Source organism: Novipirellula aureliae, from assembly GCF_007860185.1.
GTDB lineage: Bacteria > Planctomycetota > Planctomycetia > Pirellulales > Pirellulaceae > Novipirellula_A > Novipirellula_A aureliae.
This window is the reverse complement of record NZ_SJPY01000008.1, coordinates 136,248-236,701: the sequence shown is the minus strand read 5'-3', so window position 1 is coordinate 236,701 and position 100,454 is coordinate 136,248. Positions and strand designations below refer to the sequence as shown.

At 52.7% G+C, this 100,454-nt stretch carries 74 protein-coding genes (1 of these 74 only partly in view); 34 read left to right on the top strand and 40 right to left on the bottom strand.

The annotated features are described in order from the left end of the window. Window positions 1–160 precede the first annotated feature (160 nt). Window positions 161–841 (bottom strand): transposase, encoded by a 681-nt coding sequence (locus tag Q31b_RS23205; RefSeq protein ID WP_231617786.1) that lies wholly within the window; start codon window positions 839–841, stop codon window positions 161–163. A gap of 241 nt (window positions 842–1,082) precedes the next feature. Next, window positions 1,083–1,385, bottom strand: a complete 303-nt coding sequence (locus tag Q31b_RS23200) for a hypothetical protein (protein ID WP_146602042.1) — start codon at window positions 1,383–1,385, stop codon at window positions 1,083–1,085. Window positions 1,386–2,852: 1,467 nt separating this feature from the next. Here Q31b_RS23200 and sufU point away from each other — a divergent pair. Beyond that, window positions 2,853–3,308, top strand: coding sequence for a Fe-S cluster assembly sulfur transfer protein SufU (sufU, locus tag Q31b_RS23195; RefSeq protein WP_146602041.1), 456 nt, complete (start codon window positions 2,853–2,855; stop codon window positions 3,306–3,308). Continuing rightward, entirely contained in the window at window positions 3,308–4,603 is a 1,296-nt protein-coding gene (locus Q31b_RS23190; RefSeq protein ID WP_146602040.1) for a SufS family cysteine desulfurase, read from the top strand. The genes sufU and Q31b_RS23190 overlap by 1 nt, the downstream gene beginning before the upstream one ends. A gap of 144 nt (window positions 4,604–4,747) precedes the next feature. Here the strand turns inward: Q31b_RS23190 and Q31b_RS23185 are convergent, their stop codons facing one another. Continuing rightward, window positions 4,748–6,031 carry a 6-phosphofructokinase gene (locus tag Q31b_RS23185; RefSeq protein WP_146602039.1) on the bottom strand — a complete coding sequence of 428 codons (1,284 nt, stop codon included), beginning with the start codon at window positions 6,029–6,031 and terminating at the stop codon, window positions 4,748–4,750. A 520-nt stretch (window positions 6,032–6,551) separates the two neighbouring features. Between Q31b_RS23185 and Q31b_RS23180 the strand changes: the two genes are divergently transcribed. The 3 genes from Q31b_RS23180 to Q31b_RS23170 are packed head-to-tail and all read left to right on the top strand — an operon-like array spanning window position 6,552 to window position 9,877. Then, a complete protein-coding gene (locus Q31b_RS23180) occupies window positions 6,552–8,582 on the top strand; it encodes an ATP-dependent DNA helicase (RefSeq protein ID WP_146602141.1) in 2,031 nt (676 codons plus the stop codon). Then, complete coding sequence (locus tag Q31b_RS23175) at window positions 8,579–9,373, top strand: RluA family pseudouridine synthase (RefSeq protein ID WP_146602038.1); 795 nt, start codon at window positions 8,579–8,581, stop codon at window positions 9,371–9,373. Before Q31b_RS23180 ends, Q31b_RS23175 begins: the two co-directional genes overlap by 4 nt. A 12-nt stretch (window positions 9,374–9,385) precedes the next feature. Next, entirely contained in the window at window positions 9,386–9,877 is a 492-nt protein-coding gene (locus Q31b_RS23170) for a putative molybdenum carrier protein (RefSeq protein ID WP_146602037.1), read from the top strand. Between the two features lie 782 nt (window positions 9,878–10,659). Here Q31b_RS23170 and Q31b_RS23165 read toward each other — a convergent pair. From Q31b_RS23165 to Q31b_RS23130, 8 genes are all read right to left on the bottom strand, one after another. Then, window positions 10,660–11,895, bottom strand: coding sequence for a hypothetical protein (locus Q31b_RS23165; protein WP_146602036.1), 1,236 nt, complete (start codon window positions 11,893–11,895; stop codon window positions 10,660–10,662). Between the two features lie 286 nt (window positions 11,896–12,181). Continuing rightward, entirely contained in the window at window positions 12,182–13,090 is a 909-nt protein-coding gene (locus tag Q31b_RS23160; protein ID WP_146602035.1) for a hypothetical protein, read from the bottom strand. A gap of 40 nt (window positions 13,091–13,130) precedes the next feature. After that, a complete protein-coding gene (locus tag Q31b_RS23155) occupies window positions 13,131–14,525 on the bottom strand; it encodes an APC family permease (protein ID WP_146602034.1) in 1,395 nt (464 codons plus the stop codon). Next, window positions 14,522–15,247: a methyltransferase domain-containing protein gene (locus tag Q31b_RS23150; protein WP_146602033.1), complete on the bottom strand. Its 726-nt coding sequence runs from the start codon at window positions 15,245–15,247 to the stop codon at window positions 14,522–14,524. The genes Q31b_RS23155 and Q31b_RS23150 overlap by 4 nt, the downstream gene beginning before the upstream one ends. A gap of 49 nt (window positions 15,248–15,296) precedes the next feature. Continuing rightward, window positions 15,297–16,424, bottom strand: coding sequence for an LOG family protein (locus tag Q31b_RS23145; RefSeq protein ID WP_146602032.1), 1,128 nt, complete (start codon window positions 16,422–16,424; stop codon window positions 15,297–15,299). Window positions 16,425–18,673: 2,249 nt separating this feature from the next. Continuing rightward, complete coding sequence (gene cydB / locus Q31b_RS23140) at window positions 18,674–19,702, bottom strand: cytochrome d ubiquinol oxidase subunit II (RefSeq protein ID WP_146602031.1); 1,029 nt, start codon at window positions 19,700–19,702, stop codon at window positions 18,674–18,676. Next, on the bottom strand, window positions 19,699–21,171 hold the full coding sequence (locus tag Q31b_RS23135; protein WP_146602030.1) for a cytochrome ubiquinol oxidase subunit I: 1,473 nt from the start codon (window positions 21,169–21,171) through the stop codon (window positions 19,699–19,701). The genes cydB and Q31b_RS23135 overlap by 4 nt, the downstream gene beginning before the upstream one ends. Window positions 21,172–21,746: 575 nt before the next feature. Then, a complete protein-coding gene (locus Q31b_RS23130; RefSeq protein WP_231617785.1) occupies window positions 21,747–22,379 on the bottom strand; it encodes a tellurite resistance TerB family protein in 633 nt (210 codons plus the stop codon). A 160-nt stretch (window positions 22,380–22,539) separates the two neighbouring features. On the opposite strand from Q31b_RS23130, the gene Q31b_RS23125 reads away from it, so the two are divergent. The 6 genes from Q31b_RS23125 (at window position 22,540) to Q31b_RS23100 (ending at window position 30,948) form a co-directional block, all read left to right on the top strand. Then, window positions 22,540–24,486: a flagellin N-terminal helical domain-containing protein gene (locus Q31b_RS23125; RefSeq protein WP_231617784.1), complete on the top strand. Its 1,947-nt coding sequence runs from the start codon at window positions 22,540–22,542 to the stop codon at window positions 24,484–24,486. An 82-nt stretch (window positions 24,487–24,568) separates the two neighbouring features. Beyond that, entirely contained in the window at window positions 24,569–25,030 is a 462-nt protein-coding gene (gene fliW / locus Q31b_RS23120) for a flagellar assembly protein FliW (RefSeq protein ID WP_146602028.1), read from the top strand. Between the two features lie 219 nt (window positions 25,031–25,249). Then, the gene (locus Q31b_RS23115) at window positions 25,250–26,680 is read left to right on the top strand and encodes a UTP--glucose-1-phosphate uridylyltransferase (protein ID WP_146602027.1); all 1,431 of its coding nucleotides are present in this window, start codon (window positions 25,250–25,252) and stop codon (window positions 26,678–26,680) included. Window positions 26,681–26,962: 282 nt separating this feature from the next. Continuing rightward, window positions 26,963–28,771 (top strand): HlyD family efflux transporter periplasmic adaptor subunit, encoded by a 1,809-nt coding sequence (locus tag Q31b_RS23110; RefSeq protein WP_390622347.1) that lies wholly within the window; start codon window positions 26,963–26,965, stop codon window positions 28,769–28,771. Window positions 28,772–28,860: 89 nt separating this feature from the next. Next, window positions 28,861–29,610: an ABC transporter ATP-binding protein gene (locus Q31b_RS23105; protein WP_231617803.1), complete on the top strand. Its 750-nt coding sequence runs from the start codon at window positions 28,861–28,863 to the stop codon at window positions 29,608–29,610. 6 nt (window positions 29,611–29,616) lie between these two features. Further along, window positions 29,617–30,948, top strand: a complete 1,332-nt coding sequence (locus Q31b_RS23100) for an ABC transporter permease (protein ID WP_146602024.1) — start codon at window positions 29,617–29,619, stop codon at window positions 30,946–30,948. 11 nt (window positions 30,949–30,959) lie between these two features. Here Q31b_RS23100 and Q31b_RS23095 read toward each other — a convergent pair whose 3' ends face one another. After that, on the bottom strand, window positions 30,960–33,512 hold the full coding sequence (locus Q31b_RS23095; protein ID WP_146602023.1) for a ComEC/Rec2 family competence protein: 2,553 nt from the start codon (window positions 33,510–33,512) through the stop codon (window positions 30,960–30,962). Window positions 33,513–33,667: 155 nt separating this feature from the next. Between Q31b_RS23095 and Q31b_RS23090 the strand changes: the two genes are divergently transcribed. Beyond that, complete coding sequence (locus tag Q31b_RS23090; protein WP_390622344.1) at window positions 33,668–35,815, top strand: prolyl oligopeptidase family serine peptidase; 2,148 nt, start codon at window positions 33,668–33,670, stop codon at window positions 35,813–35,815. 28 nt (window positions 35,816–35,843) lie between these two features. Here the strand turns inward: Q31b_RS23090 and Q31b_RS23085 are convergent, their stop codons facing one another. The 3 genes from Q31b_RS23085 to odhB all read right to left on the bottom strand — a co-directional run bounded on the left by Q31b_RS23085 (window position 35,844) and on the right by odhB (window position 38,680). Continuing rightward, window positions 35,844–36,587 (bottom strand): sulfite exporter TauE/SafE family protein, encoded by a 744-nt coding sequence (locus Q31b_RS23085; protein WP_146602021.1) that lies wholly within the window; start codon window positions 36,585–36,587, stop codon window positions 35,844–35,846. A 153-nt stretch (window positions 36,588–36,740) separates the two neighbouring features. Next, window positions 36,741–37,388, bottom strand: coding sequence for a pyridoxamine 5'-phosphate oxidase (gene pdxH / locus Q31b_RS23080; protein ID WP_146602020.1), 648 nt, complete (start codon window positions 37,386–37,388; stop codon window positions 36,741–36,743). Window positions 37,389–37,390: 2 nt separating this feature from the next. Further along, complete coding sequence (gene odhB / locus Q31b_RS23075; RefSeq protein WP_146602019.1) at window positions 37,391–38,680, bottom strand: 2-oxoglutarate dehydrogenase complex dihydrolipoyllysine-residue succinyltransferase; 1,290 nt, start codon at window positions 38,678–38,680, stop codon at window positions 37,391–37,393. A 233-nt stretch (window positions 38,681–38,913) separates the two neighbouring features. Here odhB and Q31b_RS23070 point away from each other — a divergent pair, with 233 nt between their 5' ends. Then, on the top strand, window positions 38,914–40,095 hold the full coding sequence (locus tag Q31b_RS23070) for a deoxyribonuclease I (RefSeq protein ID WP_146602018.1): 1,182 nt from the start codon (window positions 38,914–38,916) through the stop codon (window positions 40,093–40,095). 293 nt (window positions 40,096–40,388) lie between these two features. Here Q31b_RS23070 and Q31b_RS23065 read toward each other — a convergent pair whose 3' ends face one another. Then, on the bottom strand, window positions 40,389–41,741 hold the full coding sequence (locus tag Q31b_RS23065; RefSeq protein WP_231617783.1) for an outer membrane protein assembly factor BamB family protein: 1,353 nt from the start codon (window positions 41,739–41,741) through the stop codon (window positions 40,389–40,391). A gap of 112 nt (window positions 41,742–41,853) precedes the next feature. On the opposite strand from Q31b_RS23065, the gene Q31b_RS23060 reads away from it, so the two are divergent. Both Q31b_RS23060 and Q31b_RS23055 read left to right on the top strand, forming a co-directional pair. After that, window positions 41,854–42,399, top strand: a complete 546-nt coding sequence (locus tag Q31b_RS23060) for a SixA phosphatase family protein (RefSeq protein WP_146602017.1) — start codon at window positions 41,854–41,856, stop codon at window positions 42,397–42,399. Beyond that, on the top strand, window positions 42,399–43,580 hold the full coding sequence (locus tag Q31b_RS23055) for a metallophosphoesterase (RefSeq protein WP_146602016.1): 1,182 nt from the start codon (window positions 42,399–42,401) through the stop codon (window positions 43,578–43,580). The genes Q31b_RS23060 and Q31b_RS23055 overlap by 1 nt, the downstream gene beginning before the upstream one ends. Here Q31b_RS23055 and Q31b_RS23050 read toward each other — a convergent pair. From Q31b_RS23050 to Q31b_RS23040, 3 genes are all read right to left on the bottom strand, one after another. Beyond that, window positions 43,554–45,254, bottom strand: a complete 1,701-nt coding sequence (locus Q31b_RS23050; RefSeq protein WP_146602015.1) for a serine/threonine-protein kinase — start codon at window positions 45,252–45,254, stop codon at window positions 43,554–43,556. The genes Q31b_RS23055 and Q31b_RS23050 overlap by 27 nt on opposite strands. After that, the gene (locus Q31b_RS23045; protein WP_146602014.1) at window positions 45,251–45,922 is read right to left on the bottom strand and encodes a sigma-70 family RNA polymerase sigma factor; all 672 of its coding nucleotides are present in this window, start codon (window positions 45,920–45,922) and stop codon (window positions 45,251–45,253) included. Before Q31b_RS23045 ends, Q31b_RS23050 begins: the two co-directional genes overlap by 4 nt. Before the next feature lie 118 nt (window positions 45,923–46,040). Then, entirely contained in the window at window positions 46,041–47,390 is a 1,350-nt protein-coding gene (locus Q31b_RS23040; protein WP_146602013.1) for a dihydroorotase, read from the bottom strand. A gap of 159 nt (window positions 47,391–47,549) precedes the next feature. Between Q31b_RS23040 and Q31b_RS23035 the strand changes: the two genes are divergently transcribed. Both Q31b_RS23035 and uvrB read left to right on the top strand, forming a co-directional pair. Then, complete coding sequence (locus tag Q31b_RS23035) at window positions 47,550–48,275, top strand: ABC transporter permease (protein ID WP_146602012.1); 726 nt, start codon at window positions 47,550–47,552, stop codon at window positions 48,273–48,275. Between the two features lie 120 nt (window positions 48,276–48,395). After that, complete coding sequence (gene uvrB, locus Q31b_RS23030; protein ID WP_146602011.1) at window positions 48,396–50,507, top strand: excinuclease ABC subunit UvrB; 2,112 nt, start codon at window positions 48,396–48,398, stop codon at window positions 50,505–50,507. 498 nt (window positions 50,508–51,005) lie between these two features. Here the strand turns inward: uvrB and Q31b_RS23025 are convergent, their stop codons facing one another. After that, entirely contained in the window at window positions 51,006–53,690 is a 2,685-nt protein-coding gene (locus Q31b_RS23025; RefSeq protein ID WP_197172126.1) for an O-antigen ligase family protein, read from the bottom strand. Window positions 53,691–53,995: 305 nt separating this feature from the next. Here Q31b_RS23025 and Q31b_RS23020 point away from each other — a divergent pair, with 305 nt between their 5' ends. Further along, window positions 53,996–54,193: a putative motility protein gene (locus tag Q31b_RS23020; RefSeq protein ID WP_146602009.1), complete on the top strand. Its 198-nt coding sequence runs from the start codon at window positions 53,996–53,998 to the stop codon at window positions 54,191–54,193. Window positions 54,194–54,399: 206 nt separating this feature from the next. On the opposite strand, the gene Q31b_RS23015 is transcribed toward Q31b_RS23020, so the two are convergent. Continuing rightward, complete coding sequence (locus tag Q31b_RS23015) at window positions 54,400–56,133, bottom strand: NADPH-dependent assimilatory sulfite reductase hemoprotein subunit (protein ID WP_146602008.1); 1,734 nt, start codon at window positions 56,131–56,133, stop codon at window positions 54,400–54,402. Between the two features lie 139 nt (window positions 56,134–56,272). On the opposite strand from Q31b_RS23015, the gene folD reads away from it, so the two are divergent. The 3 genes from folD (at window position 56,273) to cls (ending at window position 60,009) form a co-directional block, all read left to right on the top strand. After that, the gene (gene folD, locus Q31b_RS23010; protein WP_146602138.1) at window positions 56,273–57,175 is read left to right on the top strand and encodes a bifunctional methylenetetrahydrofolate dehydrogenase/methenyltetrahydrofolate cyclohydrolase FolD; all 903 of its coding nucleotides are present in this window, start codon (window positions 56,273–56,275) and stop codon (window positions 57,173–57,175) included. Between the two features lie 96 nt (window positions 57,176–57,271). Further along, window positions 57,272–58,522 carry a chorismate synthase gene (locus Q31b_RS23005; protein WP_146602137.1) on the top strand — a complete coding sequence of 417 codons (1,251 nt, stop codon included), beginning with the start codon at window positions 57,272–57,274 and terminating at the stop codon, window positions 58,520–58,522. Then, window positions 58,519–60,009, top strand: a complete 1,491-nt coding sequence (gene cls / locus Q31b_RS23000; protein ID WP_231617782.1) for a cardiolipin synthase — start codon at window positions 58,519–58,521, stop codon at window positions 60,007–60,009. Before Q31b_RS23005 ends, cls begins: the two co-directional genes overlap by 4 nt. A gap of 88 nt (window positions 60,010–60,097) precedes the next feature. Here cls and Q31b_RS22995 read toward each other — a convergent pair whose 3' ends face one another. Beyond that, window positions 60,098–62,194 carry a carboxy terminal-processing peptidase gene (locus tag Q31b_RS22995; RefSeq protein WP_231617781.1) on the bottom strand — a complete coding sequence of 699 codons (2,097 nt, stop codon included), beginning with the start codon at window positions 62,192–62,194 and terminating at the stop codon, window positions 60,098–60,100. A 612-nt stretch (window positions 62,195–62,806) separates the two neighbouring features. On the opposite strand from Q31b_RS22995, the gene Q31b_RS22990 reads away from it, so the two are divergent. The 3 genes from Q31b_RS22990 (at window position 62,807) to Q31b_RS22980 (ending at window position 65,470) form a co-directional block, all read left to right on the top strand. Beyond that, window positions 62,807–63,436, top strand: a complete 630-nt coding sequence (locus Q31b_RS22990; RefSeq protein WP_146602007.1) for a nitroreductase family protein — start codon at window positions 62,807–62,809, stop codon at window positions 63,434–63,436. A gap of 90 nt (window positions 63,437–63,526) precedes the next feature. Then, complete coding sequence (locus tag Q31b_RS22985; protein ID WP_231617780.1) at window positions 63,527–64,831, top strand: PP2C family protein-serine/threonine phosphatase; 1,305 nt, start codon at window positions 63,527–63,529, stop codon at window positions 64,829–64,831. Window positions 64,832–65,074: 243 nt separating this feature from the next. Further along, a complete protein-coding gene (locus Q31b_RS22980; RefSeq protein WP_146602006.1) occupies window positions 65,075–65,470 on the top strand; it encodes a hypothetical protein in 396 nt (131 codons plus the stop codon). Between the two features lie 6 nt (window positions 65,471–65,476). Here the strand turns inward: Q31b_RS22980 and Q31b_RS22975 are convergent, their stop codons facing one another. The 7 genes from Q31b_RS22975 to Q31b_RS22945 form a co-directional block, all read right to left on the bottom strand. Continuing rightward, window positions 65,477–67,201: a cation:proton antiporter domain-containing protein gene (locus tag Q31b_RS22975; RefSeq protein WP_146602005.1), complete on the bottom strand. Its 1,725-nt coding sequence runs from the start codon at window positions 67,199–67,201 to the stop codon at window positions 65,477–65,479. A gap of 206 nt (window positions 67,202–67,407) precedes the next feature. Next, the gene (locus Q31b_RS22970; protein ID WP_146602004.1) at window positions 67,408–68,424 is read right to left on the bottom strand and encodes an ATP-grasp domain-containing protein; all 1,017 of its coding nucleotides are present in this window, start codon (window positions 68,422–68,424) and stop codon (window positions 67,408–67,410) included. A 24-nt stretch (window positions 68,425–68,448) separates the two neighbouring features. Beyond that, complete coding sequence (locus tag Q31b_RS22965; protein ID WP_146602003.1) at window positions 68,449–68,769, bottom strand: metal-sulfur cluster assembly factor; 321 nt, start codon at window positions 68,767–68,769, stop codon at window positions 68,449–68,451. A gap of 76 nt (window positions 68,770–68,845) precedes the next feature. Beyond that, window positions 68,846–70,150, bottom strand: coding sequence for a Fe-S cluster assembly protein SufD (gene sufD, locus Q31b_RS22960; protein ID WP_146602002.1), 1,305 nt, complete (start codon window positions 70,148–70,150; stop codon window positions 68,846–68,848). A gap of 229 nt (window positions 70,151–70,379) precedes the next feature. After that, window positions 70,380–71,786, bottom strand: coding sequence for a Fe-S cluster assembly protein SufB (gene sufB, locus Q31b_RS22955; protein WP_146602001.1), 1,407 nt, complete (start codon window positions 71,784–71,786; stop codon window positions 70,380–70,382). Window positions 71,787–71,854: 68 nt separating this feature from the next. Next, window positions 71,855–72,673, bottom strand: a complete 819-nt coding sequence (gene sufC / locus Q31b_RS22950; RefSeq protein WP_146602000.1) for a Fe-S cluster assembly ATPase SufC — start codon at window positions 72,671–72,673, stop codon at window positions 71,855–71,857. Window positions 72,674–72,743: 70 nt separating this feature from the next. Further along, on the bottom strand, window positions 72,744–73,454 hold the full coding sequence (locus Q31b_RS22945) for a helix-turn-helix transcriptional regulator (RefSeq protein ID WP_146601999.1): 711 nt from the start codon (window positions 73,452–73,454) through the stop codon (window positions 72,744–72,746). A 459-nt stretch (window positions 73,455–73,913) separates the two neighbouring features. Here Q31b_RS22945 and hemQ point away from each other — a divergent pair, with 459 nt between their 5' ends. After that, entirely contained in the window at window positions 73,914–74,804 is an 891-nt protein-coding gene (gene hemQ, locus Q31b_RS22940; protein WP_146601998.1) for a hydrogen peroxide-dependent heme synthase, read from the top strand. A 122-nt stretch (window positions 74,805–74,926) separates the two neighbouring features. On the opposite strand, the gene Q31b_RS22935 is transcribed toward hemQ, so the two are convergent. Both Q31b_RS22935 and Q31b_RS22930 read right to left on the bottom strand, forming a co-directional pair. After that, the gene (locus Q31b_RS22935; RefSeq protein WP_146601997.1) at window positions 74,927–75,868 is read right to left on the bottom strand and encodes a hypothetical protein; all 942 of its coding nucleotides are present in this window, start codon (window positions 75,866–75,868) and stop codon (window positions 74,927–74,929) included. A 217-nt stretch (window positions 75,869–76,085) separates the two neighbouring features. After that, a complete protein-coding gene (locus Q31b_RS22930; RefSeq protein WP_146601996.1) occupies window positions 76,086–77,342 on the bottom strand; it encodes a M16 family metallopeptidase in 1,257 nt (418 codons plus the stop codon). Between the two features lie 90 nt (window positions 77,343–77,432). Here Q31b_RS22930 and Q31b_RS28600 point away from each other — a divergent pair, with 90 nt between their 5' ends. Then, window positions 77,433–77,837, top strand: a complete 405-nt coding sequence (locus Q31b_RS28600) for a hypothetical protein (RefSeq protein ID WP_197172124.1) — start codon at window positions 77,433–77,435, stop codon at window positions 77,835–77,837. A gap of 289 nt (window positions 77,838–78,126) precedes the next feature. On the opposite strand, the gene Q31b_RS22925 is transcribed toward Q31b_RS28600, so the two are convergent. From Q31b_RS22925 to Q31b_RS22895, 7 genes are all read right to left on the bottom strand, one after another. Next, complete coding sequence (locus Q31b_RS22925) at window positions 78,127–79,392, bottom strand: M16 family metallopeptidase (RefSeq protein WP_146601995.1); 1,266 nt, start codon at window positions 79,390–79,392, stop codon at window positions 78,127–78,129. 97 nt (window positions 79,393–79,489) lie between these two features. Then, window positions 79,490–80,944, bottom strand: coding sequence for a tRNA (N6-isopentenyl adenosine(37)-C2)-methylthiotransferase MiaB (gene miaB / locus Q31b_RS22920; RefSeq protein WP_146601994.1), 1,455 nt, complete (start codon window positions 80,942–80,944; stop codon window positions 79,490–79,492). Between the two features lie 10 nt (window positions 80,945–80,954). Next, a complete protein-coding gene (locus tag Q31b_RS22915) occupies window positions 80,955–81,206 on the bottom strand; it encodes a hypothetical protein (protein WP_146601993.1) in 252 nt (83 codons plus the stop codon). 193 nt (window positions 81,207–81,399) lie between these two features. Continuing rightward, window positions 81,400–82,965 carry an O-linked N-acetylglucosamine transferase, SPINDLY family protein gene (locus tag Q31b_RS22910; protein ID WP_146601992.1) on the bottom strand — a complete coding sequence of 522 codons (1,566 nt, stop codon included), beginning with the start codon at window positions 82,963–82,965 and terminating at the stop codon, window positions 81,400–81,402. Window positions 82,966–83,396: 431 nt separating this feature from the next. After that, on the bottom strand, window positions 83,397–83,879 hold the full coding sequence (locus Q31b_RS22905) for an Hcp family type VI secretion system effector (RefSeq protein WP_146601991.1): 483 nt from the start codon (window positions 83,877–83,879) through the stop codon (window positions 83,397–83,399). 576 nt (window positions 83,880–84,455) lie between these two features. Then, on the bottom strand, window positions 84,456–85,754 hold the full coding sequence (locus Q31b_RS22900) for a 3-keto-disaccharide hydrolase (protein WP_146601990.1): 1,299 nt from the start codon (window positions 85,752–85,754) through the stop codon (window positions 84,456–84,458). Continuing rightward, complete coding sequence (locus Q31b_RS22895) at window positions 85,747–86,904, bottom strand: sulfotransferase family protein (RefSeq protein ID WP_231617779.1); 1,158 nt, start codon at window positions 86,902–86,904, stop codon at window positions 85,747–85,749. Before Q31b_RS22895 ends, Q31b_RS22900 begins: the two co-directional genes overlap by 8 nt. Window positions 86,905–87,323: 419 nt before the next feature. Here Q31b_RS22895 and Q31b_RS22890 point away from each other — a divergent pair, with 419 nt between their 5' ends. The 4 genes from Q31b_RS22890 to Q31b_RS22875 all read left to right on the top strand — a co-directional run bounded on the left by Q31b_RS22890 (window position 87,324) and on the right by Q31b_RS22875 (window position 92,894). After that, complete coding sequence (locus Q31b_RS22890) at window positions 87,324–87,587, top strand: MazG nucleotide pyrophosphohydrolase domain-containing protein (RefSeq protein WP_231617801.1); 264 nt, start codon at window positions 87,324–87,326, stop codon at window positions 87,585–87,587. A 231-nt stretch (window positions 87,588–87,818) separates the two neighbouring features. Continuing rightward, window positions 87,819–89,963: a hypothetical protein gene (locus Q31b_RS22885; protein WP_146601988.1), complete on the top strand. Its 2,145-nt coding sequence runs from the start codon at window positions 87,819–87,821 to the stop codon at window positions 89,961–89,963. A gap of 119 nt (window positions 89,964–90,082) precedes the next feature. Further along, on the top strand, window positions 90,083–91,021 hold the full coding sequence (locus Q31b_RS22880; RefSeq protein ID WP_146602132.1) for an ABC transporter ATP-binding protein: 939 nt from the start codon (window positions 90,083–90,085) through the stop codon (window positions 91,019–91,021). Between the two features lie 802 nt (window positions 91,022–91,823). Beyond that, the gene (locus Q31b_RS22875) at window positions 91,824–92,894 is read left to right on the top strand and encodes a glycoside hydrolase family protein (RefSeq protein ID WP_146601987.1); all 1,071 of its coding nucleotides are present in this window, start codon (window positions 91,824–91,826) and stop codon (window positions 92,892–92,894) included. A gap of 186 nt (window positions 92,895–93,080) precedes the next feature. Here Q31b_RS22875 and Q31b_RS22870 read toward each other — a convergent pair whose 3' ends face one another. After that, complete coding sequence (locus Q31b_RS22870) at window positions 93,081–94,007, bottom strand: family 43 glycosylhydrolase (protein ID WP_197172120.1); 927 nt, start codon at window positions 94,005–94,007, stop codon at window positions 93,081–93,083. 212 nt (window positions 94,008–94,219) lie between these two features. After that, complete coding sequence (locus Q31b_RS22865; protein ID WP_146601985.1) at window positions 94,220–95,326, bottom strand: hypothetical protein; 1,107 nt, start codon at window positions 95,324–95,326, stop codon at window positions 94,220–94,222. A 147-nt stretch (window positions 95,327–95,473) separates the two neighbouring features. On the opposite strand from Q31b_RS22865, the gene hisN reads away from it, so the two are divergent. From hisN to Q31b_RS22845, 4 genes are all read left to right on the top strand, one after another. Beyond that, window positions 95,474–96,289 carry a histidinol-phosphatase gene (gene hisN / locus Q31b_RS22860; protein ID WP_146601984.1) on the top strand — a complete coding sequence of 272 codons (816 nt, stop codon included), beginning with the start codon at window positions 95,474–95,476 and terminating at the stop codon, window positions 96,287–96,289. A 357-nt stretch (window positions 96,290–96,646) separates the two neighbouring features. Next, window positions 96,647–97,048, top strand: coding sequence for a hypothetical protein (locus tag Q31b_RS22855; protein ID WP_146601983.1), 402 nt, complete (start codon window positions 96,647–96,649; stop codon window positions 97,046–97,048). Between the two features lie 153 nt (window positions 97,049–97,201). After that, window positions 97,202–98,275, top strand: coding sequence for a WD40 repeat domain-containing protein (locus Q31b_RS22850; protein ID WP_146601982.1), 1,074 nt, complete (start codon window positions 97,202–97,204; stop codon window positions 98,273–98,275). A 162-nt stretch (window positions 98,276–98,437) separates the two neighbouring features. Next, window positions 98,438–100,454, top strand: the 5' portion of a protein-coding gene (locus Q31b_RS22845) for an SdrD B-like domain-containing protein (RefSeq protein ID WP_390622346.1). It continues 3,740 nt past the right edge of the window; the window shows 2,017 of its 5,757 coding nt (coding positions 1–2,017); its start codon is at window positions 98,438–98,440; its stop codon lies off the right edge, out of view.

Below are 100,454 nucleotides of genomic sequence, written 5' to 3'. Positions count from 1 at the left end.
TGGTCATTTCCCATCAGGAAACAGCGTCGGCAGGTCCGATTGTACAGATGGGCGATAACGACCTCATGCGGATCAAACACTTCGCTACGTGCCAACCGAACCATCACACACCTCCCGAGAGAAAAGCGTCAGCAGAATCACCAGAAATCGTATACCTCGGTTAGGGAAAAGGCAAATCCACCAGAATCATGCTCTGTCCCTTGGTGTGCGTCCGTTTTTGCACCGACGTATGATCGCTCTGCTCCAGCGTTTCCGCCATCGCGGCACGAATCAGGTTCAAATCCACGTAAGCGGCACAGGCCAGCAGGGATGCTTCGTCCGTCAATCGAGTTGCACGGTAGCGATCTTGGAAGAACCGGCCCGACTCCTGTTCCTCGCGATTCGCTCGCATCGCAACGCGTTGGCACAACAGCCGCATCCACCAACTGAAACTGCTCAGCCGCTCGCGGATTTCTTGGCATTTGATTGGACAACCAGCGATCGATTTGAGTTCTGGCTCGCTTGGCGGCAAAGGCGACCCGTCGGATTTGCGGCGGTGTGGACAGAGCATCAGCCAGCGCCGAGCCACCTCCCTATCGCTCCAGGTCGCCACCAGATCGGGCCGCGATCTTAGGATCAAGTGGATGTGGTTGTCTAGTATTGAAAAAGCTAGCAAATCTAAAGAGAAAAATTCTGCAAACTGTTGCAGATACTTTTCGATCCAGATTTTCCGGTGGTCGAAGTTTTTGCCGGACACTTGGTCATTTCCCATCAGGAAACAGCGTCGGCAGGTCCGATTGTAGAGATGGGCGACAACGACCTCTTGCGGATCAAACACTTCGCTACGTGCCAACCGAACCATCACACACCTCCCGAGAGAAAAGCATCAGCAGAATCACCAAGAATCGTATACCTCGGTTAGGGAAAAGGCAAATTCACCAGAATCATGCTCTGTCCCTTGGTGTGTCATCGAAGCGTGCGTGGACTCGGCATCCAGCCGAAAGCCATGGTGGGCATCCTGCCCACCAACGAAAAACGGCAGCCTTTCGGCTACCGTTCGGGTGTCGCTTCGATCCGGTGCAAGCAGTCGTTTCCTTCAGAAACTACCCCCGTCCCGTTTGATTCGTCTCAGCAAAGACCCAGCTATCGTCGTCGACTGCAAGAGAATTACTGGCAATATTGCCATCTGCGTCAAGCGAATCGAATTCAATCCACGGACGGCCAGCGCCATCAATCTCACAAACTGTCACCACCATATTCCTTAAAATTAAATCGCGATAAAGTGCAAACGTCTCATCCCAGTCGCCATTGTGATAGTGTGATTCGGCGAAAACAGAAGGAATTTTTACGATTCGGATTCTATCGCCTATTTTCAAGTCTTTCCAACTGGGTGCTTCTGAGTGCATCGCTCGTACATCTCTCAATATCGAGGGGTTTTCGCTTTGGGGCGTACTAGGGATAAGTGCATCTAAACCGAATTTGCTCATCTAACTAACCGATCGCGGTTACCAACCGCGAGTAAGAGTAAAATTGCAAACCGTAGTGAGTACAATTCCGCTCAGGCACCGGCGGAGCATCAAGAATCATGAGCCCGGCGTTCTTGCCCGCGGCAGCACTCCAGTCGCAAAAGGAGTTGTCTTATGCCTAACGACGTAGCGAAAGCACTTTGCGTCCCACATCAACGGACAGTCAAGTTATCGACACCTCCGCTGACTATGCTTCCCATCACATCCCCCATCCCTCGCAGCTTGGCCTCTCGGGTCTGCATTACAAACGTCGATCTTGATATTGGATGGGCAGTCTCTTGAGCAATTGTTCACCTTGTAGCTAATGGTAAAAACCGTTGAGCAAGCTTCTGGCCCGATGTACCGACATGAGTAAATACAAGTCTTATTACCCTTGCATTCAGGCGCACGGTCCGAATCAACGGGAATGCGTGGGAAGCACTCATCACCAATCCATTTTCCTACCAACACTCCTTCAACAAATACCGAAACCACGAGAAACGCTTTGCCACCAATGCGGACGCAGTTCTTAACGATTTTGGTTTTCGGAATCGGCGGTTTTGTCTTAGGCAATGGATCGGGATCGCCCAGCAATCCTAACGGATCAGTCGAAATAAGAGGCTTTGAATTAACGTACTCGTAAAGGTTCCAAGGACTACCCTTGAACCCAATCGGGTCTCTGGAGCGAGACTTGCCGGTGGGGTCGTACATGGAAGCATGGTCGTTGTCGTGAACTGCGGAGATATCGTTCGGGTGGCAACTGCATTCGGACCCCTTGCTTGTCGCGTTCGTCGTAAGTGGAAATGCATTGAAAAAAGTATCGCGGAGAAGCGTCGTACGTACGGCAGACGTTTGCACCGACGTCCTCAAAACTCTTTTGTTGCCCGATCGGATCATAGATGGTCCAACTCTTTCGTTGCACCGCGAAGGTGAATGGGACCGGAACAATACCAGAATTGCCAAGTCAAAAGATGCTTTCGTTCGTTTTGTTCTCGCATCGGTTCCCAAGCGAGGTGAACCAAAACATGATAGACGCACCCGTTGATCGTTGTCAAGTTTTGCAGAATTTGATCACCAACACGAATCCATCAAGACGTTTTTTTATTGGCGTTCATTCGCGTGATTGGTGGGCAAACCCGGGCCATCCACCAAGGCAAAGAAGTTTGTAGCAATAAACCACCCCCTTCACCTTTGTTCTGGGGCCATCGCGATGCCCGAAAGTCTTGACGACTGCCGCTGCGTTTTTGGGACTAACTTTGGCGGAAGGGGGACTCGCCGATTTTTGACAACTTGCGTAGACTTAAATGGTGAAAGCGTCCGAAAAGAGCGGGGCGCTCGTTTTTTTCTACTCGATTTCCTATTGTCAAAATGTCACCTAGCGAACACGACATCTACCAAGAACACGTTTTGGAGCACTACGAGGATCCGTACCATCGGGGATCACTCGCCGACGCCACTCATTCCGACGAAGGCAACAACCCGCTCTGCGGTGATGTTATCCAGATCGATTTGAAGTTGTCCGAGGATGGTCGAATTGAGCAAGCTTGGTTCGATGGCGAAGGCTGTAAAATCAGCCAAGCGTCCGCATCGATGTTAACCGAAGCAATCGAAGGAAAGTCACTTGACGAAGTCAAGGCTTTTTCCGCGGAAGAGATGCTGAAATTGTTCGGCCCGCGACTGACTCCCAATCGGCAAAAATGTTGTTTGTTGTCTTGGCGAGTGCTGCAAAGTGCGGTGCATTCACCCGTACGCGATATTGATGACGATGAAGATTCCAACGGCCCCCCTCGGTTCGGCGGCCCTAGTCTTAGCGAAGAGTCCTAATGCCAAACTTATCCAATCACGCGGCGGATCCATCTATTTTTGATGCTGAGCAATATCGTTGCGACTTTCCGATCCTAAAACGACGTGTCTCCAACGGCGTACCACTGGCGTTTCTCGACAATGCAGCGAGTAGTCAAAGGCCGTCCGTAGTGATCGACACGATGGCGGATTGTTTCGAGTCCTATTATGCCAACGTACACCGCGGCATCCATACGCTTAGCGAGGAATCAACGGACCGCTATGAACAAGCTCGCGTGGCGACCGCCCGGTTTGTAAACGCTGCCGAAGACAAGGAGATTGTCTTTACCGCCGGATGCACCGCCGCGATCAATACGGTTGCACGAAGCTGGGGCGAGACAAACCTTCGCAGCGGTGACACCATCCTGCTAACCATCGCCGAGCATCATGCGAACATCGTTCCTTGGCACCAACTGGCCGAGCGAATTGGCTTGAACGTTGTCTTTATCCCGATCGATGACAAGTTCGACATCGCGGACGAGGTCGTCCTGGAATACCTCGATCGCCATCGGCCAAAGTTGTTTTCATTTACCGCTGCCTCCAACACGCTGGGCACGGAATTCCCCGTCAAGCGGTGGACCGAGTTCGGTCACTCTGTTGGAGCAACCGTGTTGGTCGATGCGGCTCAGGCGGCACCTCACAGCGTGGTCGATGTCCAAGATTGGAACGTCGACTTCTTGGCATTCAGTGGGCACAAGGTATGCGGCCCCACTGGCATCGGTGTGTTGTACGGAAAGGTGGAACACCTCGATGCAATGCCAGCATTCTTAGGCGGTGGTGGCATGATTGATCAGGTAACAACGAGCGGATTCAGCTCGGCGGCATTGCCTGAAAAATTCGAAGCGGGGACGCCACCGATCGTGGAAGCGATCGGACTCGGAGCGGCAATTCAGTACATTTCTCAGATTGGTCTCGATAAGATCCACGATTACGAACGTCGCATCGGTGCTTATGCCGATGCGGGACTTCGTGAACTTGAGGGCGTTCGAATCATTGGACCGACTCCCGATCGCAAATCGGGGATTGTTAGTTTTCTAATCGATCACGCCCATGCGCACGACACGGCCCAGAGTCTCGACAGCTTTGGGATTGCCGTCCGTGCAGGACATCACTGCACAATGCCGCTACACGACGCGATCGGCGCGACGGCAACAACGCGTGCGAGTTTCTATTTCTACAACACGTTTGCCGAAGCCGATCGCTTGATCGAAGCCGTCAGGTCGACTCGGAAAAAATTTGCGCCGAGCGGACGAAAACGCCGTCCCAGGACAGGCTGATCGCCGCGAAGCGATGGCAGCCACCTAGCCCGGATTTGCGTCCTGGGCTCTCCGGTGTCATGCCTTTGGTACGAAAACGTGCAACTTCAAAAGTTTCGAATGGGGTTATGACCAAATCGTGCGTCACAACGAAGTATGAGGGTCTTAGATATCGATACAGGTTTCGAGGAAGCGTGCCAACTTGTGGAAGTCGCTGTCGGTTTCGATGAAGCGTACTTTGGTCACAAGCGTTTGAGGGTCAACGAGTTGTTCGAAGGGTACGAAGTGCAAATCGAGTTGGCCGGAGACCGAGACCATCACACCGTTTAGTTTCTCTTCGACCAACGCTCGGTAGGATCCGACCCCTAGTTGGGCACCGAGCATGACATCGTAGGCATGAGGCGGTGCACATCGCGCTTCGTAGCCGAGTTGCAAGCCGTTCACTTTTCGGCTTCGTCCGGTTCGTTCGTTGTAGCGGCGACTAATCATCTTTGAAAACAAAGCGGATAGATTGATCGACGAGATATTGATATGACCGTGGTCATCGCGATCCACGCCTTCGAGGTATTTCGCAGGCAAGAATTCGGCCATACCTTCGGCGACAACGATCGTGCCGTATTCACGGCCTTCGCGTTCGCGAGCGATGATCATGTCGACCATTCGGTCGATAACCCGATCGATCGCCATCACTTTCCGCTTTTCTCCTGTTTCATGATTGACCACTTCTTCGGTCGCCAAAGCACCGGTGACGTCTTCGACACTTAGCACCATGCTGGCTTCGCCCGCGATGGCGGCACCGTAAGCCAACCATCCAGCGCTTCGCCCCATCGCCTCGCAAAGGAAATAGGCTCTCCCGGCAGCGGCATCGAAGTTCAGGTTGCGAATTTCTTCGGCCAAGGTTTCGACAGCGGTAAAGAAGCCGAAGGTGAAATCGATCCCGGAATAGTCGTTATCGATTGTTTTTGGCAAATGGACGACGGGAAACCGCCGTGCGTCGGCAGGCAATCCGTCTTGGAACATTTTCAACTTGTTTGCCGTTTTGAGCGTATCATCGCCACCAATCGAGATCAGGGCATCGATTTCAAGCGAGCAGAGCCCCTCATAAACGCGGCGAAGCGGTGCGACCAATTCGGGGTCATTGAGGTGATCGGGCGAATTGACGTGCTTGCCAGGGTTGGTTCGTGCCGTCCCAATCATGATTCCTCGGCTGCTGCGAGCGTTGGTCAGTGAATCCTGGGAAAAAGTGATGTAATCGACCCCCTCCTGCAGCGGTCCGGCAGCGGTGTATTCGGCCAATCGGCTATAGCCGTGCTTGATACCGAAAACTTGTGCACCCTCTTCAAGAAACGAAAAAGCTGCGGTTGAAATCACCGCATTGGCTGCCGGAGCTGGTCCGCCAGCGAAAAGGATCGCAACGCGCTTGATGTCGTGATTTTGTCTAGTTGGCATCGTTATTCGTTCTTTGTGTAAAGGGAGGAGTCTGAAAAGCGGTCGCTCGCCAATTCTATCAATCCCCTGATTTTAAAGAACTGCGGCGAAAAACCTAGATGGCGTTTGCTGTATTCGATTCCACAAATCGTTGTTATGCTCAGGGGGTTGCCGCTTCCTATCGTGAATCATTCTCGTGGATCATTCATTCGCCGTTAGCGAAGGCCGTGTGAACTGCCGTGCCAACCGAAGCTGACGCCAATCGGGCGATGGCATCGCGCGGTTTGCAAATGATTCACGCAAGCTATTTAACGCAAACTTTTTAGCGCAAACGAGTTACCGAAACGGTGTCCAAGCGCATGAATCCTCGGTGCTCTTCCTTTTCTCACCTTGCGAGAAAACTTTGACCAAATCAGATTTTCCGCCTCCAGAGCCTTCGGGAGCTGCGAAACCCGACATCACCGCAGATTCAATTCTAGGTGCTGGCGGTAGCATTTCGCGAAGGCTGACCAAGTTTCAGCCTCGGCCTCAGCAGTTGACGATGGCCAAAGCGGTCGAAAAGGCTCTCGAAAACGAGCAGCACCTCGTTGCCGAAGCGGGTACAGGAACCGGAAAAAGCTTTGCATATATGGTCCCCGCGATCCTGTTTGCCACCAAAAACCAAGGAAAAGACTCTCCCTCCGCGGACACCGATGCGTTGCTTAACGAAATCGAATCGAATGAAGTCCCGCTCCATGAGATCCCGACGGCCAAAAAGCCCCCGAGTAACGAGAAAAAACCGCCGCGAAAGCTTCGGATTCTAGTCTCAACCCATACGATAAGTTTGCAGGAACAGCTGATCGGCAAAGACATTCCGCTGCTTAACAGCGTCATTCCTCGCGAGTTCTCTGCCGTCCTCGTCAAAGGCCGAAGTAACTATTTGTCGATCCGTCGAATGGAACGAGCGAACGCAAAAATGACCTCGATGCTCGCGGGCGATATCCAATACGCGCAGTTGCGAGAGGTCACAAAATGGGCAAAATCGACGAACGATGGATCGCTATCGACGTTGCCGATCAAGCCTGATGCGGCGGTTTGGGACGAAGTAAAAAGTGATACAGGAAATTGCTTGGGCCGCAAATGCCCCCACTTCAAAGATTGCTTTTACTTCAAAGCACGCCGCCGAGCGATGAATGCCGAGATCATGGTGGTCAATCATGCGATGTTTTTTAGCGACTTGGCGCTTCGGCAACAAGACGTTGCCGTGCTGCCCGATTACGACGCTGTCATCCTCGACGAATGCCATACCATCGAAGCCGTTGCAGGCGATCACCTCGGAATTCGACTTTCAAGCGGCCAATTTGACTATCTGTTTAACAAGCTCTACAACGACCGGAACCAAAAAGGTTTGCTCGTTGAGAAAAACCTTCATGGGCTTCAGCAACAAGTCGACCGCTGCCGCTTTGCCGCATCGAATTTGTTCGCCGACCTACTTGATTGGTGGGAAAATACAGGCGGTCGAAATGGCCGAGTCATGCGTAAAGATGTCGTCAGCAATCCGCTAAGCGAGCCGATGGAAATCCTGGCCAAGGCGTTGCAACAGCAGGCCGATGGCCAAAAAAATGAATCGGACCAAAAAGATTTTGAATCCGCATCGGAGCGTTTGTACGCGTTATCAGGAAACCTCAGGCAATGGTTAGGGCAAGAACTTGACAACTCCGTCTATTGGCTTGAGCGGACCGGATCACGACGTGGAATCGACCGAGTCACACTGGCTGCGTCTCCGGTCGATGTCGGTGCAACACTTCGCGAAGCCCTGTTTCAAAATGACAAAATCCGCTCAGCGGTGATGACAAGTGCAACCTTGGCGACGGGTAACGACGATCGTTTTGAGTTTTTTCGGTCCCGAGTCGGTTTAACGGACGGAATGTCGGTTCGTGTCGGCAGCCCTTTTGATTATCAAGAACAAGCAAAGCTAGTCGTCGTTCGCAATCTGCCTGACCCTTCGAAAGAACGAGAATTGTTCGAAAAGGCGATTCCTGAGCAAATCAAACGCGTCGTCGCGTACAGCGAAGGACATGCGTTTGTGTTGTTCACCAGTTACGATCTGCTGCGCCGTTGCGCGACCGCTTTGACGCCTTGGCTAGCGAAGAAAGGGCTCCAACTCTACAGCCAAGCGGGCGAACAAAACCGTACGCAACTACTCGATGCATTCCGTCGTAACCCCAAAGGAGTTCTGTTCGGCACCGACAGTTTTTGGCAGGGCGTCGACGTCCCAGGCGATGCATTGACCAACGTGGTAATTACAAAGTTGCCCTTCGCCGTCCCCGACCATCCCCTGTTGGAAGCAAAACTCGAAGCGATTCGTGCCGGAGGTGGAAATCCGTTTGCCGATTACCAATTGCCTGAAGCAATCATCAAATTTCGGCAAGGATTTGGCCGTTTGATCCGCACTCAAGAAGACAAAGGTATGGTTGTCGTTTTAGACCCCAGGATTGAAAGCAAACCGTACGGACGGGCGTTCCTGCGAGCACTACCCGATGTCCCGGTCCAATTCGTTTCACCCATTCCAAAATCAAAACGAGGAAAATGACGTCATCCCCCTTAGAAATCCTCTACGAGGACAATCACCTATTGGTGATCAATAAACCATCGGGACTCGCGACGATGGGAGCCGAATCAGGCGACTCGCTACATTCGGTTGCATCGGAGTACTTAAGGACTCGCTACAACAAGCCGGGGCGTGCGTTCTTAGGGGTCGTCAGCCGCCTAGATGCCATGACGAGCGGGGTGATCGTGATGGCAAAAACCAGCAAAGCGGCATCGCGTTTGACACCCCAATTCGCTCCGCCAATCGACCCATGGGCGATGCCCAAAAAGAAGAGTAAGCCAATCGCTCGTGCTTCGAAAATCTATTTGGCGGTGGTGGAAGGTTGTTTGCCAGAATACCAATCAACGGAAGCGAAAGTCAATGAGTTCAATGGCTTTGTTTACAAAGATGACGCGGCGAAGCGGATGCGGGTTTGCCATCCACAAAAAGAGAATGCAAAAAACGCAGTGCTTCGCTACACGATTTTGAAGACGCGCGACGATGCGACGTTGCTGGCCGTTCAATTGATGACAGGCCGAAAGCACCAAATACGTGTCCAATTCGCGGATCGCGGCTTTCCCATTTGGGCGGATCGAAAGTATGGCGGACGAAATTCACTAGAGGCTGGCATTGCATTGCACAGTTGGCAATTGAGTCTCATGCATCCAACAAAAGGTGAAAGAATGACTTGGCAAACGTCACCACCCAAAGCATGGCGATCTTTTGGTAAACTGGTCATGCCCCAGCACGAATTGAAAGCTGTCATACCGTCGCGGTTCGAAATCACAACATGAACCTTATTCCCCATGCCCAAACGTTCGAGAAAAAAACCGAGTACGTTTGTCCCTGAGAAAATTGTCTCGGGTGGGCAAACGGGCGTCGATCGAGCAGGGCTCGAGGCCGCCATCGCTCTCGGTATCGAACATGGCGGTTGGTGTCCAGCCGGACGATTAGCCGAGGACGGTTCCGTACCAAGTCGTTATGAGTTAACCGAAACACCCTCACGAGAATACCCGGTACGAACAGAGCTAAATGTCACCGATAGCACCGCCACCTTGATACTCTATGAAAAACGTTTGTCGGGTGGCACCTTGTTGACTGAGCGAATTTGTCGAAGGCTGCGTAAAGAATACATGCTCGCCAGACTCGACCGCGACGACGTCGCGGTTGTTCGGATCTGGTTGTCCAGTTTGAAGCCGACGACGCTCAATGTGGCCGGACCACGTCAAAGCACGGCACCCGGAATCGAACAGAGAGCGTTCGAGTTTCTAATGCAAGTATTTGCCGATAGCAGTTAAAGCAGCGATCCCCCGCCGCGAAAGCATGACGAAAGTTTCGTCCATCTCGGCGCCAATCCAAGCTCGGGCAAGATCGGCTACCTGACGTTCAAAAATAAACCTCGGCAATACATGCCGCTTTATCAAGGCCAAGCAAGACATTCTTCCCTCCCTGACCCCGTTGTCCCTCAGCAAGTTGTCCCTCAGTAAGTTGCTCCTCAGCAGAGCTAGGCCGGAGGCCGAAACATCCGCTGCCGGTTGCGTGAGCCACCGGCAGTGCATGACAACCGAACCACTAGTCCGGAGGGCGACACACCAGCGGTAGATGTGTCGGCCTCCGGCCTTGCGGCGACCTAAACGCCTTCGATTCGGTGGCTTACACCACCGGCAAAGATGTGTCGGCCTCCGGCCTGAAAACAATGCGACGTCGGTCGAGAAGTGATGTTCGATCTACCTCGCTTCTTGCTCCGGGGCATCGAGGGAGTCGAGCAAGAGTGGCAATGGGTATCGCGACTGCCATGCCCCCAAAAAAACTTCCGTAACTTCCTTTTCACCCACAAATTCTTCGGAAGAGCCAAAAAGCCTTACCGAGTTTTCGCCGAACAAAAAAAGCTCGGCGTCTGTTACCAGATGCCGAGCTTTCATCAAATCGGTAGCGGATCAAATTGGCAGCCATCTATTCGCCGAACAAGTCATGATGGTAAACCGTTGCCGGACGTCTCAACGCGATAGGGTCCGTCCGAGCGTTTCCAAGCAACCCTTCACGGGTTTGATCACTGATGAAACCAACTTGGCCTGGTCGCTCAATTTTCCTCGACCAATGCGTTTGCAGAGGAAGCATCGCTTGAGGAAAGCATGGGATCCAATATCGGCCTCGGCAGCAGTGGTGTCGTGTTGTCATGAATCAGCTCTACAGGCTTCTTGAACGTAACCTTTTGAACTGCCATGTTTTCGACTCCTACAGCAGCAATCGAAACGGGCTGAACGGGCATGCCACCAATCATTTTGACTTCGCCAACTTTCGTTTTGACGGGTGCGGACAGGATTGCATGACGAAGCAGCATTGCCGAGTATTCATCTGCTTGCTTGGCATCATACGATTGCCTGAGTTCGACATGAACCGGGTCTTGATCGACCGAAGGATCCGTCACATCGTTGCCCAGCAGTTTGATCGCTTCATCGGTTGTTGCTTCTTGCAAAGATCCAACGGCTTCGCTGGCTTCTTCAACTGCTTCGCTGGCATCTTCAACGGCTTCGCTGGCATCTTCATCCGTCGATTCACCGCGAACCGCATCGTCGTCCTCGGATTCGCCTTGGATGATCGGCTCTTCTTCCTCCGCAACCGTGGGTGCGGGAATGACTCCCACTTCGACTTCATAGTCTTCTTCGATGGGGCCGGTCGGCGGTCCACCGGGACAGCATTTGCAAAGCACCTGTTTCGCAACACAGCGTATCTCGGCGCTGGGCTCGATAGGACAACCGTCGTCATCACGCTCATATGCCATTTCGCTGAGCCGCTTCGTGATCTTTTCGTTGCAGCACGAAGTCGATCCACACTTTCCGCAGCATCCGTTGCTTGATGCTTCTCCGATTGCCTCGACGGCTGCCAGGCGAACTTCGGGAGTGCAATCGTCGGTCGAAGCCAAAATCGCTTCGGTAATCTTTCCATCTTTGTCATAGCAACCGCATCCGATCGAGGCGAGGTATTTGATCGCCTTGATCTTTTGCTTCTTCATGTCTTCGGCCTGCTTGATTTCCGCAGCCGCTTTGATGGCTGGGTTTTCGGAAGCCAAGTTGGCTGGATCGGCAATCGCTTTGAGCGGTGGCTTTCGCTCCAATCCCGGATGGTTACCTCGACGATTTGTCGTCACATCTCGGATCTTTTGCAATCCTTGGGGGATGCCCATAAACCGCCATATGGTTGGCGTCGTTGGGGCGATAGCGGTTGGAACAACCGCAGTGGTTTCAGCTTGCGTCACCGCAGCGGGGCAGATCAAAACCGCGAGGATAGCGAGCTGGTAATTTCTAATACAGGACATTTCTCGGAATCCTTTCCGTTTTTGACCTTCGCCTAAATTGACAAACCGTTTTGTCAATTCGCCCGAAATCTCAGAGTATTTCGCGCCGCTAACTTAGCGAGGGATTAAAACACCCCAGGTGGGGAGGCCATTCTGTCTCGTTTCATCGGCAATCCAACTCGCGGAGTTGCAATATCAAATGGATGCCCAACATAGACGAAATTACCTGAGCCTTCCGGTCATCCAAAAAAAGGCCCGTAGGGCAGACAACCCGTTCCACTGACCTATCCCCAAAAAAACCTACAGCTTACCTCGCCGGTTCCCGTTGCACTTCGCTTAGCACTGCCGGTGATCCTTCGCTGGTGATCCAAATACGGCCTTCACCGTCAACACAAATCGCTTCGACTTGCCTTAATTGCGATAACTCAAGCGATGTCGGTATGGCAGCAAACTGTTTCTGAATGGATGGCTTTCGTTTTTTGCTTGAATTCTTGACGCTAGGAAAACAGAACCCTAGAAAGTAGTTGACGACCCAGGCATCCCCGTTGTTCGGGTCGATATCGATTCCCGTGACCATCGGTATTGACAGATTGCAAACAAAAGTTGCTGTCACCTTTTTTTGCCATGGGAACCCCGCCTGGGCGATACTCAAATCGATGAAATAAACGTTGGCGATTCCAAGCTTGGATTTTGTCACCAGGAGAACCCCGTTTCGTTGTGCATCGACCGCAATCGCTTCGCAATCTTGCGGACCGTCGGGATAGGTGACATCGAGGGTTCCGAAATCGCGGATCGTTGTATGTTTCGTCGGGTCGGGCTCGTCAAAAAAGAACAAGGTAACATTTGTTCGTTTTGCAAGATTGTCTCCCGTGTCGGCGACAACAAGCCGAGACTGATTTTCTAGGCGATAGACCGACATGTCTTCGATATCGTTTGCCTGCACGCCCTGTATTTCACATCCTCCTGTTTTGTTCCCGACAACATCAAACGCGAACAACCGCGCTTTGTCGCCAGAATCATTGTGGGTCCAAAAGTGTCCTTGGGTATGCAGGGATGCTGCTAGGCCGCTGCTTTCGGTCAATTCAGGATCGTTCAAATAGATCGTTTCGTTCGTTGATTCAGACGCGACGCCATGTGGTGACTCCGACGAAACCTCTGGTCCTAAAAGCAACACCAACCCCATTGTCAATAGAAAGAGACGAGAGTGAATCGACATCGTTCTGCTTTCAATAAATCATTTCGTTCAACAAAGCGTTCTACATAGTGGATCTTGTGAAAGATCCTTTTGACTTATTGTAGAAAGGATACACGAGTGCTCCGAAGCCGATCGTGATAAGTCCAGCAATTGCCTGCTTCGGAGATTCGATGGCGGATAAGGTTGCAGTCAATAACGTCCCACCGACGAAGATAACCGGAGGGATTGGATAGAACCATCCACGTATTCGTTCGCCTGATCGCCCTCGTACCCAAAACAATAAACTGGCGGTCAAAGCGGCAGTGACTGAAAGGGTGAATCCCAAATAGCTTAGCAGTTGCTTCAGTGAGGAAAGGTGAATGACCACAATCGCCAATATCGCTTGTACCCAAATGGCGACGACCGGAGGGCGTCCCGAAAAGCGAAACCACTTTGGTAAAACTCCATCGTCAGCCATCTTCGCGTACACGCGTGGGCCGCTCATGATTAACGCTGAGACGGAGGTGAACAATCCGAACACGATGATCAGCCTGACGAATGCTTTAAACGAAGGTCCACCGATCGCCTCGGCGGCGGCCGTCGCGACATCGGGTTTTCCAGCGACCGCTTCGGCTGGAGCACCAAAGACAAAAATGGCGTTCAAAACCAAATAACATGCGGTCACGGCTAATGTCCCAAACAGCAACGCAAGTGGCACGTTGCGTTGAGCATGCTTCACTTCGCCGGCAACGTAGACAGCCGCATTGAATCCGCTGTAGCTAAGCGAGATCCAAACGAGCGCCGTCGAAAACTTGAGAGCGAACGCGAACGCGGAGACCGATGCGTCTGCCGCATCTTGCTGCGACGCCGCTGCAATGCTCTCTTGAAGTGCGCCGTTTTGAAGCGACCATAACGCGATCGCAACGAATGCAGCAATCAACAAGAACTTCAAAATCACCACGGCATCCTGGATCCTGGCGCCCGGCCGGACGCCAAACGTGTGCAACATGGCAGCCAAAATCACCACCGACGATGCGAGCACACCAGGGGTCTGAACGGAAGCCGGAATCAGATTGGGCATTTGCAACGAACCAACCCCCAGATACGTCTCCAACGCCGTCGCAGCAAAAGCAATGGCGCCGGTGAACCCCGCCAAGATCGAAACCCATCCCGCCATCAACCCGGCTGCTGGATGCAGCGTCCGGGAAAGGAACATGTACTCGCCACCCGACTGCGTCAATTCGCGGGCCAGTACTCCATAACAAATTGCGCCGCAGATAGCGATCACACCACCTACCGTCCATGCCGCGATCACCCACCATGGCGAACCGAGATCAGCTAGCGTGAATCCGCTCGTCGTGTAGACGCCCGCACCAATCATGCTGGCGGCAACCAGTGTCGTTGCCGACAACAAATCGATTGGCGAATCATCGGCTACTTTTGCATCGTCATTACTCACGGTTTCGTCATTACTCACGGTTTCCGGAATTCCAAGAAATAGTTCTCGTTAAACCCAGTGATTTTTCTCTCCGCAAACAACTCGAAGCCAACCGATTGAATCTCATCGATAAACGTTTGCTTACCCGCTCGGACGTGGCCAAAAATCCATTTCCGTGATTTCCCGGGGATTCGTTCAAAATCGATGACGAATAAACGACCGCCATCGGTCATCGCATCGAAGATCGATTTCATCGTTTGCTCAGGATACTCGAAATGATGGTAAACGTCACATATCAATGCCACCTCGACGCAGCGGGGGGGTAAACAAACCGAATCGTTGTCACACATCACCGTCGTGATATTTTTCTTTTCACGCTCATCGAACATGTTTGCTAAATGCTCGACAAACTTTGGTGAAATCTCGACGGCATAAACCCAGCCGTCGTCTCCCACCGCTTCGGACATGAGCAATGAATAAAACCCGGTTCCCGCACCGACGTCTACCGCTCGCTCGCCCGGTTTCAGATTCAAGTGTCGCATGATTTCGTCGCGAGCATGATAGACTTCGCGGCTTTCAACTTCGAATCGATCGATGTACGCTTCGACGTCTAAGTTGGGGTCCAAAAAAGTTTTGTTGATGGACTCGGTTTCGCTGCGCGCGGCTGCATCGAGAACCTCTTGGCCGTATGCCGGAACGCCGAGGTAGGAGAACCCCGCGATCGCAAGCGTGACAAATAGAATGGATTGGATTCGCTTCATGAGTGTTTTTCTCGCCTATTGTGGAGGGTTTGTTGAATCGGTGAGGCTGTTAGGCCCCACACGCATCTTCAGGGCACTCGGCAGTCGACTGATTCAAGAAATCGATCAACATCCGCAGGCGCCCCATTGCCTTTCGATTGAAATGAAAAACGAGTCTCGGCAAGTGAGCCAAGTCGGGTTCACCGATCTCCTCAGGCAACGCGTTGGTTTGAGTGTAAGTACCGTCAACCAGTATATCCGAAAATTGCTCGCGAATTTGTTCGAGCCTACCTTCGCTTAGCTCTTCCTTCAAACGAAACACCAACGAGTCGCGAACGTACCGCATACTATGATAAATACAGTAGAAGTTCAGTATCTCGTCGACCGCTTCCTCAACCGAATTGGTGATTTTGTAAAGACGAACATCTTCGGGACTAATCATACCTGCTTTCAGCAGTTGTTTATCCATAAATGTCCCAAGGTCACGCCAATAATCGCCGTCGGGGGCATCAAGCAGCACCAGCGGCATCATCATTTGCTTGCCAGTTTGCATCAGCGTCAACGTTTCGAGAGCTTCGTCGAGCGTTCCAAAGCCACCCGGCAGACAAACAATACCACTACACTCTTTGACAAACATAAGTTTGCGGGTGAAGAAGTACTTCATCGTTACCAGCTTGGGGTCCCCTTGGATATAGGGGTTTGCACTTTGTTCGAATGGCAGCATGATATTTAAACCCATCGATGCTTCGCGGCCTGCACCACGGTGCCCCGCTTCCATGATGCCGCCGCCCGCGCCCGTGATCACCATCCATCCGTGTCCTGCCATCCGGCGTCCCAGTTCCACAGCCGATTGATACTCGGGATGTTCCGCTTGCGTTCGCGCGGACCCAAAGATCGTTACTTTTCGCCGTCGACGGTAGGGCCGAAATACAGTAAACGCGTAACGAAGTTCTCGCAGGGTCCGCGACAGGATTTTCAGGTCTCCGCGAGCGGTATTGTCTTTTTCAAGCCGATCAACCGTATGGCGAATGACTTGGAAAAGGTCTTGCGAATCAACCGGCGAGATCGGTTCGTCAGCAGGTTGCGGTCGTTGGATCTCGTCTTCGCCAACCGCTTCGCTCGGCAGTGTTTCTAGCTTTTCCCGAGCTTCATTATCGAGTTCCTCGTTTGATTCGCGATCCGTTTGTTTTTTGTCCATGAGTTACGTTTGATTTCCGTTATGAATTCAGTGAGCCGATTCGTGGGCTCTACTATAGTCTATCGTCAGTGATAACGCAGGGCACGTCATCAACCAGCCCTGATTGGCGGAGAGGCCGAAAACCTGTGCCCGAAAGGAAAACGGAGCGAGTAGCCCGTTAAACCGCGTGCCCAGCGGGCCGCGGTTTGCAGCGTGATATTGCATTGTTTGCGCCATAGGCGGGCAATGGTTCAATTCATCAAGCAGGTGGCGCGGACACAATGTTAAAAGAAGGACCAAAAAATGAAGAGACAAAAAGGTTGATGCATCCTTCAACGATCGGAGCTGCCCAACTCTATCTCTTGGCACTCCGTTCCACTTCTATAAAATCGAGGAACAAAAAGAACGCTGCGCGGGGGTCAAACTTGATCTTCGGTTTTCAGCCGTATGAAGCGAGAAGTTGCCAGTGCTCGTGCCTTTGTGAGGAGACGACATCGGTCACCAAACACACCACGCCACCGCTTCCGCCGTCGTTGCCCCAAACGATTGCAGCTTGTTGACGAAATCGCAACTGGATTGTGTATGGCACCAGTCGACCCAATTGGCCACGAAAAACACGAGAAGACACAAAAAACTGGAGTTGTGCTTTAGATCATTGTTAGTTTTGTTTTCCCTTGCCGGTAGCTAGGACCAATGTCTAAAGTGTCGCGTCGGACGCCAATTCTTTTGTGCATTTTCGTGTTTTTTGTGGCGATTCCCCATTCATGGAAATTGGATTAGCGCAACTGGATGGTGTATGGCACCAGTCGACCCAATTGGCCACGAAAAACACGAGAAGACACAAAAAACTGGAGTAGTGTTTTAGATCATTTTTAGTTTTGTTTTCCCTTGCCGGTAGCTAGGACCAATGTCTGAAGTGTCGCGTCGGACGCCAATTCTTTTTGTGCATTTCCGTGTTTTTTGTGGCGATTCCCCATTCATGGAAATTGGATTAGCGCAACTGGATGGTGGGTGGCACCAGTCGACCCTATTGGCCACGAAAAACACGAGAAGACACAAAAAACTGGAGTAGTGTTTTAGATCATTTTTAGTTTTGCTTTCCCTTGCCGGTAGCTAGGACCAATGTCTGAAGTGTCGCGTCGGACGCCAATTCTTTTCGTGCCTTTTCGTGTTTTTTGTGGCGATTCCCCATTCATGGAAATTGGATTAGCGCAACTGGATTGTGTATGGCACCAGTCGACCCTATTGGCCACGAAAAACACGAGAAGACACAAAAAACTGGAGTAGTGTTTTAGTTTATTTTTAGTTTTGTTTTCCCTTGCCGGTAGCTAGGACCAACGTCTGAAGTGTCGCGTCGGACGCCAATTCTTTTCGTGCCTTTTCGTGTTTTTTGTGGCGATTCCCCATTCATGGAAATTGGATTAGCGCAACTGGATGGTGTATGGCACCAGTCGACCCAATTGGCCACGAAAAACACGAGAAGACACAAAAAACTGGAGTAGTGCTTTAGATCATTGTTAGTTTTGTTTTCCCTTGCCGGTAGCTAGGACCAACGTCTGAAGTGTCGCGTCGGACGCCAATTCTTTTCGTGCCTTTTCGTGTTTTTTGTGGCGATTCCCCATTCATGGAAATTGGATTGGCGCAACTGGATTGTGTATGGCACCAGTCGACCCTATTGGCCACGAAAAACACGAAAAGACACAAAAAACTGGAGTAGTGTTTTAGATCATTTTTAGTTTTGTTTTCCCTTGCCGGTAGCTAGGACCAATGTCTGAAGTGTCACGTCGGACGCCAATTCTTTTTGTGCATTTTCGTGTTTTTTGTGGCGATTCCCCATTCATGGAAATTGGATTGGCGCAACTGGATTGTGTATGGAACCAGTCGACCCTATTGGCCACGAAAAACACGAGAAGACACAAAAAACTGGAGTAGTGCTTTAGATCATTTTTTGTTTTGTTTTCCCTTGCCGGTAGCTAGGACCAACGCCTGAAGTGTCGCGTCGGACGCCAATTCTTTTCGTGCATTTTCGTGTTTTTTGTGGCGATTCCCCATTCATGCAGAACGCTGCGTGGGAGTCAAACTTGATCTTCGGTTTCCAGCCGTATGAAGCGAGAAGTTGCCAGTGCGTATGCCTTTGTGGGGAGTCGACATCGGTCACCAAACACCACGCTACCGCTTCCGCCGATCGCAAGTGAAAACGTAGGGCAGGTTTTCAACCTGCCCTGGCTGGCGGACAGGATAAAATCCTGTTCTGCAGACGAAAACCGGAGCTAATAGCTTGCGGAGTCCAACTTCACTTTCCCTCGGAAAATCCAGTAAATCACGACCGTGTAGCTCAACACACACGGTATACCAACCACGGCAATAATTAACATATTCTTCAACGTTGCAGGACTGCTACGAGCATTTTCGAGCGTCACCGTAAACGCCGGATCGATATTGGATATGACAAAGTTCGGAAAGATTGCCACGGCGAACAACAATGCCAATGCCAGAATCACCATCGCGGATGAAAAGAACGCGTAGCCAGGACGTCCGAGATGCATCGCCCGTGGAATGTTCAGCACCGCCAGTGCGTTGGCAATCGGAACGATCCACAACCAAGGATAGTCCTTCAAATTGTCGGTCGCATGGGGCACATGAAGAATCGTTGCCACGGTGACGATCACGTACATGGCTGCAAACACGAAGAAAAGCTTTAGGATGTTCGCTTCCACGCGCCGCTGCAGATCACCCTCGGTTTTCATGTACAAGTAGATTGCACCATGCAGTGCAAACAAGGACGTCGTCAACAAACCAACCAACAAGGGATACCAAGTCAGTTGATCGAGTAGCGATCCGTTGTAGTGAAAGTCAGGCCCCAATTTCATGCCTGCCAAAACATTTCCGCCTGCGACCCCTAACAACACCGACGCTAGCAGCGAAGACAAAAAGAAACTCACATCCCAGTACGTTTTCCATTTTGGCGAATGCACTTTTGAGCGAAACTCTAACGAGACCGCTCGCCCGATCAAACACGCTAACAGCAAATGAAACGCTTCATAGAAACTGCTGAACACGGTGGCGTACGCATTCGGAAACGCGGCGAACAAGGCACCACCGAAGGTCACCAACCAAACCTCGTTACCATCCCATAGTGGGCCGATTGAATTGATGACCAACCGCCGCTCGATGTCACTCTTTGCAACGAACGGATGGAGGATTCCGACGCCAAGATCGAAGCCATCCAAAATCGTATAGCCGATCAACAAAACGCCAATCAACAAGAACCAAATCAATGTCAATAATTCGTAACTCATTCGCCTGCATCCTCCATCATTGAACCGCCGAAACTTCGTCCAGAGTGGCCAATTGATTCTCGCATCGATTCGTCACGATGCTCTGCCTTCAAACGCTGCATCTCCTCCACCGAATCGGGTCCATGTTTGATCTTGGCATTGAGAACGAAAATCCAAATCGCAAACAACAGCGAGTAGATGATTCCAAACATGATGATCGAACTAACCACTTGGCTAGCGACCACCGATTCGCTCAACCCATCACTGGTTCGAAGCCCCATCATCTCGACGCCGCCTTGGACCGATGGATAAACGATCCACGGTTGCCGCCCGACTTCGGCAGTAATCCAACCTGCTTGGTTGGCCACCATTGCGGCAACCGGCGAAAAGACGAGCCCCCACAACACCCAACGCCAACTTTCCAGTGATCCTTTGTAACGGAGGAAAACGGCCAAAGCGGCTAAAGCCAACATCGCGGTACCGAGCCCTACCATCAAATGGAACATCTGAAACGGGATCCAAACGGGCGGACGCTCGTCGGCCGGGATTTGGTCCAGTGCCGGCACGGGAGTTTCCAAGTCGTTGTAAACCATAAAGCTAAGTAGCCTTGGTACTTTGACGTCAAAGTAGATCTCCTCCTGCTGAGCGTCGGGCCATCCGAACAGAGTCAATCCCGTCGGTTCGTCACTCGAGTGGAAGTGAGCCTCCATCGCCGCCAATTTCGCAGGCTGAGTTTCCACGAGCTTCTGCGCCGAATCATGCCCGGTGATCGCGGACAAGAAAGAGAACAACAAAGCCGACGGCAGTGAGATCGCCAAACATTTTTTGGCAAAATCGCGATGCCGATTCTTGAGTAGATAGTATGCGGAAACCGACGCGACGAAGAACGCACCGAGGACAAACGCGCCCATTAGAGTATGTGTCAAACGATCGACCGAGGACGGATTAAAAACCATCGCCCAAAAATCGGTGACCTCCGCCCGTGGCACTTGCTTGCCTTGAATTTCGTTCCAAACAATTTCGTAGCCCGCTGGGGTTTGTTGCCAACTGTTGGCGACGACGATCCAAACCGCACTAAAGACCGATCCAAGGAAAACCATCGCGGTGCTGAACAAGTGAAAGCGAGGTCCGACCCGGTCCCAACCGAATACCAACACTGCCAAGAAGCCACTTTCGAGAAAGAACGCAAAGATCCCTTCAGCTGCCAAGGCGGACCCAAACACATCTCCGACAAATCGCGAATAGGCAGCCCAATTCGTACCGAATTCGAATTCCATCACAATTCCGGTTGCGACCCCCAGAGCAAAGTTGACGGCAAACACGCGTGTCCAAAACCGTGCCGCCGATTCCCAGACCGGGTTCTTGGTCCAATTGAACGCTAATTCACAGAGAAAAAGTTGGAGACCAAGCCCGATCGAGAGCGGTGGAAACAGGTAGTGAAACATGATCGTGCCAGCAAACTGTAACCGGCTCAGCAATTCAACATCCATAGGATTTCTTTCGTAAGGCTGGATCGCTCTGCTAAAGGCTGTGTCGTTCTGCTCTCCGAGCGACTATCGCCGCGCTTCGCTTTCGGAATCTCGAATTCGACACTCTAGAGGGGGACTCGGACAATGAAAAGTGTGGCCGATTGACGCATTCCCCAAAACCGAACCTCCACCGGGATCCCTTCAGCGATCAGCGATCACGACGTCGGTTCGGCAACATTGGTCGTTTGACGCTCGCACCGTTCTTTTCAACGCAATGGCCGCTACCCCGGATTGATTCCTTCGCCGTTTTGGCTCGAACGAATTGCTCAAAGGACGACGAATCACCTGAATCATCCGGACAAACCACGAACTCCTTTGCCACAACGAAGAATTGAGGTAAGAATCTTTCATGGCTGTGGCTTCCAGCCGCAGCTTACTGGGGGAAAAGGCCCCAGCCACTCTTTTGCCAAGCCGAAAACCAAGCCGAAAATCAAGCCGAAAATCATGCGGGGACAAAGCACGAGGCTATAGCCGATTTCGGGAATCGGCAAGAGGTGTGGAGGGTCGGCCAGAGCCTAGACACTAGCAAATCTGCTTTAGGCCTGCGATATCGCTTCTTCGATCGCTTCGGCATATTCCGCTTCGGTCATTTCGAGTAGCGTTCGCAGCTCGCTCAGAATTTGAATCTGTTTTTCTCCCATTTCCCCTTCGGCGGATGCAACGAGGAACATCGCTTGTAGTGCTTGGCGTTTTTGGGATTGGCTCCACCGTCGCGAGGTCGTTAGCACGTAGTTGGTCGCGTTGATTTTGTTTTCCCGAGCGACCGAACAGAGATGCCCGAGTTCTTCGCGTTCCATTGGCCAATCGAGCCAGCGTTCGGAGACATCGAGCAGCACATCGACCTCGGTTTCCGAAACGTAGTCGTCTGCAAGAGCGACCAACACACAGGCTCTCGTCACCTCCTCTTTGTACTGTCCTTCCAGAATTGCTTCATGCTGTTTTCGGTTCATCTCCAAAACGGTGATGTCCCAAGTGCTTCGGCATCCATCGCATTGAACAAATTCTTCCGCACCACCGATGGGGACCGTCGGAATAAAGTAGAGCGTCAAAAACGGGCGTCGCGCACGCAGTCGGTACGAATTCGACGTGCGGCACGTCGGGCAATAGAAGCTGCCGCGATCGCGTGTGCGGGTCAAGTTCATCGTGCCAATCAGGATCATCGAAATCATTGTTTTAAAGGATCGTCCGTTTGAAGCTTCGAAAAGGTAGGGTGAGTCGGATTAGAACGTTTTTCATGATGGACGTCCCTATTTTATTCCGATAACAACCTTTGTGTATTCTGGTTGACTGTAAACCTTTGCTGCGGAGATCGAAAGCATTATGTCCCTCATGCCGGTTTCGACCACGCGGACAAACAGCGCTTTATCGACTCAGCGATTGTTGCAGCAATTAAACGCCGATCAGTTGGCGCTTCAGCGGCAATATGACCAATTATCGACCGGCCGGCGGGTATTGCGGTTGTCCGATGACCCTGCCGCAGCCAACCGGGCGGTTGCCCTCAACCGCGGCATTGACCGTGGCGAGCAGCTCGTCCGCAACGCCAATTCCGTCACCGGCTCGTACGATTCCGCCGATTCAGCCCTCGGAAAAATCAGTACAGCCCTGATTCAAGCTCGAGGTGCGGCGGTCGAAGGTGCACAAACGGTCCTCTCCGACGACGAGCGAGTGGCGATTTCGACGACCATTAGCGAAACGATCCAGAATCTATTTGCGGCGGGTAATTCGATGTTCCGCGACCAGCAACTTCTCGGCGGGATTCTCGATTCCGGCAACGCTTTGGTCTATGACGGAAACGAAGTCGTCTATACCGGGCGCAACGCAATTGGAAGGACTGAAATTGGCGCCGGCACACCAGCTGCAATCAACGTTACCGCGTCGGAATCGCTCGGCGCCTTCTCGATGATTCTCGAGGGCGACCCGCTCAATGCGGCGCTCGATCGTGAAACTCGTTTGGGTGATATGAAGGAAGGTCGAGGGGTCTCAGCGGGCATCATCCGTATTTCAGGGGGGGGTGAATACACGACCGTCGATTTGCGGACCGCTGGGACGATTGGTGATGTCGCCGACGTCTTATCCTCACTCGAGATCGACGGCCGGAAACTGAACGTCCGTATCGGCGACGATACGTTCGAAGTCGCCTATGCCGATGGGTTGGCAGGCACGCTAGCGATTGAAGACGCCTCGGGTGGCAGCATGGCGAAAGACTTGTCTATCGAAAATAAAGGCGGTGCCGAAGCCCCGCCTATCATCGGTGATAAACTCATGCCACGAGTTACGACGAACACGAAAATCGCCAGCCTGAACTTTGGTGCCGATGAGGACATCTCGGACGGACTTATCATTCGCCAAGGCAATCAATCGTTCAACGTTGATTTGTCCGAGGCGGAGACGATGGGCGACGTATTGATTGCAATCAATCGCAGCGGAGCGGACGTCCATGCATCGCTTAATGAAACGGAGGGACGAATCGAGTTGCATTCTCTGCGCAGCGGAGTCGACTATTCCATTGGTGAAAATGGTGGAAATGCTGCGACCGTTCTCGGTATCCGGTCGGCAACCGGACAAACGCTGATTGAAGAATTGGGGCATGATCGAGGAGTGATTCTTAACAACGATACGCCCGATTTGTCGATCACCCGGCCAGATGGACGCGTCTTGGAACTCGACCTCGAGTCGGCAAAAACGGTCGATGATGTCATTGAACTCATTCAAAATCATCCGCAAAACCAAGACTCCGCACGTGTGTTGGTAGGGCTGAACGAGTTTGGTAATGGCATCGAGCTAAACGCACCGCCGGGAACCGAGCCGATGGTGATCCGTCAATTGGGAACCAGCAATGCGGGAAACCGACTAGGATTGATTCCCGAGGGACAGAACGAGGCTTCGGGTGAAAGCGTCGGCAGCGTCAACCAAATCGCGGGGACCGACTACATGCCGCTCGAGGCGGGCGGTGCGATCGATACGCTATTGCGTCTTGAAAAGGCGGTCTTGGATGGAGACGTTGGTGAAATCGATCGACTACAACAACGAATTGATGACGATTTAGACCGAGCGACCTACGCTCGCGCCAAGGTGGGGATTTGGTCACGGAATATGCTCGACATGAAAGAGACCACCGAGACTCAAATCGTGCAAATGAAAGAGCAGTTGTCGAATGAGGTCGATGCCGATTTGGCAACCGTGATTAGCGAGATGCAGCAGCGGCAAGTGGCGATGGAGGCATCGATGCAGCTGATCGCAAAGACTTCGCAGATGACAATCTTGAACTATCTGTAGCGATTTTGTCGATTTTACCTCGGCAAAGCGACGATATCGATAATGGCTGCAAAACGCCGTATTCGCTTGGGAAAACAAAATCATGAAAATCGATACGAACCGCTTCGGACAATTGAACCTCCACTGCGACGAATTGTTTCTGTTTCCGCAGGGGCTGATCGGGATGGAATCGCTTCGACAATGGGCATTAATCCCTGATTCACAAACGCCGACCGTGGCGTGGCTGCAAAGCGTTACCGCAGGCAATCGTGCTATACCGTTGATCAGCCCTCGAGCCTTCTTTGAAGACTATCGAATCAATATCGGCCGCCGCGATCTCGGCAGCCTGCAACTGCGTACTGGATGCGAACTCTACGTGATGACGACCCTTTCGGGACATTCGGAAAAGCTGACCACGAACCTTCGAGCACCTGTGTTGCTAAACTTGGATCGTCGGCTCGGTTGCCAAGTCATTGCAGACAACGAATGGCCGATTCAACAACCGATGCCGTTATCAACCCAAGCGTCGCTGAGTTCATTGGTGGTCCAACGCCGAGCGGCTTAGCCGAATTAAGAATTAGCCGTCTTACGAAACGGTAAAGAAATCGTTCGTATCGAGCGGTTCCCAAGGGCGACATTGAGGGGCGAGCGGAGCTGGGGGGGGTATCAGAATCGGAATGTCGCGTTTGGGTTTCCCATCACGACGGGTGTCGATTTTAGTGCTTCCGCGTTATTTTATTGAAAACGTAATAATCGGCACCCTCTCAATCGACAGGATTATTTCATGAGCGTCCCCGCTGCGAGGTTTGACATACTCCAAAAACGTTTGTCCGAGCATTCGCAAACTCAGGTGTTGCGGTTTTGGGACCAGCTTGATGATCAGGGCAAGCAGCATTTGGCTTCACAGCTCGAAGAGATCGATCTCGACTTGATCAGCCATTTGATCGCTGACAAAGACGAAAAGCCTGATTTTGCTGCGATTGCCGCGGCCGCCACCGCGCCGCCTGCTGTACGGGCCGACGGAAGCGGCGCGGCGTGGACAACCGAGCAGGCGTTCGAGCGAGGCGAGGCGGCATTGCGTGCGGGTGAAGTCGGTGCGATTTTGGTTGCTGGCGGTCAGGGAACGCGTCTCGGCTTCGATCAACCCAAGGGGATGTTTCCGGTCGGCCCGGTTTCAGGCCGAACGCTGTTTCAAGTCTTCGCAGATCGCTTGTTGGCGATCGAGGCCTTGTACGGCAAAGCGATACCGTTTTACATCATGACCAGTGATGCAACGGACGCACAAACTCGAGCGTACTTTGAAGCCAATGATTATCTGGGCCTCAAGCAAGACAACGTGCGGATTTTCCGCCAAGGCACCATGCCAGCGATCGATGCCAAAACCGGCAAACTGCTGCTGGCTTCGAAGGACTCGCTGGCACTCAGTCCCGATGGGCACGGTGGCACGGTTCGAGCGTTGAAGCGGAGTGGGACGCTCCAAGACGCTCACAACCGAGGGGTCAAAATGTTGGCCTACATACAAGTCGACAACCCGCTCGCGAACCTGGCTGACCCCACCTTGATCGGACATCACTTATTGGCAAACAGTGAATTGACGACGCAGGCCATCCGTAAACGCTATGCGATGGAAAAGGTGGGCAACTTGGCTCAGTCCGATGGTGTCGTTCAAGTCATTGAGTACAGTGATTTGCCGGTCGAAGCGGCAGAGGCTACGGACGACAATGGCGACCTGAAGTTATGGGCTGGCAGTATTGGAATTCATGTCATTGACGTCGCGTTTTTGGACCGAGTCGCCAACGAAGCGAGTGCATTGCCGTTCCACCGAGCGAATAAAAAGGTGGCCTATGTCAACGAAGCGGGCGAACGCGTCGAACCAACCGAACCGAATGCAGTGAAATTCGAAAAGTTCATTTTTGATCTCTTGCCGAAAGCCCAAAACGCGTTTGTCGTTGAAGTCTTGCCCAGCGAGGGTTTTGCGCCGGTCAAGAACGCGGACGGAGCCGAGAATGACACGCCCATGTTGGCTAAAAAAGCCATTGTCGATCTGAGCCGCAAGTGGCTCGAAGCTGCCGGGGCGACGATCGCCGAAGGAGTGATGGTTGAAATCAATCCTCGATTTGCGTTGACGCCGGATCAATTGCGTGAAAAGATTCCCGCAAACTTGCACGTCGATGAAGATCGCTACTTCGATAGAGGTCACTTCGACAGGGAATGATAGGAAACCCAGCCTCGATCCCGCAATCACGCCCTGACAGATGGCAGGTTTCCTGCTAATTTCTGAGTTCGCCTAGTCCATTTGCTCGACATCGGGTTACAATAGAGTGGTCTACGAACCTCCCCGCCCCACGAACCTACCCCAGCAACGTTCTCGCCCTACGATCCGATGAATCTTCTTTTGAATTATTTTTTTGAGCGTCCGCAGCAGTCGGTCTCCGATGTCGTTGTTACGCGTCGACGCTCCCGTCGGCGGCAACGCCCCGTTCGGACTGGGCGAATCCTGTTAGTACTTCTGCTGGTCGTGGCCGCTGTTTCGGCCTCCGGATGGTACGGCTACTCCTACTTGGACGATCGAGCCGCTGGAATCAAACAGGAAGACTTGATCACAGCGACGGTATGCGTCGGCCCGTTTGATCATATCGTGATTGAGCAAGGCGAGATCGAAAGCAGTAGCAATATCGAAGTCATTTGCGAAGTCGAGGCTCGCGGTGGTAGCGGCACACCAATCTTGTGGGTGATCGACGAAGGAACTCGCGTCAGCAAGGGCGACAAATTGGTCGAGCTTGATGCATCGCAACTTGAGGTGACGCTCAAAGACAATCGAATACAAGTGATCACCGCGGAGTCGGCGTTAGCCAGTGCCAATGCGTTGTTAGAACAAGCAACGATTGCTCGCCAGGAATACCTTGAAGGGGTGTACAAAACCGAGGAGAAAGCGATTCAGAGCGAAATCGCCATCGCCGAGCAAGAGCTTCGCAAGGCTCAATTGGCGCTCGAAAGTAGCGAACGATTGGTTGCCAAAGGACTCGTTAAATCGCTACAGCTCGACGCGGATCGCTACAGCGTTGCCAACGCCAGTAATCAGCTCGAATCTGCAAAGGGCAGACTGACCGTGTTACAGGAATTGACTCGCAAGAAAATGTTAGTCCAATTCGATAGTGATATTAATGCAGCCAAGGCGGACGTTGCCGCCAAACAAAGCTCCTTCGAAGAGGAACGTCAAGAATTGCTAGATGTCCAAGAGCAGATCGCGAATTGTGTCATCTATGCACCTGCCGACGGAGTCGTCGTCCATGCGAACCGCTACAGCCGTCGGGGTGGCGATTCCGAATTTGTTGTCGAAGCAGGCGCGACGGTACGTGAGCGTCAAGCAATTATTCGATTGCCCGACCCGACAAGGATGCAAGTCAAATGTAAAGTCAACGAGTCACGGATTACTCTGATTGAACCAGGGATGCCGGCTCGCATTGCAATTGATGCCATTGTCGGCATGGAACTTCGCGGTGTGGTCGTTAAGGTGAATCGATACGCGGAACCAGGTAGTTGGTATAGCTCCTCGATCAAGGAATACGCTGTTTGGATTGAAATCATCGATCCGCCCGACAACATCCGTACCGGGATGACTGCCGAGGCACAAATCTTTGTCGAACAACTTGACGATGCGATCCAAATACCCATTCAGGGATTGTACGAGCACGGCGGCGAAATGTACTCTCTCGTGCAAAAAGGTCCACAAACATTTGAAACTCGCAAGGTCAAAGTCGACGCGACCAATGATGCAATGGCTAGTATTACCGATGGCGTTGAGGAAGACGAATCGATCGTCTTGAATCTGCGTTCACATTTGTCGTTGCTGGATCTGCCCGAACTTGATCAAGTCGACAATAGTGACATGCGAGACATTTCCGAGCGAATGCGAAATGAAACGGGCGATGGAGAGAATTCCTTGCGGACCGATTTGGAGGCGTCCATTGCCAACGCGGATCCATCGATGGTGGAAAAGATGGAATCTCGAATTCGCTCGGATGGCAACCCAGACGGTTCTAGCGGAGCGGCACTCGGCGGGATGCCAAACCCCGCCGCGATCGCTGGGCTTAGCATGGATCTTTACGACACCGATTCCGACGGAATGATCTCAACAACCGAGATCGACGCAATCGATGATCCCAATCGTCGCGATTCGATGAGTGCAGCTGATACCAACGGCGATGGAAACGTCAGCCGAGCGGAATTGATCGAAGCGATTCGCAAACGAACGGGCAATGCAAGCGGTGGCCCCGGCGGTCGCGGTGGAGGCGAGCGTTCATGAGTGCATCGAGCGTCGGTTTGACAGGCGAATCACTCGCCCCCTCCCTCGAGACGTCGCCCCAAAGGTCGTCCCAGAAAACGCCAGCGAAAATGGCGACTTCGATCCGAGATTTGAAGAAGGAGTGGGTGCTCAAAAGCGAAACCGTGCGTGCGCTCCGTGGCGTTTCGTTCGAGGTTCCCGAAGGTGACTACATCGCGATTATGGGACCGTCTGGTAGCGGCAAGAGTACGCTGCTAAACCTGCTCGGTTGTCTCGACAAACCGACCTCCGGTACCCTCATGCTTGGCGACGACGACATCGGAAGCCTGAATGATGATCAGTTGGCCGAAATCAGAAGTCAACGTATCGGATTTGTCTTTCAAGCTTACAACTTGATTCAACAACTAAGTGTGGTCGAGAACATTGAAGTCCCTTTGTACTACCAAGGTAAGATTGGTCCGGCGGAACGCAAAAGAGCAATCGAACTTGCCGAACGTGTTGGGCTGGCCGACCGCCTCGATCATCGACCGACTCAATTGTCGGGTGGGCAACAACAACGCGTCGCGATTGCTCGGAGTTTGATCAATGACCCTTTCTTTATCTTGGCGGATGAACCGACGGGGAACCTCGACTCGGTGACGACGGATGAGATCTTAGCGATCTTTGACCAATTCAACGACGAGGGTCGTACGATCATCATGGTAACGCATGAAGATGAATTGGCGGACCGCGCAAAACGCGTGATTCGACTCAAAGATGGCATGCTCGCCCTCGATGCAACCGTCAGCGAAGAGAAACGAACGGCAACTCGAATTGCTCAACGCAAAGCGGTTGAAGAATTACTGGCACGAACAGGTTAAAGATTTATGCTCTGGTTGCGAACTTGGCGGCTCGGCATCAAGAGTCTTTCGCTGCATCCGCTACGAACTTGCCTGACAATGCTCGGCATCCTGATTGGCGTATGGTCGGTCATCGTATTGACAGCCATTAGTCAAGGCGCGTCCGATCAAGTGCAAAAGCAAATCGAATCGCTTGGCGCCAATACGATTATTCTTCGCAGCATTAAACCGCCCGAGGAAAAATTGGCGGGCATGTCGGCCGCGAAATACGGTTTGTTGAGAACCGATCTCGAACAGGTACTTGGCGGAGTTCCGACGGTTGAATCGGCGGTCCCCATTCGCGAGATTCGTCGGCAAATTGCTTTTCGAGATCGCATGATCGATGGACGACTCGTCGGCAGCACGGCTCTCTATGATGATATCAATAACCTTGCGATTCGAAAAAATGGGGGCCGGTTTTTAAGCGATGCGGACGGTTTTCAGAAATCGACGGTCTGCGTGATTTCATCAGGCGTCGCCGAAAAACTCTTTCCCTACGAAGAGCCGCTCGGGAAACGAATCTATGTTCCCGAGAGTGAGGATTATTACAAAATCGTGGGTGTGCTTGAGCATCGCAATCCCTCCGCTGCGATCGGTGGCTCTCTCGATTCTCAAGACTTCTCTGCGGATGTTTACGTCCCCATTGAAACGCTTCGGCAACGGGTGGGTGACACGATCATGACCCGCCGTAGCGGCCAATTTCAAGTTGAGATCATGGAGTTGAACCAAATCACGTTGCAAGTCGCTTCGGTCGATCAAGTACGGACCACCGCAGCGATGATCGAGTCGATGCTTGGCCCCAAACATGCCGATATCAATGACATCGCCGTCGTCGTCCCACTTGAACTGCTCGAGCAGGCTCGGAATTTGCGGATGATGTTTCTAGGTATCGGCGTTCTAATCGCTTGTATTTCGCTGATGGTGGGCGGGATTGGCATTATGAACATCATGTTGGCCAGTGTGACCGAGCGGACGCGTGAAATTGGGATCCGGCGTGCTCTCGGCGCCAAACGCGGTGATATTGTTCGGCAATTCTTGGTCGAAACGTTGGTCTTGAGTTTTGCAGGTGCCACTCTCGGTATTTTACTGGGATTCCTGGGGCCTTCGATGTACCGAGTTTTATTGTTCAGCGTTCGAATTGGTATGCCGGACAAGTTTGCGGCATTGCCCGATGCGATTCGTGAAGCGGAACCGGCAATTGTGGTGGCGACGATTCCCTTGGCCGTCTTGATTGCAGTTGCCGTCGGTTTGATCAGCGGATTGTACCCCGCCGTACGGGCAGCAAGAATGAACCCCATCGAAGCACTTCGCCACGAATAGAGAGTTACCAACTATTGCTGCGGAGCATCCCAAGAGGCCACCCTTATTTTTCCGTCGCGGTCGATCGTGACGCAGATTGCACCGAGATTAGCGGTGACATGCACCTCCGAACCGTAGGCATTTAGCATTCGTTGGACCTCCGGCTTTTTCGCTCGCTTGCCGCCGCTAACGATCACATCGGCTGGCCGCGACCATTGCAAAATCGCCTCCGCGTCCATCGTCAAGCTGCCGTGATGGGGAGCCATCAACACACCGCCTGGCTTTGGCCGCGGCTTATCGATCAACACTTGCGTCCCAGGCGGTTCCAAGTCGCCCGGCAATAGCAACGTTGATCCGTAATGTTCGATCTGCAACACCAAACTGTTCGCGTTGTCACTTCCATCGACCCCGCCTGCGGGCGGATGCAAAACCTTAAACGCATGGTGCTCTTGGGAAGCGGTCTGGAATAAGAACGGTCGATTGGAAAGGTCCGTCAATTCAACCACCGCAACGTTTGCCTCCTCGATCGCTTTCCGGACGGCGATCAAACCCGATTCCGATTCCATAAGCAAGCCGGGTGGTGTGACGATTCGGTCGACTCGGAATCTCTCTAGGATACCTGGTAAAGCGTTGTAGTGGTCTGAATCGGCATGAGACAAGAAAACCGCATCGATCCGCGTCGTACCGGTCGACCAAAGGACCGAATCAATGTCGCGACTACTGCCGCCGATATTGGCGAGTCGACCGCAATCGTATAACCAAACATGACCGTCGCTACCGCGTATGACGACACTCGTCCCATGGCCAACGTCGACAAAAGTCGCCTGCAGCGTTCCTTCGGGCAATGGCGATGGATTCATGGCAAAGAACCATGCCGCCAATCCCCATGTGGGTATCCATGCATAACGAAACGATGAAGCGAAACGTCCACGAAACGAGAGAGACGCAATCATGACGCCATAAAACAAAACAACCATCCCTGCGGGTGGGGAAGGCAACCAGAAATGGCCCGCCGGAACGGTCGCAGCAACTGCAATCACCCAGTGCATCGTCGCCAAACCCCATCCACAAAGGCACCCGGGGACGATGGCCAACGGTTCGAAAATCGACCCGCCTATGACGGTCAAGACTCCATTGGCCAGTGACCAAAACAAGAACGGACTTAGCAGCACATTGGTCGCGACACTGACGAACGAAACGACATGGAATTGATGCCACACCAAGGGCATACTGATCAAACTGACGCATCCCGAATACCAAACCGCACGCCCCAGTCGTATCAAGACATACCGCCCGTAGCGAACGAACGCCGGCGCTACGCTGTGGATGAGCCGATCGAGTTGCTCCTCATTCTCAACCGCGATTTCGGCACCGCGTGACGATTGGATAACGCGTTGGCCACACAAAAACAACGTTCCTACCGCGACAAATGACAATTGAACTCCGACATGAAAAAGATTTTCAGGATTCAATATCATCAATAGTAAACCAGCCATCGATAGGGTATTGATCGGCTGTGCTGGACGCCGTAGCCAGATCGCGGTCATCACGACCGCGACCAAGACGGCTGCTCGCATGACGGGTGGACGACCGCCCGTAATCGCGGTGTAGAGACAACACACGGTCAAGATAAATCCGATTCGAATCCCAAGAGGAAACCGGAGCAGCGTCGCCGTCCAGCTAGCGAGAACAATGACAATCGCCAGATGCAGCCCACTGACGCTTAGCAAGTGAGCGGTTCCCGTCACCAACAGGAGATCACGAGTTTCCGAATCGACAAACTCACGTTGACCGATCACCAAGGCAACGGCCAACGGTCCCATCGTGTCGCCGGTATACTTGAGGAGCAGTTCTCGGCTTCGAGTGGCGATCGAGGCGATAGGACGATCCAACGCAAACCGGCTACCGAGCAAAACAACTTGCTCTTCGGCGTCAACATCGACTCGCGCATGGATGCCTCGGTGCCGATACACCTTTCGCAAATCCAGCTCACCCGGATTGGTTGGGTGATTGATTTGTTGAAGCTGTCCAAAAACGCGAAGCTCGTCACCCGGTCGCAAGGCGGCCAAATAACCAGTGCAAACGACGTGAACATGCCCACGACATGGCTCGAATCGATCTTCAATGCGTATTTTTCGTAGATTGAGTTGGATGATCGATTGCCAAGGCGATTCCTCTTGATGACGAGGCCAATCGCCAAGCGGGTTTTTGCGGATCACGATCGGACGCATGATGACGCCCTCAAGGATGGTTGGCTCGCCATCCGTTGTTGCGATCGAGAGTATCGAAGCCGATTGATAACGAGCGTCGCAGTAGGCATGATAGAGTCCAGCGAATGCAAAAAACAGAACCGCAATCGCAACGCGGCGAATCGCGTTTGTTCCAAAGAAAAACGTGACAATCGTCGCTGACGCCACCACCATCCAAGCGGCTTGCCGAACGGCGAGACGGTGCGGCAGGCACGAATCGATCGCAATCCCCGCCGCAAATGCTATTGCCAAAATCAACAACGGGTGCCTCGCCCAAAAATCGTGGATCGGGCCATCCGAATTCGAATCGATCCTCGTTTTCGCAGCGCTCGTCAATGAACACTTCCTCCTACGATTTGGTAGACTACACCAGTGATGGTCGCTCTACTCTGCGAATGAAAAGCGCCTTCGGCCTGAGGGAGCGAAAGTTGAGCTGAGCGAGATTGCGACGCAGTTGACTCCACACCATGTTATCACCGTCTGGGAAACCAATGTTTAGAATTCTGTTCTGTTTTTTTGCGTTTACGGTCGTTGCGGGTGCGAACGCTGATGAGCCAACCTCCAACGCTGTACCCGAAACACAAAATCCAAAGCATCCGATGCACTATCCACCGACGTCCTCGGTTGACGTTACCGACAATTACTACGGCCACGAAGTATCCGACCCCTACCGATGGTTGGAGGATACCGAGAGTCGCGCAACAGCTGAATGGATCGAGGCACAAAACCAGGTTACGGACGGCTATCTGGAATCACTACCTCAGCGTCCTGCGATGCGAAAACGGCTTGAAGAACTATGGAATTACGAACGCTACGACATGCCCATCGCCAAAGGTGGCCGCTACATCTACACGCATAACAATGGCTTGCAAGATCAGAGTATTTTGTACAAAGCTCAGACTCTCGGCACCGACCGAACCGTTTTCATTGATCCCAACACGTTAAGCGAAGATGGCACCGTCGCACTTGCTGGGATCAAGCTCAGCAGCGATGGGGAATGGTGTGCCTACTCTCTTGCCGATGGTGGCAGCGATTGGCGAACTTGGAAAGTCCGAAACGTTCAAACCGGTGAGGATCTACCCGATCTCGTTGAGTGGGTCAAGTTCAGCGGTATTGCTTGGATGCCCGACAATAGCGGATTCTTCTATGCTCGCTATGCTCAGCCTGTCGAAGGCGAAACCTTGCTCGGCACGAATGAAAACCAACGTTTGTTCTTTCACAAGCTTGGTGACGATCAATCCCAAGATCAACTCATTTTCGAACGACCCGATGAACCAAAATGGGGCTTTTCACCATCGGTTACCGATGATGGTGACTACTTGATTATCCACAACAGCAAAAGCACCGATCCCGAATCCCAAATTTTCTATAAAGACTTGGGTGATCCCACTGCGAAGGTTGAACCTTTGATCGTTGGTTTTGATGCCGAGTACGAAGTTGTCGCATCACAGGGCAAGCGAATTTTTGTGATGACCGACAACGATGCCCCCAAGCGTCGTTTGATCGCGGTAACCGTTGGGGATAACGATCGAGCGGAGTGGGAGGAAATGGTTCCCCAGTGCGACGATGTCTTGCAGTCCGCTAGTTTGTTTGGTGAAACATTTTATTTGAATTACTTGAAAGATGCTCACAGCCGGGTTGCTCGCCGTTCCCTCGCCGGCGAGCCTCTTGAAGATCTGCCGCTTCCCGGTGTCGGAACCGTCTATGGTTTCGGCGGACGTGATGATGCAACAGAAACATTTTTTAGTTTTACGAACTATGTTACCCCTGAATCAATTTACCGTGTTGATCTACGAAATGGCCAAACCTCGCTTTGGCGGTCACCGGAAATTGCGATCGACACCGACAACTTTGTCACCGAGCAAATCTTTGCTACGAGCAAAGATGGGACTCGGGTGCCAATCATTGTAACTCGCCGTCGCGATACGAAGCTTGATGGATCGAACCGAACGCTACTGTATGGCTACGGCGGATTCAATATCTCGATCACGCCTTCGTTTTCGCCTGCCAACGCTGCCTGGATTGACAGTGGCGGTGTGTATGCGGTCGCAACACTTCGCGGCGGTGGAGAGTACGGACGAGAATGGCACGAAGCAGGAATGCGACTCAAGAAGCAGAACGTGTTCGACGATTTTATCTCAGCCGCGGAACATTTGATCGATGCCGGCTACACGAAGAGCAATCTGTTAGCCGTTCAAGGACGCAGTAACGGCGGTCTGCTCGTCGGTGCCGTGATGACACAACGGCCCGAATTGTTTGGCGCCTGCTTACCTGGGGTCGGGGTCATGGACATGATGCGTTATCACCAATTCACGATCGGTTGGGCTTGGGTCGGCGAATATGGCAGTAGTGAAGAGGAGGACCAAGTCGAAAACCTGCTTTCCTATTCACCGCTGCACAATTTAAAACCGGGAACGTGTTATCCAGCGACCCTGATCACCACGGCGGATCGAGACGACCGAGTCGTTCCCGGCCACAGCTTTAAATTCGCCGCAGCGTTACAAGCGGCGCAAAGTTGTGAAGCTCCAACATTGATCCGTATTGAAACCAGAGCTGGCCACGGCGCGGGCACGCCCGTCAGTAAACGAATCGACGAGTACGCGGATCTGTGGTCATTCTTGATGGCGAATTTGCGGTAATTCATCACCGTTGTCGAACAGGCTCAGGCTACGCCACTAAACCTGATAAACCGATGACCAACAGTAATCCAAGCGTGACGGTTCGCAAACGGTCTCGTCCGAGCCACGTGCCGACTTTCAAGCCGACAAATGACGACAATAGTAGTAGTGGCGTCGTCGCGATTGCCATCAACGCGGGCTCGACAATCCGCACTCCAAAGCGGGCGTACAGGAACCCCAACGCTGGAAACAGGCTAATCATGAATACCGAAAACAAGAACGCTCGGGATCGCCGGGTATCCCAATCGTGTGCATGGACCCAAAACACGATTGGCGGCCCCCCCATTCCAACAAACCCCTGCAGGAAACCGGAAAGTGGGAATACGAAACAAGCCCAAATCGGATGCAGTTTCGCCTTCGGTGTTGGATGAAACAGGATGATTGTAATCGTCGCGATCAACACGGCTCCGCCGACAATTTGCCGCAGCGTCTCGAACGAATACGTTTCTAGCATTTGCAGGCCCGCCAAACCGATCGGCACAAATGCAATTCGGGTCAAGCCGGGCCAGGCGACGGTCGACAATTCGACCGAACCGCGAAATGTCCATAACCCCCATAGATTTTGCGGGATGGTCGCAATCAGAAGTGCAGTTTGCGCTTCGGGGATCGGATTACCAAGCCACATCAATGCGGGGATGGCCACGAGGCCGGCTGCAAAACCAGCGGCTGATTGAACGAAAATCCCAAGACATAAAACGGATGCAATGGGAATGAATTGAATAGGTTCGATCATCAACGTTGTTGGTTCTTCCACCAAAAGAATGTTTCACGCAGCGAAGTGGCTCACGTCCACGCGATTCGACCCTGCGTCGGTAGAGCGATGGCTCCATGACTCGATACGCGGCATCTCATGCCAACGGCTCAGCGGCTGTGCAGCGGAGCCTCCTTAGGGCGACAATCGCTGTCGCCGCCAATCGTTTGCTGAATCGCTATCGTTTTTTTGATATTCGATGCGATCATGGAGTCGGTTTGGCCCCCCCTGCCAAAACTCCATACGGTGGGGCTTGATTCGATAACCGCCCCAAAAATCGGGTAGCGGTATCTCTCCGCCTGCAAACTTGGTCTTCAATTCTTGCAGTTTCAGCTCTAGCAATTTGCGATTCGAAATGACGCTGCTTTGTTGCGAAATCCAGGCACCGAGCTGGCTGCCGCGCGGACGCACCATAAAGTACTTCATCGATTCCGCCGTCGACACTTTGCTGGCGATACCATTGATCTCTACTTGGCGTTGCAGCGGTAACCACTGGAACAGCAACGTCACATGCGGGTTGCCTTCGATATGCCTCGCTTTGCGGCTGGTATAGTTCGTATAAAAAACGAATCCATTTGCATCGAACATCTTTAGTAGTACGGTCCGCGCGGCTGGCCGATGATCGCCGTCAACGGTGACCATCGCCATTGCGTTGGGTTCCAGCAAATCTGCCTGCATCGCTTGTTCGAACCAACGTTCGAACTGCTTCAACGGGTCGGCATCGGCGGAGTCCATATCGAGGATTTCACGGGAATACTCTTCGCGCAGGGCGGCCAAGTCCATCCCTATAACTCCAAGAACAAACGGGCTGGATCTTCGATCACATCTTTGATTGCCCGCAAAAAACCGACTGCTTCGCGTCCATCGACGATCCGATGATCATAGGTTAAGGCCAAATACATCATCGGACGAATCACCACTTGGCCATCAACCGCCATCGGTCGGTCTTGGATCGAGTGCAATCCGAGAATCCCACTTTGCGGTGGATTCACAATCGGTGTGCTTAACAGCGATCCGTAGATACCACCGTTGCTGATGGTGAAGGTGCCGTCCATCAAGTCATCAGGTTGCAACCGGTTTTCGCCAGCCAACTTCGCGTAGTTGCTGATGTTCATTTCAATATCTGCAAATGACATTCGTTCAACATTTCGCAAAACGGGAACCACCAAACCTTTCCCGCCGCCGATCGCGATACCGATATCTTGGTAATGGCGATAGATCACATTGTTGTCGCGAATTTCGGCGTTGACCGCTGGGTAACGGCGTAGTGCTTCAACGGCGGCTTTGGCAAAGAATGACATGAATCCCAACTTGACACCATGTCGTTCGGCAAACGCGTCCTTGTATTTGCTGCGAATCGTCATCGTTGGCTCCATGTTGACCTCGTTAAAGGTCGTCAACAGTGCGGCCGTTTGTTGGGCTTCAACCAAGCGAGATGCAATCGTTCGTCTCAGCATGCTCAGCGGCTTGACTTCTTCGCTACGGTTTGGTGTCGAGTCGGACACCAAACTGGTGGTGGCGGTTTGACGGGCCGGAACGGGCTTTGGCATTGCCGCGTCCGCATCTTTATGAACAGCGATGCCTGTCAATTCGCTGCGGCTTTGCACAAATGCTAAGACGTCTTCCTTCAAGAGTCGACCACCAGGCCCCGTTGCGGGAACTTGCCCGACCGTTAACCCATGCTCGTCGAGTAATCGCTGGGCCGCAGGCATGACGAAGGAGTCATTGCTGCCTTGCGGCGATCGAGTCGCCGCAGCAGGCTCGGCTTGTTTGGCAGGTTCGGATGATGCCGGCTTTGCCGATTCGCCGCTTGTATCACCACTCGGTTTTTCACCAGGGGTGATCGACGCAATCGTTTCGCCGACTTTGGCAAACTCTTCGGTCGCTTTGCTAATATTCCCCAAAATACCCGAAGCGGGAGCGGGGATTTGCACCGACGCTTTTTCGGTTTCGATTTCGACGAGGTCTTCGCCCTCTTCGACCCATTGTCCGTCCGTTTTCAGCCATTCGCCAATTTGAACTTCACTGATGGATTCGCCCACGGTAGGGACATCGACGTTTATGGACTCGCTCACGGTGTCATCAACTCACTAAAAAAGGAGGAAATCTTTCTCTACTATCCTATCGGCCAAGGGGTCGGTTTGTCAGGGCCCATGCCATTCGGATTTTACCGACTTTTCGTCCAAGAACGCTGTCCGTTTTTCCAGGAAGGTCAATTTAGCCGGGAACAGTGATGAAGTGGATGCCATCGGTTCGATCAGCATAGGATAGACGGTTTTCTTTTCAAACCTATCGTATCCAACTGACCATGTCCGAGTCCCAACCCAATCGAGGCCACCCGTACCAGATCGCTGCGGTCGTGCTATTGCTCGTCGCAGGCGGTTGGTATTTCCTGCGCCACTATCAAATCCAAGGGCTTGACGGCATTCGAGTCCACCCAAAATCAGCATCCGACGTCCAGGTTGAGTTGGCCAATTTCCCATCGGCTGGCGGGCTTTTCGAACCTTCGTTTGATGAGCCCGGATTCGCCGGGTCTGGATTCGCCGGGCCTGGATTCGCCGGGCCTGGATTCGATGGGCCTGGTTTGAACAACTTTTCGACCAACCGTTCGGCTACCAACCCACAATCAGCAGCGACCAAGCCCCTCGACGACAACCCGTTTACATTGACACGGCAAAACCAGGACGCCGTCGCTCCACCGAGCCGACGTCTTCCCAATTTGAAAATCGCCTCATGGGCGCTCGACGGGTTCGGTCCCACCAAGCTAGCCAATCCAGTCGCCCGCTTGAACGTCGTACGAATCATTCATCAATTCGACATCGTGGCGCTACAACAAATCGCGGCGATCGAGCGAGACTTGGTGCCTCGGTTGATTGACGAGTTGAATCAATCGGGACGCCATTACGAGTATGTGCTCGGACCTTCGAATGGCCCCGATGGTCGACAGGAACAGTTGGCGTTCGTGTTCGATACGGCACGAGTGCGAGTCGATCGGTCGCAAACCTACACGGTGGCGGATCCAAAAAATGAAATGAGTTTCGACCCTCTGGTGGCGTGGTTTCAGACCTCCCAACCGTCGGCAAACCGAGCTTGGACGTTTTCGTTGGTCAACATTCGCGTCGACCTAAGCCGAGCGCCAAGCGAAGTCGCACTGCTACCCACAATTGCACGCGATGTTCGCAGCGACGGACGCGGTGAAGACGATGTCATCTTGGCAGGTTTGTTTCAAGCCGATGACGCCTACTTGGTCCCCACCATCGTCGGCGATCAAGTTCGCGCCGCCGTCCGCAGTGCCCCCACCGACATCTTTGGTCGGTATCAAACGAGTAACTTGGTGATGGACACAGCAACCTGCAGCGAGTTCCTCGGACGCGGAGGTGTCGTTGATTTCCTGCGGCTCTACAATATGAGCTTGTCGGAAGCCGAAATCGTTTCGAGTCATATGCCCGTCTACGGCGAATTCACCGTCACCGAAGGCGGCCAGTATTGAGCAGTGGCCCGCTTCATTGCTTGCTCTTTGGCGGAGTGGAAATCCCCAGTAAACAACAAGCATGGTCGCGGTGGTCAAGCGTGAATCGATGCCCTCGGTCCACGACGGTGAATCACCAAATGTTACCCCTCGATCTCTTCGGAATTGCCAAAACATGCAAGGCAAAAAAGGAGGACGCCAATTATGTCCAACGGACTTTTGCCTTCCATTTCTTGGCTACCTCTTCACCTTGCCCCGATCAATTGCCCCGATCGTTTGCCCGATCGACAAGCAAGAGGAGGAGAACCGAGCATTTATTGAGCGATGTCGACGGCGACGATTTCTTCGTCGTTTCGGATATAGGCGGTGCGATTCGCGTAGGCGGGGTGACTCCACACGACCGAACGCCCGAACGCTTCGCTGGTTGGCTTGACGACCGAGAAGCGGCCGCGTTCGGAGTAAGCATCTTTGCTTAAGTTTGCCAGAATCAAATCACCGTTTTCACTCATAATGAAGTAGCGATCCGTACCAGCGATTCGCGTCAAGAACGCGGTGCCATGATTGACAAACCGCTTCTCGTCTGGCTTCGTTGCTGCAAAGGTCTCCCACAACCGCGAACCATCTTTCGTGTCCACGGCCATCAGCGATCCAACATTGCAATCGGTTCCGAAAATGATCCCGTCTTTGATGATCGGGGTACTATTGCAAGTAAAAACGGAAACGTCTCGTTTTCCTCGCCAAAGCTCCTTCACCTCTGGTTTCTCACTCGATAGCTTGACCAGGACCGATACGGTGCGAATCCCGCTGGCGTACATCAGGTCGCCCTCGACCATCGGTCTCGATATCGACATATCGAAGGATGGCTCGATCGGCACCTGCCAATACGATTTCCCATTGGTCGGATCGAGACCCTCCACGGCGGTGGGGTGATAAATCAACAACTGTTTCACGCCACCAAATTCGATCATACTTGGAGGAGCATAGCCTACTTTGGCGTCGAGCGATTTCCAGCGTACGTCGCCACTCATTTTATCGAACGCCACGACTCCCTGACCTTTACCACCGACTTGGCAATAGAGCACGTCGCCATCGATGAGTGGGTGCCCTGAAAATCCCCAAATCGGGACTTCCGCATCAAAGTCTTTTTTGAAGGATCGGCTCCAAACCCGTTCACCCGAAGCGGTATTCAGACATGTCAAGTCACCTTCGCTGCCCAACAGATAGACGCGGTCACCCTCGACCGTGGGCGTGCATCGCGGACCAGCGGGATACGAAATTTTGTAAGGGCAATCGTACTCATATTTCCACAGCAATTCGCCGGTTTCTTGGTCGAATGCCAAGACTCGTTCGCTGCCTTGAAGAGCGGCTCGCTGGCCAGGATCATTGACGATATCGCCCGCTTTTCGGTCGTAGTCAAAAACAAAAACCCGTCCACCGGCGACGGCTGGCCCAGCATAGCCGCCTTCAATAGGTTTTCGCCATTTCACGGGTAGACCACCGGAAGGAATCTGTTCAATGATGCCATTCTCAGTATAAACTCCATCTCGGTTGGTTCCCATCCAGCCCGGCCAATCCTCAGCAGATGCTTGTGGTGCGGCGGTTAGACCAATGGCCGTCAAAGTGCAAATCAGAAGCCGATTGGTAAATCGTGATGCTAGCAGAAGCATATGGTTATCCCTTTAGAGAAAAGACTTTAAGCCTCCATCATCAAGGACGCGTTTCGATAACGCAAGCTACCCCCCGCTACAATATGCGTCGAAATACACTATAAAATCGCTCATGACCGACGAACCAGAACAAGACGAATCACGGCCGGATCGACCCAAACGGCTCCTTTTGATGCGGCACGCCAAAAGCGATTGGGGTGATGCCGGGCTGACAGATCACCAACGACCGCTCAATAAACGTGGCCGTCGGGACGCTCCGGCGATGGGCCAATGGCTGGTTGAAAACGATTGCTGTCCCACTCGCATCCTTTGCTCTTCCGCCGTACGAACTCGCGAAACCTTCGACCGATTGCAACCGCAGTTGGAAGCTAAACCCGACGTTTTCTATAGCGATTTGCTTTACGGTGCGACTGCCGAAACGCTGGCCCGCGTTGTTCGTCGCGAAGGAGACAACGCGACGAGCTTAATGGTAATCGCACACAACCCCGGCATTTCCGAACTGGTTTCCTGTTTAGCAGGCGAGTATATCGGCATGTCGACCGCTGCGATCGCGGTTTTTGAATCGCCCGTGGATTCTTGGGACGATTTTAAGTTCGACAAGCACTGCGTGCCGATGAAGATGATCCAATTCATGCGTCCTAAAGAACTATCCGTTTGATGCCTACGGCAAACGTCCATTGGCTTGTGTTGATCGCGGTCTTGATCGGGCATTTTGGCATTCATCTAGCGATATACAACCGTGTCAATGCGATCGGATGGTCGCGGCGAACGACCAAACGCATTTCGAAGTTCTTCTTTCTAACCATGCTCACCCTTCCGGTTGTTATCGGTGGATTGTATTTCAGTGAATTGCTGGCATGGCTATCCGAAGGTTCCTCGCACTGGTCGCGACTGTTCTCCCTGCCAGTTTTTCCGATGGCGTACTTCATTGTCTGCTTAGCTAGTTGGATGCTGCTTGGTGTGCCGTGGCTATTGTGGCGTCCGATCCTGGGGCTCGAATGGGTCCGAGCGTCTCGAACGATCCAATCGATCTCGGTTGACCAAGCGGTCGCGACCCCGCTTGCGTTGAGCCGAAAATGCAAATTGGAATCACAACTTCCATTCAACCAGCTCTTCGACTTGTCGGTCGAAGAGATCAAACTTCCGGTGGTTGGTCTTCCAGCCCAACTCGATGGTTATCGAATCGCGCATTTGTCGGACATTCATTTAACAGGCGACGTGCATCTAAACTATGCCAAATTCACCGTCGAAACGGCGACGCGGTGGAAACCGGAATTGATGGTACTGAGCGGTGACATCATCGACAGTCAAAAGTGCATTCAATGGCTGACCGAGATCTATTCGGGTGCCGATGCAATCGATGGTTGTTATTACGTGCTCGGAAACCACGACGTTCGGATTACGGATTCGCGACAGACTCGCCGAGCAATGGATCATGCCGGATGGACCGATCTGGGATGTCTACAAACGGTCGTACACCTTCGCGGCGTACCCGTTCGTTTGATTGGAAACGAGTACCCATGGTTTGATCGGCCTGAGCTGCCTGTCAAAACGGATGAGGAGTTTCGAATGCTCCTTAGCCATAGTCCCGACCAAATTTGGTGGGCACGAAAACATGGCATCCAACTGATGTTTGCTGGGCATACGCATGGCGGGCAAGGACGTTTGCCGCTGTTCGGACCTCTTCTGAGCCCAAGTTATCACGGCAGCCGATTTGCGTCGGGTGATTTTTACAAGCCACCAACCACAATGCATGTCTCTCGTGGCCTCGGCGGCACCCATTTGGTTCGCATCAATTGTCGACCCGAACTATCACTGATTACGTTGTGCGTGGGTTGAGCTAGGATTGAGTTTTCGGCGGCGAGCGTACTTATAGCCCGGCACGAAGAAGCACGCTGCCGCAACGACACCAAATATCAGATGAGCCCACGGCGGATACAAAGCCATCAAGACAGCGGCAATCAGCAAAGCGACCGATTGAACATAGAATGCGCCCGTCAGCATCCCTGCTTTGATCAAAAAGACCATTGCAGTGATTACGCCAAGCATTGGCGATAGGCTCAGCACCGGCATCCCGAGCCACCATTCGAGTGGGAACAGCAGTCCGATGGCCATCATTGCGGCACCCCAGACATGAGCGATTTGCCGTTCCACAAACGTGACGGGCCCCATTCGTTGTCTCAATTTCCAAAACACTGCCGCCCAAGCACCGAGCCCAACGATCCAAACCGATTCGTACACCGCACGCCGAGTCATTCCGTGGTAATCAAGTTGCCAAGTCAGCAAACACGCGACGAACAAGACGAGTGAGTGCCACATCCACAACAGCCCCCAGTTCTCAAGGACGGTTGCATGGTGGGTTTCGCGAAACACCCTCGCGATCACTTGGCCAAACCGCCCGCTCCGAGCGGCTATCGGTTCGTCGGCCAAGTAGCGTTCTAAATCATCAGCCAACGCGGCCGCTGATTCGTATCGCAAATCGACTGGTTTTTGCAGGCAACGAACGACAATCATCTCCAAATCACGATCCAAGTTCGGACGCAGCATGCGAGGCGGGTTGGGGTCTTGCTCGATCACCATCATCACCAATTCCATCGGCGTTTCGGCAACGAATGGTGCACGTCCGGTCAAGGCAAAATAGAGGACACTGCCGAGACTGTAGACGTCGCTCGTCGCGGAAACCAAATCACGCCGATTGCCAGCTTGTTCGGGCGACATATAAGCAGGCGTGCCGACGAGTAAGCCGCTGCGAGTCAGCTCGGATTCACTGCCCGCTCGCTTGGCCAAGCCAAAATCGGTAATGAGCGGAACCCCATCCGCTGCCAACAAAATGTTGCTCGGCTTGATGTCACGATGCAAAACCCCACGTTGGTGGGCAAAGTCGATAGAGCGGGCGACAGAGGCCACGATGCGAGCCGCGTCGCGTTGATTCATCGGTCGCTTATCGACCAATTGTGACAGCGTTTGTCCTTCGATGTACTTCATCGAAAAGAACGGGCGTCCTTCGATGTCGCCGACTTCGTAAACGGGAACGATTCCTGGGTGCTCTAGCCGCGCTGTCGCAGACGCCTCGGCCATGAACCGTTGCAAATCCGCTTCGCTTGCCAATCGACCTCGTAAGATCATTTTCACCGCGACCTCGCGGTCAAGACTCATTTGCCGGGCTCGAAAAACGACCCCCATTCCCCCACGGCCAATCTCTTCAATCAAGACATAATCGCCAATCCGAACAGGCAGATCCAATCGTCGCCATTGAGAAGATGAATCGTCGCCGCGGATCTGAGGCCGTTCCTCCTTCGCCGCGCCAGCGGTATCGGTCACCAAAACGGCCCCCCACAATCGACGTAGTTCGGTGGCATGCTGAGGATATTGTTGACAAACCGAGTCGAAATCGACGATCTCGCCACGGCAAACGCCGTCCGCCAAATTGGCCAGAATGGACGCGATCTCCTGATCCTTACCACTTTCGCGTTCCTCTCCGCCAATGTCGGATGCTGTGCGATTCTTGTTCACGGACGCTTCCCAGCATCGCCGCGGCCCGAGTCATCGTCAGCATCCTCATCCAGAAGTTCGCGAAGTCGACGGACCGCCCGCAGGTAACGCATACTCGCCGCTGGCGGATTCAGACCGAGGACTTCCGCGATCTCCAAATTGGACAGATGCTCGTAATGTCGCATTAGAATCATTTCGCGGTCTTGTTCGACTAACTGTTCGATCGCTGCTTCGACCTTTGTTGCCAATTCGCGCTGCGTTGCAGCAGTCGAAGGTGTCAGTGCAGGGTCACACAATTGAGCCGCTAATTGAATCGACGATTGATCTTGAGTTGCTGGAGCATGCATCGCCTGCTCTCGGTCCATGTTTCGCTTCGCACTCACGCGGTGCCGACGGTAGGTATCGATGATCCGATCCCAGGCAATCTGACGAATCCAAAGGTGGAACGCCATCGCAGGATCATTCAAGTATTTTTCCAATCGACCGTTCGCTTCGAGCAAGACATCTTGGACAACATCACTCACATCGACCCGCCGCTGAACTTTACGATCGAGCCGCATTTTCACTAACCGACGCACGGATTCACGATGGCGTTCCAAAAGACGGTTGACTGCATCCGCATCGCCACCCTTCGCTGCTTTCAACAGCGTTTCGGTTTGATCATCGGAAGGCCAGATCGAGTTAGTCATTTGCCATATGCCAATTCATTACGAGGTGCTGACAAGCACTTTGGCGGAATGGGATTTTGTGTAAGATTCTCTCATACTGGGATCTTTAACAGGATCCACTCCCTTACCGTTGGAAGAACTAAACGCCGATTCCATCCATTGTCTTCCAAAAGCCGCCACGAGCATGGTCGAATTTCAACTTTGATCCACGATGCTGTTCGTCGAATCCGTCCGCTTGGCTCCACACGCGGCGACCGCCGATATAAGTCGCCGTTGGCCACCCCCTAAGTGTTTCTCCATCCCAGGGACTCCAGCAGGTCTTGGTGTGCTGCTCGGCATCGCGAATCGTTCGTGCTTCATCCATATCGACAAGGACGAGATCGGCGTCGTACCCGACATCAATGCGGCCTTTGCCAACCATCCCCCAAACGCGAGCCGGTGCGTCGCTCATCCACGATGCAACCTGCAACAGCGAGCATTTACCCTGGTTCACTTGATCGAGCATCAGCGCCAAACTGTTCTCGACCGCTGGCAATCCCGACGGACTTGCTGGGTAGGGTTGTCTTTTTTCCTGGAGTGTATGAGGAGCGTGATCGGTCGCCAATACTTGAATCGTTCCATCGAGCAATCCTTGCCACAGCCCTTCGTTGTCCGCTTTTGTCTTGATCGATGGGTTCATTTGAATACGGCTGCCCAAGCGAGCATAATCGTCGACATTGAAGAACAGATGGTGCAAACAAATCTCTGCGGTAATGTAAGGATCAGCGTTTTGCAGTAGCGTCAACTCTGCCGCCGTCGAAACGTGCAGCACATGGAACCGATGCTTGTGCCGACGGGCCAAATCGGTTGCTCGTGCCGTCGCGATCATTGCAGCCCGCTCATCACGAATTCGTGAATGGTCCGCGATATCGCTGGTGCCCACCAACCGATCCATGTTCGCTCGAACGGTCGCTTCATCTTCGCAGTGAGCGCAGATTGGCAACGTCGTTTCCGCAAATATTCGCTCGAGCGTCTCTTGATCATCCACCAGTAGATCGCCCGTACTACTGCCGATAAAAATCTTGATTCCTGGAACGTCGCTTGCCTTCGCCAACTCCTCCAAATTGCTCGGCGTTGCGCCGATGTAGAAGCCATAGTTGACGATTGACTTTTGGGCGGCAATCGCTTCCTTTTGCCGAACCCCTTCAACCGTGATCGCAGCCGGCTTCGTGTTGGGCATTTCCAAGAACGATGTCACTCCGCCAGCAGCGCAAGCATGCGAGGCCGTGCTGAGATCTTCCTTGTGTGTCAAACCTGGTTCGCGGAAATGAACCTGGTCATCGATCACGCCAGGCATCAGGTACCGGCCTTGACAATCGACCGTTTCGTCCGCGTTGGCAAGCTCACCGGCATCCACGTCGACTATCTTCCCATCTTCGACCAACACCGAACCATCGAGAATGAATTGAGGCAGGACGATGCGGGCATTACGAAATAGAGTTCGGGTCATCAATTGATTTCCGGGGGGAATGAGAAAGCTTTTACCACACTATAGCAAATCGAAGTCGATCTTGTTACTTCACCCCCTCGATAAGATCGGATGCATTCGTCAGATTGTAAAACGAAGATTAAGTCCATTTTATTGAATCAACCTTGGAAAACAGACGTCATGGCTGATGTGATCCCGCTTCATCGATTGGCGTTTTCGTTAGTGCCAGTCATCATTGTATTGATCTTGATGTTCCGTTGGTCGCTTGGCGTTCGCCAGGCAATCATGGGTTTGTCGCGAATGATCTTACAATTGTTGTTGGTCGGCTACTTACTTGGCTATGTGTTCACCGCCCAAACGCCCTGGATTGTCATCGCCATTCTGACGGTGATGCTGCTCGCCGCGAGTTGGATTGCTCTGTGTTCGATCAGACAGGATCGAGCCAGAAATTATCCGTATGCCGTGGCGGCGGTGTTTGTTGGCGGTGGGATCACGTTGTTCTTCATGACTCAAGGCGTGCTCGGACTTGATCCGTGGTTCTCCCCGCGAGTTTTCATTCCGCTTGCGGGGATGACGTTTTCGGGATGCATGAATGCCGTCAGTTTGGCGGCCGAGCGGTACTACGTCGAAACAGAACGAGGAGAGACTCATAACGACGCGCGTGCGTCTGCGATGAAGGCCGCCTTCATTCCAATCACCAACATGTTGTTTGCTGTCGGCATCGTTTCGATCCCAGGCATGATGACTGGCCAAGTTTTGGCAGGCGTATCACCATTGATCGCAGCACGCTATCAAGTCATGGTCATGTGCATGATGTTTAGTTCTGCCGGTTTGGCTGCAGCACTCTTTTTGTGGCTGATCGGTCGTGCAACAAGTCGCCGCGACTCTCCGAGTCGCGAAGCATAACGTGTCTCGGAGAGACATGGCTACGAATCCAACCCAGGCTGGCTATTGGGCGATCCTGGCCTGCTGGGTAAAGTAGGTTGTGTCGCCTCTACTTTTCGATCTTTTTGCTGATTCATCAACATGACCTCTGTTGCCCTCCCCCCAGCCGATTTTCATCTCCAGCCGAGCTTTAAGCCTGCTGGCGATCAACCTCAAGCGATCGCCGAATTGACTCGCGGGTTCAAGGCGGGACGATCTGCCCAAGTGCTACTCGGAGCAACCGGTACGGGAAAAACCTTTACGATGGCCAACGTGATCGCGAATCTCGGTCGGCCAGCGCTGGTGCTAAGCCATAACAAAACGTTAGCCGCCCAATTGTATGGCGAGTTCAAAGAGTTTTTTCCCGACAATGCGGTTCACTATTTCGTTAGCTATTACGACTATTATCAACCCGAAGCATATATTCCTCAGCGTGACGTCTTTATCGAAAAGGACGCGTCGATCAATCAAGAGATCGACCGGTTGCGATTGGCAACGACAAGTTCCTTGGTCAGCCGCCGTGATGTCATCATCGTCGCTTCGGTTAGCAGTATCTATGGACTCGGGTCCCCAGACGATTACCGTCAACTCATCGTGTCGATACACAAAGGGGAGGTTACTCGCCGCGACCACTTGCTACTAAAGTTGGTCGACGTTTTGTACGAACGCAACGACGTTGCTTTTGACCGAGGTAAATTTCGCGTTCGCGGCGACAGTATTGAATTGTGGCCCAGCTACGAAGAGTTCGCCTACCGAATTGAAATGTGGGGTGATGAGATTGAACAGATTTCGCTCATCAAACCGGTCTCGGGTGAAACCATTAAGACGGTCGACCACCTTTACATCTATCCGGCTCGTCACTTTGTGATGCCAGAGGATCGTATCAAAAAAGCGATTCAGGGCATCAAAGAAGAACTCGCACAGCAGCTTGAAGTGTTCGAAAAGCAAGGCAAGTTACTTGAAGCACAACGGATTTCCGCGCGTACCCGATTTGATCTAGAGATGCTAGCCGAGGTCGGTCACTGTCCAGGGATCGAAAACTACAGTCGACCGCTTTCGGGAAAACCGCCTGGAGCAACTCCAGATACGCTTTACGAGTTCTTCCCAAAGGATTTTGTCACGTTTGTTGACGAGTCCCATGTCACGATCCCTCAAGTTCGTGCAATGTATGCCGGCGATCGAAGCCGCAAAACCACGCTGGTGGAACACGGTTTCCGATTGCCCAGTGCACTCGATAACCGGCCGCTAAAATTCGAGGAGTGGGAGGAACGAACGGCTCAAATTTGTTTTGTCAGTGCCACACCGAGCGCGTACGAATTGCAGCGGACCAAGGGCGAAGTGGTCGAGCAAATCATTCGCCCCACAGGGCTTCTCGATCCCGTTGTTGAAATCGAGTCGGCACGTGGCCAAGTGAATCACCTGCTTGAGCAAATCCGGATTCGTGCCGAGAAAGACGAACGAGTATTGGTCACCGCACTCACAAAACGATTGGCCGAAGATCTCTCCGCGTTCTTACAAGAGCAAAACGTCCGCTGCCGATGGCTGCACAGCGAACTCGATGCCTTCGAGCGAGTCGACTTGCTACAAGAATTAAGAGCAGGCCAATTTGATTGTCTCGTCGGTGTCAATCTGCTTCGCGAAGGTCTCGACTTGCCCGAGGTATCGTTGGTCGCAATTCTCGATGCGGACAAAGAAGGGTTTCTTCGCAGTGAAACCAGTTTGATCCAAACGATTGGCCGCGCAGCACGAAATTCGAACTCAAAAGTCATTCTGTACGCCGATCGGGTTACCGATTCCATGAAGATGGCGATGGAAGAAACAACGCGTCGCCGGAAAATTCAGCAGGATTACAACGAGAAGCATGGGATTACCCCCGAGACGATTCGCAAATCGATTCGCCGAGGCATCGACAACGACGTCGCCACACGCAAAAAGACCGAAGCAGCAGCAAGCGATGCGAAAGAAACCTACATCACTTTAGAGTACTGTGAAGCACTCGAACGCGAGATGTTATCGGCAGCAGAGGATTTAGAGTTTGAGCGAGCGGCATCGCTCAGAGACCGTGTCTTGCAATTGAAAGAGAATATTGGCAAACCTTTATCCGAAGTCGAGTTCTCGAACAAATCGACTGGAGCGACCGGTCGTCAGAAAAAACGCCGTAACAAGAGTCAAGCCAGTGGACGAAAAAACATCCCCCGCCCCAGCCGAGGCTAAAAGCATAGCCGAGTCTCTCCGAGACTCGTAACCCCCGGCGTCAAGTAGCCGAGTCTCTCCGAGACTCGGAATCCCGGCATCAAGCAGCCGAGTCTCTCCAAGACTCGTAACCCCGGCATCAAGTAGCCGAGCCTCTCCGAGACTCGTAAATCCTAGCATCAAGCAACCGAGTCTCTCCAAGACTCGTAACCCCGGCATCAAGTAGCCGAGTCTCTCCGAGACTCGTAACCACCAGCATCAAGCAACCGAGCCTCTCCGAGACTCGTAACCCCAGCGTCAAGTAGCCGAGTCTCTCCGAGACTCGTAAATCCCGGCATCAAGTAGCCGAGTCTCTCCGAGACTCGTAACCCCCAGCGTCAAGTAGCCGAGTCTCTCCGAGACTCGTAACCCCCAGCATCAAGTAGCCGAGCCTCTCCGAGACTCGGAATCCCGGCATCAAGTAGCCGAGTCTCTCCGAGACTCGTAAATCCCGGCGTCTCGGAGAGACGCCGCTACTGGCTATGGATTGGTGTATTCTTGCAGTTCCGCTTGCGCGATCTCTTTGATGATAACATCGAAGCGATCTTCTTCGGGTGACAAGACGCGGGCTTTGCGAGCTTCGGCGAGGGCTTCATCGCGTTTGCCTTGAGCCCTTAGCCGACCGATTAGCTTGATCCTTAGCTTGTTGTCATTAGGCTTAAATCGCAGCGATTTTTGATAGGCTTCAAACGTCTCATCGAACTTGCCCAAGACATAAGCGGTATCGCCCGCCAATTCTTCACACTTGGCACGTTCAGCAATCGTTTTACAATTATCGCACTCGAATCCCGAATAAGCTTTTTCCAAAAACGTTTTGTCAGGATCTGGCCTGGAAAGGATCGCTTGGGCAGCCAAACGTAGATTGGTCGGAGTATTGGGGACAATTTGAGCCGCCGTAATTTGCGGGTGTGACTCAATCGTTCGCAGCACGCGATTGGTGAAACGCGGATTGCGAGTGAGTACGGTTCGATAGCATTCGCTCGCAATCTCTAACTCTTCACTATCAACAGCCAAACTTCCGATACGCTGTGTGGCGGCAATATTGGTTTTGTACAACTCTTGAAGTTGCTTTAGAAGAACGTAGGTGCGATCGCGGTTGGCATGAATGAAGTCTAAGTAAATACTTGTCGCACGCGATTCGCGTGACAGCGGGCGATGGCGCAGGGCGGCTTCTGCATTGGCAAGGGCATCGAGATAGTGCTTCGATAACGACGGATCAACAATGGAACCGTTCGAATTGGAATCACCGCCTTGATTCGAATCCTGCAAAACACTCGGAGGCTGCTGAAGCCAGGTCAAACGGCGGACGAGTGGTGCGGTTTGGCTGTACAGCCTGCGAATCTCCTCTTCCGATTTCGGATTCGCAGCGGCGACCTCTTCGTAACGAGCCATACGGTGGTGCAATTCCGCAAGTGCTTGATAAGCCTCGGCGGAACCGCTTGTAGCCGCCAGTGGTTCTAATGTTGACGCCATTCTCTCCAGTTCGCTGATTTCCGGCTTTTTGGCGTCGAGTGCAAAATTTGCTTCGCGAACGACAGCGTCTATTTTCGCATCGGTGTTGAGCACCTTGAGAGCCCAAAACGATGGCAGGATTGCTAGTGTCGCAATGATGATCCCCACCGCGAGCGAGCCTGGAGTTTGGAAACGAATCTTCGATGGCGACTTCGAATCCGTGCCTTCCAACTCCTCATCTTCGTGGCCAGTGAAATCCTTCTCTTCTTCGTCACGAACATACGATGCGACAAAAAATCGACGCGTTGCAATGATGGGCAAAAAGACACCAAACGCAATAAAGTTTGCAGGGACGATCAATCCAAAATCAAAGAATTGAGAGACCACCAACGCGGAAAGGACATACCACCCGGCTACCCGTAGCCCATGATCGACCGCATCCGGAGATTCACGAAGTTGTTGCAGCGAATAGAGCAGGGAACCGACCAAGCCTAGAAAGAGCAGGACACCGACCAGGCCCTGCTCTGTAAACAGTTCCAACCATAAATTATCGGCATGCACAAACCAAGCATCCATACTCTCGTCTAAAAACGGCAGATGCGCGTCGGCATAGGTTCCTACACCGCTGCCTAGTGGCAAATAGGATTTCGCTGCTTCCATACCGTCTGACCAATGGGGAAGACGGCCATCATGTAACAGCGTCGTGTTGTCGCGGTTGACAAAGATCTCAAACCGCTGAATCGATTCCAAGTCTAAGTTGAGCGGAACCAGCAGCATTGCAATGGCGATTGCGATGACTCCGATCAGGACAGGAATCGTCAAAACGCCTCGGCGAGTGCGAATCCACCCGAAGGCCAACACAAACCCGAAGAGTGCAGCGACCAATCCGCCCCGTGACCCGCAAACCAACAACGCTGCCGAACATAGCACCAAACTTGCCAATGCGATCGAACTTTCTCGGTCACTTACCAGAGAGATCAGATCGTTCAATTCAAAGTTCTCATCGTCAACCTCTTGGCCACTGAGCGCACTCAACCGCCATGCCAACAACCCTAAACTCGATCCAATACCGAGGTTCATAAGTAACGCCGCATTGTTACGGTTAACAAAACCGGCAAATGGCCTGCCGCGATCGACGAGGTCCATCCCGAGGATGCCTGTTTCGGGAACCACCAATTGAAAAATGCCAAGTCCCGCGTGAACGGCTGCACCAATGGCAAGCCCCACCATCACGAACGCCAACCGAGCCCGAGTTTGAAACACGGTGGCCGAGGTCCAGGCCAACGTGATCGCCATCAGCACCATTGCCAAACCGTGCTTGGTAGCCCAAGGATCGACGGAAATCGGCTGGAAACCGTCAACGGCCGAGGCCCCAAGTGCCGGTGTGGCCCAGGCGCTGTAGGCATCCGCCGAAGCGGGGCTAAGCAGTGAATGCAGGCTGTCGGGCAAAGGTACCGTTTGAATCCAAACAAAACCGGCCCACACGAGAAGAAAAATCGTGAACCAGTGGTATCTTGGCCCCATTTGGTTTTCACGATCGGTCAAAGCCGGTATTGCCAGCAGCGCTGCGGCCAAAACCACCGCCGCCGCCGCCCACTGAGTCCATTTGAGTACGCCAGCATAATCGAGGGCTACCAAGAACGGCAAAAGCGTTAAAAGGGTTGCTGATGCCCAAAGTGACAAAAGCCTAAGATATTTTGTAAGGTTTTTCATATGGTCTTCGCCGGCTATTGCGATCATCCAAAACCGGACGAGTCAATCGTAAATAGGGGTTGAAAAGCGGCAACGATTTGCTGCCGAACATCATGCTATTAGGGATGCATTCTAAAAAGAATTGCGGAAAACGAGAGTGAAAAAGTGCCGATTAACCCAATTTGAAGATGCCAAGCGTGCGGATTTCAACCTTTTTTCTGGTTTCGATAGTGTTATCTCACCAGCAGACCGAGTTTTTCACAAGAGGGTCTGTGTTGGAGTCCAGGCTTGAGCCATACTGTCCTATCCTTAACTCGGGAGTCACGATGTCTAGCATTCACCCTGCGGTTGCGAACGTCCTAAACTCTCGCAACGATGCCAACCAACAACAGGTGCAAATGACACTGCTGGCAAAACAACTCGATACGCAAAAACAAGCAGGCGATGCCATCCATTCAATGCTCGAACAAGCTAAGCAGGTGCAAACACAACTTGCCGATGGTCATCTTGACGTGAAGGTTTAGCGTTTTGCCAGAGTTACCGAGTTACCAGAGTTACCGAGTTGCCAGAGCTCGGATCGACCGTGAATGAATTGCGGTGGCAAAGCCCTAGTAGGCTGTTGATTTAATCGGTTTGACTCGACTTATTGTTTAACGCCAAGCCATAGGCAACCGCTTATGGAAAAGCTGACGCCTTCGGCTAAGCGTTAAACGATTAAATCGCCAGCCCGCTAGGGTCGAGGCGCTGTTGCAGCCAACGTTTCCAAATCCTCTCGGCCAACTCGGGCACAGAAATCGCCTAGCGATTCATTCCCTTCGCGGTTGGCTTTAAAGGCGGCAAAGATCCCGACCAGTTCATCGATGACCGTGTCGTCGGAAACCAAGTCCTTGTAGACGTAGGCTAGCCGATGGCCCAGCCATCCACCGCCAGCGAACACCGTGTATTTGTCCTTGGCTTTGCCCACGAGTGCCAAGTCGGCATTGTAGGGACGTGCACATCCGTTGGGGCAGCCTGTCATGCGAAGTGTAAACCGCTCTTTGTCGAGTCCCAATTTCGCCAGCGGCTGTTCCAGTTGGTCGATAATCGTCGGCAATCGCCGCTCGCTTTCGGTGATCGCCAAGCCGCATGTCGGCAACGCCACACAGGCAATCGACCATCGACGCACCGTGCTGGTCTCCTCGGTCGTTGGCACCCGGTGCTCTTTAATGATCGAGATCAACTTGTCTTTGTCTGCCGGATCGATGTCGGTGACGATGATACTTTGATGGCCTGTCATGCGAAGTTCCGTCTTGAACTGGTGGCAAATCGCCCGCAAACATGCCTTTAACTGATGGTTCTCATTGTCGTAAAGTCGTCCGTTTTCAATGTTAAGCCCGTAAGACCATTTTCCATCGCCCTGTTCTTGCCAACCCATGTGATCATCGAACTCGGTAACGTCGTCTTCGGTGCAATCCGCCAACGGTCCGCCAAAATACTCTTCGACCGCCCGTCGGAATTTCTCGACCCCCCAATTGGCGACCAAGTATTTCATCCGCGCCACTTTACGGTCTTCGCGGTTGCCGTAATCACGTTGGACCTTCAAGATCGCCTTGGCAACCTCAACCGCTTGTTCGGGGGCAACGAATGCCATCCGTTTGCCGAGTGCTGGGAAAGTCTTTTTCGCCGATGGGGTTGTTCCCATTCCACCGCCGACGAGCACGTTGTAACCGATGATCTTGTCGTTGCGAACAACCGCCAAAAAGCCGATGTCTTGCGTGTAGATATCGATGCAATTGTCTTCGGGAAGGGCAATCCCGATTTTGAATTTACGAGGCAAGTAGCGTGGTCCGTAGAGCGGTTCGACCACTTCACCGCCACCCTGAAGCGTTTTTTCACCTGTTTCATCATCCGTCAGCCACAATTCGTGGTATGCGGGTGTTTGCGGAGCGAGAGCAAACGTCAGTTCATCGGTCAATTTTTCGAGATCGGCATGGACCGAGCCAACTCGTTTGGCGGGACAGCACATGATGTTTCGGTTGACGTCACCACAAGCCGCCAGTGTTGACAATTGCATGTCGTTGATTCGGCGGATGGTCTTCTGCAAATCGCTCTTGAGAATGCCATGGATTTGCAACGTTTGCCGAGTCGTAATCTTTAGCGTCGCATTGCCGAGTTGGTCGCAAATATCAAGCTGGGCCAACAATTGATCCGACGTCATCCGGCCACCGGGGATCCGACAGCGAACCATCATCGAAAACGCCTTCCCCCCGCCTGCTTTCTTTGCCTGGGCTCGCAGGTCGCGGTCGTCTTGCTGGTACGTTCCATGGAACTTCAGCAATTGCAGATTGTCTTTGTTGAAATGATCAGAGGGCTCCACCAACTCGGTGCCGATTGTTCCGAGCAAAAATCTGCTCTCATCTTTGATCTTTTCGACGGCGCTCAATTTTGGCGGCTTGGACTCAGCGTTAGGTGTATCGGTAGACATCGAGACAGAAATCCTATTTGATTTCGTGTAGCGTAATTTAATGAAAGGTTGCCAGACGTTATGATTACTATAACGATCAAGCCGAAATGCCACTATGGCGTTTTAGCATCGAAGACGAAAACGAACCGCTGAGAGCATGATGACCGCGAAACTACTGGATGGCAAACAAATCGCAGCCGAAATCCGCGAAGAGGTAGCCCATGAGGTGAAAAAGACCGCCCTTGAGTTGGGACGCCCCTTTTCTCCCTGCCTGGTCGCCGTTTTGGTCGGCGAAGACCCCGCCAGTCAGGTGTATGTTCGCAATAAACAACGGGCCTGTGAAAAAGCGGGGATCGAGGGCCGAACCGTCCGATTGCCTGCCGAATCGACCCAAGCCGATCTGATGAAGGTCGTTCAAGAGCTCAATGAGGATGCAACGGTAAACGGTATTTTGGTCCAATTACCGCTTCCCAAACAGGGCAATGGTGGGGCGGGTTTTGACGAGCGAGAAGTACTCGATGCGATCGACCCGCTAAAAGATGTTGATGCATTTTCGCCAATCAATGTCGGTCTCCTGATGCAAGGACGCCCCCGGTTTTTACCCTGCACTCCACACGGAATCGTTCAATTACTGCATCGATGTGACATTTCCGTTGCCGGGAAACATGTCGTCGTGGTCGGTCGCAGCGATATCGTCGGAAAACCGATGGCGATGATGCTGGCTGGACGAGATGGTTCGTGCGGACGCGAAGTCGCCAACGCCACGGTCACGATCGCTCATAGCCGCACCGAGGATCTAAAGAGCGTATGCCGATCCGCCGATTGCCTAATTGCGGCAGTCGGTGTTGCTGAAATGATAAAAGGGGACATGATAAAACCGGGTGCGATTGTCATCGATGTCGGTATCAATCGAGTGGATGGTAAATTGGTCGGCGACGTTGCGTTCGAAGAAGCAAAGCAAGTTGCAGCGGCAATCACTCCGGTCCCCGGCGGTGTCGGACCGTTGACGATTGCAATGTTACTCCACAATACGCTACTTGCTGCTCGCTTGCAGATGGCGTGATGTAAACGTGACTGAGGCTTCCAGCCCCAGTGTAAAACAGACGGCGGCTGGGGAAGCCACAGCCACGACACTCACCACCCTTTACAAAGCAGAATGATGGAAATCCTTGGTGGACCTTTATTTGGCGTGGCCGGCGCTGGCGAATCACATGGTCCCGCAATCACGACGATTGTGTTCGGCTGCCCGCCGGGGCAACCGATTCGTCGCGGCGATGTGCAAGCGTTTTTGGACCGTCGTCGCCCAGGCGGCAACCGCCACGGAACCCCACGTAACGAAAAAGATAAAGTCGTTTTCTTGTCCGGCATCTACCAAGATGACACCGACGCGCTGCTCGGTGGCGCAAAGGTTTCCGTCAACGTCGATGATGCCACCTATGAAACCGAAGCGTATGAGGAGGGGTTTACGACAGGTGAGCCGATTGCTGCGATCGTGTTGTCGACCTCTAAAAAGTCAGGACATTACACCCAATTGACGGGCGAGACCGGTGAAGTTCGCCCTGGACATACCGACTTGGTCAAGTTCCACCAATCGAACGGTTTTGTCGATATCCGTGGCGGAGGTAGGTCGAGTTATCGAGCGACCATTTCCGATGTCATTGGCGGATCGATAGCCCGCATCGTTCTGGCCGAAAAATTCGGCACCGTCATTCTTTCGTCAATCGCCCAAGTCGGCTCGCTGCAAGCAAAAGAGAGCTTGTCCGATCGAGTCAGCGAACTGATGCAAGGCGACGCCTCTCGTCCACTAGAGTCAGCTGCGATCGACAAAATCGAACAACAACTCGCCGCTGCGGAGATCCATAGCATTGATGCTGAGTTTGCTGATACCGCTGCTGAATTGATCAAAGAAACTCGGATCAAAGGCGACTCGGTCGGTGCACTCGTCGAAGTCGTTGCGGTCAACGTACCGCCACTGTTGGGCGATCCGCTATACGAGAGCTTGAAGCTGAGATTGATGGGGGCGCTCGGTGGCGTCAACGCGGCTGAGTCGGTCGAGGTCGGCGCGGGACGTCGTGTCGTTGAGCGATTCGGAAGCGAGAACAACGACCCGATTCGGAAAACAGGCTATGTCCGAAACAGTCATGGTGGAATGCTCGGAGGAATCACGACGGGAATGCCTTTGGTCATGCACGTCGGCTTCAAACCAACATCTACCATCAATCTGCCACAAAAGTCCGTCTTGAAAAACTTGCAAGAGATTGACTTCGAGTTAAAGCAAGGACGCCACGACCCGTGTGTCGGTGTGCGGGCCGGCATTACCTTAGAATCTCGCGTGGCAATCGAACTACTCAACGCTAGCTTGATTCACCAATCCCGTCGTTTGTCCTCCGATTTAGCTAAACTGTTTTGACCGCCACCATCGATATGGCACACCTGTTTGAAACGTGGTCCGTGCTGACGATTCTTTCGATCACGATTCTTGTCATTCAACTGTTGGCAGTTTGGTCGGCAATCCACGCGTTAAAACACGTTCGTAGTTCGCAAGCGGTCGTGGCTTGGGTGGTGGGACTTTTGACGCTGCCCTTCGTAACCTTGCCGCTGTACTGGATCTTCGCGCGTCATCGGTTTGCCGGTTACCGAGAAGCAATCCGAGAAATCGGACAACGTCACCAACGATCGGTGACGGCAATTCGTCATGAATTGTCGACCGAACGGGACGAACAATCGACTTCGCTTCATTCCCCACTTGAACAGGTTGCCGATGTCTTGGATACGCCAATTTCCTACGGGAATGAACTCGGTCTATTGATCAATGGCGATTCCTTTTTTGAAGAGCTTTATCAGCAAATCGCTTCGGCGAAACATTACGTGTACGCCGCATTTTATATCCTTCGTGATGATCCCGTTGGCAGGCGGTTTGCGGACACGTTGATAGAAACCGCTAAGAAGGGGGTGACCGTTCGGTTGATGTACGACGAAGTAGGTTGTATCCGATTACCCAATGCATACCTAAAGCGATTGTCCGACGCGGGAGTCGACGTCCGTTCCTTCAATACTCGGCAAGGATTCATCAATCGATTCCAAATCAATTTCCGAAACCATCGAAAGTTGCTGGTCGTCGATGGCAATCGTGCCATGGTTGGTGGATTAAATATTGGCGAAGAGTATCGGGGGGACGCCAAATGGGTTTCCCATTGGCGTGACACTGCGATATTGATCAAGGGTGGCGTCGCTAGAAAGATCCAAGCCGTTTTCGCAGGTGACTATTATTGGGCCGCCCGAACGGATCTGCCCGAAGCCGATTGGACGCAGCATCACGAACCCGAGGCATCTGGAACGAAAAACCTAGAGGGTGCCGTCGCCATTTGTGCGACGGGGCCAGCGGATCCTCGGCCACGAGCAACGATGATGTTTGTCGCTGCGATCAACGAGGCGAAGATGCGAGCTTGGATTAGTACGCCTTACCTCGTTCCCGACGATTCGTTGATGGTTGCTCTTGCCATGGCCAAGGCCAGAGGCGTGGATGTTCGATTCTTAATTCCCTCCATGGCCGACCAGTGGGCGGTACATTTGGCTGGCTTCTATTATGAACAGGAATTGAGAGAATTCGACATCCCCGTCTATCGTTACAACGAAGGGATGATGCACCAGAAATGCGTGCTCGTTGATGACAACTTGGTTCTCATCGGATCGACCAACTTTGACAATCGATCGCTGTACTTGAACTTCGAATTAATGGTCGCCGTCGGTGATCCCGCCTTCGTCGCGGAAGCGAAGCAAATGCTAGAAAACGATTTTGCTCAGTCGACCTTAAGCAATGCGTCTCAGAAACCGCTGCGCCCATGGTTATCAAGAGTTGGCACCGGCGTCGCCCGATTGTTCAGCCCGGTGCTATAAGTACACCGAGCCAATTCCAGCTTGGAACGACGGCCAGAAACCTAAAGTTCCGTCTACTTGAAAGAAACGGCACGACCTTTGACTTCACCTAACGGGCTTGTGCCAGGTTCTGCTTTCGCAACCCTTCGATGTAATCATAGGCGATGTTAAGGACTTCGCGGTTGTAATAAGTATCGCGAAAGACCTCCTCGACAGTGATTTCCGCTTCCAAGTCCTTCTTCTCTTCTTCTTTTTGAGCATCAAGCTCTTTACGCCGCGCCATGAACTTCTCTTCGTCCAACGAAATCGACGAGTTCTCTTTTTGGCGAACGTAGGTTTCAATTCGTTCGAGAAGCTCACCGAACTCTTTTTCTTCGCCGACGCGTGCCATCGAGTTTTGACGAATCTGGGCTAACAAGTCGGTGGGCACCATGTTGTAGTGAGCATGCCTCGCCGGCGGCACTCGGTCGTTCGGCAAAGCATACTCCAAGTCCGATTCGCTGATGTCCATCTTTGACGTAATGCTAGGCAGGATCACATCGGCGGGCACGCCTGATAGCTGAGTCGATTCGCCATCGGGAAGATAGAATTGTTGCAGCGTTACCTTCAACGCTCCATAATTCGCACGGTTGTTACGGAACAATTGTTGTCCAAGATCCATCAACGTTTGCACGGTGCCTTTACCATGGGTCGCTGGATCACCGACAACGATTCCTCGCTTGTAATCACGAATCGCACCGGCAAAGATCTCGCTAGCACTCGCGCTGTACTTGCTCGTTAAAACAACCAGCGGGCCATCCCAACGTGTTCCAGCGTCTTCATCCGCATACTGTTGGACCGTGCCATCCGAGTTCTTGACCTGAACGACGGGCCCACGATCGATGAACAGACCTGTCAGATTAATCGCTTCGGTCAAGCTACCACCACCATTGAAGCCCAGGTCCAAAACCACGCCGTCGACATCCTGTGAGCGGAAATCTTGCAGGATTCGTTCCACGTCGCGAGTACTACTACGGAAGTCCTGTTTGTTTTCTTTTGCGGCTTCCATGTCCAAGTAGAAGCTTGGAAGGTTGATGTAACCGATTTTCAATGCCGGCTGATCGGAACCTGGCAATCGATGCTCGAGTACCTTTCCACGTGCTGCGGATTCTTCGAGCTCAATCCGCGCTCTTTCAATACGATAAACCTCTACTTCGCCCACGCCTCCTGGACGAACCCCCAAGCGGACAACACTACCCGCTTTGCCGCGAATCAAACCGACCACGTCGGTAAGGGGCATCTCGACGACGTCAACCAATTCGCCATCATCGCCTTGCCCAACGCTAACGATCACATCATCGGTCTTTAGCTTGCCATTTCGGGCGGCAGCTCCGCCAGGAATCACACGAGTGATGACGGTTTGCCCATCTTTTTCGCGAAGCTGAGCACCGATTCCATCAAGATTCAAACTCATCAGAATCTTAAAATCGTCGAGTGAGCCAGGCGACATATAGGTCGAGTGTGGATCGTAAGCGGTCGTGACACTCGTTAAATACATTTCAAGCAAATCGTCGCTGTCGATCGATCGCCAGCGACGACCGTAACGCGAATAACGACGCTGTAGTAAATCGATTGCTTCTTGACCGACTTTCCCTTCATCTTTCAAGTCCAACAAGGCGTACTTGATTTGCCGGCGCCAACGGTCACGCGATTCCTCGGCATTGGTTGCATAGCTCGCAGCTTCGGGATCCGTGATAATTTGTTCTTCAATATTAAAGTTGAACGGTCCTTGGAGCAGTTCTTCGGCGACCGCGACGCGTTCGTCGACGCGTTCGATAAATCGACCGAAGATCTCATAACCAAACGAGAGATCGCCCGCCTGGACCATATCATCGATACGATCTTGATTGCGGTGAAATTGATCGATGTCACTTTGTAGGAAATATAACTTCAATGGGTCGAGCGATTTAATAAACAAATCGAGTGCCTTGCGGCTGATCTCGTCATCCAATTTCTTCGAAGAAATGTGATTGCGGGGCATTAGGGTAGCGATTAGCCGAGCCACCATGGAATCACGGGCCGACGGGGTCGCCAGTTTTGCTAGCGGGCGGTCTTGCGGCTGTTGCATTGGTGGAGCCACAGCCGGAGCAGCTGGTTGGCTTTCCAAGACAGCCTGATTCGCCTGCCCCATCGCATGCGGCGAGAGCGTAACTGCAGTCAAAACCACGCTCAAGGCCATAGTAAACCGGCGTGAGCAGTAGGTCGACGGCTTGGAGAAGAGACGATAGTGCATATTGCTTTCCTGAAGAATTTGGATGTAGTTCGAGACCGCGTATCGCTTAGAAACGCTTTCCCAAAAGGATATTACGGAAGAATACGAAATTGGGCAACTCCGTTTTTTTCCCTATTTTCAAACTACACGGTTCCAATGTCCACGGTTCCAAACTCCACGCTTCCCATGTCCAGGGAGCAAATCCAGTGCCTTTGTCGTCTACCCCGGTCATCGGCTGTGCCGACGTGCCGGCCCCATTGCCCTGGTCCGACTGCAACCTGTGGTCTGGTCCGATGCCTTTGGACGCTAGGGTTTACAGCACCGACTCGATCGACAAAACGAGCGAGCAAGTCACCGCGTTGGATACAGAAGATGGTACAATCCGCTGGCCCCGTCCCCCCCACGGTTCGGGAAATACGGGAGCAGGTTGATTGAACGCCTCGAGGCAACGAAACCGCCTCTAGGCAACGATGCGCGGGCTCACTTGACGATTGCTGACGAGTAGGTAATCGTGCGTGAACTGATAGACTTGAAAGTTTTCCTTTGCAAGAAAGAGAAATAGCGTTCATGAATGATTTGTCGAAAACACGGGTCAATCCAGTCGAAACAGGAGTTTTTGAATCGATTCAAAGGCGATGGAGCCCGTATCGTTTTGAAGCTCGCCCTGTCGAGGATGACAAGATCACCTGTCTACTCGAAGCGGCTCGCTGGGCCGCGAGTAGTTTCAACGACCAACCTTGGTCTTGGGTCATTGCTCGGCGTCAAGAAACCGCCGCCTTTGAAGCGATGCTCGGGTGTCTGGCAGAAGCCAACCGCCCTTGGGCCGGGCGTGCGGGCGTGCTACTGATCTCGGTCACACGCCAATGTTTCCGGTACAACAACCAACCGAACCGAGTGGCGTTGCACGATCTTGGGCAAGCGGCGGCTCATATGGCGCTTCAAGCAACGAAATTGGATTTACAAATTCACCAAATGGCTGGAATAAATCGAAGTGTTGCTCGCCAGCAATACGAGATTCCTGAGACCCATGAGCCCCAAACCGCGATTGCCATTGGTTACCCCGATTTGAGCGATCCGGTTACGGAAGAGGACAAGGAATACCATCGGCGAGAAACGGGAGCGCGGAGGCGATTAACGTTGAAAGAACAAACTTTTTCCGGGAAATGGGGGAAACCGGCTGGCTTTCTTGCCCAATAACTATTGTTTGGGGTGATTCTTTCCTGCGCCGTACCCGTTACAATAGGCGGGGCATCCAGTCAGCACCATCTAAGGTCGGGTCGTTTTTCTGTGTCGGAAAATTGGAAATCAGGAATCGCTTTTTCGCAATTGACCGATGTCGGAATGCGCCGAGCGAATAATCAGGACTCTTTGGCATGTTTACCTGCGGCCAGCGCGGAGCGTTTTTTTGATCGCGGACATTTGTTCGTCGTCGCCGATGGAATGGGAGCGCATGCGGCAGGGGAGTTGGCCAGTCGCTTGGCGGTCGAGCATATTGCAATGCAGTACTTTCGCTCCACTCTTGATGATTGTGGCGAATCGTTGCGAGAAGCCGTGGTCGAATCGAATGCCGAAATCCATCGTCGTGGGATGCAGAATCCCGAGTTCCACAACATGGGTACCACCGCATCCTCCTTGGTGCTGTTGTCGACCGGTGCGATCGTGGCTCATGTCGGCGATTCACGCGTCTACCGGCTACGGCAAGGCGTTCTTGAACAACTGACGTTTGACCATTCGCTCGTCTGGGAGTTTGAAGCGAGCGGCCAAGGATTGTCTGGCAGCTTGGTGGGGCAATCGATCCCCAAGAATGTCATCACTCGATCGCTCGGTCCAAATGAAAACGTTCAAGTGGACCTCGAAGGCCCGTTCGAAATCCATGAGAACGATCGTTTTTTACTTTGCAGCGACGGACTGAGCGGCCAGGTCGAAGACGAAGAGATCGCGACATTGATCGATTGCTTGCCCGAGGATTTAGCATCCCGAGTTCTCGTTGATCTGGCGAACCTACGAGGGGGGCCCGACAATTCGTCCGTCATCATTGTTCGCATCGACGAGACTTACGAGAACGTTTCGAAATCGGCAAAACCGCCACGTAAACATTCTCGCATGAAAAAATCTGAAGCGCCTATCTGGGTGTTGTTTGCGATTTTGATGGCCGTCTGTTTTTTGGGCGCCGTCGGCTTTGGGATCGATGGCAACCTGGGCGGTGCCATCGTCGCCGTGGTCATCGGATTGATCGTCGCAGCGATCTTCGCGCAACAATATTGGCAGGCAAATTCGCAAGTCCATCATCAACCGCTACCTCAAGTCCCCGGGGGGAAAGGGCCCTATCGTCAGTATAGCGCTAAGCCAACCAAAGAACTGTACGATCGACTCGGACAAACGGTTGAGGAATTACGCACGGCAGCCAATGAGCGAAACTGGCTAATGAATTGGAAGGAGATCGATAAGCTTCAGAAAGAGGGGCAAGAAGCCTTGGCGAATAAGGATGCGAAATCAGCCATTCGCTTGCAAGCCGAAACGATTATCGAAACGATGCACCAACTTCGTGAACTGAACAATCGAGCTGCCAACGAAACCGCGATCGACCATTGATGCTCCAACGACATGAAAACCTGGAGTAGCGTCCTGACTGCCAATCGGTGATTGTCGAAAACGGCCTGGCGGGAAGCCTACGGCCACGAATCGATCGATGCCATGACGACGCCCCAAAGTCCGCCGATTTCGGCTGCCGCTCCTTCTTGAGCCTTTTTTTCTTCTCTCATCCTAATCGTGACCTAAGTTAGATTGGTTGGTCGTAGGATCGCGACCTGTCATCCCCTTTACCACGACCTAGCGATGAAGATGAAAAAGTTTGCACTTGCGGTTTTAATGATTGGTTTTGCGTCCACGTTCGCGAATGCTCAAGGCCTGGCGGTGAATGGCCCAGGCTATAGTACAGGCTATAGTACAGGCTATGGTCCGGCGCCTTATGTGTCCGCTCCCTACACTGCATTGGCTCACCAATCATCGTCCTACGCAGCCTCACCAATGCAATACTCGGGGGCTTATCAAGTCCAACGACCCGCTTATGCCGTGCCGTATCAAGCGTACCAGTATCCAACGCAATATCCGGTTCAGCAGCCTGTGCAGATGAATCCGCAGCCTGCATCGAGCGGCGGTTTCTTTGGCGAGTTGATGGAACTTGAACGCCGCAAGAATGCTTGGCTTAAGCGAACTTTTTTAGGCATGTAATCATCCCTACTTCGATTTCCGTCGCCGATTGATCAGTGTGTGCATCACATCGCTGCGGCGGACAACTCCTTGAAGCTCATGCGGCTCTTCTCGCGTGACAACCGGGATGCAGTCGTCTGTTTCCGCTTCGAATAATTCGAACGCACGAGATGCAGGTTCATCGGGGTGTAGCATCGCGTCACTGGCACTGACCAAATCCTCGGCCCGAACCAATTGCGTCACGCTATCGTCGAACATCACGTTACTGAGCAGCGGATAACGAATGACACCGACGACCCGCATTCGGTCATCGACGACGGGGTACGTGTTGTCATTGCTGTTTTCGATATGCGAGATCACGGCATCAAAATCAGCCGATTGATGAATCCCCTTGGTCTTTCGCAGCAGATCACGAACAAAGATTTTGCGGCCGCCGATTCCTGTCAAGTCGCCATTCGTCTCATCCGAACTGCCCGAGCGGTCTAGTCCCGAAAGGCTCAGTCCCGAACGAAAACGGTAGGCCAATTCCCGCACTTGCTCGCGCGGCGTACGGCTAGAGTGATTGATCGCTTGGGCTAACGGGACTTCACCGGTTCTCAGCAACGATTGGCGAATGAACAAGGGTCCAATGATCTCGAAAATCACAACCGAACCCAAGATAATATCTTGGATAGGAACCCCCAACTCGGGGTCACGGGCTGCCGCGATTGACGAAAGAGCAATTGCGGCACCGGCTTGGGCAAACAGACAACTGCCGAGCCAATGGCGGACCTCGAGTGGTTGCCGAGTCACTCGCGCGGCAGTATAGACGCCGACCCATTTTCCTGTCATTCGCAACACGATGTAAATGACACCGATCATCCCTGCTGAGACGAATGCTCTGATGTCCAGGTGTGTTCCATGAACGGCAAAAAAGACAACGGCTAGCAAACCGGTCAAGTGATCGAGTTCATCAACAATCTTGCCTTTCATGTCAGAGGTGTTCGCAACGGTCACACCCATCACCAAGAAGGTCACCATGTAAGGGATTTCGAGTGAATCGCAAACGCCGAGCAGGAACGTCGTTGTCGCCACCAACAAGACCAACCAACGGGTCATCCGCAGTAGTCCGCATCCATAGCTGACGACCAACCCGCCGAGCAACCCAAACGTGATCGACCCCGCGATATCCATCAACACCACGCCGACTTGTTCCCCAAGAGGAACGTCGAGTTTGTCTTGCAGCAAATGAACGGCCAAGAATGCAAATTCAAACAACACGATACAGGCGAAATTATTCATCGCCACTAAGAAGCCGGTGCTCTCGGTCACCGGTCCTTCGGATCGAAATTCTTTCAATACCAGAATGGTTGTCGCCGGTGCGGTGGCAATCGCCAAGCAGCCCAGCAGCAGCGCCGTGCCACCCGAATAGCCAAACACTCTCAGCCCGGCGGTCACGAGCGCGCAGGTCAGAAAAATTTCGAAGAATGAAATCGCCAAACAGTGACCTGCGACTCGTTTTACTCGACTAAACGTAAAATCGCAGCCCAAGTTGAAGAGCACAATCGCCATGGCAAATTCGAGGATCGGCTCGAATCGATCGACATGATCCGCGGGAATCAAGTCAAGAGCATTTGGCCCAACCAAAAGCCCCACCAATAGAAACGCCGTGACTTTCGGCAGACGCAACAAGTCCGCAAAGACGCCTGCCGCTAAGCAGGCACCAAGCAGTAACCCAAGGGTGCTGGTGATATGTAAATGAAAATCGCTCATGTTGCTACAGAGTGTAGCATAGGCTTCTAGCCTGTGTTACTCAGTACCACAGGCTAGTGCTTTGCCATCGCTGATTTTAGGCTTGGCGCAATCGTGGCTGGCGCACCTGCCCTCGTAAACTGCCCTCGTAAACTGCGACGGGAAGCCACAGCCACGAAAGATGCTTGCCCTCATTCTTCACCCTCATTCTTCGTTATGAAAAACCACTAGAAGCCTGTGCCGCTATTAACCCATACTTGGCCGTCGGCTGTCCAATGAACACTATCCGCTTCGACTTCACAGGAAACAGGGCCTGTTTCCAAATCGAACAGCCGTGCCGCTAAGTTGCCGTGAATGATTTGCCGGAGCCCGACGTAAGAGGTTGTTAACCGAGGATTGATTTCAATGACGCAATCTTCACTGGCACAATCGCCCAGCAACAAATCGACCCCAACAAAGCCTCGCACGGTAGGAGGCATCGCTGCAATTGCGCGGCATGCCAATAACGCGGCTCGTGACTGCGAATCATCGTCCAAAGGCCCACGTCCGCCGACATAATGGCATGAATCGTCCGAAAACTCTTGAGAGACAGCGGGTAAAAATGTTTGATGTTGTCCCGACGCGACTAACGAAACCGAAACGGCACGTCCGGATAACCAGGGTTGCAATAACAACTCGTTGGTCAATTCGCTTTTCGCCTCTTCGTAAGAATCGAAAATGCGTATCTCGTGGGTTCCGCATCCATCGCGTGGTTTGAGCACAAAGCGATCATGACACTGCATTTCGGATTCGTAACGGGTGTCTGACAGAGCGACGTAGCGAGGGTGAGCAACGCCCGAACGCAGAAGCACCTTGGCGGTCTGTAACTTATCACTGGCGGTACGCAAAAAATCACCGCTTCCTGCGACCACATCAACACCGGCGGCCCTCAGCATTGCTGCCGACTTGGCTAAAATCCCATCGTTCTCGGGAGCAACCAAGATGGCGGCGTCGCAGTCGCGGGCGGCCGAAACCCATTGCCCGAACATCGTCGCCTCTGGGTGCATCAAAACAAGATCTGCGTCCCCGAGATCCAAGCCAAAACGGGAGTCGATTGGAACGGTGACTTCAGCGAAATGAAGTAGGTCGGCGACCAAAGAGCGAAGCATTGCAGAGCCCTCGTCGCGGATCCCCTTGGGGATCGACCCGATGCTTTCCTGCGACATTCCTCCGCCGCAGGTAAATTCGCCGACAAAAACTCGCATGGGAAAATCCCGTAGAAGGCAAGGTTAGAAAATCCCGAGATGATCTCTGGCATCATCGGTCATCAAATCAGGTGACCAAGGTGGATCCATGACGACTTTTACCGTGCAAACGTCGACCTCATCCATCCCCTCAGCCGCTGCCTTGGTTCCAGCTACCAACTGAGGCCCCGCAGGACACATCGGGCTCGTCATCGTCATCTCAATTTCAACATCATGAAGCCCGTCTTCTTTTTCTTCACCCACGCGACAAACGTAGATGAGGCCAAGGTCGACGATGTTGACAAACAACTCGGGGTCAATGACCTGTTTCAATGCTTCGCGGACCTTGTCTTCGGCAAGTGCCATGGAACAATTCTTCCTTTGCTGAAATCGAGTAAACTCTGAGCTAAAACTTTAACAAATCCTGGGAAAAAATGGAAGTCTACTCGTATTCCCGGACTTGGCGAGCTATCGCGGCTCCCAACGCTTCACGCACGCTATCGATCGAAATCCGATCAAAAATCTGTTGGAAAAAGCCAGTCACAATCATCCGCGTCGCTTCCTTTCGGGTGAATCCCCGGCATTGAGCGTAAAAAATCTGCTCGGCGTCGACCTGTGACGTGGTGCTACCGTGTGTGCAGCGAACGTCATCCGCTTCGATTTCCAGCCCTGGAATCGAATCGGCACGGGACAGCTCGGACAGGACCAAATTATCGTTCCGCTGATAACCGTCCGTCTTTTGCGCGATCTTGTCGACCTTGATCATCCCCCGCCATACCGTTCGGCTCTTGTCCTGCTGGGCCGCTTTGTACAAAAAGTCACTGTGGCATGACGGTGCGCGGTGGTGTTGCTGAGTGTGATAGGCTAGATGCTGGCGGCCTTCGGTGAACATCACGCCGTTGACTTGGCTGTCGGCGCCAGGACCGACTAAGTCGACCGATTGATTGACCTTCGACAACATCGATCCCATCGCCGCAATCGTCCACTGGATCGTTGCGTCCTTTCCAACCAGCGCTTTTTGATGAGCAAAGTGGTATGCGCCATATCCCCACTCTTGCATGTTTACATAGCGAAGATGCGAATTTGCTTTCTGTATGACCTCCACACTACCAACATGCAGCCCTTTCGAATTCTCATCGACGCCGTTGGACTCATGCAATACCGTCGCCTCAGCTCCTTCGTCCAATACGATTAACGTATGCGTCGTATCGGTCCCGCCATCGCTCATCACCGATCCAATGTAGAGCGGCTTTTCAAGAACAACCCCTTTGGGGACGTACAAAAATTGACCGCCTGCCCAGAAAGCGGAATGCAAGGCGGCAAACTTGTCGTAGTCGGGGTCAAACGCAGTGAATAAGTGTGGCCGGACCACTTCGGCGTGGATTTGGCAAGCTTTTGACAGGTCGCAAAAGATCACGCCTTTGTCAGCCAACTCTTGATCGAGTGCTTCACCGACAACATAACTGTCAACGGTTTCGATCGAACCACCCAAGTCGACGCCCCCCTTCAACTGCGCTACCGACGGAACGTCGAGAGCCTCGAAAGCGGGCAAACCAAACTTCTCGATTTTAAAAGCGCGAATGTCCGTTCGAATCCACTCCTCCGCTCGGCGCGCTGGCCAATCCATCGCTTCGTAATGTTGCCACGCTTCGCGGCGCAATTCCGTCAACCACTGTGGTTCGGTTCGCTGGCTGAGAAAGGCATCAAATCCAGCCGCGTTAAAGGTTAGTGAAGTCGTTTGAGTCATCAGTTTTATTGAGAGAGTTCGTATGGGTAGTGAGGGTTCAGGGCACTAGCAAGCCTCTCCGAGACTCGCAAAGCCACAGTAGGCGAGTCTCTCCGAGACTCGCAAGGTCGCAGTAGGCGAGTCTCTCCGAGACTCGCAAGGTCAGCGTCTCGGAGAGACGCCGCTACTGGTTGGCGTCTCTGCAAGGCGCCGTGGGTCAGCGTCTCGGAGAGACGCTGCTACTGGTTGGCTAGCCGACGCTGCCTTCCATTTGCAGCTGGATCAGACGATTCATTTCGATCGCATATTCCATTGGCAATTCTTTCACCAACGGCTCGATGAAACCGTTAACGATCATGGTGCTCGCTTCTTGTTCGGTCAAACCGCGGCTGAGTAAGTAGAACATTTGCTCTTCACCGATTCGCGAAACACTTGCTTCGTGACCGACTTGCACATCTTGCTCTAAAATCTCGATGTAGGGATACGTGTCACTACGGCTTTCCGGGTCCAAAATCAATGCATCACAAACCACACTGTTCTTACTGTTGTGCGCCCCTGGTTCAACCCGAACCAGTCCACGATAACTGCTACGACCGCCGTTCTTGCTGATGCTCTTGCTGACGATTTGCCCCGTGGTATTCGGAGCCGCATGAACCAGCTTAGCCCCCGCGTCTTGGTGTTGACCGGCACTCGAAAAAGCAATCGACAAAATTTCGCCGCGAGCCCCCGGTTCCATCATGTGGACCGCAGGATACTTCATTGTCAACTTACTGCCCAAGTTTCCATCGACCCATTCCATCGTCGCATCGCCATAAGCGTAAGCCCGTTTGGTAACCAGGTTGTAGATGTTGTTTGCCCAGTTCTGGATCGTCGTGTAGCGGCAGCGTGAATTGCGTTTTGCGATCACCTCAACCACCGCACTGTGCAAGCTTTCGGTCGTGTACATCGGAGCGGTACAGCCTTCGACGTAATGCACACTCGCTCCTTCGTCAACGATGATCAGCGTCCGCTCGAATTGGCCCATGCTTTCCGCGTTAATTCGGAAATAGGCTTGCAAAGGGAAATCGATATGCACGCCCTTGGGTACATAGATGAACGAACCGCCCGACCAAACGGCACTGTTGAGAGCCGCGAACTTGTTGTCGTTGGGTGGGATAATCTTGCCGAAGTATTCACGAAGTAAATCGGGGTGTTCGCGAACCGCCGTATCGGTATCAGTAAAGATCACGCCCTGTTTTGCCAAATCCTCCTCGAGCGAGCCGTAGACAACTTCGCTTTCGAATTGAGCCTTCACACCCGAGAGAAACTTTTTCTCGGCCTCGGGGATCCCGAGTTTATCGAACGTATCCTTGATCTCTTGCGGAACGTCGTCCCAAGTCTTGCCCTGAGACTCGGTTGGTTTCAGGTAGTAATAGATGTCCTGGAAATCGATGTCGATCGCACCGCCCCACTTTGGCATCGGGCGTTCTTCGAAAATCTTCAACGAATCGAGCCGAAACTTCCGCATCCAGTCAGGTTCGTTTTTGATGTCCGAGATTTGATTGACGACATCCGAATTCAAGCCTTTCTCGGCACGAAAGATACCTGTGGTTTCGGTGCGAAAGTTGTACTTGTTGATTTCGCCAACATCTTCTTTTTCAGTTAAGTCAGTAGCCATCTCTGGTCCTAGTTTCGTGCGAGAGTGTTTCTTCGTTTTTCCAATTCAATTCGATCATCGCCTGCGGCTTAGACCGCGGCCTCTTCCACAGCTACCATTTCCTGGTTAACCGCCTCCGCTTCGGGATACGCTTTGCGAATGCGATCGTAACCTGATTGGTGAAGTTCGTCGGCCAATTCTTTGCCCCCGGTTTCCACCAAACGACCACCTAGCATGACGTGCGTGAAATCGGGCTTGTTATGCTCGAGAAGCTTGTCGTGGTGGGTAATGATCAACAGCCCCATTTTGCCGTGTCCGATTTCGGCAATCGATTCACTGGCCAACCGAACGGCGTCCGCATCCAGCCCACTGTCGGTTTCATCGAGCACAGCGAACTTGGGCTGCAGCATGGCAAGTTGCAAAATCTCCGCCCGCTTCATTTCTCCACCCGAAAAACCGTCATTGACATAACGCCGCGCGAATTCGGTGTCCATCCTCAAATGGGCCATCTTCTCTTTTAATTCCTTGCGGAATTCACGCATCGGGATTAGCTCTTCACCCTCTTTGCGGTCGGGGCGTCGCACGTTGGTTGTGGCATGACGCAGGAAGTCGGCCATCTTTACGCCAGGCACCGCCATCGGGCGTTGGAAAGCCAAAAACAAACCCGCACGCGCTCGCTGGTCAGGCTCCATCGCCAACACATCTTCGCCATCCAACGTGATGCTGCCCTCGGTAACCGTGTAACCGGGGTGCCCCATGATGGCCAATCCAAGCGTGCTTTTCCCACTGCCATTGGGCCCCATCAAAGCATGGGTCTCACCATGATTGATCGTTAAGTTCACACCACGAAGGATCGGCTTGTCACCAACGGATACATGTAGATTTTTAATTTGCAGTACGTGTGTCATGCTTTAATGGATAGTTTGAAAGGAAAGGGTCTTTAGTCTTCAATATTTGGAGCTAGAACGTGGGCCATGTCTAATTCGAAGTGCTCGCCGCAGCAGGCCCCATGTCCGCTTGCATCGTCGTGAATTGACAGCGATTGTCACCGTCGAGTCGGCAACTACTAAGCTGTAACGGACGCCCAAGTGCTTCGGATAACATTTGTTCTTCTAACCGGCACATCGCTCGGTCGTCCGATGTGTCGGTCAGTGAAGGATAGGGACACACACAAACATCGATGACAGGCAATTCGCCCGCGTGCGATATCTCTGCTGCAATGTCTCGCCCCACCAAGGTTTCTGAAAGCCGCTTCATGCGAGATTCGAGCGATTGGTCCCCAACACTGTCGTCGGCACGATCTAGCGTTGCAGCAACCTGACGCCCCAATCGAGCGGCGACCGCTGTTAGCAATTGCTTGCGAACCGTAGCGTCGGGAATCGACAGTATCTCCTGCCACATCGCCTCCGCCAAGTCCGCTGGGTTGGCACCCGCTCGACGATGACCTTCCACCGTCAAACGGTACTCGAAAGTCGGACGGCCTCGACCAGCTACGATCTTTCTTCGATCGATCAACCCCATCTCTAATAGCCGTTCAATCCGCTGGCGGATCGCCGTGGCTGTCACTTTTAGCAGATCTGTCAATTCACCAATTCCAAACGATTCGCCACTTCGCATGACCACCAACAACTCGCGATCAACGGATCGGAGCTGCTCGATATGCAACGTAGTTGTACTGGAATTTGACATGACAGTTCGGCTGATAAAAGCAAAGAAGTCGACGTGCGTTTCATCCCATTATTACAACACTCGAATTTTTGACAACGGTGATTGCGTTAAATGACCTCCGCTTTTGTCCGAGAATCCCAAGAATCGCCGAAATTCTTTCATCAGGCCCGTCTTGCGGTTGATTAGGCCCCGCTGCGAGCGGAGCAATCTGTGATTTAATTGTGATCAAGTTGTGGTGCGGTATGCGGGATAACGTGACAGGATAACGCGACAGGGGCTTTCAGCCCCCGTTCTGCGACAGGAAGCCACAGCCACAAAAAAAACGCAACCCTAAAATTCTATTTTGACGAAGCACTCGAAAACGGCACATCATTGGAAGAAGTCAACGAGACGATCCGCCTTGTAATTCCCAGTTTCGATCCTACCATTAGTGGATCGGTTCTCTTTTGTTTGCTACTCCTATTGAACTTAGACATTGCCATGAGCACTGACTCACCCTCCCAACCGCCGCGTCCTGCATCCTCTGGGCCTCCTTCGCGACCGGGTGCTGAAGCGAACGAGTCGTTACCAGAACCATCGACCATCCCGATTCAAGGCTGGCATTGCACCCATACGATGTATCGTTTTCGCCGCGAGCTGATCAGTGGTCCGTTGAGCCGCGGTTGCCAAGATCAATTCCGAGCGGCACTCGATCTTGAGTCGAATGCGTGCCCCGAGCGGTTGGCAGCTTATTGGACGAGTGGTCATCGCGCTGATTTTGCGGTGATGGCGATGGATCCCGATCCCGCTAAGGTCGATGCCGTTCACCAAAACATTGTCGCTCCGACACTTGGTCAATTTGTCGAAGCGACTTGGTCGTTTGTCTCGATGAGCGAGATTAGCGAGTACGTGCCGACGCTCGAGCAATACCGCGAGCGGCTTATCGCCAGTGGAGCTCAGCCCGATTCACCCGCATTGACGGCGAAGTTAAACGCGTACGAGCGGCGGTTGCCGATGATGATGCAGCATCGGATGCAACCCGATTTCCCCGATTGGCCTTCGGTTTGCTTCTATCCGATGAACAAAAGCCGAGCGGTCGGTGCGAATTGGTTTAGTGAACCGTTTAGTAGACGCAATGCGATGATGGCCGAGCACGCGCAAAGCGGGATTGCGTTCGCGGGCAAGGTTAGCCAACTCATTACCGTCGGCGTCGGTCTTGATAATTGGGAATGGATGGTGACGCTCTGGGGACGCAATCCACAATACCTAAAAGAGATTGTCTACAAGATGCGATTCGACGAAGCGAGTGCAAAGTATGGCGAATTTGGCCCGTTTTATGTCGGCTACAAAGCGACCGCTGACGAGATTTTAGCTCACTGCAAAGTGAGCTAAACGCAAGCTTTGTGACATTTCTCGCTGATCGCAACCATCTTTAATCCCTCAGCGGAGAGGTCGTACGGCTCGAAGGGCCGGAAAACGAGCCCGAATTGCGGAGCGACACTTGATTGATACGCTTACTGCTGTTGACTAGCGGCTTCTTGCTCTTGGTTTCGCTTTCTTAAAAAATCCTTGTATTCCTCGGTTCGCAGCAATAATTCGAAATCGATCAAACCGTAGACCAATTCACCATTTTTTCTCATCAGTTCGCCGTTCTTGCGTTTTCTTAAAATGATGTGACTCGGTTTATTGTCCAGCACCATGAACCCCTTCTGTCGCAATTCGTGCGCTGCACGCAGCGTCACTGCCGCAGCCTCTTCGGGAGTGATGATACCTTGCTGCGCACAAACATCAGCGTTGTCCCCTTTTAGCCATGCGAACAAGTAAACGTACTGTCGCTCGAAATCCAGGTCCATTTTTTGGTACTTCGCATCCTGGTTCGCCGCCATCCCATGACGATACCGGTCAAAACGACCTCGCTCACGGCCCAATCGCCATGGGGCACACTTTCGTGCGGGACTGAAAATGCATACTGGACGCTTCGTCATGATCCGCAGGTCTTTCGGCCCAAAGTGGCCGTTCCGCAAATCGACAAGCAACCCAAACTCTTGGAACGGATCATTGAACATAGCTCCCGCGACCACTTCGGGTGGCATTTTGTCAGGAAAAGTCTTTGCGACTTGCAGCGGCACCTCTTCGGCGAAACGTGAAAACTTGACAACAAGATCTTGTACAATCTCCCGCTCTCCTTTCGTCGGAACTCGATAAACCACCCCGCTACCTTCAACCAATCGCTCCCCTTTTTTCGCGTAAGCCTTTTCGTCGTACCAATTCTTGGTTCGTAGATTGTCGAGTAATCGCCACCCCAACCGAGTGACATAGAATTCGTTGCCGATTTCATCCGTGACAAAACCATAGCGGACTCCGTAGACTTTTATGCAATGCTCAAGGGGAATCTCACTGAAAGGGATGTTTAGGGCATCCTTGTAAGGAAGGGGAACGGGAGCTTCATTTTGCATTGAAAACGGTCCAAAAAGGAATAGATTGTCTGTAGGGAGCTACCTATTTTTACGCGTGCCGGCATTTTTAATAGGGGCCAAATTGTCGCGATTCGCTTCAGGTTACGCAAATGGATGGAGTTTCTTTTTTTAGTTAGCCTATCGACGTCCCTTAAAATCAGGGCGATCCCCAAAAAATTTGTGCCGACAAGTGGGGCAAAAACTCGAATCCGCCCCCCTAGCAGTCTCCTTCGATCCCATCAGAGACGATGACTTCGGTCGTTGGTTGCGGAGTCAAATACTCGGCAGCAGCTGCGGCGATCTTTTGTTGGTCAAGTGAACGAAAATTTTCCAGCATTTCATCGGTACTGATATATTCCGACTGAGTCAACCATCGGCTGCCGATACTGAATAATCGGTTCCCCGGACGCTCACTTTGCATGATACAAGCGGCGGTTGCTTTGTTGACCGCTTGCTCCAACTCTTCGTTTGTAACGCCCTGCTCGGCCGTTCGCGTCATGATGTCTTGGATTAGTTTTTTATTGAGAGTCAAATCGGATTTCTCACAGACGAGATAAGTAAACCACGCTCCGCAGTCTGCAAACTCTTGCGGCCATACGGTTGCCGTTTCTGCGCGGCCCGTATCAATCAATTCCCAAAACAGACGGCTGCCCCCCTCATCGCCAAGAATCGATGCTAAAATCCGTGAAGCAAAACGGTCCTCACTTGCCATACTCGGACCACGGTTCATTTGGATCAAGTAAGACTGTGCAAGCTCGTCCACTTTAAGGATCGGGTCAACGTCGATGCCGACAGGCAGCGAGTTCGTATCGTCAGGGTTTCGTGGCGGGGGAGCGCTGCGATCCGACCAGGGCTTCGTTTGTTTTTCGAGTGCTTCGACCAATCCATCGAAATCGACATTGCCGCTTGCTGCGACGACGATGTTGTCAGGCCGGTAGCGGCGGTTAAAGTAATCCCGCATTGTCGACGCTTCCATCGACTCAATTGATTCTTTCGTACCTAGAACGCGACGGCCCAAGCCACGCGGTCCGAAATGGATCTCCATCGCCCGTTCGAACGCACCAAACGGTGGTTGGTCTTCGTACTTGGCGATCTCTTCCAAGATCACTTTTCGTTCGGTTTGAAATTCGTGTTCCTCCAGCGAAGGGCTAAGCATATCGGTCAACAGCTCAACCAATCGATCTTGAAATTTTGGCAATACGGTAGCGTAATAAACCGTTTGCTCTTCGCTGGTGTAAGCGTTGCTATTCCCCCCCAGTTCATCGAGTTCTCGATTGACATCGGCAGCGCTCCGAGATTCGGTTCCTTTGAACATCATGTGCTCAAGAAAATGGCTCAAGCCCGATTCGCCGTCGGTTTCATTCCGGGAACCGGCGTGGACAAAATAGCCCAATGCCGCCGAATAACATCGATGATCGATCTCGGCTGCAATGCGTAACCCGTTGGACAAAGTGTGTGTGTGGAATAATGCCATAGTTTTTGTTTTCATGTAATTGAAGTAGCCGCGTCTCTCCGAGACGCGAATCTAAACAACGTCACGTAGCCGCGTCTCTCCGAGACGCGAATGCAAACAACGTCTCGTAGCCGCGTCTCTCCGAGACGCGAATGCAAACAGCGTCTCGGAGAGACGCTGCTACGCGACGCGAATCCAAACAACGTCTCGGAGAGACGCTGCTACGCGACGCAAATCCAAACAACATCTCGGAGAGACGCTGCTACGCGACGCGAATCCAAACAACATCTCGGAGAGACGCTGCTACGTGACGCAAATCCAAACAACGTCTCGGAGAGACGCTGCTACGTGACGCAAACCCAAACAGCGTCTCGGAGAGACGCTGCTACGCGACGCAAATCCAAACAGCGTCTCGGAGAGACGCTGCTACGTGACGCGAATGCAAACAACGTCTCGGAGAGACGCTGCTACGCGACGCGAATGCAAACAACGTCTCGGAGAGACGCTGCTACGTGACGCAAATCCAAACAACGTCTCGGAGAGACGCTGCTACGTGACGCAAATCCAAACAACGTCTCGGAGAGACGCTGCTACGTGACGCGAATGCTAACAACGTCTCGGAGAGACGCTGCTACGCGACGCAAACCCAAACAGCGTCTCGGAGAGACGCTGCTACGCGACGCAAATCCAAACAGCGTCTCGGAGAGACGCTGCTACGTGACGCAAACCCAAACAGCGTCTCGGAGAGACGCTGCTACGTGACGCGAATGCAAACAACGTCTCGGAGAGACGCTGCTACGTGACGCTACGAAACGAACAACGATGCATCGAGACGATTGGGACCGAGCGTTACAATACGGTAATGGTCCGGCAAATGACTCGACCAATACTCGGCGATTTCACTTAGTGTCAGCGATTCAATGATCGATTCAAGCTCCGTCGTACTCAGTACCCGTCCGAGCTGAAAATAGTCGGAGACGATCGAAGACGCACGCGATGAACTCGATTCTTGCTCCATGATTAAATTACTTTGAATTCGCACCTTCCAACGATCGAGTTCAGAGGATGTAAGGTCCTCGGTCAATCTCGCAAATTCACCAAGAGTAACCTCCAATGTTTGCTGGGCTCGTTCGGGTGTCGTCCCAGCATAACCGAACACGGCTCCTGCATTTTCGAGCGACTGGGTGCCTGCGGACACGGTATAGCAAAGTCCTCTTTGTTCGCGGACACGGTCGAACAAACGGCTACTCATACCGTCGCTAAGGATACCAATCGCCGCTCTCATTTTGAAATAATCGCAGTGCCCAAAAGGCACCGCGTCAAAAGCGAATCCGATGTGCGTTTGACTCGACGGTGATTCGATCGATTCGTAAGTTGATTTCCCGGCTGGGTCCGCTGGCGGGACGGCCGCCCCTGACTTCCAATCACCGAAATGCTTGTTGGCCCACCGAACGACTTCATCGGGATTGACGTTGCCAGCGACTGCCAAAATGCTGCCCCCGGAATGATAGTGTTTTGCATAGAACTCACGAACATCAACGGGCGAGAGTGCGGCCAGACTTTCTTTCGTACCATGTTGGCTACGGCCAAGCCGATCACCATACTCCAGTTCGCGAAGGCGGAGCATCACACGTTGAGTCGGTTCATCCTCGATTCCCCGAAGCTCTTGCAATGCCATCATCCGCGCGTCTTCGAATTGGTCGCTCGGCAAATGCGGTCGCCGAACGATATCGGCGTAGATTTCGAGTGCTTTTTCGAGCGACTCTGCTGGCATCGCTGAACCGAACGAAATCGACGACGTGGCCACGCCCGATGAGCGATCCATCCCCAAATTGTCTTGAATGGCAACCAAGTCGCGGCTACTGTACTTGCCCGCTCCTCGCTCGACCATTTCGCAAGTCAGCGACGCAAGGCCAGCATTGGAATCGGATTCCGCATTCACACCTGCGCGAAGACACAACGTGAACGCCGCCGTCCGCAGCCACGGCATTGCCTGGACCGCGACCACCATTCCATTGGCGAGTTTTTCGATGCGAATTTCTTCTCTTGTCGCAGATTGCGCAGTAGACATGGAGCCAGACATAGTTTGCTTCTAATAGGAATCGGTAGCGGTAAAAGTGTCAAATGCAATGGCAGCGTTGATTGCAACAACCGTGCGAGGATAGGACTCAAGTCAAGGACGGCAATCCGATCGAGACGACGTCGACCGTTTGCACCCGTCCGACCAACGTATGGCAACTCGCATCGTCCACTTGGATTTTCAAGAATTGGCCTGCTTGGCGGCGGTTGCCGTCGAACACGACGATTCGGTCGCAATGGGTGCGGCCAATCATTTGCACAAGATCGTGCCCATCCCCTTTGAGTTCACGACCTTCGGCATGATCGCTCGTTTCGCGAAGCGTCTTTTTACTAGGCCCTTCGACTAGAACCTCGACGACGTCGCCAACCATCTTTAAATTGTCCTCCTTGGCCAAACGGTCTTGTACCTCAAGCAACTCGTTGTTGCGGCGGATCTTTACTTCACGAGGCACATCGTCTTCCAAGCGTTTGGCCGCAGTCGTCCCCGGGCGAACGCTGTATTGGAAAATGAAACTGTTCTTGAACCGACATCGTTCAATCAGGCCAACCGACTTTTGAAAATCCTCTTCCGTTTCGCCACAAAAGCCAACGATGAAATCGCTACTGACGGACGCCTCCGGTAAGATTCGTTCGATTCGTTCAAACATTTCCATGTAGTCTGCGACGGTGTAGCCGCGTTTCATTCGTTTGAGCACTTCGTCGCTACCGCTTTGCACGGGGACGTGCAGGTAAGGCGAACATTTAGGCAAATCACGAACCGTCGTCAACAACCGTTCCGTCATATCCTTCGGATAATTCGTCACAAACTTGATGCGGTCGATGCCGTCAATCTCGTGCAGCGATTCAAGTAACGAAGCGAGATCGGTTTGCCGATCGTCTTGCTTGTAGCGGTAACTGTTGACCGTCTGGCCAAGCAACGTGATTTCGCGACATCCTTGATCGGCCAAGATGCGAGCTTCGGACAAGATTTGCTCGGGCGGGCGTCCCTGCTCAGGACCACGAGTGTTCGGAACGACACAGTAGGTACAAAACTTATCGCATCCAATTTGGATACGCAGGTAAGCTTGGAACGGCGTCGGACGCATCGACGGGTCACGAAGCGGATCAAAGGTTTCGTGGCTGCGAGCAATTTTCAATTGCGAACCGTCGGTTCGCGACAACGACACGGCCATTTGACGCCCTTCGCCGCGATCGATCTTTTCAAGCAATTCGGGAATCGTATGAAGTTGGCCGGGACCGACGACCAGGTCGACAAATGGAGCCCGCCTAAAAACCGTTTCCTGATCCTTTTGAGCCATGCAGCCAATCACGCCAATCATTTTCCCAGGATGCTGCTCTTTCGCTCGCTTTAACTTCCCAAGATTGCTGTAAACCTTTTCTTCGGCATTTTCTCGGATGCTACAGGTGTTGAAGAGGACACAGTCGGCCTGCTTGGCCGAGTCGACGACGGTGTAGCCATGCCGCTTTAAGTCGGCAATCACCATCTCGCTGTCCAGCACATTCATCTGGCAGCCCACCGTGTTGATAAATACTCGTTTATTCATTCGCTATCGATCAATCGTTTGGTTTATTGTTGGCTAATTCAGAGCTCTCTGCTGATTCGGAGCTTTTCGTAGCACCGACTTGGGGAGCCTCAGCACGACGGGCCGACTCGTCATGCCTGCCCACGAATGCTTTCAATGCGTCCGTGAGGGCGGATCGGCGTCGATTGAAAGCCGAAAACAGCAACAATGCCATTGCAATCGCAAACACCATCCAAAGAAGAATGGCAGGCGAAATTGTCAGTTGGCTGGTTTGGGCAATCATCTCACTAGAATACCTACCAAATCGATTTCCATGTAGGCAGGAGGATGCGAGCTTCCCAAAAATAGGAGTTGTTGTGGTGGAAACCCTTCAAAGATTTCCTTTTAACCGCCCATTTCAGCCAAAATAATGCTGGTTGCCAGCCGGGAGTTTGCCAATCGCTCGTTTGGAGAGACGTGGCCCGCTCGGTACACCGCTATTCACGCAACAGCCCCAGCCCTAACCGACACAAAGCTTTCTCCATCTCTTGAACAAATCGACGGGTGTCGCAGGCGTTTGACCTTAACAACTGATCCCGCATTTCGCTTCGTATGGACGTTAGTTCCGCTTGCTTCGGCTCGATCGTCGCGTATTCGATGGCCATTTGGATCATCGCGTCGCGCGACTCAGGACAGAACTTGGACAGGTGGGTGCTATGTAGGATCGACCGACTCGTTCGCGATGCCCAGCGGTCTCCGTTGAACGACAGAACCGGTACACCCTGCCAAAGCGATTCCATCGTCGTCGTGCCTCCGTTGTACGGAAACGTATCGAGCGTTAAGTCAATTTGGTCGTAGTATTTCAAAAAATCGAGATGTTTAGCAGGCGGCAAGAATCGAATACGCCTGGCATCCACGCGCCGCCGTGTGAACTGGTCCAAGACGTATTGTTGATTGCACTTGGATTCGAGTTCTCGATTGGCCAACACCAAAGTTGCAGAACTTGCTGCTTCTAAAATCTGCGACCAAGCATCGAAAACCATTGGCGTGATCTTGTACTGAGTTGCCAGACATCCGAATGTAAATGAGCGATCACGACGGCAAGGGCTCTCACCGACCGGGGGAGCATCGTGAGCCACATGAAACGTCAGATAGCTGGTGGATAACGGTATCACGGTCTCGGTATAAAACTTTTGCTCGGCTTTGCGAAACACAAAGCGATCGCCGATCAAATAGTCAAACTCCTCAAATCCACTGGTGGCAAATGAATTGAACCAAGCCACTTGGATCGGGGCAGGCCGATGGACAAACACCCCCAACCGTTTCGGTTCGCTAAAGGCACTCAAGTCAATCAAGATATCGATCTCTGCACTTCGGATTTGCTCAGCAACTTGTGCATTGCTCAACGCTCCGACTCGGCGTTTTTCGGCTCTTGTGTCAAGCCAGTGCCAATCAGGAGACGAAACGTCCGAATCATCAAACAGATAAACTTCGAATCGTTCGCGATCGTGTTGGTTGAGCAGTGGCCAAACGGGTTTCATGTAGTTCGGATGATGCAGATGAGCGGACAGGTAGCCAATTCGCAACCGATGACGGTTGTTCGGGCGACGGTTGCTCGGTTTGGGTAGAGTCACGCGTTCGTTTTGCCGAACGACTTCCGCATATTTTTGGCGAACGTTGCGAACCCGAAGGTTGGTCGCCGAGGGCGCACCTGGAAGAATGGTGGCGTAGCCCATCAAGAAGTTGGGGTTGTTGAACTCTTTGGCAAGCGATTCGTAGACTGCGATCGAAGCGTCGACATCACCGAGCTTGTACCAGGCGCGAGCCAACTCGTAGCGAGCTTCGACGTCATCCGGAGTCTCGCGAAGACAATGTTCCAGGGCACCGATGGATTGCGCAAATTCGCCGAGCTTGCAAAGCCCAACGCCCATCGTTCGCCAATCCCGTGAGGTAGCGACTCCCATCTCGATGAGCTGATCGACACCGCGAAGTGTTGGTAATATTTCGCCGGAACGTTGATGCTTGCGCACCTTACGTCGAAGTTCGCTTTCGGCTCGATTCATGGTCGCAACTCAGGTAGTGGATCTTGTTAAAAATCCTGGCATCGTCGCCTTACGCTCCTCGAAAGCACGTTGAGGATGCAACTCCCGCGGATTGGCTGTGAGTGTAGGAAGTAGCCGCATCCCGCCGAGACGAGGAATTCCGTGTCGCGGGGAGACACGACGACATGAAAGAGTATTTCTTCACTTCCTAGTGTTTTGTCCAGATTTAACTTTAGGTTGCGGTATTGCGGTATTAACGTGACGGGAGCTTCCAGCCCCCGTTCTGCGACTGGAAACCACAGCCACAGCCACAAAAAACGCAACCCTATCGTTCTATCTTGACGCAGCACTAGGAGCGAAAGGCGACTGCCAATAACGAGATTGCCGCGACCATGACCTGACGCGGCAATTCGTACTAACCATCGACACAGAGGAAAAACAAGAGCTCGCTCTTAGGTCGTGCCTTCTTCGACCTTCCAACTGTACTCGATGTTGCCCTTCTTCTTACCAGCATTGTCATTTTCGGTGTAAGTAACCTTGATCTCTTCAAAGTTCAACGAAAAATCTTCAGTAGGAACGTCTTCGCTTTGAGTTGCACCCGAGATTGCGTAGCTCGTGACCAACACATTCTTCAGCTCATAGCGATAGTAGGTCACGCGACCTGCATCGGTGTAGGAAGCGGTCAACTCAATCTCAACCTTAGGGAAAACCCTACCTTTGCAAACCGCTTCTGCGATCTTTGGACTCGATTTGTCGAGCAATTTTGCGACGCTGATGTCGTCCAAAATGACGTCGCCACGGCGACGGGCCGTACCCGTTGCTCCACCACCTGGCTGATGAACCGCTTGCGAGAACGACAGGACGTCGATCCAGCTCTTATGCTTGTCGTCTTTGCATTCGCCATCGATGCCATCAAATTTCATGTAGCCAGCCATTTTTCTGTTCCTGTGCGAGAGTGAGTAAGGAAAACCGTTTGAGTTTTGGGGGGCTGATGCTCCCCAGTGATAGTCCTATTCTCGTAGCGAAGTCGCCGTTGTTGCGTAAAACAAAAAGTTTTTTGTGATTTCTAGCGAATCGCCATTCGAACCGCGTGCCGATGTGGGTTCGTCTCATCCGTGATGAACACGACGACAATCTTACGGGAATGTTACAGGGTCTGGGAACTATCGTTGTGTAGCGATTGCTTAGGGCGTCAAAAAAAATACAACTTCCGCAATCGACCAAGGAGGCAAGCTCTGCTGAGGAGCCGCTTACTTAGGATAGCGGGTTACTTAGGGATAACGGGGGCCAGGACGGGAAGGATGTCTCGCTTGGCCTCGGTGAAACGGCTTGTTTTCCCGAGGTTTATTTTTGAACCTCAGATTGTCGATGCACCTAAAAACAATCTTTTGGCCCTGCGATGACTGAAAAACCTACCATTCTGTATTGGGGATTTATGAATCAACCCACGGAATCTAAGGTGGAACCGTTTTAATAGACGGTCTCTTGCGGAGGTTATTTTTTTGTCGCCCTTACGGGGTGATCTGGATCTGCCGTAGTTCAAGCTCGGTGGTTTCATCGTGACCTTGAATCATGATCGTGCCCGCATCGGTTCGCTTTCCTTTCCGCGGGTTTTCGTCCGCCTGGCGGTCATCTTGCCAATTGCTGACTTGGACCCCGTTGACCCATGCAGCCATCTTCGCTCCCTGAACCGCCAAGACGACCGTTGACCAATCGTCCTCCGTGGCTGCAATGACTCGAGCGTCTTGGTGACGAAAAATTCCACCCGTGCCACAATCCGATGGCTTTAACGGAAGTCCGTTATTCATGCCATCATTCAATTGGCATTCATAACCCATCATTGTGTCGCCTGGGATACAACGGAAAAAGATCCCCGAATTGATTTCTGGTTTTGCCAATTTGTACTCCGCCAACAACACAAAGTCGTCAAAGACGTCTTTGGTCTCAATTTGGCCAATGCCTCCTTGAACCTTCATCGCCCCCTCCTGGGTAACGGTGTACTCGGCATCCATATTAGGAAATGGTTTCCAAGCGGACAATTCTTCGTCGAGCAAACTTTCAAGTCCAAGTGGACGAAGTCGGATATTGCGAAAAGCGATGCGTCCCGAGTTATGTTGAAGTCCAATGCGGCCAGCTGGCAAGCCTTCGGGCTCGGGATCGGTATAGTCGGTGACCAAGACGCCATCAAGACTCACTTGGACTCGATTCCCTTCGATGCGAATGAGCATCTTCCGCCACTCGCCAAACGTCTGCTCCGGAGCATCTTTGCTGACCTTTTGCCGATCGACCAGGCTACCGGTAGTAAACGGATGGTCGACCCCCGCGATGTTGACTTCATAGCACTCGACGGCTGGATCGTCGACTTGGATCGGGGTGCGTAGAAAGACGCCACTATTGCTTTTCTCGTCGGCATTGAACTCCAGTGACAACTCGTAATCCTGCCACGGGATTGACGTGTTGATCAGACAAATGTCGCCTTGATCCGCAGTGATCGTCTGATCTTCGACTTGCCAATTGGCGTTTCCAGCGATTTCCCAGCCGAAAAGCGTGTATCCGTCGAATAGGCGAATCCAACCGGCGGATGCCTCTTCGGGGTCAAGACGCGCAGCGAGCAATTCTTCGCCAGTCGCTTCGTAGGCCTGAGGCACAAATACCTCCTGCTCTGCTTCGCTTTGCGTTTCGTTCGCAGCAGGAGCGGGATCGGACTTCGAACGGCATCCAATATTCGTTAGAGACGCGGCTGTGGCCAATCCAATCGCAAGAATTGTTAACGAAACAGACGGGGAGGTTTGGGTCGAGAACTTATTCATATCCGTAACGCTTAAAATAGGTTTCCCAATGCGAATGAATCTCCGCATCCGCATCGGAATCGAGTTGAAGTTGATTTGTTTGGTAACCTTTGTGCTCGATCTCCACCCACTGTTTGATAATGGGTTCAACCGAATCAAAGTCACTCAAGTGCAATGTTGTGTATATCATGCGGAGCATTTCGACAGGATCAGCGATCAAGTCTTCGTAGCGAATGTCGATCAGCCGGTCTTCCGAAACCGTTTTGCGTCCTTCGTGAAAGGCAGCATACATTCGCTCAAAACACTCGATCACATACGCCCCAATGTTATCATGATTGGGCTTCTGCAACGCCTGAACCTCATCGAGACTCTTCCACAATCGGCATGTCGATGGATAGAGAGCTCGAGGGTCGCGAGTGATGTGAATGAACTTTGCGTCGGGGAACTCTTTGGCCAGATAGGCGATTCGGCCCGTGTGGGTCGGACTTTTGATGACGAGAGGTCGCCCGGTCGCGATGCTGACGTTGAGCAGAAAACGGCGAAGCGTTTTAAGCCAACGGTTGACATCTTGTTCGGCAACCCCGTCAAAACTCAAATAATCCAAATCGATCGGACCGTCGTTTGGAAAGGCGATTCGGCGATAGGGCGATGGTAGCCCAAGAGTCAGCAATGCAAATTCGTCTTCTTGAGGCCGATCCCAACCGGCAGCCATGTCGTCCATCGGTCGCTTGCCTGGCAATAACCAGTTGGCGAATCGCCGGAAGAACCACTCGGTTGCCAGGAAATGTGATGGAGCAAAACACTGGAACGTCGACGGACTGCTCAGCCGTTCATCTCGGACCATTAACTCGTGTAGCAGTGTCGTTCCGCTTCGCCAATGTCCGATGATAAACACGGGAGCGCCATGCAGCTCCGCGTTGCGCTGCCGCCTGAAAAAACAGAGTTTTTGGATTCCAGCAAAGAGCAAGTTAAAGAGTGTTGCGAAGGAAACGCCGATCAGAACGGTCCAGCGGGTGGGGTGGACCCGGCATCGGCCCTGTCGAAGTAGTCCCAACCAAGCCATCGGTAGCATGCCATGCCAAAACCGAGGCGAATAAAATGGATATTGGTGGTACGGACGCTCTCCCGTTTTGTTTGCTGTTTTCGCGGCAGGTACAGAGGGGTCGGACACGTGCGAATCAGGCCTAGGAATAAGAATTCTTGGAATGGATCCTATAAAAGATCCTCAGGCAGGCTAGAAAACACCCGCCGCTCGCCTTTCAGTAGAAATCTGCGATTTCGGGGAACCAAACGGCTCCCCATACTGTAATTGTTTCTAGTTCCGCGGTGCAGTCCCAAGCCGCCGGTTTGTAAGATTTGCGTCCATCACCTCAACAAAGCTGCTTTATCCGCTACACTTATCCGCATTCAGGTTGTCGCTCGGAGAGCGAAGCGGCAATCAATGCGAAGCAACTTTAAACGCCGCGATAGCGAATGTAAACGCGTTGCACGATCTTCCCCCCCCTGCCAAATTCGATGATTCCAGTGAGCCAATCCGACCCTGAAAAACGCGAACTGTCGATCTCTGATCTGCAATCCCATATCCGGGAGATGTATTTCGAGAAAGATGCCGCTCGCGGCGTTGACGGCACCTTTATGTGGCTGATGGAAGAAATGGGTGAATTGGCTTCAGCCCTGCGGGGCAATGACAAAGAAAATTTAGCGGAGGAATTCGCTGACGTGATCGCTTGGCTTGCGACCATCGCCAACGTCGCTAACGTCGACTTGAACGCGGCACTGGTCGCCAAGTACGGCAGTGGATGTCCAGGATGCAGCCGTTTGGTTTGCGAATGCCCCGATTCGGAGAAGCCTTAAATGGTGTGTTCTTTCAGACACCACCGAACACGATGGGCCCTCTTCGCCATCGTCGTTTCGTGGTTAACCATCGGGCCGCTCTCTATCGGGCCGCTCTCTATCGGGCCGCTCTCTATCGGGCCGCTCTCTATCGGGCCGCTCTCTATCGGGCCAACAAGCACGTCTGCGCAGACAATCGATCATGGCTCGCCCGAGCAAAGCGTCTCGATTGGCATTGCAGGTAATTTCCGGGTGGGCCATTGGACCGCAATTCGGCTGCAGCAAGCGGGCCCAGAGCAGGGTTTCGCAAATATTCATAGCGTTCAAACCGAAGACGGCGACGGTGTTTCGGTTGAATATGTACAAGCGAACCAGCAGAAAACGTCAGAAGCGGCCGCGAGATCGCCCTGGGCTTACGCGATCCCCGGCTCCCAGGAAGCTCCGCTAATCGTCGAAACAAGTGAGGATTCGCCAGCAAACGCTCGAATCGTGACCCGGTTTCCTGCAGACACGGCGTCCTCCAATGCCGATTCGACGCGAGAGGTTCCACTCTCAATGCCCTGGATCGTTTCGCTCGGCGAACCCCTTGGCGTTGATGCAATCGGCGCCAATGCCCTGCTTCGTCGCAGTGCCTCGGTTGCTGTTTCCAACATCACCTCCGCCGACCAATTGCCTGATCGATCGATCGGTTATGACGGCGTCGACTTGGTCATGATCGGTGGCTCCGGTCTCGAAACTCTCGGCCGGATGAACGCGAACCAGCAACATGCAATACAGCAATGGATCGTGGGTGGCGGACGCGTCTTTCTCATGTTGGGTGAATCGCTTCCTCAGATGCAATCGGCAGCCCCTTGGTTGGTCGACCTCATCCCGACCCCCGATGGGCGGGCCAGCGAGACGCTTATGAACGTACAAATGGACCCATCGGCGATCGAGACATTTACGTCGACGCAAACGCTGCTCACCCCTTATGCCGGCGTAAACCTTCCGAAAGGGGCGGGAGAGACCATTGTGATCGGGCGAACCAATCGACGAGTCAGCACACCCGTCGCAGCGGAGTATGTCGTCGGTTTTGGGAAACTGACCGTGCTGGCTGCCGATTTGGACCGTGCCCCGTTTGCCGATTGGCCGCAGCGGCTGGAGTTCATTATGCAATTGACCAAAGACTTGGTTGAGCCCGACGAGCCGGCGCTGGGTAGCAAAAATCGCGGCACCGCATTCGATGACCTCGCTGGCCAAATGCGAGCCACATTGGACCGTTTCCCCAATCAGCGTCGATTTAGCTTTTCGGTCGTTTCGCTGATTGTCCTGAGCTTGATTGCCCTCGTCGGCCCGCTCGATTATCTCCTCATCAATCGACTCTTCGGAAAACCGCTACTCGGTTGGTTGACATTTCCGCTTATCGCTATCGGTATGTCGGCATTCTTGGTCCTGCAAGCCCGTCCGATTGCTGGCAGTTCGGACAAAGATCGCATGCCGATAAATCGTGTCGAATTTGTCGATATTGATTCGCAGAGTCAGCAGGGTGAATCGTTGGCGTGGTCCGTACTCTATTCGCATGATGCTCGACGCTTGAATCTTTCCAGTGTGCCAGGAGAATCACTCGATCAGTTGTCAACAAACGTCTCCTCGATTTTGACCTCGCCGTTTGGGTTTCCCGGGCGTTCGTTCGGCTCGATCCAAGTGACAGGCGAAAATGCACGGTTGCCAACTTACCAGGTCGAGTTCAATGCCGAAGACTCCAGCACACTAGGTTCGCCCGAGCGGGGTTTGAACAGCAACATGATTGCGATGCCGTTGGCACCTCGCAGTAGTAAATCGATCGCCAGTCGAACGAAATTTCAACCGAACGTATCGAACGAGCTTGTCATGTATCGCCGCGGCGGTAGTGAACTACTGCAAGGTGAACTCGTCAATCCGCTTGGTGTTGACTTGCTAAACGGCATGCTGGTCTATCGCAACTGGGCCTATCTTTTGCCTACTCGGTTCCCAGCGGGCGGGCGCATCGAATCCATCGAATCGCTGCGGCAAAAGAATTTTCGGCGGCAATTGTCGCGGCAAAGAGCCCTCGAAAGTTCGACAGAAACTCAACTTTGGGACGCCACCATGTTCGATGACCCTGGACGGGTTGCCGAAATGATGATGTTCCACGATGTCGTCGGTGCCGATCGCTACACGACCCTTCGTAGCGAAGTCTTGTCTTCACTCGATTTCAGTTCCTTGTTGACCGGTGAACGCTGCCTCTTGATCGGCAGATTGGCCCAGCCGTTCACGCAGCTTCAATCGCTCGAGCCAAATCCTGAAGCCAAAGCCGATCCAGTGACCGAGTTAGAAGCACAGAATCTGACATTATTGCGGTTGGTTATTCCCGTTGAACACAAGAGATTTTCCTACTAGGCTTTGTCCGAAAAGGGGTCTGACCCTCACCAGACAAGCCGAAAACTATTCACAAAACGAATGTCCTCCAAAGGGTCAGACCCCTTTTCGGACAAAGCCTAATGAAGCGATGGTTCCCAGTGATCAAGACGGTTGACTTAACAAAGAAGTACGGCGACGCGTTTGCCATCAAAGGTATCGATTTGGATCTTGATGCCGGCGACCTTTTCGGTTTTATCGGCCCCAACGGTGCTGGCAAGACAACGACGATGCGCATCATTGCGACCCTACTCGAACCGTCGTGGGGTGAAGCCTACGTGTGCGGCCATAGCGTGCACACGCACCCAAAAGAGATTCGCCGCTTGGTCGGCTACATGCCCGATTTCTTTGGCGTCTACGACGACATGACAGTGGTCGAGTACTTGGAATTTTTTGCCGCCGCGTATCGCGTTCACGGCAAGAAACGGCGTGACCGAGTCGATGAAATGCTCGACGTCGTCGACCTGGATTTCAAACGCGATGCATTCGCTAATACGCTATCACGCGGGCAAACTCAGCGGCTAGGCCTGGCGCGAACACTGCTTCATGATCCGCAGGTCTTGCTGCTCGATGAGCCCCTGTCGGGATTGGACCCGCGAGCACGGATCGAGATGCGAAACCTGCTTCGCAAACTCGGCGAAATGGGAAAAACGATTATCGTTAGCAGTCATATCCTGCCCGAATTAGCCGACGTTTGTAACAAGGTCGGTATTATCGACTGCGGGGAACTGAAACAGAACGCTAAAGTGACCGAGATCATCAAGATGGTACGCGAACATACCGTTCTGGTGATCCAAACGGTCCAAAGAGAGCAACTCGAAATGGTCGCGAAGTTACTGGAAGGACATGAAAAGGTGCAAGGCACGGAACCAGGTGACGATTCGATTCGAGTGATCCTAAAACCAACGGTGGAAGACTACAGCGACCTAGCCAAGCTGCTGATTGAAGGCGGCATCGATTTGAGGCGTTTTAGCGAAGAGCAACTCGATCTCGAATCTGCCTTCATGGCGCTAACACGAGGAACAAGCAACCGGATGTGATGCACCACTCGAAGGCACTATGTCATTCGAGATACAATTGAAACCGGGTGCTCACTTGGAACCTCTGCCGATGGTTGACGAAAACGGATGAGCTCGGATGGCTTGTTCGTGAGTTCGCCCGACCCTCGATCGGTTCGGCCTCTTCGCGAGCATGACGTCGCGGTTCAAATTGCAATTCAGGGCCCCAACCCCCACAGCCACCGAAACAGGAGCGTTCAATACGCCAAGCAAAACGACCTCTACGATCTAGGAAATCATTGTCGAGAGTGCGTTCGGCACCCTTCCCGTTCAAAGGCCCATTTTTTTTGACCTTGCCACCTCGTCGCCCAATGCCGAGGTCTTGCGGACCAAACGCCTCACGACGTGTCCCCAGTGCTTTGCCACAATTTTACTTTAGGGGTTCGGAGAACCGGAGGGCTTGCGGGCTGTCGATTTAATCGGTTTGACTCGACTGATTGTTTAACGCCAAGCTATAGGCGACCGCTTATGGAAAAGCTGACGCTTTCGGCTAAGCGTTAAACGATTAAATCGACAGCCCGCTTGCGTCTTCCCGCTAATTATGTTTGCGGCTCGACCAAGAAGATTCTTTTCAATCGGGTTGAAACCAAGCGTGAACAGTACCAAATCGGTACCAAGACGATTAAGATGGGCGAAACAAACTCACTCACCCCACATCGTTCTGGGCGGCGTGCACTGCACTTGGATCCGGTCGATAGACAATTGATGTTTTCATTTAGAGGGGGTTAGTGGTTCAAAATCGATGTTAAACACCCCGCAGAATTGCCTAGAGAGGATGACATAAATGACGCTGCTGAAACTTGGACTCAACGCTGGTTCCCGCTTCCAGTTTGCTCTGTTGACCTGTTGCTTGATTGTGGCTCCCGCCTCGCTTTGCTTGAGCGACGAACCGATGAAGGAATCCGCGTTTGGAAAGTCGCTGGTTGCCGGAAAATTCATTTTGCCGGCCAAGGACGGCTGGTGGAATTGGGGAATGGCTCCCATCTACGACGAGCAAGGTCGGCTACATATCTTCAATTCATCGATTCCTTACAAAGGCGAGAATGGGATGGGATATTGGCGTTCGAAAAGCATTATCAATCACTACGTTGCGGATTCCATCGAGGGTCCTTACAAGTTGATTGGCACGCCGTTCTCCAGTGACCAGCGGACTTACCACAATCCACAGATTTCTAAAGTCGGTGACACTTACGTGCTCGTGTTCTTGTGGAAATCGGTGGAACGAGGCAGCCTGCAGTCGATCGGGATGGCGACGGCCGAATCGTTGGATGGGCCTTGGACGGAAAACCCAAACAACCCCATCATTAAACCGACTGCAGGAACCCCCAACGCCGCCCATGCCTCCAACCCTACTTTCCTGGTAGACCGGGATGGCAAATTCAGGATCTATTACAAATCCATGTCAAAGGGCTCCGCGTTCAGGGAAATCTCCGTGGCCATTGCGGATCAGCTCGAAGGCCCCTATGTCGATCATCCTGAAAATCCGCTAATCAGCTACAAGGAACTCAAGCGTGACATCGAGGATCCGTATGCCTTCTTTTACCAAGATACGTATTACATGATCTTGGAAGATCGCACAGACGTTGCCGGTGCTCTCAGCGGCAGTCCTTCGCCGAATTCAAGCCCAGGTGGAAATCGCCCCGGACTCTTGTTCAAGTCCAAGGATGGCATTCACTGGGATCGTCCCGAGCTCAGTTACAACACGGATGCGAAATATTTCGGTAAAAAACTTTCTCGCTCCGAACGCCCCCATATCCTTTGGAAGGACGGCAAACCGGAATATCTGTTTTTGGCGAATCACGGCAGTCACGAGGCCGGGTACTATCTGAAAATTGAAGGCTGGGAACCCGAATGATTCGGAAACGGGCCATCGATCACTTCTCGACCGACGTCGCATTGTTTTCAGGCCGGAGGCCGATAGATACATCCTCGCGGGTGTGTCGCCCTCCGGGCTAGTGATTCGGTTGTGATCCACTACGCCTGAGTCATTCTGGTTGGTTCCAAATGCCCCAGACAGAGTTGCCCACAGCTTTACTCGGCTTTACTCGCCGGGAAGGACACTCGGGGTCTGCTCAACCATATTCATGGTGCCATCTTCATTAAATGTGACCTTGTCGAAACAGATCGACCGGTTTGCTTTCCTTCCGCCGGAAAGGTCAGCGTTGTGATAAAACAGGTACCACTGTCCTTTGTATTCCACCACCGACCCATGCGTGGTCAAGGCGCTGGTTTTCTCGAGGAACACGCCCTTGCTCTCCCAGGGCCCCAATGGACTACTGCTCATGGCATAATTCATCTGGTGACCACCGGGTGTGCTGTCCGGATAGATCAGGTAGTAAATCCCGTTGCGTTTAAACACGAAGGGTCCTTCACGGTGGCCCTTGAGTTCGGTCTGCAGAACCATTTCCCCTTCGATTTCCATCATATTGTCTTTGAGCTTGGCTGCGTACGTTTTCGCACCTACCACCGCATAGAGATAGACCTGGCCGTCATCATCGATAAACACGTTGGGATCGCAGAAGGTATTGCCGCCTTTCACAAACCCCTGCACCTTAAAATCAGAAGCTGGTTTTTTGCTGGTTGCGACACCAATCTCCCACTCTTTTTCAACATTGTGATGAGGGAAATAGAAGTAGTAGAGACCATCTTTGTAGACGCAGTCCGGAGCCCACATGGCACCTGGTCCTCCGCTCCAAGGCACATCACGTGAATGAAGAATCTCGCCGTGATCCTTCCATGTGATCATGTCATCGGTGGAAAAGACGTGGTAGCCATCCATGGCTCGATAACCTTTTCCCTTGATGTCGGTTGAGGGATAGACATACAGGCGACCGTCCTCCCAGACACGGGCCGTCGGGTCGGCGGTAAACATGTGCTTGACGAACGGGTTGGAGGTTCGCTCCTGTGCCTGCAACGCGGGGGCGGTTGAAAGAATGAACGCGCTTAAAAATAGGATGGTTTGTTTCACAGATTTTCTCGTCATACTGCTCGAATGAATGGTCTAGACGTTTCTTTAATAACGCCGTGTAGGTGGACAGATAGGGAACTTGATTTCCATCGACTTCAATTCCATCGACTTCAATTCCATCGACAGGTAGGATTATATCACCCGAAGTGGCCGAGGTCACGTTTTAAAATTCATTATCACTCGGACGATAAGTTTTAAACGTTTTAGCTCGGCTAACGGAGTTGCCTAACACCGAGGCTTTTTACCCAATCGGGATCGTAGCTTCCCAAACGCTCCTTTTTTTCGATATTTTGCAGTGACTCGAAAAGGCCTCGAAAACGCTCGATACGATCACCGACGACGTGAGTGGCAAAATCGCCCCAGCGGGAATCATATTGATGGGAGCGAATCGTCAACGAATGCTCGTTCATCGACTCATGCGGTTGGGCACTCTCGGTTTGCTCGAGCAATTCGTTGCACCACGCATCGATGGCAACCGCTGATGCTCCCATCGCAACGAGCTTTACAGCATCGTCCGGTGAGATCTCTCCTGGGACCACCCATAACGGAATCGCTTCGCCACCGCACTGATCAAGTAATTGACGAGTTCGGCAAAGGATCTCGGCGAGTTGCAACCCCTCAACGGAAAGCTCATCCAGGCGAAGAATCAAACCGTCTGGTTTTGCGTTGACCAGGGCTGGCAATTCTTCATCGATTCGATACGGCCCGACGGAGAGAAAGATTGCTGCGGAAGGAGCCAAATTGCGGAGTTGGCTGATTTTGTTGGTCAGATGCTCCATCGAGACGACGTCCGGTGGAAAGGATGCCGCCGGAATCCATCCACCTCCAGCAACCGGTGCAGTCGTCGGAGTTGCTTCCCAACGCTGGATTTGGGCAGGGCTGTAGGCAAACCGCCCCGAGAAATCTCGTGCCACAACGATTCTCAAATCGATGATGGAAGCGTCATCAAAATCAGCGACCGAAAAACCGTAGCGCTCGTTGCGATAGGGGACCAGACGCCCATAGCGTCGTTTCGTCTTCGCTTCAGCATCGACCATCCGCCCCGCATGAAAGATGGAATCACGACTTGGGACTGAGACGTCACTTCGTAAACAAGAAACCAGCACATCCATTTCAGCAACCGCGACGGCCAAAAAGTCCGCCTGTTCCACGGTCACTTGATACCAAGCCGGATCATACCAAAACAGCGGAAGCGGTAAGCAGACGTCGCTACCGAGATCACGTTTGATCGAAACGGAATTCGGATCATCCGAGGGAACGAACCACGACGTATTGATCGAGGGGGGCAAGAATTGCAGCGGTGCAAGTCGATGTTTCATACGTCTATTTATAGCTTAGATCATGGCGATTGGTAACACCTGTTTTAACCGCCGGTTTAACCGCCGTCGTGCCGATTGATGAACCTGAGGGGACCCCCTAAGATGATCATTCACCATTTCAACCTGCGACAACAATGAGAATCGATCATGACAACCGATCCCAATAGATGGCAATCGCTTCACGATAATCGGCTGATGGCGTTGATTGAAGTCGTTACCGCAGCGGGCCAGCACACGTTGACCCATTTTCGAAAAAGTGGATTGAAGGTCGATGCGAAACAAGACGATTCACCCGTGACGATCGCGGACCGCGAAACGGAACAACTTGTCCGAAAAATGTTGGCGGATCGGTTCCCCAGCGATACGCTGCAAGGGGAAGAGTTTGCAGAACAAGCCGGCGATAGTCCCTATCGCTGGGTTGTCGACCCGATCGATGGAACGAAATCCTTTGTCTGCGGCGTCCCTCTATACTCGACGCTTTTGGCGCTCGAATATGAAGGCACTCCTGTCGGCGGAGCGATCTACATCCCCGCCCTTGGCGAATTGATCGTCGCGGCCGCCGGTCATGGATGCTGGTATCGGACCGGGTCGGAGACAGCATGGTCGAAGGCATCCGTGTCCTCGACAAGCGATCTATCCAAAGCCGTCTTTGTGACGAGCCAAGTCGATTCGTTCGCAGCGATCGGCTCACCCTCGGCCTACGAGCGACTCGAACAAGAGGCTTGGGTAACGCGGAGCTGGGGGGATGGTTACGGGTACCTGTTGGTCGCCACGGGACGAGCCGATTTGATGGTCGACCCCATCTGCAATCCGTGGGACGTCGCACCGATGCTGCCGATCTTGGCGGAAGCGGGTGGACGATTTAGTGATTGGCAAGGTGATACGACCGTTCGCGGCGGCAACGGTGTGGGCACCAACGGCCACCTACACGACGCGGTCCTACGTCGGCTAGAGTCCGAGTGATTTTCGACACTCGCACGATCAAGAGGGGCTGGTGCTCCTCAGGCAACATGGAGGCCCAATATCAAGAATGAGACCGTCATCTTTTGGCTTCCATTTCTTACCTTCTTCAAGTCCGCACGGTTAAATTGTCGCAGGGGCCTCAAAAAGGTTAACATTGGCCCTCTTACGCACTCGGCTCGGATTGACAAAGTGGGGTGCAGTTTTGACACTAGCGGTTGACCAAGAATGAGAATAGGGTTGACGGTCGTGGATCTTGTGAAAGATCGCCATCCGCCCGGATCTTTCACAAGATCCACACCCCGATGATTCAACGGCCACTGAGCTCTTTTCCAATATCAATGAAGAAATGGAACAACCATGAAAAGCGGCGACCCGAGTCCGATCGAAGACTTAATGCTCTTGATTGAAACGAAACGTCATTCTCCCTCGGATACGCTTGATGTCGTGTCGTCGGCCGCGCGTTGGCTGAAGTCGGCTTTAAAGGGAGCTGAAATTGATTTCCAATATTCCTCATGTGATGTTGACTACTATGGTTTTTCATCTTTTACGATCACTCGAATCTACGAAGGTCAGCGAGTGGTGCTAAACTTGAAAATTGCCGAGATCCGCTCGTCTCCCTATGTTTTTGCCGAAGTCCATGCTGGCGATCAACCCTCCCAATTGCAATTTCCGTTTTTTGGCAATATTCGCTCCGACGACGACCGTGATTTGCTGCTGCACTACACGGCTGATTTTATTCTGAGCACGACACCCGCTTAGTTTTCGACTTTTCCGATTATTCGGGTCATGACGATTCTTGGAGCCGCCGATATTTAACTGATGAGCGTCTGCGCGAACTTGTAGCCGTTCACTCAGGGAAATATCGCATGGAAGAGCCGCTTTTGCTTGGTGGCTCCGCTTTAGGAGGATCCGATGATTCGTCAATTTTCGCTAAGTCGGTCAACCGCAACACTTTTCGTTCTTATTCTGCTTGCCCGACTTGCGATTCCGATTGCAGCAACAGCTCAGTCGCAACCCGTTGTGACGGCATTGGCTCACGATTCGGTTTCCAGCCGTACGATTCGGCTTGAGCCGATCGATGGTTTGACAGCGCCGGTCGTCGTCACGGCTGCTGCATCGGACCCCCGCGGGGAATGGTTGGCGGTCGCCGGTGACGATCATGCGATTCGTATCCTCGATGTTACCACGCTGCGAGTCATGCACACACTCAAGGGCCATCGCGACATGATTCGCACGTTGGCATTTAACTCGGCCGGGACGTCGCTCGTTTCTGCGGGTAACGATGGACAATTGATTGTTTGGGATCGGGCTCGCGATTTTGAAATGATTCAACAGATGAAGGATACTCCGGCGCTAGCCTGTGTTTGCTTTGCACCGGGAATTCCCGAAATGGCTGCGGTTGGTTTTGATCGAAAGGTGTATATCTTGGGCCGTCCTACGGATCAAACACCAAAGTTTTCCTGTGATTGTAACGACCTGCGTGCGGTCGCTTATCGAGACGATCGAAAAGTGATTGCAGTGGGCGGACGTAGTGGTGATTTGCATTTGTTTGACCCGATCACAGGCCGCTTGATGATTGACAAGCATTTACACGACGGCCGCATTCGTGATATTGCCTTTCACCGAGATGCCAACTCGGTCGTCACCGTTGGCGAAGATGGTAAAGTGATCGTGTTGGATACCGAGACACATAAAGTGCTTCAGCAGTTGCAAGTAACCAGCGGACGTTTGTTTGCGGTCGCCGTGATTGACAGCCAACATGTTGCGGTTGCCGGTTCGGACAATACGATCCGTATTGTCAACACGGACGAAGGATCGATTAGCCACACGCTCGAAGGCCATGTCGGATCGATCTCAACTTTGACAGCGACTGCTGGAATGCTATTTTCAGGCGGCTTCGACGCTACCCTGCGGCGTTGGAGTATCCATGAATGGAACCGCTCGGAACGCCGAATCGCCGAAGGCGACGTTCGTATCGATCGCTAGTAACTGACAACGCAAGACTACTCTCCCAAAGGATCGGGTGTCCACCAAACCGGGGATGCCTATTCCAACCAAGCGCACACGGAGGTGCCTCGGGTGTTCTGGAAAACGAAACGAAATCGACGCAGCGTCAAAACGAGTCCCAAGCACGTCAAACGTCGGATCATGGCGACCGAACGGTTGGAGATGCGGCGTTTGTTTGCTGCGGATCCGATTCACGTCGGCGTTGTTTACATCGAGACCGATTACTTGGAATCCGATCAAGATGTCGGTGGTGACTCGAAGGGCGACCGTTTCATCTTGTCGTTCACCGGCGGTGCTGCAGGAACGGAGCTAACCGAACTTCGCATCAACACCGACAAATTCGGTGACGGCATTTCAATCGGCGACCCGCTCTTCGATACCATCGACGGTGGTCGAGGGAAAGATCAAGCCCAGCCATTCAAAGTCGTAAAAGTCCAATCAGCCGATGGACAGGATATCGACGTCGTGGCATCGGTCGAAGATGGCGGTCAAGAGTTGGTGCTGAAATTGTCCGGCTTCCGCAGTGGCGATCGTATCGAGTTTACGATCGATGTCGATGAAGTGCTGCGGGTGACGGACGATCTCGATTTGTTCAATAGCCGACTCGACGTGATCACGTCTGGCCAAGAGTTTCAAGATTCCATTCTGGAAGCAACCTTCAATGCACCCCACTACGAAACCTCGCATGCCGATTCGATTTTCCTAAACGATTATGGCGACCCGGCCAGTAGTCACCAACTCAATTTGCCAGCCGATGAAGGTCCGGGGACCGACAGTTTGCCGAACCGAACGGCCGCCGCAATCGGTGTGACGACTCAAGTGCCCAAGCCGATTTCCATCTCCGGTCAAGTTTGGCTCGACAACAACTTAAACCAGACGCGAGATACCGAGGAGATGCCGCTTGCGAATGTGGAAATAGCCCTTTGGCAATTCGATTCGTCTGTCAACCGCTACGTCGATACGGGACATCGAGCCGCGACGAACGCCAATGGCGAGTACCTGTTTGCAAAAACGCTTGGCTTGGCACCCGGCAAATACCGTATCGTGGAAACCCAACCCGAGGGTCTGTATAGCGTTGCCGCGATTCCTGGGTCGGTCGATGGAGTGCAATCGGGACTCGTGGAAACGGTCGATCGGATCAGCGATATTTCGATCCCGCTGGGCGATACCGATGCGATTCGCTATGACTTCGCCGAAGCAAATGCGGCGGCGATCTCAGGGTTCGTCTATCGCGATGACAATCTCAATGGCCAACGTGAGACGACGGAAACGGGGATCGCCGGCGTGCGAGTGCGTTTGGTTCCGATCAATACGATCGCCCCGCAGTCGGCCATCACGGTCACCACCTCAGCGGACGGTTCCTATCGGTTTGATGGATTGGCACCAGGATCCTACGAAGTGATCGAAGTGGACCAACCCGACTATCTCAACGATGGTGCGGATTCCGCCGGGACGATCGACGGACGCGTCGTCGGACGCGCCGATAACCCCGGTGATGCCATTCGTGACGTTCATTTGGTCGGAGCCGATTCGGGGATCGAATACAATTTTGGCGAAACTCCTTTCGGTTCGATCTCGGGTTACGTCTATCTACTCGCACCCGGTCAAGATTGTAATGGCATCCGAGAAGCCAACGGTAACCAGCCATTGGCGGGCGTGAAGGTCGTTTTGCAAGACGATCTTGGTGTCACCATCTCGGAGACGACAACCACCGCGGAGGGAAGCTACCAATTCAACGATGTGCCGATCGGCAATTACCGGATCGTCGAATACACCCCGGCCGGTTTGCTCGATGGCAAATCGCATGTCGGTCGCATCGACGGGGTCTTGGCGGGAACCAGCATTGATGGCGGACTGATTCGCGAAATCACGATGACCGCTGCCGGTATGGGGGTCGAATACAACTTCTGCGAAATCGCACCAGCGGCAATCAGCGGTTTTGTCTATCACGATCAATCCAATGATGGGATGAAGGGTACCGGTGAACAAGCGATTCCAGGCACGACCGTGTCATTGGTCGATGAGTCCGGGACCGTGGTCGCATCGACCAAGACGGATGCGAATGGGCACTATGAATTCAAGGATATCGTCCCCGGCAACTATCGATTGGTTGAATCGCAGCCTGCAAACTATTTCGATGGCAAAGACACGCCAGGGA

What these genes read in the sequence shown, in the direction of transcription:
- Q31b_RS23135 (WP_146602030.1), bottom strand. Translation starts at nt 21,171, where the DNA reads ATGGATGTTGAATTGCTGAGCCGGTTACAGTTTGCTGGCACGATCATG.
- Q31b_RS23045 (WP_146602014.1), bottom strand. Translation starts at nt 45,922, where the DNA reads ATGACTAACTCGATCTGGCCTTCCGATGATCAAACCGAAACGCTGTTG.
- Q31b_RS23125 (WP_231617784.1), top strand. Translation starts at nt 22,540, where the DNA reads ATGCCGGTTTCGACCACGCGGACAAACAGCGCTTTATCGACTCAGCGA.
- Q31b_RS22850 (WP_146601982.1), top strand. Translation starts at nt 97,202, where the DNA reads ATGATTCGTCAATTTTCGCTAAGTCGGTCAACCGCAACACTTTTCGTT.
- Q31b_RS23085 (WP_146602021.1), bottom strand. Translation starts at nt 36,587, where the DNA reads ATGATCGAACCTATTCAATTCATTCCCATTGCATCCGTTTTATGTCTT.
- Q31b_RS22965 (WP_146602003.1), bottom strand. Translation starts at nt 68,769, where the DNA reads ATGGCACTTGCCGAAGACAAGGTCCGCGAAGCATTGAAACAGGTCATT.
- sufC (WP_146602000.1), bottom strand. Translation starts at nt 72,673, where the DNA reads ATGACACACGTACTGCAAATTAAAAATCTACATGTATCCGTTGGTGAC.
- Q31b_RS23205 (WP_231617786.1), bottom strand. Translation starts at nt 841, where the DNA reads ATGGTTCGGTTGGCACGTAGCGAAGTGTTTGATCCGCAAGAGGTCGTT.
- Q31b_RS23025 (WP_197172126.1), bottom strand. Translation starts at nt 53,690, where the DNA reads ATGAAAAACCTTACAAAATATCTTAGGCTTTTGTCACTTTGGGCATCA.
- Q31b_RS22875 (WP_146601987.1), top strand. Translation starts at nt 91,824, where the DNA reads ATGACGCTGCTGAAACTTGGACTCAACGCTGGTTCCCGCTTCCAGTTT.
- Q31b_RS22980 (WP_146602006.1), top strand. Translation starts at nt 65,075, where the DNA reads ATGAAGATGAAAAAGTTTGCACTTGCGGTTTTAATGATTGGTTTTGCG.
- pdxH (WP_146602020.1), bottom strand. Translation starts at nt 37,388, where the DNA reads ATGGACTTGGCCGCCCTGCGCGAAGAGTATTCCCGTGAAATCCTCGAT.
- Q31b_RS22915 (WP_146601993.1), bottom strand. Translation starts at nt 81,206, where the DNA reads ATGATTGCCCAAACCAGCCAACTGACAATTTCGCCTGCCATTCTTCTT.
- folD (WP_146602138.1), top strand. Translation starts at nt 56,273, where the DNA reads ATGACCGCGAAACTACTGGATGGCAAACAAATCGCAGCCGAAATCCGC.
- uvrB (WP_146602011.1), top strand. Translation starts at nt 48,396, where the DNA reads ATGACCTCTGTTGCCCTCCCCCCAGCCGATTTTCATCTCCAGCCGAGC.
- Q31b_RS22970 (WP_146602004.1), bottom strand. Translation starts at nt 68,424, where the DNA reads ATGCGAGTTTTTGTCGGCGAATTTACCTGCGGCGGAGGAATGTCGCAG.
- fliW (WP_146602028.1), top strand. Translation starts at nt 24,569, where the DNA reads ATGAAAATCGATACGAACCGCTTCGGACAATTGAACCTCCACTGCGAC.
- Q31b_RS23160 (WP_146602035.1), bottom strand. Translation starts at nt 13,090, where the DNA reads ATGTCGATTCACTCTCGTCTCTTTCTATTGACAATGGGGTTGGTGTTG.
- Q31b_RS23165 (WP_146602036.1), bottom strand. Translation starts at nt 11,895, where the DNA reads ATGTCCTGTATTAGAAATTACCAGCTCGCTATCCTCGCGGTTTTGATC.
- Q31b_RS22890 (WP_231617801.1), top strand. Translation starts at nt 87,324, where the DNA reads ATGTATTTCGAGAAAGATGCCGCTCGCGGCGTTGACGGCACCTTTATG.
- hemQ (WP_146601998.1), top strand. Translation starts at nt 73,914, where the DNA reads ATGAGCACTGACTCACCCTCCCAACCGCCGCGTCCTGCATCCTCTGGG.
- Q31b_RS23100 (WP_146602024.1), top strand. Translation starts at nt 29,617, where the DNA reads ATGCTCTGGTTGCGAACTTGGCGGCTCGGCATCAAGAGTCTTTCGCTG.
- Q31b_RS23035 (WP_146602012.1), top strand. Translation starts at nt 47,550, where the DNA reads ATGGCTGATGTGATCCCGCTTCATCGATTGGCGTTTTCGTTAGTGCCA.
- sufD (WP_146602002.1), bottom strand. Translation starts at nt 70,150, where the DNA reads ATGACTCAAACGACTTCACTAACCTTTAACGCGGCTGGATTTGATGCC.
- Q31b_RS23180 (WP_146602141.1), top strand. Translation starts at nt 6,552, where the DNA reads ATGGCCAAAGCGGTCGAAAAGGCTCTCGAAAACGAGCAGCACCTCGTT.
- Q31b_RS23170 (WP_146602037.1), top strand. Translation starts at nt 9,386, where the DNA reads ATGCCCAAACGTTCGAGAAAAAAACCGAGTACGTTTGTCCCTGAGAAA.
- Q31b_RS23145 (WP_146602032.1), bottom strand. Translation starts at nt 16,424, where the DNA reads ATGGACAAAAAACAAACGGATCGCGAATCAAACGAGGAACTCGATAAT.
- Q31b_RS23190 (WP_146602040.1), top strand. Translation starts at nt 3,308, where the DNA reads ATGCCAAACTTATCCAATCACGCGGCGGATCCATCTATTTTTGATGCT.
- Q31b_RS23115 (WP_146602027.1), top strand. Translation starts at nt 25,250, where the DNA reads ATGAGCGTCCCCGCTGCGAGGTTTGACATACTCCAAAAACGTTTGTCC.
- sufB (WP_146602001.1), bottom strand. Translation starts at nt 71,786, where the DNA reads ATGGCTACTGACTTAACTGAAAAAGAAGATGTTGGCGAAATCAACAAG.
- Q31b_RS22855 (WP_146601983.1), top strand. Translation starts at nt 96,647, where the DNA reads ATGAAAAGCGGCGACCCGAGTCCGATCGAAGACTTAATGCTCTTGATT.
- Q31b_RS22975 (WP_146602005.1), bottom strand. Translation starts at nt 67,201, where the DNA reads ATGAGCGATTTTCATTTACATATCACCAGCACCCTTGGGTTACTGCTT.
- Q31b_RS22930 (WP_146601996.1), bottom strand. Translation starts at nt 77,342, where the DNA reads ATGGCATTATTCCACACACACACTTTGTCCAACGGGTTACGCATTGCA.
- Q31b_RS22900 (WP_146601990.1), bottom strand. Translation starts at nt 85,754, where the DNA reads ATGAATAAGTTCTCGACCCAAACCTCCCCGTCTGTTTCGTTAACAATT.
- Q31b_RS23070 (WP_146602018.1), top strand. Translation starts at nt 38,914, where the DNA reads ATGTCCGAGTCCCAACCCAATCGAGGCCACCCGTACCAGATCGCTGCG.
- Q31b_RS23150 (WP_146602033.1), bottom strand. Translation starts at nt 15,247, where the DNA reads ATGAAGCGAATCCAATCCATTCTATTTGTCACGCTTGCGATCGCGGGG.
- Q31b_RS23200 (WP_146602042.1), bottom strand. Translation starts at nt 1,385, where the DNA reads ATGCACTCAGAAGCACCCAGTTGGAAAGACTTGAAAATAGGCGATAGA.
- Q31b_RS22990 (WP_146602007.1), top strand. Translation starts at nt 62,807, where the DNA reads ATGAATGATTTGTCGAAAACACGGGTCAATCCAGTCGAAACAGGAGTT.
- Q31b_RS22905 (WP_146601991.1), bottom strand. Translation starts at nt 83,879, where the DNA reads ATGGCTGGCTACATGAAATTTGATGGCATCGATGGCGAATGCAAAGAC.
- Q31b_RS23005 (WP_146602137.1), top strand. Translation starts at nt 57,272, where the DNA reads ATGGAAATCCTTGGTGGACCTTTATTTGGCGTGGCCGGCGCTGGCGAA.
- Q31b_RS23065 (WP_231617783.1), bottom strand. Translation starts at nt 41,741, where the DNA reads ATGCTTCTGCTAGCATCACGATTTACCAATCGGCTTCTGATTTGCACT.
- Q31b_RS22935 (WP_146601997.1), bottom strand. Translation starts at nt 75,868, where the DNA reads ATGCAAAATGAAGCTCCCGTTCCCCTTCCTTACAAGGATGCCCTAAAC.
- Q31b_RS23175 (WP_146602038.1), top strand. Translation starts at nt 8,579, where the DNA reads ATGACGTCATCCCCCTTAGAAATCCTCTACGAGGACAATCACCTATTG.
- Q31b_RS23055 (WP_146602016.1), top strand. Translation starts at nt 42,399, where the DNA reads ATGCCTACGGCAAACGTCCATTGGCTTGTGTTGATCGCGGTCTTGATC.
- Q31b_RS22925 (WP_146601995.1), bottom strand. Translation starts at nt 79,392, where the DNA reads ATGTCTACTGCGCAATCTGCGACAAGAGAAGAAATTCGCATCGAAAAA.
- cydB (WP_146602031.1), bottom strand. Translation starts at nt 19,702, where the DNA reads ATGAGTTACGAATTATTGACATTGATTTGGTTCTTGTTGATTGGCGTT.
- Q31b_RS23060 (WP_146602017.1), top strand. Translation starts at nt 41,854, where the DNA reads ATGACCGACGAACCAGAACAAGACGAATCACGGCCGGATCGACCCAAA.
- hisN (WP_146601984.1), top strand. Translation starts at nt 95,474, where the DNA reads ATGACAACCGATCCCAATAGATGGCAATCGCTTCACGATAATCGGCTG.
- Q31b_RS22865 (WP_146601985.1), bottom strand. Translation starts at nt 95,326, where the DNA reads ATGAAACATCGACTTGCACCGCTGCAATTCTTGCCCCCCTCGATCAAT.
- sufU (WP_146602041.1), top strand. Translation starts at nt 2,853, where the DNA reads ATGTCACCTAGCGAACACGACATCTACCAAGAACACGTTTTGGAGCAC.
- Q31b_RS23015 (WP_146602008.1), bottom strand. Translation starts at nt 56,133, where the DNA reads ATGTCTACCGATACACCTAACGCTGAGTCCAAGCCGCCAAAATTGAGC.
- miaB (WP_146601994.1), bottom strand. Translation starts at nt 80,944, where the DNA reads ATGAATAAACGAGTATTTATCAACACGGTGGGCTGCCAGATGAATGTG.
- Q31b_RS22910 (WP_146601992.1), bottom strand. Translation starts at nt 82,965, where the DNA reads ATGAATCGAGCCGAAAGCGAACTTCGACGTAAGGTGCGCAAGCATCAA.
- Q31b_RS23040 (WP_146602013.1), bottom strand. Translation starts at nt 47,390, where the DNA reads ATGACCCGAACTCTATTTCGTAATGCCCGCATCGTCCTGCCTCAATTC.
- Q31b_RS22945 (WP_146601999.1), bottom strand. Translation starts at nt 73,454, where the DNA reads ATGTCAAATTCCAGTACAACTACGTTGCATATCGAGCAGCTCCGATCC.
- Q31b_RS23090 (WP_390622344.1), top strand. Translation starts at nt 33,668, where the DNA reads ATGTTTAGAATTCTGTTCTGTTTTTTTGCGTTTACGGTCGTTGCGGGT.
- Q31b_RS23130 (WP_231617785.1), bottom strand. Translation starts at nt 22,379, where the DNA reads ATGATTTCGATGATCCTGATTGGCACGATGAACTTGACCCGCACACGC.
- Q31b_RS23185 (WP_146602039.1), bottom strand. Translation starts at nt 6,031, where the DNA reads ATGCCAACTAGACAAAATCACGACATCAAGCGCGTTGCGATCCTTTTC.
- Q31b_RS28600 (WP_197172124.1), top strand. Translation starts at nt 77,433, where the DNA reads ATGCAAACAACGTCTCGTAGCCGCGTCTCTCCGAGACGCGAATGCAAA.
- Q31b_RS23105 (WP_231617803.1), top strand. Translation starts at nt 28,861, where the DNA reads ATGGCGACTTCGATCCGAGATTTGAAGAAGGAGTGGGTGCTCAAAAGC.
- Q31b_RS23020 (WP_146602009.1), top strand. Translation starts at nt 53,996, where the DNA reads ATGTCTAGCATTCACCCTGCGGTTGCGAACGTCCTAAACTCTCGCAAC.